Origin of the sequence: Acuticoccus yangtzensis (assembly GCF_001927245.1) — a bacterium.
GTDB classification, from domain to species: domain Bacteria; phylum Pseudomonadota; class Alphaproteobacteria; order Rhizobiales; family Amorphaceae; genus Acuticoccus; species Acuticoccus yangtzensis.
On the sequence record NZ_MJUX01000008.1, the window covers coordinates 112,896 to 228,238 of the forward strand.

A 115,343-nucleotide genomic window follows, 5' to 3' on the forward strand; every position below is an offset into this window, starting at 1 on the left:
TCAACGCGGCCCGCAGTGCGCGCCTCTCGGCCGAGGTGAAGTCCGCCGCGGTCCCCTCCTCGCCCTCCAACAGGTCCGAGGCAAGGCGGCCGCTCTTGATCCACGCATCGTCGATGTCGAACAGGCGGCGGGCGGCGCTGCTGGCACCCAGCACCACATCGTCCCCGTCCACCGCGAGAAGGCCGTGGCGCGGCCCGTTCCCCGGAACCATGATGATGCGCGCTTTGGCGAACGCGCTGCGGAACAGCGTCGTCTCGATCTGCGCGGCGGCCTCGCGCGCGGCATGCAGATAGATGTTGAGGACGGGCGTCGTCATGTCGTCGCGCGCCGACGAGATGTCGAGCGCACCGACGATGCGGCCGCGATGATCGCTGATCGGCGCCGTGGCGCAGGACAGCTTGGTGTTCATCGTCAAAAAGTGCAGGTCGCGGAAGATGCTGACGGGTCGCGTCTCGGCCAGCGCCGTGCCGATGCCGTTGGTGCCGGCGCTACGCTCGTCCCACAGCGCGCCGGGGGCGAGACCGCAGCTCTCGAAATCGTCGGCATCCCCCGCGCGGCCGCGGCGTTCCAGCGCGAGGCCGCTCTCGTCGGTCAACACGAGACAGCAGCCGGCGCGGCCGAACGTCTCGAACAGGCGGTCCAGCTCGCCGCGGGCGGCGTTCATGAGCGGGGCGGCACGCTCCAAAGCCCGGCGCAATTGGACGGCTTCCAGCCGCGGCGGCGTGCGTTCCCCGTCCGGGTCCAGCCCATGAAGGGTGATGCACCGGCGCCATGACGTCGCATAAGCTGCATGGTGATCGCTCGCAGTCACGGCGGCCCACACGCGCTCTGCGTGTTTCATGGTCGTCCTCCCTTCCGGAATGGCCGGTTCGGCGGCCCTGTCGGACAAGGGGCGCACCGCCCTGCCCTGTTCTAATGCATGGCAGCTCTGCGCCAACATGCCATCGCCAGTCAGAACGCAACACCGGCGCAAAGTCCAGAGTCATTATAAATGAAATTGTAGTCTGGGTTCGGCCCGCTCGCGGACGAAAGCCTGGCGGCCAGGGCCGGAAAGGCCGCTTGATGGCCTCGCCAGCGGCGGTGGGCCGCAGCGAGGCTGGCTCTCAGCTGCGGATCAGCACCGTCGCCAGCGGCAGGCTGGGGCCGACGAAGCGCAACGTCTGCACGGTGTCGACGAGGTCGCGGTGGCTGGTGAAGCCGGCGCGTGCGGCGATCGCCACAGCCTCGGCCTCGGCGGCGAGCGCCTGCGCATCCGGCCGTTCGACGATCGGCGGCAGGTTGATGATGACGACGTCGAACCGGCGGTAGAGCGCGTCGACCAGCGAACCCATCGCCTTGGAGCGGTAGAGCGACGGGTCCGTCTGCTTGCCGGCGGCGAGATAGTTGAGCGGTGTCGCCCGGTCGACCTGCAACGCGGCGTCCACCTCGCCGCCCAGCATCACGAGGTCGGACACGCCGAACTCGTTCGAGCCGCCGAGCCGCTCGTGAACCGTCGGGTCGTTGAAGTTGGCGTCGACGAGGACGGTGGCATCGCCCGCCACCGCGCACGCCTGGGCGAGCGCTGTGATGAGATCGGCGTGGCCGACATCGTTGTCCGGTGCGGTCATGGCGATGATGGTCGGATCGCGCCCGCCTTGCCGCAGCACCAATGCGGCGCGCAGATGCGTGATCGCCTCCGCGAAGGCGGCGTTGCGGCGGCGTCCGGCGAGCCCCGCCAGCACACCGCGCGAGGACGGCACCGGCGGCACCACGGCGAGAGGGGCGATGCCGACGGTGCGGGTGATGTCGCCGCGCGTCCTGATGCGCTGGTCGATGAGGGCGATGCCGAGGACGAGGGCGAAGGCCGCCGCCCCCGCCAGGATGCCGCCGCCCGCCACGACGAGCGCGCGGTTCGGCCCGGACGGCGAGCCCGGCGGCACCGCGGCGGCGACGATGCGCCCGTCCGGCCGCTCCAGTCCGGCGACGCCCTGCACCTCGCGGTAGCGGTTCAGCAATGTCTCGTAGACGCGCTGCGCGGCGTCCACCTCGCGCTCCAGGCGGCGCAGCTCGATCTCGGCGCCACGCTGGGCGCTCAGTTGTTCGCGCAGCGCGTCCGCCTCGCGCTCCAGCGAGGCCACCCGCTCGGCCTCGGCGCCGACCGAGGTGGAGAGGGAATTGACGATCTTGTCCGTCTCGGTGGCGATGTCGGCCTGGATCGCCTCCAGCGCCTCGCGCGCCTGGATCACCCGCGGGTGGCTCGGCCGGTAGAGCGCGTCGAGCTCGGACAGAGCCCGCTGCTGGATCGTCGCCTGGGCGCGCAGCTCCTGGATCAGCGGCGAGGTGACGACCTGGGGCAGCACCTCGCCCCCGGCGCGGGTCTGGTCGGCGGCGGCGCGGGCCTGGGCCAGCGCCCCTTGCGCGCGCACCAGCTCCTCGTTGAGGTCGGCAAGCTGCTCGGCGATGATCGTCGTCCCCGCCCCTTCGGTGATGCGGCTCTGGGCGCGGAAGTCCTCCACCGCCTGCTCGCGCATGTCGAGGTCGGCGCGCAGCTCGCCGAGGCGCTGGGAGATCTGCGAGATGGAATCGGTCGCCTGATCGCGCTGGGCGGCGATGTCGAGGCTGAGATATTGCCGCATCACCGCGTTGACGATGCTGGCGACGAATACGGGGTTCGCGCCCTCGTAGGCGACCTCGACCACGTAGGACCGGCCGGTCGGGCGCACGACCAGTTTGTCCTGCAGGTCGCTGATGATTTCCGCGCGCGCCGATTCGCGGCCCGCCACGGTGCCGCCCGGGGCCGTGGCGGCACGGAGCGCCGGGTTGGCGGCCGAAAATTCCAGCGCCAGCTCGTCCACCACGCGCTCCAGAACGGCGTAGGAGCGGATCACCTGAACCTCGGTCTCGGTGATCGTTTCCGGCGGGACGTAGCCGGAGCTCACCTGCTGGCGCGGCAGCAGGCTTTCCTGGCCGGGGTCGATCTCGACGAGGCCGCTGGCGGAATAGACGTTGGGAAGGCGCCCGGCGAGGACGGCCGCGGCAATCACCCCGGCGGCCATCACCGTCATGACGAGCCACTTATATTGCCAGAAGGCTTCGGCCAGCCAGATGATCGGCGCCAGCGGATTGGGGCCGGCCCCCGCGGGCTGGCCTTCGTTTGTGGTCTCCACGGTGCTCACGCGCGGGCCTCTATGTGGCCGAGGCGGACGAAGAGGCGCCGGCCTGCCGCCGCCGGGCGAACTCCTTGAGCACGCGCCGCCCCATCAACGTTGCCGTGAAGATGTAGCCGAGCCCCGCCCCGAACAGCGTCGCCTGCGGTCCCACGAACAGGGCGAGCAGCACCACCGCGCTGACCGTGACGAGGGCGCCGGTGATGACGGCGAGCGAATCGTCCCGGTAGCGGCCGAGTGTCGTCAACATGAGTGCCAGTACGACGACCGGCACTTGCAGGGCATTGATCAGCGTCCACACTCGCACCACGGGCAGCATGTTCTCATACTTGCCCGCGTAGATGTACGTTTCGATGAGCGGCCACGCCAGCGTGACAACCAGAAGGTTCACAACATAAAGCCCGACGAGGGCCACCGCGGAGACCGCACAGAACCGAACGAAGCCCTTCATGTCTCCGGATTCGCGCATGGCGGCGACGAAGGGGCGGGCGAACGCCTTCCATGCCAGAACCAGCATGACGAGGTGGCGCAGGATGAGATTGCCGGCGAAGATCCCCGCCAGAACCGCCGGTCCATAGAGGATGCTGATGGTGAAGACGAAGGCCCGGTTCTGAAGTTCCGACGCGGCCACCGCGACCACCGTCCACCGGCTGTCGCGCCAGATGGCGGCATAGCCCTTCAGCGTCCGGCGCAGGCGCACCGCGGGCGGGCGGTCCAGCAGGGCAAGGCCGCTGGCGGCGGCGATGGCGGCCGGCGCCGACAGGAACAGGAAGAGTGGCAGCAGGGTGAGTCGGCCGGTGACGACGAGCGCGGCGACGGTGGCGAGGGCGAGCACGGAATAGACCGTGTCCATCGCCAAGGCGGCGCCGAACTTGGCGCGGCTCTGGGCGAGGAAGCGCACCGCATAATAGGCGAGGAAGGTCGCCGCGAAGAGCGCCTGGGCCGGGGCGAGCCACGACACCGCCCCGTTGGCGAGACTGACCCCCAGAAGCATGACGACCGCGCCCACCGCCACGAACAGGGCGGCGAAGGCGGCCACCTGCCGTTCCAGCACGTAGCGGCGGCGGTTGGCCGGGTCGTAGGCGACACGCACCGACAGCGGCAGGCCGATCATCGCGTCCTGAAAGCCGACCATCACCATCAGGAGGGCCTGCCAGAGGACGAACGTGCCGTAGTCCTCGGCCGAGGCGAATCGCACCAGGGCGAGCTGAAGGGCGAGATTGAACGCGGCGACGACACCCTGGTCGATCAGCGGCAGCGCATAGCGCTTCATCGGCTGCCCCCACGCATCGGCTGCATCCCGGAGTGAACGAGGCGGCGCCTGTCGGGGCAGGCCGGCCTGGCGAAAGTCCGGTAGGGCACGAAAGGTCGGCTCACGTCTGGGGTGGGAAGCGGGAGGCGTGCTAACGTGTTGTGGTGCCTTGCGATGCGTGTGGCAAGCCCGCCCTCCCGCGCTCCCCCGGTCGATGACCCGCCGTTCGGGGCATCACGCGGCGCGGCATTGGCGTATAAGATTGCCGAAAGGGACCGGCGCGGCCGAACGCGGCGTGCGGGGCGCATGACGACGGCACAGGGGGCGGCGTGGCAACGGGAACATGGCTCGACGATCTGACGCCGGACCGCGAAACGCGGAACAGGCAGCGCGCCGCGCTCGGCAACGTGATCGTCCTGTGGGCCGGACGGCTGTTGATGGCCGCGGTCTTCTTCGTCGTCTTCGTGGGGTTCCACCCGCTGTCGCGCGATCTCACCGGCGGGGCGAGCGGCAACATTCAGCGCCAGCTCTCGTTCATCTCGCTCGCCCTCATCGCCATGCCGATCATTCTGATGCGCTGGGGCCAGGCGCTGCGCACGGTCGCCGGGGCGTGGCACCTGTGGCTCGTCCTCGCCGCCCTCGGCGCCACCGCCCTCTGGTCCAACTTTCCCGACGTGACGGTGCGCCGTCTCATCCTCATGATGATCATCGCCGTCGTCGGCCTCGGCCTCGCCGTCTCGCTCAACCGCCCGCGCGACTACATGATCGCCATCGGCTGCGGCTTCGGGTTCATCCTGGCGTTCGACATGGTGCTGGCCGTCGCCATGCCGAGCTTCGCCTACGATGCGCTCGGCCTCGCCGGCCTGCATCCCCAGAAGAATGTCGCAGGGATGGCCGGGCTGATGTTCGTGTCGATCTTTGTGTCGCTGCTGTTCGGTCTGCGCCACCCCGCCGCGTTCTGGACGGTGGCGTTCATGCTGGTCCTGTCGCTGGTCTTCCTGTTTCTCACCAATTCGAAGACCTCGCTCGGCATCGCCCTCATCAGCGCGGTGATTGCGGCACCGGCCTTCGCGCTGGCCCACCGCGGCCTCGTCTTCGCCAGCATGCTGGGTCTCGGCCTGGTGGTCGCGGTCGGCATCGTCGTCTTCGCCACGGGCACATTTCACCTTTCGGGTGCCGACTGGGCGGAGATGACCACGGGCGATCCGACCTTCACCGGGCGCGATCAGATCTGGGCCGCATCGGTTCAGGAGATCGCCAAGGCGCCCCTGCTGGGGCACGGCTTCGGTGCGGTGTGGTCGATGTTACCGCTGTTTCACCCGCTGGGTCAGTACGTTGGTTTCTGGACGGACTCTTACGATACGCTTCTGGCCATCAACCAATCCCACAATGGCTACCTCGACCTCTTGATGCACGGAGGCCTGTTCCTTTTTGTCATTGTGATGATTTTTATCCTGAAGATCATCAAAACGATGATCCAAACCTTCCGCTCGACCGACCGGTGGGCGATTGCCGGCAACGTCTTCGTCGGGACTTTCTTGCTGAATACGCTGCTTAACAATATGATGGAGTCGACAATCTTCTTCCCTGATGGTCTTCTCGGGACGTTCCTCATCCTCGTCGCGCTGGCGCAAGTCAGTTGGAGTAAGCACCGAATTTGATCTAAGCCATTGTGACTGAATGACATCACGGGTAATTTTCCCGGACCTGATGCATGGCTAAATCACACAGGCATTAAATATCACCGATTGAAAGACCCGCCCGCCGTGCATATCAAGCGACCTGAATTGGGCAGAACCTAGGCCAGAAGCCATGAGCGTGCGCGCTGATGACATCGACCCCGAAGCGACCGCGCTGGCAGGCCCCCTGCCACACGGTTCCGCCGCGCCTTCACGCCGGGATGGTGCGATAGGAATGAAAGGCGGTCGCAGAACCGGCGCCGATGTGGACCATGGGCCGCCGCCCCGGCTCGATGCACCGCCGCCGCGGCACGATCTCCTCGTCGTCAAGAACATCGACCGCGCGCTGCGGATCGCCGACCCGCTGCTGATGTTCATCAGCGGCCTCGTCGTCGCCAATATCATGCTGGGCGAGCGCAACGTGATCGAACACGTGATCGTCTCGCTCAGCGCCTCGCTCCTCCTGTCCCAGGTGCTGAAGCAGACGAAGGTGTACGACACGCCGTCCCACCTCTTCCGCATTTCGGTGCTGTTGCAGCTCAGCCGGGCGCTGCTCTTCACCTTCGTCGCGGTCATCGCCGTCGCCTTCCTGATGGAGGCGCGCGACTATACGCGCGATTGGGTGCTGGTCTGGATGGCGAGTGCCGCCGTCGGCATCGCCGGGTTCCGCCTGGCCGTCATCATCGCCGCCCGCTCGGCGCTGGAGAACGGGCGGCTGCAGCAGAAGATCGCCGTCTATGGCGGGGACGAGAAGGGCGCCACCGTCCTCAATCACCTCCTGTCCATGTCGGACGCGCGCTACCGCGTGGTCGGCTTCTACGACGACCGTTCCGCCCGTGTTCCGGACCAGATCAAGGGCATCCACTATCTCGGCGGGATGGAGGAGCTGACCGAGGCCGTCCAGCGCGGCAAGGTCGACGAGGTGATCCTCGCCCTGCCGCTGGCCCCGGTGGACCGGGTGGACGAGCTCATCAACCGCCTCGCCTCCTACGACGTCACCGTCTACTTCTCTCCCGACCCGGTGCTGTGGCAGTTCTTCGATCGCCCGTTCGAGACGATCGGCGGCGCGCCCATGCTGCTCGCACTCGATTCGCCGATCCACGGCTGGGGCGCCGTCGCCAAGTTCATCGAGGATCGGCTGATCGCAGCGGTGCTCCTCGTCCTCGCGTCGCCGCTGCTGGCGCTGGCGGCGTTGGCCGTGAGGCTCGATTCCGGCGGCCCCGTCTTCTTTCGCCAGCCGCGCCGGGGGTGGAACGGCGCCCTGTTCGACATCTACAAATTCCGCACCATGCGTACCGACATGGCCGACTTCGCCGGCGCCCGTCAGGCGACCCGCGACGACCCGCGCGTCACCCGCGTGGGACGGATCCTCAGGCGCACGTCGATCGATGAACTACCCCAGCTCTTCAACGTGTTGAATGGCGACATGAGCCTCGTCGGGCCCCGCCCCCATGCGCTCGGCACCCGCGCCGAGGGCAAGCCCTTCGAAGAGGCGGTGGCCCACTATATGCGCCGCTACCGTGTGAAACCCGGCATCACCGGCTGGGCCCAGGTAAACGGCTGGCGCGGCGAGACCGACACCAACCAGAAGCTCCACGCGCGCGTGCGCTACGATATCGAATATATCGAGAATTGGAGCTTCTGGCTGGACATCTACATTCTCGTCATCACGCCCTTCACGCTGATCTTCCGCTCCAAGAACGCCTACTGAGCGCGGCTACGGCGGCCAAACCGTGGGCAAGTCCCCGCGCGCGGCCCCGGTTAAGGAAACGCTAACCATAGCGGCACAACCCTCCGACGAGCTTCCGGGTGGGACCTTTCATGCGCCGCATCGCCGCCATCGCCATTCTCTTTGCCCTGTCGGCGTGCGCCACCGAGGGGACCGCGCCATGCCCGGCAGGCGGCGCCCCCTCCCCCTGCCCGGTATACAAATCGCCGGACGATGCCGCGCTCGCCCCGTCCTGCAGCCCCTGCGGCGGGCCGATCCCGCTCGCCGACCCGTTCCCGGTGCCGCGCGGCTTCCAGCCGTGGGCGGAGGGGTTCGAGGGGCCGATGCGCTTCGTCGTCGGCGATCAGCTCCAGATCAACCTGCCCTTCTATGCCGACGAGAACACCACCACCCTCGTCGCGCCGGACGGCAACGTCTATGTCGGCCTCATCGGCTCGGTGCGCGCCGTCGACCGCACCCCCGGCGAGCTCGCAGCGGAGCTGAAGCAGCGCTATTCCCGCTATCTGCGCTTCCCGGACGTTGGCGTGATCCCCACCGCGTTCGAGAGCCGGCAGGTGTTCATCGGCGGCGAAGTGGAGGAGCCGGGGGCGTTGCAGCTCGTCGGCCCGACCGGCGCGCTGGAGGCCGTCTTCCAGGCCGGCGGCTTCACCGATCTCGCCTACATGAAGAACGTCGTTCTGATCCGCCGTGGCCCGAACGATTTGCCGATGATGCGCTTCCTGGACCTGAAGTCGTTCGCCAACGACGGGACGCCGACCGAGAACACGCTGCTCAAGCCCTTCGACATCATCTATGTGCCGAAGAGTCCGATCGCGAAGATCAATCAATTCGTCGAGCAGTATATTGAGGGGGTCGTTCCCTTCAACCAGAGCTTCAGCTACGTTATCTTCAACCAGAACTGACGGCGGGCGCGCAGCGGTGCTGATCACCATTCTCATCCCGACGCGCAACAGGCCCCGCCCGCTGGCCCGCGCGCTGGCCAGCGTCGCCGCACTGACCGTCCCCGAAGGCGCCGCGGTGGAGGTGCTGGTCGCCGACAATTCGGCCGACTTCAACGCCCGGACGGTGGTGGAGGAGGCTGCTCCCCCCTTCTCTGTCACGACCATCCACGTGCCTCGGCCGGGGGTCGCGACGGTGCGCAATGCGGGCGTCGCGGCGGCAAAGGGCGACCTCGTCGCCTTCCTCGACGACGATTGCGAGGCCGATCCCGGCTGGCTGGCCGCGCAGGTGGCCACATTGGCCGCGACCGGGGCGGACGGCAGCTTCGGCCCGCGGATCGCGCGCATCGCAGAGGACGGCCCACGAGGTGGGGCGGCGGGCGCGCCTGACGCCGCGCTCATCGCCAGCACCTATTCGCGCGATCTTCATCTTGCGGACGGCGCTGACGTGACGGACCGCGATGCCCACCTGCCGCTGCCGGGTGCGGTCTTCTTGGCCGCCCGCTGCCTGGCGATGCGGCCCGGCCCGTTCGATCCGCGGCTCGATTCCATCGGCGCCGAGGATGTGCTTCTCTTTCGCCAGCTTCGCGAGGCGGGGCGGCGTTTCGTTTGGTCGCCGGGCGCGCGGGTGGTGGAGGAGATCCCGGCCGCGCGGGCCAATCCGTCCTTCGTGATGCGCCGGCGCTACGTGTCCGGTCAGCACAGGTGCATCGTGCCGATGATGCTGGAGCCGCCACGCCGGGGTGAAATGCTGGGCCACATGCTGAAGGGGGGCGCAGCGCTGGCGGTTGCGGCGCCGCTCGCGCTGGCCGGGCGCGGGCTCACCGGGCGCTGGCCCGAACGCGCGACCGGGTTGACGATGAGCGGCCTCGGCAAGTTGACCTGGTGGCGCAGAAACGGCCCGGCTCTATATGGCCAAGGGCATCGCTAGAACCGTCTGCCGCCGGCAGCTCGCGGCGCCGCCGGACGACGCACGCTCAGCGGGCCGGGGCGATCGACCGGCCGGGCGATTGGCGGCCCCGGGCGATTGGCGGTTCGGGGCGATCGGCAGCCCGGGGCGATCGGCGGTCCGGGCGATCGGTGGTTCGGGGCGATCGGCGGTTCGGGGCGATTGGCGGTCCCGCACGACCGGCAGTCCGGGCGCTCGGCGGTCCCGGAGATCGGCGGTCCCGGAGATCGGCGGTCCCGGAGATCGGCGGTCCCGGAGATCGGCGGTCTTGGAGATCGGCGGTCTTGGAGACCGGCCGCGCCGCCTGGCGTCGAGCCGGGACTGTCGTATTCGGCGGGGTCGTCGAGCCGGCGTTATCAGCGGGCTGGTCGACCCGATGGGTCAGCGCACCGGCCGTTGGCGGGCAGGAACAGTCGGCAGGCCGGGCGGGCGACGGGATCGACGGTTGTGTGCGATGAGACGGACATGCGGGATGGATCATTGACGAGGCGAACCGGGGACGCGGGATGAGCGGCGACGAGACCGATGAGAAGAGCGTCTCCTCCGGGAGCGCCGTTGCGCCCCGTCCGCCGATGGACGATCCGGACGACCCCACGCTCGGCAGCGGTCTGCACTTTGGCTTCAGCCGCTGGACCGTGAGCTATGGCCGGTTGACCTCCGACGACGCGGGCCCTGCGTCTGCCACGTCCGCCGCCGACTCACCCGCCCCCCTCGCACCGGAACGAACGCCGGCCCACCTTGCCAGCTCCGAGGCGGCGACCCTGGCGCCCCCGCCGCCCACGTCGAACGACCTTGCCGCGCCCGACACGCACCGCGCGCAGAACGGTCCCGCGCCAAACCCGTCCGCCCCTGCCGACACATCCGCTCTTCCGAGCCCAGGCTCTACACCGACCGCGAGAGCCACGCCGGATGCCGACGCCCTGTCGGACGCGGGCGCCGTGCCGGGCCCAGGCGCCACGCCGAGCGCGAACCTCTTGCCGAGCCCGGGCGCCACGCCCAGCCCGGGCGCCACGCCGGATGCGAACGCCATTCCGAGCGCGAGCGCTGAGCCGGGCGCAGGCGCCACAACGGGCGGGAGCGCCGTGCCGGGCGCAAGCACCATGCCGGGCGCGGGCGCCAAGCCGAGCGTGGGCACCATGCCAGACGCAGGCGCCGTGCCGGGCGCAGGTGCTGTGCCGGGCGCAGGTGCTGTGCCGGGCGCAGGTGCCGTGGCGGGTCCGGCGCACCTTGCGCAGGGGGCCGCCGCGACGCCGCCGCCGGAGCTGATGCCGATACCGCGTGGTTCGCCCGCCCGTTCCGCGATCGCTGCGGGGACCGCGGAGCAAGTCTCCGCCCCGCCACCTCCGCCCGGCGGCAAGCGGCCCAGCTTGCGCAGCCGCATCCTCGGGCTTCGCCACCGCGCTGAAGATCAGACGGCCGCGCAGGTATCGTCGCCCGCCCCATCCGCACCGTCCACCGACCCCACGCAGGGCGATGCGGCAGCGCAAATGGCCGCGCCGTCTCCCGCACCGGCCGGCATTGCGGCGCCTCCTGCCGAACTCGCCGATCAGCCGAACACGGCAGTTCAACCCTCCACGCTGGAGCGATCGGCGGAGGATGGTCGCGCCGCTCAGACGCCCGGCCGAACGGTGGAGAACGAGCACGCCGCTCAAGCGCCCGAAGAGGCGGCGGAGACCCTGAATGCCGCACCGGCACCCGCGCCAACGGCAGACGCGGGGCCAGAGGAGCGCACGCTGACGCCAGTGGAGCACGGACCCGAGGCGCAGCCGCTCCGACCCGGTGCGGGGGACAGACCCGGCGCACCGGCGCCTGAGGCTGAGGCTGAGGCTGAGGCTGAGGCTGAGGCTGAGGCTGAGGCTGAGGCTGAGACTGAGAGTAAAGCCGCAGCTCTGGCAACGGTGCCAGGGGCCGACCACGGGTCCGCAGCATCGTCGCCCATGCCAACGCAAGACCGCGCCCCGCGGACGCTTGTGTCAGCGTTAAAGGATGAACACGCGGCATTGATCCGCATGCCGTCCACGAGGATGGGCGCACCCGTTGCACAGGGGGACGAGTCGGCGGCAGCATCGGGGTCAGACGGCACGCCAGACGCGCAGCCAGACTCGGCGCCGCATAGTGGCCCGTCTCTCGCCCCGCCTGAGACACCCACAAGCAATGCGGGCGAACCCGCCGTTCAGCCGGACGCGCTCGCCCGATCGCCCGCCCCCGGCCGAGGCGCTCCCGCAAGTCCATCTTCAGCCAAGCCCGATCCTCATCATGCAACGTCGGAGGATGCGGCGACGGAGCACCTCGCGCAGGCGCAGCTCACCTCCACGGCACAGCCTGAGCCAGCGCCGGCAGCGGAGACCGTGATCGAGATCGAAGCCATGCCCACCACTGAGCGTCTCGCCGACCGGGCACCCGCGTCCGAACCAGCCGCCGCGCAATCTCCATCGCCCGTATCGGTCTCTCCGGAACGTCCGCACGCCGCGGAATCGCAGGAGGCGGCCCCCTCCCGGCCGGCCCATCAGATGGAGGCCCTTTCCGCCGAAGGAGCGGCATCTACTGCCCGTCCCCCCGTCGCGGGGGTGGCGGCATCCGCTCTGGCGGGCGATGCGACGTATACGCCTTCCGCCGCACAGCCCACGCCGGCGGATCCCGCTGCGTCGGCAGCTCGGTCGGCTTCACCCTCCTTTGAGCCGCCAGTAGGGCCAGCGTCCGCCCCGGCGGGGTCCCCCAGCGATGCCTCTTTCGCGGCGATGCCCACCCCGGCGGGGCCGTCTGCGGCCGCACCTCGGGCGGCTTCACCCTCACCTGAGCCGCCAGCAGTGCCAGAGTCCGCGCCGGCCGGGACTCAGATCGATGCCTCTTTCGCGGCGATGCCCGCCCCGGCGGAGCCCTCAGCGGCCGCACCTCAGGCGGCTTCACCGTCACCTGAGCCGCCAGCAGTGCCAGAGTCCGAGCCGGCAGGGCCTTCCATTGATGCCCCCTTCGCCGCGGTACCGGCTCCAGGAGTGCCTTCTGCGGTCGTGCCTCAGGCGGCTGCACCCTCACCTGAGCCGCCGACGGGGCCGGCGTCCGCCCCGGCGGGGCTTCACGTCGATGCCCCTTTGGCGGCGGTACCGGCTCCGGCGGCGCCTTCTGCGGGCGCACCTCAGGCGGCGTCGCCCGTCGCGGGGGCGCCCGCCGCGGGGGGACGCGTAGTGACGGAGGCTGCGTCACAGAACGCCGGGGCGGGGACCGCGCCCGGCGAGCCCGTCGCCTGGGCCGCTGCGGCTCAGCCCGATGACACGACCACCGCCGCCACCGGCGCCACGCGCGGACGCGACCGCCTTCGCCGCGACGCGCCGGATGGGCCGCCGAGTGCGCGCCGGGACGGGCCGTTGCCGCCGCGCCCAAGCCGTCGCACCCGCAGCACCGGCACCGGCACCATCGAAGGCCCCGGCCCCGGCATCCTCGGCAGCACCACGGCACCGCCCGAAAGCAACCGCCGTGCCCAGCGCATCGAAGGCGGCGGCACCGTCATCATCGACGAGAAGCTGTTCGACCTCGTCGACTGGTCGGCCCTCGGCATCTCCATCCGCTCCGACGAGCAGCTCTACAAACTCGGCGACGTCGAGACGCTGGAGCTGGAGATCGACCTCGGCGACTACGCGGTCAATCTCGACCTCGAGGCGGAGGTGGTGAACCGCAATTCGCAGCGCACCGGCTGGCGCTTCCGCGAGCCGACCGACACGCAGCGCCAGGTGCTGCGCTCGCTCATGCACGCCTCCCTCACGGGCCGGAACTTCCAAGCCCCGCGCGGACCCGTCGGCAGCATCAAGCCCGACGACGAGACCGCCGAGCTGACACCGATCTGGCCCACCCCGCGGCGCAGGCGGGTGATGTTCAGCCCCATCGGCGCACTGATGTCGCTGCCCTTCAACGCGGCCGTCATCGCGCTGATTTCGGGCGCGGCCATTCTCACCATGCGAAGCGGAGAGGAGAGCCCGCCGGCGCCCGCCTCGCTGGACCTCGTTCCCGCGCGCGTTTCCCCCGCCGCGAGCGAGGCCGCCGCAACCCGGCCGCCGCCCCCCGCCGGCGCGACCGAAGCGCTCGCAGCGGCCGTCGCGGTGGACCGGATCGCGCTCGACATCGCCGGGCCCGGCCTCCTCCTCTCGTGGGCCGGCGTCGAAGGCGAGAGGTTCGACGAGATGCAGGCCATCGCCACCGTGTCGAGCGACGCCGATACGGCCGCCCCGCGCATCATCCTCAGCCCGTGTGCCTGTATTCTGGGCCGCATCGAAACAGAAGCGGGCGCACGCCTCGTCCCCGGCGAACCGGCGGCCTCGCTCTTCCCGGCCGATGCGGTGGGCTTCGTGGAGGCCGTCTTCGACGCCGCCGCCGCGCCGCTTCCGGGCACCTCCGTTCTCGTCGATCTGCCCTATTCGGGCGAAACCATCGCCGGGACGGTGCAATCGTCCGCCCCGAGCCGGAGCGGGGACGGCGTCCTCGGACTGCCCGAGCGGCAGCGCGGCGAGCCGGGGACCGTCGTCTCCCGGATCACGACGACGCCCGGCATCGAGCCGCGCCTCGCCGGGACGCCCGTCATCGTCCGCGTCGCCGCCGCCGCGCCCTGAGCACCACCAAACCGACGGCAGGTTGACGCGGGGCGAATGTGGGCAGAAGGGATGAGCCGACCCCGCCGCGCCCCCGCGGCCGGCGGGGGCGGTCCCTGAGGCCGCTTCCCCCTTCTCCCCGCCCCGCGTGCCGGCCCGCCGCACACAGGGCTTCGCCCCGGACCACCCCCCGTGCATCTCGACCCTGTTTCGATCGGCGTCTTCGGCTTCGCTGTCGCGCTTCTCGGCCTCTCCAAAGGCGGCCTCGCGGGGATGGGCCTCATGGCCATGCCGCTCATGCTTCTGGTGATGCCGCCGGCCACCGCCGCGGGGCTGATGCTGCCCATCCTGATGACCCAGGACGCGCTCACGGTGTGGATCTATCGCGGCCAGTGGGACACGAAGAACCTCAAGATCCTGGTGCCCGGCGCGATGATCGGCATCGCCGTCGGCCTCGTCTCATTCGCCGTGATGCCGGCAAGGCTGCTGCTCTTCGTGCTCGGCGCGGTGACGCTCGCCTTCGCGGTGCGCGGCCTCCTCGCCAAGGCCGCCCCGGCGCGCGTGCCCCATGCGGGCGTCGGCGTGTTCCTGGGCGCTGTGTCGGGCTTCACCTCCACAATTTTGCACCAGGGCGGCCCACCGTTTCAGATCTACCTGATCCCGCAGCGCCTGCCGCGCGACGTCTTCATCGCCACCGGGGCGATCTTTTTCGCCATCGTGAACTTGTCCAAGCTGCCCGGCTTCATCGCGCTCGGCCAGCTCAACCAGCACAATCTCCTGATCGCGCTCGCCGCCGCGCCGTGGGCCTTGTTCATGACGTGGGTCGGTTCACGGGTCGCCAAGCGCATCTCGGTCGAGAAATTTTACGTGATCATTCATTGGCTTCTGGCGCTGGTCGGCGCAAAGCTACTATTCGATGCGCTTGTTTAAAAAACACGTGCGGCAAGAAACGAACGGAGGACATTCATGCGCGTATTGATCATCGGCGGCGGCGGCTTCATCGGCCAGAAGATCGCGAAAGCGCTGGCGAAAAGCGGCACCCTGCGCGGCCAGGCGATCACTCACCTGGAGCTCGCCGACATCGCGGCACCGCCGACGGTGGACGCGCCGTTCGGCGTCTCCCATCATGCGGTCGACATTTCCGACAAGGCGCAGTGCGACGCGCTGTTCCAGTGCAACCCGGACGTGGTCTTCCACCTGGCGGCCATCGTGTCGGGCCAGGCCGAGGCGGAATTTGACACCGGGATGAGGGTCAACCTCTTCGGCACCTACAACGTGTTCGAGGCGGCCAAAGCCCTCGGCACGAAGCCGGTGGTGGTGTTCTCCTCGTCCTGCGCGGTCTATGGCGGCGAGATCGAGGAGCCGATCCTGGATTGGACGCACCTCAACCCGCAGACGAGCTACGGCGCGCAGAAGGCGATCGGCGAGCTCTTGTGCACCGACTATTCGCGCAAGGGCTACATCGACGGGCGCGCACCGCGGCTGCCGACGATCACCATCCGCCCCGGCAAGGCAAATGCGGCGGCGTCGTCCTTCATGTCGTCGATCTTCCGCGAGCCGCTGCAGGGTCAGGAAGCGGTGTGCCCCGTCACGCCGGATTATGCGCTGTGGTATTTGTCGCCGCGCAAGGTGGTCGAGAACCTCATCAAGTGCGCGGAGATCCCGGCCGAGAAGCTGGGCGAGAACCGCGGCTTCGCGCTGCCGGGCCGCGTCGGCACCATCGGCGAGATGGTGGAGGCGATGCGCAAGGTTGCAGGCGACGAGCCGGTGAAGCGCATCAAGTGGGAGCCGGACCAGCGCATTCTGGACATCGTTATGGGTTGGCGCCCGCATATCGAGCCGACGAAGGCGCTCGCCCTCGGCCTCACCGCGGACGACAGCTTCGAGGACAACGTCCGCTACTTCCTGGAAGACGACATCCAGGTCCCCGCGGCCTGAGACATCGGCCCGGCCGCCGCAGCTCCGGTTGCGGCGGCCCGCTGTGGCTCTTCAAGCTGCCACGGCCCGCGACACGGTCCCGCCAGCGCACGGCCGGCGGGACCGCGATCCGTCAGTTGATCGGCGTCAGCACCGGGCGGCCTTCGAACCAGGCCTTGAGGTTGCGCACGACGAGATCGCCCATCATCCAGCGCGTCTTCTCGGTGGCCGAGCCCTGGTGCGGTGACAGAACCACGTTGTCGAGCGCCAGCAGCGCAGGCGGAACGTGGGGCTCCTTCTCGAACACGTCGAGCGCCGCGCCGGCGATGCGCTTCTCCTGAAGCGCCTTGATCAGCGCCGGCTCGTCCGCCGTCGTGCCGCGGCCGACGTTGACGAAGAAGCCGTCCGGCCCCAGCGCGTCGAACACTTCGGCGTTGAACATCTTCGCGGTCGCGGCGCCGCCCGGCATGACGTTCATCAGCCAGTCGACGTCCTTCGCCATCGCCGTCAGCGAGGAATAGTGCGGGTAGGGCACAAAGTCCTGCTTGGTGCGGCCGAAGTAGACGACCTGCATCTTGAACGCCTGGCAGCGTGCGGCGATTTCCTTGCCGACACGGCCGAGACCGGCGATGCCGACCGTCTTGCCGGTCAGCTCGGCGGTGAGGCCGTAGGGGCCTTTGGACTCCCACAGCCCCTCGCGGGTGTAGCGGTCGGCCTGGGGCAGCTTGCGCGCGAGGCCGATCATCAGGCCCAAGGTGATCTCGGCCATCGCGTCGTTCAGCACGTCGGGCGTGAAGGTCGCCTTCAGCCCGCGCGCGGTGCAATAGTCGACGTCAAGGCCGTCATAGCCGACGCCGAAGGAGGAGATCATCTCCAGCTTCGGCAGCGCGTCCAGCACCTCGTTCTTCACCCCTGCGCCGCCGTTGATGATGGCGCCGCGGATCTTCGGCCCGACCTCGGCGATGAAGCCGGCCTTGTCGTCCTTGTCGTGAAGGGTGTGCAGCGTGTAGCCGTCAGCGAGCGCCTGATGGATGGACGCCTGCATCGGCGTGACGATGAGGATGTCGGGCTTCGTCACGCCGCCACCACCGTCTGCTTCTGCTCGCCGAGACCGGCGATGCCGAGGGTCATCACGTCGCCCTCGTTGAGGTAGACCGGCGGCTTCATGCCCATGCCGACGCCGGGAGGGGTGCCGGTGGTGATGATGTCGCCCGGCTTCAGCGTCATGAAGCGCGACAAGTAGGAGATGACCTCGGGCACGTTGAAGATCAGCGTGTTGGTGTTGCCGGTCTGGCGGCGCTCGCCGTTCACGTCCAGCCACATGTCGAGGTTGTGCGGGTCGGGCACCTCGTCGGCGGTGACGAGCCAGGGGCCGATCGGGCCGAAGGTGTCGTGCGATTTGCCCTTGGTCCACTGCCCTTCCATCTTGGTCTGGAAGGTGCGCTCGGACACGTCGTTCATCACCGCGTAGCCGGCGACGTAATTCAGCGCGTCCGCCTCGGAGACGTACTTCGCGGTGTCGCCGATGATCACGGCGAGCTCGACTTCCCAGTCCAGCGCGTCGGAGCCGCGGGGCTTCTCCACGTCGTCATAGGGGCCGCAGATGGCGGTGGTCGCCTTGGCGAAGAGGATGGGCTGCTTCGGCGGCTCGGCGCCGGTCTCGGCGGCGTGGTCGGAATAGTTGAGGCCGATGCAGATGCACTTGCCCGGATGGCCGATGCAGGCGCCGATGCGGCCCGGCTTCTCCACCATCGGCAGACCCTCGACGTCGAGCGAGCGGATCTGGTCGAGCATCTCGGGCGACAGGGTGGCGGCGGAGATGTCGGCGATGTGGTCCGACAGGTCGCGGACGAGGCCGTCGGCGTGCATCAGGCCGGGTTTTTCGAACCCAGGCAGGCCATAGCGCAGTAGTTTCACAGGATGCATCCTCCTCCGAGCGGCGTGGCGCGCTCGTTGCGGCGCACCTTTGCGCCCCTCATAGCGTGCCATGGCGCTGAATAACAGAGTCGGCGCAACCAATGGCTTGCGCCGGAAACCGCGGGCGCGCGCCTCGGTGCGGCCTCGATTGCGGCGCTGGTAAATCTCCTATTTCCCGCCGCGACGATGGCCGTGCAAGTCCCGCAATCTATGATCGCGTTGAAAGTCCTGCGACAGGGAGCGGCGCGGAATGACTGAACCTGCACCGAGCGCGAATGCGGCACCGGCCATCATGCCGGCGGCCTTGCTCGGCGGCGCGAATGCGGTGCGCGATCTCCTCGCCCTCGTGCGTCGCCACCTGGACCTCGACGTCGCCTACGTCTCACGGCTGAACTCTGAAACCTGTACGCTGTGCGAGGTCGACGCGGACGCCTCCTCCCCGCTCAGCCGCGGCGGGCCGATGTCGCGGCAGCGCCACGAGACCTATTGCGGGCTCGTCGCCTCGGGCGTGCTGCCGCAGTTGATGACGGACACGTTGGATCACCCCGTCGCGCGGGGCCTCGCCGTGACGGGCGAATTGGCGATCCGCGCCAACATCTCGGTGCCGGTCGTGCTGTCCGACGGGACGGTCTACGGCATGTTCTGCGCCTTCTCGCATCAGCCCAACCCGGCGCTGAACGAGCGCGATCTCAACGTGGTCAAGCTGTTCGCCCACCTCGCCTCGCTCAGCATCGAGGCCGAGTTGACGGCGGACCGCGCCGCCCGCGAGAAGCGCGACAGGCTGGAACCCTATCTCTCCGGCCGCACGCCGCTGACGATGATGCTGCAACCGGTCTGGGACGTGACGGCGGAGGTGCCGTTCGGCGCGGAAGCTCTATGCCGCTTCTCCGGCGAGCCCAAACGCGGGCCGGACAAGTGGTTCGCCGAGGCGGGCGAGGTCGGCCTCGGCGCCCAGCTGGAGCTGGCGGCCGTCCGCAGGGCGCTCGAAACGTTGCCGTACCTGCCGCAGGACTCGCTTCTGATGATCAACGCCTCGCCCGAGACGGTGATCGACCCCGGCTTCGGCAGGATGCTGGAGGGCGCACCGTTCGAGCGGCTGGTCGTCGAGATCACCGAGCACGCGATCGTCGAGGAATACGAGCCGCTGGTGAAGGCGTTGACGCCGTTTCGCCACTCCGGCCTCAGGATCGCCGTCGACGACATGGGCGGCGGCTATGCCAGTCTGTGCCACGTGTTGAAGCTGCAGCCCGACGTGATCAAGGCGGACATGTCGATCGTGCGCAACATCGACAGCGACGCCTCTCGCCGAGCGATGATCTCGGCCATGGCGGGCTTCGCCGCGGAGACGGACACCATCCTCCTGGCGGAGGGCGTCGAGACGGCCCCGGAGCTGTCGACGTTGCTCAATCTCGGCGTGGATCTGGCGCAGGGCTATTTCCTCAGCCGCCCGGTCGCGGCGGAGACGATCGGCGACACGATCGACTCCGGACTTCCGCACGGCGGCCGCGCGGCCATCGACGCGATCGCCGAGACCACGCGGCAGGACAACGCATTGGGCGCGCTGCACTTCCCCGCCGCCCCCGCGAGCGCCGCCGGCGGCTGAGCGCGGCCCCGTGCCGCGGAACGGGCGGTCAGGAGGCCGTCCACCCCCCGTCGATCACCATCGCCTGGCCGGTGACGAAGGCGGATTCGTCGGAGGCGAGGTAAACCGCCATCGCGGCGATTTCCTCGGCTTGGGCGATCCGGCCCATCGGCTGACGCGCGATGAAGGACTTCATCGCCCCCTCGTAGTCGCCGGTCGCCCGCAGACGCTCGTGCAGCGAGGGCGAGTCCACCGTACCGGGGCAGATGGCATTCACCCTGATGCCCTTCGTCACATAATCCACCGCCACCGACTTGGTGAGGCCGATGATCCCCGCCTTGGACGCGCCGTAAACGCAGCGGTTCGGTACGCCGATGATCGACGACGCGGCCGAGGCGATGTTGACGATCGTCCCGCCGCCGCGCTCCACCATGCCCGGCACCGCAGCGCGAATGGTGCGGAAGATCGACTTCACGTTCAGCTCGAAGGCGAAGTCGAAGTCTTCGTCGGTCGCCTGTTCGATGGTTCCGCCGTGAACCACGCCCGCACAGTTGAAGAGGATGTCGGGCTTGGTGCGGGCGACCGCCTCGTCCACCGCGGCCTGGTCCGTCACGTCGAGTACGAAGGTCTCAATGCCCTCGGGAAGGCCCTTCAGCCCCTCGGCGTTGCGGTCGGTGGCGAGAACCGTGGCGCCTTCGCGCGCGAAGGCGATGGCCGTGGCGCGGCCGATACCCTGTGCCGAAGCCGTGCAGAGGGCGCGTTTTCCCGAAAGGCGCATGGACAGTCCCGATCGTTTCTCGTGTGAAGTCATTCGTGTGTGCTTATGGGGCGGTATCCCGCCAAAGGCTCCCATAAACGCGATCGCAACAAAACACGAGAGAGACGGCGACGGCGCGGCCGCCCGGGCCGCCGCGCCGTCATGTCGTCACCCCGCGTGCGGGCTGGGCTCCGCCGGCAGGTAATCCGGGTTCGTCCAGAACACGAGCCGGTTGCCGGCGGGGTCGGTCAGGGGCATTTCGAGATAGCCCCACGGCTGCATTGCCGGCGGACCCGGCCGAGCGAAACCCACGGGCCGCCCCTCGAGCTCGCCATGCAGCGCCCTCACGTCGGAGACGCGCAGGCGCACCGCCGAACCCGGCGTCGCATCACCATGGTGCTGCGACAGGTGCAGGCTCCGTCCACTTCGCGCGATCCCCATGTAGAGCGGGAGATCGTCCGCGAAGCGGTGCTCGAAGATCACCGAGAAGCCGAGCCAGTCGACGAAGAAGGCCCGCGTCGCCGCCTCGTCGTAGAAGCGCAGGATGGGCGTGACCTCTTCGATGGCGAGCATCAGTCCTTCGGCCGGGCGAAGGAGAAGTCGACCATGACGTGCTCGGCATACGCCGGCCGCTCGCTCAGCCGCTTATAGTAGGCGGCAAGGTTCGGCAGGTCCGGACGCTCGATCTCCATCTCGTAATAGCGGTAGAGAAGGAGGCCGAAGTTGATATCGGCGATCGACAGGCTGTCCGAGGCGAGGAAGGGGCGCTCCGCCAGGATCGGCTCGGCCTTGGCGAGACCCTTGTGGATGGCCGTGCCGATCTCGCCGATCTTGGCCCAATTGCGCTCGGCCGGGCGGACCCGCACCAGCGAGACGAACATCGTCGCAATCGGGATCTCCACCGCGCGCACCGCCCATTCGGCCCACATGTCGGCGGAGAGCTCGTCCTGGCCGGACGCCGGCCACAGCCGCCGCTCCGGGTCCTTCAGCGCCAGCCACCGCACCACGGCGGACGATTCCCACATCACCCGGCCATCGTCGGTCTCGATCGTCGGCACCAGGCCGTGCGGGTTCTTGGCGAGATAGTCCGGTGTATCGTTGCCGCCGAACGCACCGCCGATGTCCTCGCGCTCGTAAGACAGTCCGAGCTCGGCGAGTGTCCACGTGACACGCTGCACATTGGCCGAGGTCGCGCGGCCGAGAACCTTGAGCATTCGTTGCCCTCCCCTTTGGTCCAGCGCTTTATGCCCGACGCGCGTTAGGTGTACCAGCACTCATCTTCACCGCACCGTTCACATCGGCGCGTGTTGCACGGCCGTCGCCGGGGTCGGCGCGCCATGACGGCAACCAAAGCGGGCGACGCGCGGTTTCCTTTTGAACAACCGGACCGGAGCGATGCACACCCTCATCTTTCGCAACCTTGCCGAGCTGCGCCAGAATTATTGGTTCTGGCCCTCCCTCCTGACCGCGGTCGCCTTCTTTCTGGGGCTCGGCCTCCCCTTCGTCGACACGCTCGTCGGCGCGGCGTGGATGGCGGCCCTCCCCTTCGTCGAGCCGACGGGGGTGGACGGTGCGCGCGCGATCCTCACGACGCTGGCCGGGGCCACCTTGGGCGTCGCGGGTGTCGCCTTCTCCATCACCATCGTCGCCGTGAACTTCGCCAGTTCCAACTATGGGCCGCGGCTGATCGGCAACTTCATGGGCGACAGGATAAACCAGGTGGTGCTGGGCGTGCTCGTCTCCACCTTCGTCTATTGCATCACGGTGCTCTCCACCGTCCACGCGCAAAACGAGATCCAGGACACGCAGGTGGCGACCTTCGTGCCGCAGCTTTCGGTGATGTTCGCGATGGTGCTGACGCTCGTCTCCGTCGGCGCGCTGATCGGCTACATCCACCACATTCCGGAGAGCATCAACATCATGAACCTCGTCGCGCGCATCGGCGAGAAGCTGCGCGCGGCGATCGTGAAGACCCTGGACGAGGAGGCGCAGCGGCAGCGGGAGCGGGTCGCGGTGGACGTGTCCGCATGGCGCACGACGCCGCGGCCGAGCGGCACCACCGTGCGCGCCGAGGTGTGCGGCTACCTTCAGCAGATCGACATCGCCGCACTCGAGGGGATCGCGAGCCGGGCGGAGGGCCACATCGAAATCCACCGCAGTCCGGGCGATTTCCTCACGCTCGGCGAGCCGATCCTCACCCTATGGCCGGAGCAGGACGAGGCGGTGATCGGTGAGGTTCGCGCCGCGCTCACCCAGGGCTCCAACCGTACCGAGTTCCAGGACGTTCTCTTCCTGTCGGATCAGCTCGTCGAAGTGCTGGCGCGGGCCCTGTCGCCGGGGGTGAACGATCCCAACACGGCCAAGCTTTGCCTCGACTGGTTGCGCTCCGGCCTCTCCGCCTTCGCCGAGCGCGAGCCCTGGCAGCCTGTGGGGCCGGACAGCCGCGTGCGCTACACGCGGGTGACGTTCGTCGAGATGCTGGAGCGCTCGTTCGGAGACATGCGCCAATATGTGGCCACCGACCGCTCGGTGTCGCTGCACGCGCTCGGCGTGCTCACGGATCTCGCGATCATCGCGGCGACCCGGCCGATGGTGGACGCCGTGGAAGGGGAGATCGACCGCCTCGCCCGCGCGGCCGAGGCGATGCTTCCCGATCCCGTCGCGAAAGCGGAACTGGCCGCGGCGCTGAAGGCGGCGCGTGAAAAGATCGCGACACGGCACACGCAGCCCATCGGCGCGGGAACGGCCCGCGCGCCCGCGTGAACGAGAGGATGGCCGGCGACGCGCTGAGGCGTCAGCCCTTGTATCCCTGCCGGGACGCGTTGGCTTCGGCCGCGTCGCGTCCGGGGAATCCGGAGGGCGAGGCGCCGACGATCTGGCCGTTGGACGCGAGGCGCCGCCAGCGCCATGCACCGGCCTTGTCCTCGTAGAATTCCCACTTGTCCTTGGCGTTGGCGCCGCGCTTGGCGTTTTTCTCGCAGTCCGCCTTGGCCGTGTAGCCCTCGCAGGCGGCGCCGACGATGGCGCCGTTCTCATCCGTCATGCGCCAGCGCCATTCGCCGGCTTTGTCTTGATAATATTCGACCTTGTCGGTTTTGGTCGCCATGTCCGCCTCCCCGCGAGCCTGCCGAGAGGTGACGCTGCACCTCGATCGTGGCAGTTCCTTGTCTCTTATCGGGCTAAATTAAGGCGGCCAATTATTTTGGCAAATAGGCTGGGGCGTTTGCGGGGCCGAAGCTGCTTCGCCGCGGCGGCCTTGCGGGCACGTTTGCGCTTGGGCTTGGGGTCCGCCGCCTGCTTCAATTGGCTGACGATCCGGCGCCCGGCCTCCTCGCGCTCGGCCTCCGGCATCAGCTCTTCGGCGATGGTCTCGCGGGCGGTGACCTTGGGCGGGGTCAGGTCGATGCCGTAGGCTTCGGCGAACCAGTCGGCTTCGGCCTGGCAGACTGGCCGCGCATCGTCCAGTGCCGCGGCCGAGAAGGCGAAGCGCGGCCCGTCGATCTGGCTGAACAGGCGCTTCTTGGCGCGGCGCACGTTCGCGTTGATCTCGACACCTTCGGCCTTCAGGTTGCGATTCACCCTGTCGGCGATCAGCGCGGCATTCATCGAGACCGACTCGTTCGAGCGGGTGACGACGAGGTCCTTCGCGGCCTCTGGGTGGCCGATCGCCTCCAGCATGTCCTGTTGAACGCTGCGGCCGGCGGCCACCACGGCGTCGTAGGAGCGCACGATCATGGCATCGCGTCCGAAGATCGACGCATAGCGTTCGACGCCGATGCGCAGCTCGCCATCGTAGCCGTGGTCCTCCACGTCGTCCGTGGTGTCGTAGCGCAGCTTCACCATGTTCTGCCCGCGCGAGATCGTGTAGGCGAGCGGATGGCGGATATAGACGAGGATCTTGACGTCGAACCCCGGAAACAGGGTGTCGACGATGTCCTTCAGCAGCCGGACGTTGCGCCGCGAATGCGTCAGCAGCGCTTCGCTCGACAGGAAATAAGTGCCGGACTCGATTGCGGCCGCCTCCTCGGCAGCGCGCAGGATGGTTGCGAAGTCGTTGGCCTCGCGCCCGCGCTGCGGCGGCGTCGCGGTCTGGCCGGGCATCCCGTACCGCCGCGTCGCGCGGATGATGCGGCTCATCGCACCATGGTTTCGGCTGAACGATCCGTAGTGGACGCCGTGAGCCGCCAGCATGTCGCGCTGTGTCGCGAAGCTTGTCTGCGCCGATGTCGACCCGGTCTTGATGGAACCGACGTGGAGGACGAGTTGGCGCATAGGCTCCATGATCTCTAGGCGGGCCGCCTGGAGGCGCGCCCCGCCCGTTCTGTGCCCCGCGGGGCGGGCTTACATCGTGGCGCCGATCTGCCAGGGGACGAACTCGTAGTCACCCAGGCCCTGGGACTCCGACTTCGACTTTTCTCCGGACGCGACTGCCAGGATGCGCTCATATATGTGTCGGCCGAGCGCTTCAACAGTGGCCTCGCCGGATAAGACGACGCCCGCGTCTACATCCATGTCTTCATCCATCTTTTTCGCCAGCTCGGAGGTCGTGGCGACTTTGATGGTGGGGGCCGGCTTGGACCCGAAGGCCGATCCGCGCCCCGTCGTGAAGACCACGAGATTGCATCCCGACGCGATCTGCCCGGTCACCGAGGCGGGATCATAGCCCGGCGAATCCATGAAGGCGAAGCCCGGAACCGTGACCGGCTCGGCATAGTCGTAGACACCCGTCAGCGGCGTGGTGCCGCCTTTCGCCGCCGCGCCGAGCGACTTTTCCAGGATCGTGGTCAGCCCGCCGCGCTTGTTGCCGGGGGACGGGTTGTTGTCCATCGACCCCTTGTTGCGGGTGACATAGTCTTCCCACCAACGAATGCGCTCTATCAGTTTATCGCCCACCTTCTGGGTGGCGGCGCGCTCGGCGAGGAGATGCTCGGCACCGTAGATCTCGGGCGTTTCGGCCAGCACGCCGGTGCCGCCCTGGCCGACCAGGAGATCGCAGGCATAGCCGAGCGCCGGGTTGGCGGTGATGCCGGACCAGGCGTCCGACCCGCCGCACTGCAGCGCCACCATCAGCTCGGACGCCGGGCACGGCTCGCGCGTCGCCGCGTTGACGATGGGCAGCATCGCCTCGACCTTGGCGATGCCGGCATCGATCGTCCGGCGCAGGCCCGCGACGTCCTGAATGTTCATAGTGGCGAAGGTCGGCCCCTGCTTCAGGCCGTAGGCTTCGAGCAGCCAGTCGATCTGGTTCATCTCGCAGCCGAGGCCGACCATGACGACGCCGCCCAGATTGGGGTGGCGCGCATAGCCCCACATCACCCGCTGCAGCGCGGCGAACCCCTCTCCGGACCCGGCCATGCCGCAGCCGGTGCCGTGCGCGAAGGCGACGACGCCGTCGACGTTCGGGTAGGCGGCCAGCTTCTCGGGCGTGAAATAGTCGGCGATCTTATGGGCGGCGGTGGCCGAGCAGTTCACGCTGGTGAGGAGGCCGATATAATTGCGGGTGCCGACGCGCCCGGTGGCACGGCGGAACCCCATGAAGGTGTCCTTCACGGCCGGCACAGGCGCCGGGCGCAAATTGGTGCCGAACCGATAATCCACATCCGTGGCCCGGAACTCGACGTTGTGGTCGTGGACATGGTCGCCGGCGGCGATGTCGCCTTTGGCGTAGCCGATCACCTGGGCATATTTGCGCACGGCCTCGCCCTTGGCGATGGCGCGGGTGGCGATCTTATGGCCGCGCGGAATCATCACCGCAGTGACGGTATCCTCGATCGCCTGGCCGACCTCCAGCGGGCGGGTCGCGGTCACGACGTTGTCGGACTCGTCGAGACGGACGGCAATCTCTTGGAACATAAGGCGCACCATTTAAGTTGGGTGCTATTGACCTAAACCCAGCCTAGAACGACGTCAAACTGCATCGTAAAGGCGCAGGCCTTCGCGGATCGCTCGCGCGGATTGTTGCACAATCGGTGCGTCTGCGTGTATCAGCGCCCCCACTAGGCCGTAATCGCACGCCGCTGGCTGGCATCGATTCGCAAGTTCGGGCAGAGGAAAGCTCTACGGCCCCCATGCTTCTGAATTCGCATCTCTCAGGATAGCCGAGTTGATGAACGATCGCCCGATAGTCTTGACCGGAAGCGCCGGCTTTGTCGGTAAAATTATCGCTCCGATGCTCTTAGAGGCATTTCCCGACATGCCGCTGGTGGAGGTGATGCGCGGCCCCGAGGTGCCGGACGGGAAGGTGGCGTGCGACCTCAGCATCAAAGACCAGATTTTCAACCTGATCGAGAAGACACGCCCCGCCATCGTCGTTCATCTTGCCGCCTATTCCTCCGTCGGCCTGTCGCGGCAGAATGCCGAAGCGGTGTGGCGGGACAATGTCACCGCCTCCGTCTGGCTGGCCCAGGCGATCGACGCGTTCGCGCCCGACGCCTTCGTTCTGGCGGCGAGCTCGGCCGAGGTCTACGGCCGCGCCCTCAACGACGGTCTCGTGACCGAGGCGACACGCCCGCGTCCGGCCGGCCCCTATGCCTGCTCCAAGGTCGCCGCCGAACATGCCTTCGAGGTGATGCTGCCGGACACGGCCAAGCTCGTCATCGCCCGCCCCTTCAACCACATCGGCGCCGGGCAGACCGAAACCTTCGCCATCGCCTCCTTCGCGGCGCAGCTGGCACGCATGGAGGCCGGCCTCGTGCCGCCGGTGCTGAAGGTCGGCAATCTCAGCGCCGCCCGCGACATCATGGACGTGCGCGACGTCGCGGCGACCTACGTGGAGCTTCTGAAGCGCCGCGATCAGCTTCCGGCGCGCTCCATCATCAACGTCGCCCGCGGCGAGGCGACGACCATCGAGAGCCTTCTGGAAAAGCTGCGCGCAATGGCCACGGTGGACGTGAAGGTCGAGATCGACCCCACGCGGCTGCGGCCGAACGAAATCGCCGTGGCGACCGCCGGCACCGACCGCATCGCCGCGCTGATGCCCTGGCCGCCGCAACGCTCGATCGACGAGACGCTGCGCGAGGTGCTCGAAGACAAGCGCCGCATGGTCCGCAAGGCGGCTGCTCACGCCGGGTGAGACTCAGGCGGGGCCGCACGGGGGGCATCCGGCAGGGGGACATCCGCCCGGGAGACATGCGCCGCCCGCTTGTGACGGATCTGCGCCATCCGCGCCTTTATTGCCACGATGTGCGGATAGATTAGACGCTGCTGAAGCTTTTACCAACGACGAGCCGCGTGCTATCGGCAGGACGCCGCGAGCGGCGCGGCTGACGGCTTGCCGCCAAGGAGAATGACCCCATGCGTATCGACGCCATCCCCATCGGAAAGAACCCGCCTGAAGAGATCAACGTGATCATCGAGGTCCCGGTGGGCGGCGAGCCGATCAAGTACGAGCTGGACAAGGCGTCCGGCACGCTGTGGGTCGACCGCTTTCTTTATACGCCGATGCGCTATCCGGTGAACTACGGCTTCGTCCCGCACACGCTGTCCGAAGACGGCGACCCGATCGACGTGATGGTGGCCTCCACCCGCCCGATCGTTCCCGGCGCCGTCATCAAGGTGCGTCCGATCGGCGTGCTCAAGATGGAAGACGATGGCGGCATGGACGAAAAGATCATCGCCGTGCCGATCACCAAGCTGACCCGCCGCTACGAAAAGCTGATGTCCTACACGGACCTGCCGTCGATCTCGCTGGAGCAGATCCAGCATTTCTTCGAGCACTACAAGGACCTCGAACCTGGCAAGTGGGTGAAGATCCACGGCTGGGGCGATGTGGACGAGGCCAAGACGCTGATCGTCGAAGCGATCGAGCGCGCCAAGTCCGAGGGCGACACCGCCGCCGCGGAATAAGGCGGGTCCGGGCGGCACACCGGCTACCGTGTCTGCCGCCCTCCCTTTTGGATTACGCCGCTGCAACGCTGCCCTTCGGTCCGCAGCCGGACGGCGCGCTTTCATTGCGGCGGCGGTCCATCTTAGATTGGCGCCGAGGCAACCGCCGGCGCCCTCGCCGGCCGGCAGGGAGCGAAGGCGTGGTCGGACACATCGCGATCCAACAGGCAGGAGAGGCCACGCCGCCCTTCATCCGCATGGTGGAAACCGGCGGGACCGGCCCATTCGTCATCGGTGAAGGGCGCGTCAGCGTCTACCACATCGGCTATTCGTCGGTCAGCGACACGCTCGCCTTGGTGAAGGCCCACCGCGGCACGCCCATCGTCATCCTCGACCGTTCCACCGAGGCGATGGAGGTGACGCCGAAGACCACCACGATGCTGCTCGACGCGGTTCCCGACGGCTGCCGCGTCATCGTGCTGGCGCAGAACCACGATTATGTGCGCGCGGTGCGGGCGCTGGGGGACGAGCGCCTGAGCGCGGTCTTCATGCACGCCTTCCTGCGCACGCTGCAATGGACATTCCGGCGGGTGGATGTCGAGCAGATCATCGCCCGCCGCAAGCCGGATGGTCCGCCCGGAAAACTCTATACATGCCTACTCAACCGGCCGCGCCCACCGAAGATCGCGGTCTTCGGCTGGCTGAAGGCCAACGGCTATCTTCACCTCGGCCATGTGAGCTTCCGCGGCGATCCCGCGGCGCGCGATTCGGGCGAAATGGACGCCATGATCGCCAAGACGCGCCACCAGTTCCCCTCGTTCACGCGCGAGATCAACGCGGCGCTGAAGGCCGACTGGCCGCACGCCAGCTTCCAGGAGGTGGAGAAGGAAAGCTTCATCTACAGCGTCAACGTTCCGGCCTACGACGCGCCCGTCTCGCTGGTGGTCGAGACGGAGATGGCGCAGAATTTCGAGCGCTATACGGAGAAGTCACTCAAGGTCTTCATGGCGGGGCACCGGGCGGTGATCGCGGGTAACCGCGGCGTCGCCGGGCTTTTGAAGGACATCGGCTTCACCCTTCCCGGCTTCTCCACCGCTTATGACGGCATCGAGAACCAGGACGCCCGCCTGACCGCAGCGCTCGCCGAGTTCGAGCGCTACCTGAAATTCTCGCCGTCCGAGCGGCGCGACTTCATCGCCTCCACGTGGGAGGCCTGCGTCGACAATATGCGCCACTTCGCGGAACGGACCGAACGGGTGATGGACGCCTCGTTCGAGGAACTCGCGGGCCTTTGCGTGCGAAGCCGCTGGTCCGCCGTCACAGGTGACGCGCGCCGCCCGGTGAGCTGGATCCGCCCGCGCGACACGGCCGCCTGAAGCGTCCGCGCCGGGGTGCGGTGCGGGCGGCTCCTTCCTGTTTTCGTCCGCACAACTTCCGCCATCGCCGGTTTCCCCAAGCGACAGCGTCGATTAGCTTGACGGTTCAGTTTGCGGGGCGAGGACGAATGATGACGGGGCCAACGGGCTGGCGGGCGACGTCGCCGGTCGATTTTGCATGCCAGAAGAGCCCCGCGACGGGCAGCGCTGGGATGGTCGTCACGAACCACCCGCTGGGATCGGCGGCCGGGGCGGAGATGCTGGCCGCCGGCGGCAACGCGGTGGACGCGGCCGTCGCCGCGCTCCTCGCCCTCACCGTGGTCGAGCCGATGATGGTCGGCATCGCGGGCGGCGGCCTCGCCCACATCCGCCTGCCGGACGGCGAGCACGTCGTCATCGACGCTCTGGCCGCCGCTCCCGCCGCCTCCCATGCCGAGAGCTACACGCCGGTGTCCGACGAGCCGGCCCGGCGCATGGAGACCGTCGGCGACCGCAGCGCGCGCGGTCCGGGGGCGGTCGCCGTGCCCGCCAACCTCATCGGCTGGCATATGATGCAGACGCGGTACGGCAAGCTCGCCTTCGCGGATGTGGTCGAACCGGCGATCCGTTTGGCGGCCGGCGGCTTCCGCCTCACGCACTACCTCGCCGGTGCGATTGCCGAGCATGCGCGCGAACTTTCGGACGATGCCGAGATGGCACGGCTCTTCGTGCCCGGCGGCCGGCCGTTGGCGGCGGGGGATCGCCTCGTCAACGGCGCCTATGCCCACAGCCTGCGCCTGATCGCCCAGGAGGGCGCGGCGGCGCTCCACGGCGGTGCGCTGGGCGCTGCGCTGGCGGCGCGCATCCGGCGCGGCACCGCCGACGACGGCGACCTCACCCTGGCCGACCTCCAAGCCGCCCGCGCCGTGGTCCGCCGCCCCATCACCGGAACCTATCGCGGCTTCGAGATCCACGGACCGCCGCCGCCCGCCTCTTCGGGCGTCCACATCACGCAGATGCTGAACCTTCTCGAGGGGTTCGACGTCGCCGGCCTCGGTTACGGCACGCCGGAGGCGCTGCACCTCCTGGCCGGGGTACTCACCATCGCGTTCGCCGACCGTAATCTGACGAGCGGCGATCCCGACTTCGTCGACGTGCCCGTCGAGCGGCTGACGTCCAAAGCCTATGCCGACGCACGCCGCGCCGACATCGGCCGCGTGACGCCTGCAGCGCCCGCCGCGATGGGATCGGCGGACACCACCCATGTGACGGTGGCCGACAAGGACGGCACCATCGTTTCCGCCACTCACACCATCAACGGCCTGTTCGGAGCCAAGTTCGTGGTGCCGGACGCGGGTTTCATCCCGAACAACTACATGATGAATTTCGACCCACACCCGGGCCGCGCCCTCTCTGTCGCCCCCGGAAAGCGGGTGCCGACGTCGATGGCGCCGATGATCGTCACACGGGACGGGCGCCCCGCGTTCGCGCTCGGCCTGCCGGGGGCGCTGCGCATCTTCCCCTCGGCCTTGCAGGCGATCGTCAACCTGATCGACCACCAGATGACGCTGCAGGAGGCGGTCGAGGCGCCACGCCTTTTCACAGAGGGGCATGTCCTGGAACTCGAACGGGGCTACGGGAGCCAGCAGGGTGCCTTGGAGGGCATGGGGCATGATGTGGCGATCGTCCCGCAGGTCGCCGGAGGGATGAACGCGATCGCTTTCGCGCCGGACGGTGGGATGACGGGGGCCGCCTGCTGGCGCGCGGACGGGACCGCGATCGCGATGGGCGGGGGCCTCGCCAAGCCCGGCGTGCGCTTTTATACCGGCGCTGCCCCTGACACCCATGGCGACGAGGACAGCGCATCTTGACCGGAACGATCGTCTTCCTCGACCCGATGGTGCCGGCCCGGCTGGAGCGCATCGCCGCCCTGGTGCCGGAAGGATTTGTCTTGAGAAACGCGGCGAGCCGTGCGCCGGACGACCAACTCGGCGCCATCCGCGGTGCCCGCTTCGCCGTCGCGGGCGACGTTCCCGTGACGGCGCAGATGATGGCCGAGGGTGCCGCACACGGTTTGGAGGCGGTGCACAAATGGGGCGTCGGCTACGACAACCTCGACCTTGAGGCCGCGCGTGCGGCGGGGGTCCGCGTGTTGCGCACCACGGGCAGCAATGCCGTCGCCGTTGCGGAGAGTGCGCTCGCCCTGATGCTCGCGGTCAACCGCCAGACCGTGACGGGTCACGTGGCGCTTCAGAGCGGCTCCTGGTCCAAGGGCGACCTCGGATCAAAGATGTTCCGTCTCTCGGGCCAGACGGTAGGCCTCGTGGGCCTCGGCTATATCGGCAAGGCACTTGCCCGCCTCCTGAGCGGCTTCCGTTGCGCGGCGCTTTACACGAAGCCCACGCGCCTGGCGCCGGAGGAGGAAGATGCACTCGGCGTCACCTATGCGCCGCTGGATGAGCTCCTCGGACGCAGCGACATCGTGTCGTTGCACTGCCCGCTGAGCGAGGCCACGCGCGGCCTCATCGACGCTGCGGCCCTGCAGCGGATGAAGCCCAGCTCCGTCTTGATCAACGTCGCCCGCGGCGGTGTCGTCGATGAGGGCGCCCTGATCGATGCTGTGGCGTCGGGTCACTTGCGCGGCGTCGGCGTCGATGTCTACGAAACGGAGCCGCTTCCCGCAGGGCACGGGCTGATCGGCCTGCCGGGCGTCGTGACGACACCGCACATCGCGGCCTTGGCTGCGGACAATTTCGCGCCGACGCTTCGGCGTATTTTCGACAACTTCGTTTGTTTGTCACATCATATGAAACCTGCTACAAACGACATTCTCGTCTGATCACATCCTGTTTACACTCGCGAAATTACGCGCATAGCTGAAATACGTAATCGCATAACTACTCGACAAGCACTCAAATCAATTCAACCCCTGGATGCGCGATGATTTTTGAATCCACCCATTGTGGCTATTGTTTTGTTGCGCAACTCCGTCATGGCACTCGCCAGCGCCAACCGAATACGATCATAACTTCCAGTAAGATGGCTGTGGAACTGCGACGCGGAAGCCGCTCCCTCCGACGCGGATAAACACATCTCTGGATTGCAAAATTACCTGCACCTTAGGCACGCGAAGCACTCAAGCCGTTTGCGTTCCGGACGAGCGGCGCACCCAATCGCTCGTAGAATCAAAGCCCTAAGCCATTATTCATGGGCAGAGACGCCCGACCACACATATCGGGCGGATGGCCTCTGGGTCACTTGATCATGTATCCTATACTTTATAAGGTGATGGCGTTCCGAAAGCGGTGCGCCGCTGACTTTTGACCGACGCACACACGCCTTCCAATGGGCGGCTGGGCGTACCCTGACACCAGAGGTGGCAATGCGTAGAATATCTCTCCTTCTCAGCGCGATATTGCTCGCGTGCACCGTGCAGATGACCACGGCCTCCGCGCAGGAGCTGACGGGTGAAGAGCTGCGGCAAGAGGTTGCTGCCCTGAAGCGCAGCCTGCAGAATCTCCCCGATTCCAACACCCCGCGCACCATCCTCAACAACATTCGTGGCCAAGTCGCTTCGATCGTTAACCGGTCGATGGAGAGCTACGAGACGTTCCTGCGCCGTTCGTTCAATCCCACCCGCAACGTGTTCGAGGGGACGACGAATATTTTTGATTTCGCCCGGGTCACGCTCGGGTACACGCCTCGTGGTAACGCGCTTCTCGCAGCGCTGTACCGCCCTGACTTTTATAAGGAAGATATCCGTGGGCGGCTTCAGAGCCGCGGAGAGCGGATGGCTTACCGGCGCCTCGTCGAACTCGGCGCCAACCGGTACCGGATCAACCTCGTCCTGACCCGCATTCGGAACCAGCGCAATCCTGGCATTACGCCTAGCCCGAGCTAAGTTTTCCGAGCGCTCAGGCGGCGCATTGCGCCGCCTCCTCTGTCCTTCTTGAAATCATAACACGGTGCTTTGGCGCGACTAAACCGCGCTAGGTCTCAAATATTGTCTAGAGCGTGGTACAGACAGTGGACAATACATTCAGCCTGACCGCGACCCGGCAAATTGATGCCGAGCCCAGCACTAAGATTTTTATGCGACTGAAACGCGGCGTCGACGTTTTGGGAGCGCTGATCGCGCTTCCTGTTCTAATTGCCGCCGGTAGCCTCGTCTGGCTGATTAATAGGCGCTTCAATCCGGGCCCGCTTTTCTACACGCAGCAACGGATGGGGCGTGACTGCCGCCCATTCACGATCTACAAATTTCGCTCGATGCTTCCCGAGCAGACCGCTTCCGACAAGCGCAGCTACGCGGACCCGCTCGAAACCCACCGGATCACACCATTTGGGGCGGTCATGCGGCGTACACGCATTGACGAGCTGCCGCAGATTCTCAACATCCTGCTCGGTGACATGAGCTTCGTCGGCCCCCGCCCTGACACCTACGCTCATGCAGTAAAGTTTGCTGAGCTTGTTCCGGGCTACCGGGAGCGTCACACGGTTCGCCCCGGCATCACCGGCCTCGCCCAAATCAAGGTCGGGTACGCCGAAGGCATCGACGCGACAACCCAGAAGGTCGCCGCAGACCTCAGCTACATACGCTCCATGTCTGCCTTGTCCGAGCTGCGCATCGTCGCCGGTACTGCGTGGGTGGTGATCTCCGGTCACGGGGCGCGCTGAGCGCCGCGCCGCTCCTCTCGTCCGCGCGCCAATGCAATCATCAGCGTTGGCGAGCCACAGTTGATGCGGCGCGTCAGTCGAATATGGGGTATCGTGTGATGGCCCAGACCGTCCTTCGGTAACGGCCAAACCCGATTTGTGGACTTACACGCCTCATGAATTTACAGCGACAGTCGACACCCTACGAGAGCGGTGACACCTACGGCTACACGACCGCTCCCACGGAAGAGCAGGAAGGTGGAATAAACCTTCGGATCCTCCTGGCGACCGTCTGGCGTGGCCGGTGGATCATCATGCTGTGCGTCGCGGTTGGGCTGGTCATGGCGTATCTGATCATCTCGCAGATGAGGCCGGTCTATGTGGCCTCCGGAACGATGCTCTTCCGGTCGGGTGAGACCAACGTCACCGACATACGCACGGTCGTGCTCGCCGAGGAAAATCTCTCAAACGAGATACAGATCCTTCTTTCGACAAGCCTGCTCGGTGCTGTCGTCGACCGGCTGGGGATGGTTTCCAGCGCACCCGAAGTTCCCAGCCCCCCCCCTTCTTTCCAAATCCGCGACCTCATCAACTGGCGCACATATGTATCTCCGGAATTTCTGGCAAGCATCGGCATCGTGGATCCTCCGGCCCCTCAAGCACCACCCGATGCGTCGACCCTGCAAGATCGCCGGCGCCTCGGTGCGATCTATCGCATCAGGGGGTCTCTGAGCCTCAATCCGATCCCAAACTCGCGCGTTATCACGATTTCCTACCGCAGCGGGAATCCTGCGGAGGCTGCACGTATCGTAAATGCCGTTGCAGACGAATTCATCCGTAACCAACTCCAGGCGAAAGTGGATGCGACACGTGCGGCCTCCGAATGGCTGGGCGACCGCATCAATTCTCTGCGTGTCCGCGTCGAGAACGCCGAACTCGCGGTTGAGGCTGCGCGGTCGCGGCAGAACGCGGCTGCCGGCCAGTCGTCGCAGGTGACACAACAGCAACTTCAGGCCATCAGCGGCCAGCTGGCGGCGGCACGGGCCGAACGTGCATCGGCGGAGGTGAGTTATCGCGCCGCCGAAGCCGCTCTCGCCGCGGGGCCGAGCGAGATCAGCACCATCAGTCTGTTCCGCGACGCGCCCGTGATCCAAAGACTCCGGTCTCGCGAGGATGAGTTATTGGACCAAGACGCGAACTTGGCCACTTTCGCCAGCAGCAGCCCAAACCGTGTCTTCATCCGCGCGGAGATCGACCGTATTCAACAAAGCATTCGCAACGAGGCCGCAAGCATTGTCCGGACCCTGGAAAATGACTTGGAGGTCGCAAGGGCACGTGAAAATGTGCTCCAAGATCAGGTCTCCGCGATCGAAGAGCTGAACCAGGAGCAGCGCCGCGGAGAGGTGCAGCTCCGTCAGCTCGAGCGTGAGGCCGAAGCGAGCCGCGTCCTCTACGAAAACTTCCTGGGCCGGCTTGAGGAAACACAGCAGCAAGAAACGCTCGTCGCCGCCGATGCGCGCCTACTCACACGCGCCGAAGTCCCGACCACGCCTGTCGGCGCAGGTAAGAAACGTGTGCTCCTGATGTTCATCGTCCTCGGCGTCGGCGCGGGTATCGGCATCATCTTCCTGCTCGACAAGTTGAACAACACCTTCCGCGGCGTGAAGCAGTTGGAGGATTATACGGGCCTTCCGGTGCTCGCCGTCTTGCCGACGGTCGGGGCGGAAATGGACCGCTCGGAAGTCATCGAGCAACTTTACGAGAAGCCCAATGGGCACCTCGCGGAGGCGGTGCGCAACCTGCGAACCTCTCTCCTCTTTGGGTCTGCGAAGACGGCGCCCAAGGTGGTGGTGTTTACCTCGTCCGTGCCCGGCGAAGGCAAGTCGACAAGCTCCCTCCTCCTCGCCCTCACCAGTCAGCAGATGGGCCGCTCGGCCATCATCGTCGACTGCGACATGCGCCTGCGCGGCATCTCCTCGCTGGTGCAGCACGAGGATGACCGCCCGGGCCTCCTCTCGGTGCTGAAGGGAACGGCAACGGTGGACGAGGCGGTCGACGTCGACCCGAACACCGGCCTCATGATCCTCGCCTGCCGCCCAGGCGAGACCGACCGCACGCTGAGCGCTGCCGACATCGTCGCCTCGCGCTACTTCTCGGACCTCGTCACGCACCTCAGCAAGGTGTTCGACCTCGTCGTCCTCGACACGCCGCCGGTGCTGGCGGTGGCGGACGCGCGCATCGCCGCCAGCCTCGCCGACGCGATCGTCTATGCCGTGCGCTGGGACGACACTCCCCGCGGCGCGGTGGTCGAAGGCCTCAGAGAATTGCGCGGCGTCGACGCGCCGATCGCAGGGCTCGCCCTCACGATGGTCGACAACGATCGCGTGGCCACCTACGCCTACGAGGGCTACGGCCACTACCGCGCCCGCTACAGCGAATACTACCAGTAACCCCGCGATAAATGCCCAGGCGGGCGGCCGTCGCGCCGCCCGCCTCACGGCCACCCACAAAAGTGTGATGTGCGGCACGGCACGCCGCGCGCGAAGGGTCCAGATCTCTCCCAGCCCGCAATGTTCGCTGCGAGAGAGACATGACCGCCCACCGCTTCACCGCATGCATCCTGCTGTTCGCCGCGGCCGCCGCCACACCGGCCCGTGCCGACGCGGCGACTCCACCCGGAGCCGCACCCAACCTCGACCCTCCCACGATCGCCGCCGCCACCGAGACGGTGCCGCCCGTGGCGGAGAGTGCCGGGCCGACAGAGGCGCAGTGCTCCAACGAGTTGATCCGCATCTGGAGCGACTACCCGAACGCCTACGATCATCGCCTCGTCGAAATCTGCTGGCCGCCACTGACGCAGCTTCATTGACGCCGCGCACCCGGGTCCCTCTGCGCGGTGGCGGCGGTCTCCGCCCCCTTGAAATGGTGCGTGAAGGCCGCCGGCCGCATGCAAAGATGGGGAGCGATGCTATGCGAACGGCATCGGCCTCCCTAAATCCTGCCCATGCAGGCCTTCGCCCACCTCCTCGACCGCCTCGGATACGAGCCGCGCCGCAACGCCAAACTCGCCCTCATGGAGGCCTATTTCCGCGCGACACCCGACCCCGAGCGCGGCTATGCCCTCGCCGCGCTCACCGACAGTCTGTCCTTCTCCCACGCGAAGCCGGGCCTCATCCGCACGCTGATCGCCGAGCGGACCGACCCCGTCCTCTTCGCCCTGTCGCGCGATTATGTGGGCGACCTGTCCGAGACGGTCGCGCTGATGTGGCCGCGGCGCCCACCCGCGGCGACTCCGACGATCGGCCACAACAACCCTCCCGGCAGTCCCCTCTTGTCCGAGGTCGTGAACACGCTGCAGACCGGCGGCAAGGCGGGACTGCCGGGGCAGATCGCTGGATGGCTCGACCACTTGGACGAAACGGGGCGATGGGCGCTGCTCAAGCTCATCACCGGCTCGCTCAGGGTCGGCGTCAGCGCGCGCTTGGCCAAGACGGCGGTGGCGCGGCTCGGCGGTGTGGAGGTGAACGCGGTCGAAGAGGTGTGGCATGGCCTCTCACTCCCCTACCGGCCGCTGTTCGACTGGCTGGAAGGCCGCGCGGAGGCCCCCTCCAACGTCGACCCCGCCCCGTTCCGCCCGCCGATGCTGGCCAACCCGACCGACCTCGACGAGCTGATCCGCACGCAGGACCCCGCCGCCTTCGCCGCCGAGTGGAAGTGGGACGGGATCCGCATCCAGGTCGCGGCCGGGCACGATCGCTCGGGGCGGCACGTCGCACGTCTTTATTCGCGTTCGGGCGAGGACATCTCGGCCGCCTTCCCGGAGGTGTTGAACGCGGTGGATTTCGACGGAGCGCTCGACGGCGAACTCCTCATCGCCCGCGACGGCGCCATCCAGTCCTTCAACGTTTTGCAGCAGCGGCTGAATCGCAAGACCGTCAGCGCGAAGATGCTGCGCGAGTTTCCGCCCCTGGTGCGGTGCTACGACCTTCTCGCCGAAGCCGGCGAGGACCTGCGCCCTCTCCCCTTCGCCGAGCGCCGCGCCCGATTGGAAGCGTTCATCGGGCGGCTCGGCCCGATGTTCGACCTTTCACCCCAGGTGCCCTTCACCACGTGGCAGGACGTGGCGGATGCGCGCGAGGACCCGGCCGCGGCGGGTGCCGGTGAGGCGGCCGCGGCCGTCGAGGGGATCATGCTGAAACGCAATGACAGCGCCTACGTCCCCGGCAGGCCGAAAGGGCCGTGGTTCAAGTGGAAGCGCGACCCGCACGTGGTGGACGCGGTGCTGATGTATGCCCAGCGCGGCTCGGGCAAACGCTCGTCCTTCTATTCGGACTACACCTTCGGCGTCTGGATGGAGGGACCGGAAGGCGACACTCTGGTTCCTGTGGGCAAGGCCTATTTCGGCTTCACCGACGAAGAGCTGAAGGAAATCGACAAGTTCGTGCGCAACAACACCGTGAACCGCTTCGGCCCGGTGCGCGAGGTCGTGCACGAGGCCAACAAGGGTCTCGTCCTGGAAGTCGCGTTCGAGGGGCTGAATGCCTCGGCCCGCCACAAGTCCGGCGTCGCCATGCGCTTTCCGAGGGTGTCCCGCCTCAGATGGGACAAGCCCCCGGCCGAAGCAGACCGCATCGACGCGCTGCGACGCCTGTTGCCACAGCGCGAGGGTGAGGCCGAAGCGACGCTGCTTTGAACTGCCGCCCAGCGCAGGCAGCCGGGGCAGCGGGCCTCACCGCGGCGCGGCGGGCGCGTACGCGGCGAGCTGTTCGAGTTCGTCGTCCAGCACCTTCAGAATGGATTGCAGCACCTTGCGCTGATACTCGAGTTCGGTCCGGCGCGCGGCGATCTCCTCGGCGGTGCTGCCGCTCTCCAGCGGCAGCTCCTTCAGGTCGAAGGGGATCGGGTTGTGCAAGAAGTCCTGGATGAGCTGGAATTGCTCCAGCTTACCATTCATCGCCTCCTTCAGGGCGGACGGCTCTTCTTCGCTCGGCAGCGGGTCGACAGGGCGGGCGGTGCGCGCCGTGCGGCTGGCGCGCAGCCGCGAGGAGGCGCCGCGCGGCGATCGCGGGAGCGGCGCATCTGCGTGCGGGGTCTCGTCACTCGTCATCTGCGCATCCTCGCCGTCATGTCCCATCAACGCCCCGACGATCCTATCCTTGCGGTGAATCATGGCTCGGCTCTGACCAAGCACATATGACCGCGGGCGTCGATCAGCCAGCCCCCGCGCGGTGGCGCCCCCCGCCACTGTTCAACGGGCGTGCCCGGCCCGCGTTGCACAGCGGGCGCAACGGCGTATGACAAAAGGGTCGCGGCGGATTGACGGCAGAGCGCCTTCAATCGCGCCCGGCGCCGGGTTAGGACCGGACGGGGCCGCCGCCCCGCAACGCCACGCGCGCGAAGAGCGAGACGATGACTGCACACGAGGACGACAAGCGAAGCCCCGTTTTCGCCCCCGCAGAGATGGGCGGCGCGGCCGCCCCCGGCGGTCTGCCGCAAGATCTCCCCTGGCCGGTGCCGCAGCGGGGCCTCGCGGGTGGGGACTTCACCAGCGTCGGCGTCGGCGGGCTGGGTGACGGGCACAACAACTATGCCCACTCCATGGCCTACTTCAAAGGCAAGCTCTTCCTCGGCACCACCCGGTCCAACCTGTGCATGCTGAAGCTCCAGTCGTCCTATGCGGATCTGCCGCTGGAGGTCTGGCCCGTCGACTGCCCGCAGAACATGGACGAGCTCTACAAGCTCGACCGGCGCGCCCAGATCTGGGCCTACGACGTCGCGTCCGGCACCTGGGACATGGCCTACCGCGCACCTCTGGTGGAAGGCGCCGAGGGGCAGATGGTCCCGCGCGAGATCGGCTACCGCTCGATGGCGATCTACCAGTCCGCCACAGACCCGGAGCCTGCGCTCTATATCGCCGCCTGGGCACCGGGGCGTGCGCCGGGCGCCCACCTCTTGCGCACCTATGACGGCGTCACTTTCGACCGCGTGACCAAGTACGGCATCCTCGACACGCCGACCTCCGTCACCCGCTGCCTGACCGTGATCGGCGACAAGCTCTTCTTCGCCCCCACGGCGCGACGCGGGTCGGACGGCGGCCAGCAGAACACCGCCGGCCTTCCGATCGTGTTCGAGACGACGGACCCGTCCACCGACGTGTGGACCGAGGTCAGCGAGCCCGGCTTCGGCGACCTCGGCAACATGGGCATCTTCACCCTCGTGGCGGAGGGCAACCAGCTTTATGCCGGCACTTTCAACCTGGAGGGTGCGCAGGTGTGGGCGGCCGAGGTGATGGGGACGCCGCCTTATCGCTGGCGCAAGATCTTCGACAAGGGCGCCAGGCGCGGACCGCTGAACCAGGCGGTGGCGTCCATGGTGGCGTTCAACGGCTGCGTTTATGTCGGCACCGGCATCCAGGGCGGCGGAACGGACAGGGTGAACAATGTCGGCCCCGCCGCGGCCGAGGTGATCCGCATCAACCCCGACGACAGTTGGGACATCGTCACCGGCGACGTGCGGGTGATGGACGGTCACCGCATGGAGCCTGTGTCCGGCATGCGCGCCGGGTTCGGCAACTTCTTCAACGGCTATGTCTGGAACATGGGGGTCCACGACGGGTGGATCTATGCCGGCACCTACGACTGGAGCGTGACGATGCGCTGGGCGCGGCTGGACGAGAGCCCGCCGCGGGCGCGCCATCTGTTTGAGGAGCTGGGCACGGAGACGGTGATCGCCCAGGAGGGCGGCGCCGACCTGTGGCGCAGCCGCGACGGCGACAACTGGCTTCCGGTGACGCGCCAGGGCTTCGGCAACGCCTACAATTTCGGGATTCGCAACATCGTGTCGACGCCGCACGGCCTCTTCGTGGGGACGGCGAACGTGTTCGGGCCGCGCGTCGCGGTGCGGGACGAGGACGGCGCGTGGACCTACGAGGACAATCCGCGGGGCGGGTTGGAGGTGTGGTTCGGGCGGCACGAGGAGGAGGCCACCGGCTGAACCGGCTGGCCGGGTGCGGCAGCGGTGCGGCTTGCGTGGCACGGCGGCAGGGAATAACCGTTTGAGCACACGCTTCGATGCCGAAAAATTAAAGTGCTGCTCCGTGAGAGTCCGCTAGCATAGGCATGCGGCGTCGCGGGTCGGCTGCGGACGCGCGGCGCCTCCGGGTCAGCCGGGTGGTGGCGTCGGCCGTCTGTGGATCGTGCCGCGAGATCGAAGCGCGGTGCCAGTGTGTGAGTCGATAAGGTGACGGCCAGATCGTGATGGATCGCAGGACTTTCCGGTTGCCCCGCCGCATCCTGGCCTCCTCCGGCATGACCGGCCCGCGTCCGTTGCGCGCGGGCGCAAAGGGCGCGTGTGCGAGCCGCGTGTCAGGTGGAGCCGCGCGAGGCGGATCGTGCAAGGCCGAACGCTTTCCGGTCCCCGCGCTTTACCCTGTAGCTCGACCTATACTTCATGGTGCCACTCGACACTTTGCCCGGAGCCGGATGATCGCTGAATTGCCGCCATCGCGCCACGTGTCCGCCGCCTCTCCGCGCGTGGGGGCGGGGCGATGAGGCGGCCGCGCCGTCCTCTGCCCGGTGCGCGCCGCACGCCGCCCCCGGCCGGCCAGGGCGGGAGCGGACGCTATAGGCTGCGCGGCGGTCTCCAGTGGGGTGAGCCGCGGGCGGACGGATCGGTCGACGTCACGGATGCGGCCGGCGAGGTGCGCCTTACCCTCTCGGCGCGTGAAGCGGGGCTGGCGCGGCTGGCGGACGGCACGGCGACGCTGGCGGCGATCGGCAAGGCCTACCGTGAGGCGACGGGCGAAAGCGCGTCCTTCGGCGAGGTGCTGGCGACGTTCCGCGACCTGAAGGCGCGCGGGCTGATGGCCGAAGAGGGCGACGCCTCACCGCGCGAGCCTGAAGCGGAGGAGCCTCGCGAGGCCGGCTCGCAGGGGGAACCGGGCCGGACCGAGGCGTCGGGTATCTCAGGACCGGACCCGGCAGAGACTGCCGCGATCGAAGAACCGGAACCGTCCGAACCTACCGCCCCACCCGAACATGGCTCGTCCGGCGCTGACGCTCCGATCCGTGAACCGGCGGAGGCCGATCTCCCGGTCGCGGCTGCAGCGCCCGTCCCGGCCGAGGCGGCAGAGGGCCCACCCGCACCGTCGCAGGTCGCCGACGACACCCCGCGCGAGCGTCTGGGCCGAGGCCGGTTCGGCGGGCGCAGAGGCGGGGCGAGCGCCGCGCCGCGACGCACCGCGTCCACGGGTCGCTACCGCCTGCGCGACGATCTCACGGCGGAGCCGCGGCCGGACGGCGTCGTTGTGCTAACCGACCAGACCGGCGCGATCGTCGGCGAACTGCCCGAGGCCGCCTATGCGCTGTGCCGGTTGGCGGACGGGTCCCGGTCGCTGGCGGCGATCGGAAGCGCCTACCGCGCCGAGACCGGCGAACAGGTCCCGTTCAGCGAGCTTCGCATCCTGTTCCAGGGCCTTCAGGACAACGGCATCATGGCCGCGAACGACGGGGTGCCGCCCGCCACGCCGCGCCGCGCCGGGGTTGATGCGGCGACCGGAGGCTTGGCGGCCACCGCGGCCGCGCCCGCCGCCGAAGACGAGCCCGAGGACGATACGCGCGATCTTGAAGCGCTGCTCGACATCGAGGATGCGGACGACGATACCGGCTCCGACGACGATGACACTACCGACGCCGACGACGACACCGCCTACGGCCTGATGTGGGGCGACGATCCGGTGTTCGGCCACGGGTCCGAGCTTTCGGACCCGGACGACGACCTGATCACGTCGCCCCTTCTTCTCGACGATGCCTCACCGGCCGACGAGCCGGGCGCCGCCGGCTACGGGCCGACCTCGCCCGCCGATGATACGCCCGCCGAAGCGCATGAGACCGGCACCGACGACGCGCCCTTGCGAGCGGGCGATCCGCCCGCCGACGCCGCGCCGCCGCTGGACGCAGACGACAACCGAGGCCACGACCAAGACGAGGGCGGCGACCGAGTCGACGACGACCGCGACGAGGACGGCGAAACGGTCCCATACGAGGAGGCCGGCGGGTGGCCCGAACGCACTGATCTTCCGCACGCCCGCTCGGACCGCGATCCCATCGACGCGGAGTGGACGGCGGCCGACACACCGTCCGATCCGCCCTCCTCCGCCCCCTCCGCGCCGCCCGACGTCACGTCGGCGCCCGGAGCGGCATCCCCCGCAGCGCCCCCCCATCTCGCTCCGTCCGACGCCGCGCCGTCTGGGGTAGCGCCGTCCGGCGCCGCCCCGTCCGAGGCTGAGCCGTCCGGGGCCGCGCCATCCGCGGCCACGCCGTCCGAGGTCGCGGCGTCCGACGCCGCGTCGCTCGGGGCCGCGCCGTCCGCGGCTGAGCCGTCAGGGGGCGCACTGTCAGAGGTCGCGCGATCTGCGGCCAAACCGTCCGGGGCTGCTGCGTCCGGGGTCGCGGCGTTCGAGGCTGCTCCGTCTGGGGCCGCGCCGTCCGAAGCCGCGCCGTCCGGGGTTGCACCGCTCGGGGTTGCACCGTCCGTGGGCGCGCCGTCCGGGGCCACGCCGTCCGGGGTTGCACCCTCAGCGGCCAAACCGTCCGGGGCTGCGGCGTCCATGGTCACGGCGTCCGATTCTGCGGCGTCCGGTGCGGCGTCGTCCGGGGTCGCGCCGCACGAGCCGGCGCCGGCCTCGGCTGCACATGCCGCCGCTGCGGCACCCCGCGCGACCGGTGTGGCCGACGTCTCGGCGCAAGAGCCCCCGTTCTCCGCGGACGGCATGCGAGAAACCGTGACGCGGCCCGGTGACGCGCGGGTCGTGACCGGACCGCAAGCCGGCCCGTCCGAGGTGGCCGCATTCAGCGAGAGCCTTGCCGGACGGCTGTTCAATGCGCTGCGACCGCGCCGATCGGCGGGAGCCCACACCGCGGGACCGGCGGACCCCGCTCCGGTGCGCACCGCAGCGCCGGCCGCGGCGCCCCCTCCCGACCGATCCGCCTCGGCGGCGGCGGACGCGCCCACGGATCCGGCGGCGCCCGCAGCGCCCGCACCCACACGCGAGGAGATCGCAGCGCGCGCACTCTCGCGCGTCCGCGAGCGTGCCGCGCGCCCGGCCGCCGAACCCGCGGCGAGCACCACCGCGAACCCCAAAGCCGAGACAGCACCCCCACACGGTTTCGTGGACGATATCGACGACGATCTTTCCGGGATGGTGCGCCCCGGCGCTCCCGGCACGGGGCGCTCAGGCGCGGGCGCTGGCGGGGCATGGCCCGACGACAACAGCGCCGTTGCGCGCGTGCGGCGGCGCGCCAGCGCGAATGCGGGCCAGCGTATGCGCCGCCCCGCAGAGGCCGACGCGGCCTACGCCTATGCCGACGACGACCTCGCTGCCGCCGGTATGGGCGGCGGAGCGATGGGCGGCGGTTTCGGCGGCGGAATGGGCGGCTTCGGCGGAGGAATGGGCGGCTTCGGCGGAGGAATGGGCGGCTTCGGCGGTGGAATGGGCGGCGGTGCCTTCGGCGGCGGGATGGGCGGAGGGTTCGGCGGCGGCCTCGGCGCAGGGATGGCAGGCGGCCTCGCCGGCGCCATGGGTGGCGCAGGCATGGGCGCCGGATTGGGCGGGGGAATGGGCGCCGGAATGGGCGGAGGCGCACAGGCGCTGATTGCCCAGCTCGCCGCGGCCCGTCAGCGCCAGGCCGAAGGCGGCGGCGGCGGCAACGAGCCTCCCGGCCCCAGCGGCCCGGCGCAGGTGTCGCTGTTCGACCCCAATCGCTTCCTCAGCCTCCTGTGCATCCTGTTCTGGCCCATGAAGTTCCTGTGGCTGCCGCTGCTCCTTGCGGTGCCGCTCGCCCTCATGGTCGGCTTCGAGCGCTGGCATGTGCTCTGGCGCGACCTCCTCGGCCTCAACTTCTCCCTCTCCCTCGTCAGCCGGGGCATTGCCGCGCTCCTCATCGTCAACCTCGCCTCGCGCCTCGCCCAGGCGAGCGTCGTGCGCGCCTTCGGGGGAGACGTGCGCCAGTTCGGCCTCACGCTGCTGTTCGGCTTCATCCCCCGCTTCTACGTCGACCAGAGCGCGATTGCCCGGCTGAGCCGGCGCGGCCAGCTCTGGTCGCACGCCGCACCCTCACTGGCGCGGCTCTATCTCTTCGCGCTGGGGACGATCTTCTGGGCCATCTACCGGGCCAGCGGCTCGTTCTTTCCCGACCTGATGCTCCTTGTCGGACAGATCGGCCTCGCCGCCTTCGTGGTCTCGGCCTATCCGCTGGTTCCGGGGGATGGCTACCGCTTCCTCGCCACCTTCTTCCGCCAGCCCAAGCTCCTGCAGAAGTCCTACGTGGCGACGCGGGCCTGGCTCGCCAGCAAGCCCCTTCCGCCGATGATCGACCGGACCGAGGTGCCGGGCCTCATCCTCTACGGCGTGGCGGTGCTCCTCTCCACCATCACCATCGCCGTCGCCGCATGGAGCGTGGCGGCGGTGGCGCTCATCGGCTCGCTCGACGGGCCGGGGGCGGTCATCTTCCTCACCCTCTTCGCCTGCTTCGTCATGTGGGCTTTCGCGCTCAGGGCGTCCGTCGCCGCCCGCAGCCGCGGCGGGCTCGACCCGGCGATGATGCGCGAGCTTCTGGAGAGCCGTTTCGGCGCCGGCGACCAGCCGAACGAGAAGCCGGCGAGCCTCGCCTCGCGCGGGCGGGTGCTGTGGGTGGTGGTGGCGGCGGCGCTGCTGATCGTCGCCTTCCTGCCATACCAGTACGAGGCGTCCGGCTCCTTCGAGATCCTGCCCACCGGCCGCAGCAACGCCACCGCCCGCACCGAGGGCGAAGTGCTGGAGGTCTATGTCCGCGAGGGCGAGTGGGTGGAAAAGTCGACCGTGCTCGCGCGCCTGTCCGATTGGGACCAGACGCGCGACGTGCAGGTGACGGCCGCCCAGCTCGCCGAGGCGAAGGCGCGGCTGCAGCGGCTGGAGGAAGGCGCCAAGCAGGAGCAGATCGAGCTCGCCGAAAGCCAGGTCAGAAGCGCCCGTTCGCGCACGATCTTCAGCAAGTCCGAGGCGGACCGCGCCAAGGAGCTGGTCGACCGCGGCGTGGTGTCGAAGAGCGAGTGGGAGCGCAAATCGACCGCCCACGACAGCGACATCGCCCAGCTCGCCGTGGCCGAGGCGAACCTGAAGCTGGTCAAGAGCCCCGCCACCCAGGCCGAGCTCGACGCCGCGCGGGCCGACGTGGAGCGCTATACCCACCAGAACCAATATGCGCGCGACCAGTTGGAGCGCACGCGCATCACCGCGCCGATCGACGGGCGGGTCATCACCCCCAACGTCCACCTTCTCATCGGCGACTGGATGGAGATGGGCCAGGAATTCCTGACGCTGGAGGATACCCGCGTCGTGGAAGCGCAGATCGACATGCCGGAAACCGACATCACCCTGATCGCGCCGGGCGACAAGGTGCGGCTGAAGGCGTGGAGCGACATGGACCGCGAGGTCGACGGCGAGGTGACCGAAGTGGCTCCGGCGGCGGAGTCGCGCGACTACGGGACGGTGGTGCGCGTGCGCGCGACGATCCCCAACGAGGAGGGGCACCTGCGTCCGGCGATGACCGGCTACGCCAAGGTGCAGGGCGCCGAAATGCCGGTGTGGGAAGCCTATCTGCGCTTCCTCATGCGCTTCTTCATGGTCGAAGTCTGGTCCTGGATCCCGTAAGGCGGCGGCGCTAGGCGGAGCGCTGAGCCGCCGCCGCGCCTCCGCCGCACCTCGGCCGCGGGCGCGGTCCTCGGGCGGCGCGGTCGCCGGGCAGACGTTCGGCGCGTGACGCAGACGCCGCACGGCCGACTGAGATCACAGTCTTGCTGTTCTGTGTGCAGATCGCGGCTTGCGCAGGGACGCGGGCAGGCGCAAGAGGGCCATATGGCCAATATCACCGCCGCCCAGGCGTCCACCGGCAAGACGGATACGTTGCGCGGGGTGGCATTCATGATCGCTGCAACGCTCATATTTTCGGCACAGGACGGTCTGTCGAAGGCCCTGGCCGAGGATCATCCTGCGATTTTCGTCACCTTGTGGCGCTATTGGGCGTTCGGCGCGGTGTGTCTGCTGCTCCTGTGGCGCACGGGGTTCAAGAAGGGCCTCGCCTCCGGACAGCCGCGGCTGCAGATCGCCCGCGGCGTGCTGTTGGCGCTGCAGATCTGCGTCGCCATCACCGCCTTCGCGATCAACGGGCTCGCCCCGTCGCACGCGGTCTTCGCCTTCGTGCCGCTGCTGGTCGTCGGCCTGTCCGGCCCGGTGCTGGGAGAGAAGGTCGGCTGGCGGCGCTGGTCGGCGGTCGGCGTCGGGATGATCGGCATGCTCCTCATCATCCGCCCCGGCTCCCAGCCGCTGACGCCCGGCATTCTTCTGACGATGCTGGCCGCCTGCATGTTCGCCGCCTACCAGCTGATGACGCGGCGCGTCGCGCGAACGGACGCGGCGATGACGAGCTTTTATTATACCGGCCTCGCCGGCGCGGCGGCGATGACCTTCATCGGCCCGTGGTTCTGGTCGTCCTTCACCCCGTTCGAGGTGCTGCTTCTGGTGATTTTGTGCATCAGCGGGATGACCGGTCACCTGATGCTCATCAAGGCCTTCGAGGCGGCGGAGGCGTCGGCGATACAGCCGTTCAGCTATCTGCAGACGGTTGCGGCGTCGACGATCGGCGTGGTCGTCTTCGGCGAGGTGATGAGCCGGTGGACGGTTCTCGGCGGCGCCATCGTCATCAGTGCGGGTCTGTTCGCCTTCTGGCGGGAGCGGGTGCGCGCCAAAGCCGCCGCGGAGGCCGCTACGCGGTAGGCGGCCGCAGAGGCCGCTGTGCGGTAGACTGCCGCCGCGCCCGGCTTGGTAGACCTCTCGGGTACCACGGGCGCCTCAGCGCGGCCTCAGCGCGCCAGGAAGGCCGCAGCGCACGTTTCAGTGCAGGCGGCTGCTTGAGCCTCCCCGCACCTCGACGGACCGCCGTTGTGCGCCCTGTGCGGCCTCGTAGCGCGCTCGACGTGGCACGTGCCCCACCGACGTCTCATGCCAGCGTCGCCATGGACCCTTTCGCAGCCGCGGTCGCCGCAGCGCGTGCGCGTGGGGACGATACGCCGCCCGTCCGGCTCAGCCCCGCAGCGAACGCACCAGCCGAATCATCTGACGAATGTGAATGGACGCCCCGTCCAGGCCATGCCCGCCAGTGAGGGTGGACGGTGCGGTACCGACGAGGCCGGACCGTCAGACCCACCGCGGACATCGTAGAAGCTCACCCGTGCCGATCGCGATGCCGCACGCGTACGCATGGCGAGGCGCTGCATCATGATGCGCGGGGCAGGTCAGCGATGGATGGTGTGGGGACAGGTTGGTGGAGGGGGTTGGATTCGAACCAACGTAGGCATAGCCAGCGGATTTACAGTCCGCCCCCTTTAGCCACTCGGGCACCCCTCCGGGCCGTTGAGGCGGCGTGGTAGGCTGTTCAGACCGGCTTGTCAACGATGAGTGTTGAACGAAACTATGGATGACTCAGAGCCCTACTGGCTTTACGGGCTTCACGCCGTGCGCGCGGCGCTCGCCAACCCGCGTCGACGGGTCCACGAAATGGTGGCGACGACCAACGCGATTCGGCGGCTCGACCCGTTGCCGCGGCGAATCGAGGCCGAAACCGTGGACGTTCGGCGCCTCAACAAGATGCTCGGCGATGCGGTGCATCAGGGCGTGGCCATCCGCGTGTCGCCGCTCGACGGTGTGGACATCAAGGAGCTCGGGCGCGGGCGGCTGGTGCTATGCCTCGATCAGATAACTGATCCCCACAATGTGGGAGCCATCCTCCGCTCCGCCGCGGCCTTCAAGGCGGACGGCATCGTCGTCACCAAGCGCCACAGCGCGTCCGAGACGGGGGTGCTTGCGAAGTCGGCGTCCGGCGCGCTCGACATGGTGCCGATCGCGGTGGAGGTGAACATGTCGCGCGCCGTGGAGGCGCTGAAGGGCTACGGCTATCAGACCGTGGCGCTGGACAGCGAGGCGGACACCACGCTCTCCGCGCTGCCTGCGGCGGACCGCTGGGCCTTCGTGCTGGGCGCCGAGGGCAAGGGCGTTCGCGCCGGCGTGCGCGAAACGTGTGGTGTGACGGCGGCGATCGAGGTGCCGGGCGCGCTCGCCTCGCTCAACGTGTCGAATGCCGCGGCGATCACGCTCTATGCGGCTCAGTCCCATCTGCAGCGGCGGGATTAGTCCGTCGCGAGCGCGGTCGCCCCGCGTCGATGAGTCTACCGCAGGCGCCGCGCCAACGTCTTGAGGCGTAAGGCGGCGCACCACGCCGCGGCCTGCTCGCGAGCGTGGCGGTCAATGGAGATCCATCCGCACGGCTGCGGCCGGCGGCGGCGCGAGGCCGCCCCCGGCCCTCCACGGGGTCAGTCCGCGGGGATCAGTCCGGGTGATTAGTCCGTGGGGTCAGGACGGGCGCGGCCCGCGGGGCTGCGGCCGCGGACCGGGCGTGGTGGGGCGGCGCGGCGGCTGTCCGCCGGCGGCCTCGCTACCCGGAAGGCGGCGCGGCCCCTGCGCGCCCGGCTGCGCGGGCACCTGTGCCGGCGGCGGGCTCATGGTCGGCTGAGCGCCCAGCGCGGGGTCACGCGGGGCGGTCGGGCGCTGCGGCCGCGCAGGCTCCAACAGGCGGGGCTGCTGACGCGCGGTCGGCGCCACCGGCTCGTCCCTCAGGTCGTCGTCATCCTCGGCGAAGTCGAGGTCCTCGTCGCCCTCGTCCTCGTCCACCGGAGCCACGGCCTTGCGCTCTTTCGCCTTGGCGTCCCGGCCCCGCTTGGCTGGCTTGGTGCGCGGCTTGCGCCCGCGCACCAGCAGCAGCCCGCCGACAACGATGAGCAGGAAGAGCCCGGCGACCGCAGCGGCGACGTAGGGAAAGAGCTCGTCCTCCAGAAGCTGATCCAACGCGGTGCGATCGTCGCCGCTGGTGAAGCGGGTGTCGAGATTGGCGACGCCGTTGACGGCGCTCGTACTGGTGGCGACGGGCGCGCGTGGCGGGGCGGCATCGGCCAGCGTCTCGGTCGGCGGGTTCTGGAGCGCCGCGAAGCCTTCGGCAAAACCGTCGAGGGAAATCGGGATGCCGATCCCCTCTTCGGGGGTGCGGAATATGGAGAAGGTGGCGGTGGTTCCGGCCTCGAACCGCTCGATGAGGCCATCGTCGAGCCGCACCTCGGCGACGCAGCCGGAGGGCAGGCAGCGCACGAAGCCCGCGGCGCCGACCTCCACATCGTCGATGGACAGGCCGAGGCCGGGCGGCAGCAGGATGGCGAGCGGCGCCAGCACCCGCAGGATTTCGACCTGCTGGTCGGCGGTGCGGATGAAGACGACGCTGAGGGCGATGTTGGCGCGGTCCTGGGCCTGGACGTTCTGCACCAGGGCGCACTGCTCGGACGGGGCGCCCGTCTCCTGCTGGCAGCGGATCTGCCAATCGCCGTAGCGGCCGACGATGCGGCCCTGCGCCTCGGCGGGCGCGGCGTTCACGAGCGCCGACGCCAGCGCCAGGACGAGCCCGGCCATGATCCAAAGGCGTGATGCCATCCTCACTCTCCTACTCGTCCTCGCCGCGTTGGGCCGGCATGGTGACGGCCTCCGGGCGGCGTTGTTCGGGCCGCCTCGTGGCGGTGTTGTCCAGGCGCGTCGTCAGCGCGGCATCGGCGGCGTGGTCCGTTCGTGGGCCCGCACCGCCGCCGGTGCCGCAGGCGGCCGGCGCGCGCCGCCTGTGTCCGGCTCAATCTCTATCTGCTTCGCGCGTTCAGCGCACGCGCCGCGCATCACGCTTCGGCACGTTGTGAGGCGGCATCCCCCGCCGCGCGCGGATGGCCGCGTCAATCGTCCGTCGCGGCGGCGCCCGGCTGCGGACCGGCGGTGGCGGTGGTCAGCGCGTCGAGCGCGTCGCCGAGGCCAGCCAGCGTGATCGGCACCTCGGCCTGGCGCTGCGGCGTCAGCGAGACGGCGAAGGTGGCGCGGCGGCCCGAGGTCAGCGCATCGCGCAAGGCCTCTCCCAGCGCGACTTCGGAGATGCACCCCGGCGGCAGGCAGCGCACGAAGCCGGCGACGCCCACTTCCTCGCCGTCCACCGAGAGGCTGAGGCCCGACGTCAGCAGCACGCCGAGCGGTGCGAGGACGCGCAGCACGTCGGCGCGCCCTCCGGGTCCACGTACGAAGAGCACGGTGAGGACGACGCCGGCATCGGACGCGGCCGCGGCAGTCTGCCTCACGGCACAATCGTCGGTGGTCACGCCGACCGTGCGCTCGCAGGCGACGGTCCAATCCCCGAACGGGGCCGTCGCGGCGGCGCCATCCTGCGCGGCCACAGCGGTGATGCCGGCGGCGAGGAGACCGGCGACGAGGCTCGTGACGAGACCGGCGAGCGCCGAGCCGCGGCGTGCGGCTCTGAGGCGCAGGGGCGGCGCGGCGCGGCCGCCCTGTGCACGCGTGCAAAGCATGACGTCTCCCAACATGTTGACGGTCCGGCTTTCTCTCGGCGGATGTGACATCATGGTTCACTCCCTTCTCCGCACTGCCGCCGGGGCGAGCGTGGTGCAAGGCGAAAGTGTCACCTCGGCCGCTGTTGGAAGTGCGTTGGACCGTCAGTAGACGGTAGAAACGCGGCTGGAACGGGTCTAAAGGGATGGTGAGTGCGGCTGGTGGTGGAGGCTGCGGGCGCCTCCGCCTGGTGGATGGTGTCCGATGACTCTGTCTGGTGGACGCCGGGACGAGGCGTTGGTAAGTTTCAGGACGTTCCGAAATTTGTGTTACGGGACGTCCCCGTTAATCAAAGATGTGAGCGAGATGGGATCGGAACACATGCGGGCAATGGCAAAGTTCGGACGAACTGCTTTCGGCCGGCTCGGCGCTGCGGCGGCGACGATGATGCTGGCGGCCTCGGTGCTGTCTACCGGAGCGTCGGCAGCTCAGCCCGAACCCTGGAAGGTCACCCTTCAGGATGCAGCGACGCCCATCATGGAGCAGATCCGCTGGTTCGAAGGCTACACGCTGATCATCATCGCGCTCATCACGCTGTTCGTGCTGGGCCTTCTGATCTGGGTCGTCGTGCGCTACAATGCGAAGGCGAACCCGGTCCCGTCGAAGACCTCGCACAACACGATGATCGAGGTGGTGTGGACCATCGTCCCGGTGCTGATCCTGGTGGCGATCGCCTTCCCCTCGTTCCGTCTCCTTTATAACGAGACGACGATTCCCGAGCCGGATCTCACCGTGAAGGCCACCGGCAAGTCCTGGTTCTGGGAATATGAATACATGGACGAGGCCTATGCCGACGTTCCGCCGATCATCTCGAACATGCTGCAGGAAGACGACCGCGCCGAGCGCAAGTCCACCTACAACATGACCGATGCCGAGGCGCCGCGTCTGCTCGCCGTCGACTATCCGCTGGTGGTTCCGGTGGGCAAGATCGTTCACGTTCTCACGACCTCGTCGGACGTGAACCACGCCCTGGCGATGCCCGCCTTCGGCATCAAGGCGGATGCCATCAACGGCCGCCTGAACGAGACGTGGTTCCGCGCCGAGGCGACGGGTGTCTATTATGGCCAGTGCTCGGAGCTGTGCGGCCAGAGCCACGCCTTCATGCCGCTGGAGATCCACGTTCTCGACGAGGCGCAGTTCGAGGAGTGGGTGGCCATGTCCATCGACGACCCGGACGCTGCCCAGGACCAGCTTCTGAAGTGGCAGGCCGAAGCAGCCGGGATCGGCCAGAACGTCGCCGCTCTTTCGGCGAATTGATCACGTCGGGTGCCGTCCTCGGGGCGGCGCCTTTGCCTGGATGACGGAGGCCGTTCTCGAAGACGGGGCGGACCTCGAATAAAGTATCAGGGCCGGCGCGCCCTGAAGAAGCACGCGAACGGAGAGGATCGATGGCCTACGCGGCAGCGGACCATGCGCACGACCATCCTACGGGATATCGGCGCTGGCTTTTCTCAACGAACCACAAAGACATCGGCATTCTGTACCTGTTGTTCGCGCTGTTCGCGGGCTTCGTGGGCTTTGCCTTGTCCGTCGGCATGCGCATGGAGCTCCAGGAGCCCGGCATGCAGATCTTCGCCAATGGTGACATGTACAACGTGTTCACCACGGGCCACGGCCTCATCATGATCTTCTTCATGGTGATGCCGGCGATGATCGGCGGGTTCGGCAACTACTTCGTGCCGATCATGATCGGCGCGCCGGACATGGCCTTCCCGCGGATGAACAACATGAGCTTCTGGCTCCTGTTCTTCTCCTTCCTGCTGCTCATCACCTCGCTGTTCCTGCCCGGCCAGCCCGGCGGTCACGGCTTCGGCGGCGGTTGGACGCTCTATCCGCCGCTCTCCACCCAAGGCTCGCCCGGCCCCGCGCTCGACTTCGGCATCTTCGCCATCCACGTCTCCGGCGCGGCGTCGATCCTGGGTGCGATCAACTTCATCACCACCATCCTCAACATGCGCGCCCCCGGCATGACGCTGCACAAGATGCCGCTGTTCGTCTGGGCGCAGCTCGTCACGGCCTTCCTGCTGCTCCTGTCGCTCCCGGTTCTCGCCGGCGCGATCACGATGCTCTTGACGGACCGCAACTTCGGCACGGCCTTCTTCGACCCGATGCAGGGCGGCGATCCGATCCTCTTCGCCCACCTCTTCTGGTTCTTCGGCCACCCGGAAGTGTACATCCTGATCATCCCGGGCTTCGGCATCATCAGCCACATCGTGTCGACCTTCTCGCGCAAGCCCGTCTTCGGCTATCTCGGCATGGCCTACGCCATGGTGGCGATCGGCGTGGTCGGCTTCGTCGTGTGGGCGCATCACATGTACACGATCGGCATTTCGCCGGACACGCAGGCCTACTTCACCTTCGCAACATTGGTGATCGCGGTGCCGACAGGCATCAAGATCTTCTCGTGGATCGCGACGATGTGGGGCGGCTCGCTGCGCTTCACGACGCCGATGCTGTGGGCGATCGGCTTCATCTTCCTGTTCACCGTCGGCGGTGTGACGGGTGTGCAGCTCGCCAATGCCGGCCTCGACCGGGCCTTCCACGACACCTACTACGTGGTCGCTCACTTCCACTACGTCTTGTCGCTGGGTGCCGTGTTCGCGATCTTCGCCGGCTGGTACTACTGGTTCCCGAAGATGTTCGGCATCATGTACAATGAGACGCTGGGCAAGCTGCACTTCTGGCTGATGTTCATCGGCGTGAACGTCATCTTCTTCCCGCAGCACTTCCTCGGCCTGCAGGGCATGCCGCGCCGCTATGTGGACTATCCGGACGCCTTCGCCGGCTGGAACATGGTCTCCTCGATCGGCATCTACATCACCGTCGTCGCGATGATCGCCTTCATCTGGACCATGGTCGATGCCATCGTCCGGGCCCGCAAGACGGTCGACAATCCGTGGGGCGAAGGCGCGACCACGCTGGAGTGGAGCCTCTCCTCCCCGCCGCCCTACCACCAGTTCGAGACGCTGCCCCAGATCCGCTAAGGCAGCCGGCTGAACGCCATCCTTTCGCGAACCGCGGCGCCGCCTCCGGGCGGCGTCGCCATTCAGGCCCAGCCCGGCCCCGGCACCGAAGCCGGCCAGCCCCGCAGCGCCTCCGTTTTGGACGATCCCGGCCGCATTCCGTTCGACCTGCCCGCGGGCCGAACCGATTGCCGCCTCGGACCCCATCCGAGCCACCCCCGCCCGCGAGGCGAGGGATCACCACGCCCCGTGCCGCGCGCGCACGGCCTTTATCCGCCGCCGATCCGTCCGGCGGCCAGACGCGGAGGAACAGACATGTCGGTTCAGGACACGGGCACCTTCGGCGGTCTCGACCTCGGCGCCACGCCGGCCGATTTCGTCGATCTTCTGAAGCCCCGCGTGATGTCGCTGGTGATCTTCACCGCCTTCGCCGGCATCCTCCTCGCGCCGGGGCATCTGCACCCGGTATTGGCGGCCGTCTCGCTGCTGGCGATCGCGCTCGGCGCCGGCGCATCGGGCGCGCTCAACATGGGCCTCGATGCCGACATCGACCGGCTCATGACCCGCACCGCCAAGCGGCCCATCCCGTCCGGCCGCATCACGCGCGACACCGCACTCGTCTTCGGCACCATGCTCGCGTCCGGCTCGGTGATCCTCCTCGCCTTCGCGTCCAACTGGACCGCGGCGTCGCTCCTGTCGCTCACCATCGTCTTCTACGTCGTCATCTACACGGTGTGGCTGAAGCGGCGGACCCCGCAGAACATCGTCATCGGCGGTGCGGCGGGCGCCCTCCCCCCGGTGGTCGGCTGGGCCGCTGTGACGGGATCGGTGTCGCTGGAGCCGATCGTTCTCTTCACCATCATCTTCCTGTGGACTCCGGCCCACTTCTGGGCCCTCGCCATCCTGAAGCGCGACGAATATGCCGCCGCGGGCGTGCCGATGCTTCCCTGTGTCGCCTCGCCGGAGACGACGCGGCTCAATATTCTCGTCTATGCCGTCCTGACGGCCGTCTCCGGGCTCGCCCCCGCCGTCCTCGGCTTCGCCGGTCTCGGCTACGCGGCCGTGGCGGCCGGCCTCGGCGCCTGGCTGGTGCTGGGGGCGGTCCGCCTTCGCTCGGCCACGGCCGAGACGGAGCGGCGCCTCGCCGGACGCCTCTTCGGCGTCTCGATCCTCTACCTCTTCGCCTTGTTCGGCGCGCTGATGGCCGACGGCGTACTTTCGAATGTCATGGCATGACGATGTCCGATTCCCGCCCCACCGCTGAGCCGTCCGGCAACGCGATCAGCGACGCCGAGGCCGAGCGCCGCCGCCGCCAGCGCAAACGCTCCGTCGCGATCGCCCTGGTCCTGGTCGCCCTCGTGGCCCTCTTCTACGCCATCACCATCCTGCAGATGACCGCCAACTCGCCGGGGGCCGCGTCGTGAACGCGCCCGGCGATCCGGAAACGCGCGATCAGGCGTCCGGCACCGGGCGGACCGGCGGATCCCGGCGCCACGCGAAGGTCGCTCTCGCCTGCACCGCCTTCGTGTCGATCATGGTCGGCGCCGCGTTCGCCTCGGTGCCGCTCTACGACCTCTTCTGCCGCGTCACCGGGTTCGACGGCACGCCCTCCGTCGCCTCCATCGAAGCCGTTCCCGGCCTCAAGGTCGGCGAGCGCGAGGTGACGATCCGCTTCGATTCCAACATCCAAAGCGACCTGCCGTGGACCTTCACGCCGTCCCAGAGGACGATGAAGGTGCATGTGGGCGAAGTCGTCACCGCCGAGTACGAGATCACCAACCTCACCGACGAATATACCGTCGGGCGCGCGGCCTATAACGTCACCCCGTTCCAAGGCGGCGGCTATTTCACGAAGGTCGACTGCTTCTGCTTCACCGCCCAGCCGCTGGAGCCGAACGAGACGCGCAAGATCCCCGTGGTCTTCTATGTCGACCCCGCGTTCGACGAGGATCCCGATGCCAAGGGCGTCCACGTGATCACGCTGTCTTATACCTTTTACAAGGCAGGGTCGGAGAGCTGACAGGGTGTCGACGCCGCGCGAGCGGCGTGGCAAAGACGAGAAGAGACTTGATCGGGCGGAAGGCATCGCGGCAACGTGACCCACCCGCCCGGCGGGGACGATGAGCGGCGCTCCGGCACCGCATGACGGGCGGAGCACCAGCTCCGCAGCACGACACGGGGCTCAGCCTCGTTGGAACAAGGGGCCCGAGCCCCGGTGGTGGCCGGGCCCGAGGGTCCGGCGAGGCGATCCGGGTTTCGCCCCGGAAGGTTTGCGCGCAGCAGCGCGAAGAGGGAATGACAATGGCAGGCGCGGCGAAGAACCACGACTATCACATCCTACCACCCAGCCCCTGGCCGATCATGGGATCGCTCGGCGCGTTCGTGATGATGTTCGGCGCCGTCGCGTTCATGCGCTGGAACAGGGGGGACGAGCTGTCCCTCGCCGGCATCAACTTCGCCGGCTGGGGCATCTTCGCCATCGGCACCGCCCTCATCATCGCCACCATGGTGATGTGGTGGTCGGACACCACGCGCGAAAGCGTCCGCGGCGAGCACACGCCGGTGGTCAAGCTGCATCTGCGCTACGGCATGATCCTGTTCATCGCCTCGGAAGTGATGTTCTTCGTCGCCTGGTTCTGGGCCTATTTCGATGCCGCCCTCTTCCCCGGCGACCCGTCCACCTACGGCCGGCTCGAGACCACGGGCGGTGTCTGGCCGCCGGAGTCGATCCACACCTTCGACCCCTGGCACCTGCCGCTCTTCAACACGATGATCCTGCTCCTCTCCGGCACCACCGTGACCTGGGCGCACCACGCCCTGATCGAAGGTGACCGTCAGGCCGCCAAGTGGGGCCTGTGGCTCACCGTGATCCTCGGTGCGCTCTTCTCCAGCGTGCAGATCTACGAGTACAGCCACGCCACATTCGCCTTCGGCTCCTTCTACGGCGGCCCCTTCTACATGGCGACGGGCTTCCACGGCTTCCACGTCTTCGTCGGCACCGTCTTCCTCGCCGTCTGCCTGGCGCGCGTCTATGCCGGCCACTTCACGCCGAAATCCCACTTCGGCTTCGAGGCGGCGGCCTGGTACTGGCACTTCGTCGACGTGGTGTGGCTCTTCCTCTTCCTGTGCGTCTACGTCTGGGGTGCCAGCCCGGAAGTCCACTAAGAGGGACGCGCCTTGAAGCGCATCCTTCTCGCGCTCGCCATCGCCGGGGCCTTCGTCATCCTGATGAGCCTCGGCACCTGGCAGCTTCAGCGCCTCGCCTGGAAAGAGGCGCTGATCGCCGCGGCCGAAGAGCGGCCCTCCGCCGCTCCAGTCCCCGCCCCCGGCCCGGCCACCTGGGGCATGTCCATAGAAGAGACGCGGGCAGTCGGGGCGCATGAAGCCGGGGCGCAGAAAGCCGGCGCGGCAACCGACGCAGCGGCCACGCCCGTCGGCCCCGCCTTCCCGATCGACGACTGGCGCTATCGACGCGTCACCCTCACCGGCACATTCGGCCGGGACGAAGCCTATTTCTGGATCACCCTCGGCGAACCGCACGGCCCCCTCGGCGGCCAGGGCGCCATGGTGCTCGCCCCCTTCACCACGGCGGACGGCTGGACCGTACTCGTCAATCGCGGCTTTGTGCCGGACGCGGTGAGGGATCCCGCCACGCGGCCCCGCTCGGCGCCGCCACCCGGGCAGGTGACGATCGAAGGGCTCGTTCGACGCGACGATCCGCCCAGTTTCATCACCCCGGCGCCCGACCTGGAGGGCCGCGTATTCTACGCGCGGGACATCCACGCCATCGCCGACGCACTCGGTGTCACCGGCGCGCTCGCGCCTTATCAGGTCGATCTCGTCGCAGAGGAGACGCCCCCCGGCGGCCTCCCCCAGGCTGGTGAAAGCCGCATGACCTTCACCAACAACCACCTCGGCTATGCCTTCACCTGGTACGGTCTGGGGGCGGCGCTTCTGGGTGTCACGGGCGCCGCCCTGTGGCGCCGCCGCAAAGCCGGCTGAACCACGGCCGAGCCGGCACGTCTTCCATCCCCCGCCTCGGAACCCGGCCGTCGCCTGCCAATGGGCTACGGCCGCCGCTCCTCGACCGCGGGCGATGCACGGGGTCGGCCACGACAGCGCCACTCCGCCCGTCCGGCCTGATCGGCAACACAAGCAAAACTTCTCGTGATCGACGCGCGCGCGATGAGCGCTCGCCTTGCGGGCCCCCAGCCCACGGCGATATCAATCGCCTATAATTTAGACTGACCTTGATTTTGTAGGCGCCGACATCCGCCGGGCCTGAAAAAAGCAAAAACACAGCCTCTGGGGAGCTTCCGATGAGCGACGATTTTCCTGCCAGCAGCGACACCACCGGCGTGGTCCTTGTCGACGGAAGCCCCACCACCGGAACGCTGGAGGTCGAGGGCGACCGCGACTGGTTCCGCTTCACCGTGCTTGCGGGCGCCGACTATGCGGTCACGCTCGACGGCGACGACGCCGGCCCGAACGACGCCCTCTCCGACCCCTATCTGCGGATCGTCCGAGCGGACGGGGAAATCCTCGCCCAGAATGACGACAGCGGGCCGGGGCTGAATTCCGCACTCACCTTCTCGCCGCCCCAGTCCGGCGATCTCTACGTGTCCGTCGCCGCGTTCGACGATAGCTACTCAGGGGACTACGTGATCACGATCGATGAAACGGTGCCGGTTCCGCCGACGGGAATTTCGGGGACGATGTTCCTCGACGGGAACCAGAACCTTGTCCTCGACGCCGGGGAGGCACCGATCGGCGGCCTGATCGCCTTCGTCGACGCCAACCAGAACGGCCTGTTCGATGCGGACGAGACCGCCAGCGCCACCAACGCCGACGGCACCTACGAATTTCTGGGGCTGGCACCGGGCACCTACCAGATCGGCTACATGGCCCCTTCCGGTTTCACGGCCACGGGGAACGGCCCGTCGATCGCGCAGGCCGCCGGGGCCTTCATGGCCGCGAAATCGGCAGATCCGGCGGCCAGTAGCGCCGAGATCGCCGAGCTGATCGCCAAGATGACCCTGAGCGGCAGCGACGAGGTCGTCCGCGCCCTCGGCATCCCCGACGAGAAGGTGGACGGCGAGGCGCCGATCCAGACCCAGGACGTCGAATCCAACTCGCTGATCAACCTCAACGAGTTTCATGCGGACCCGCGCTTCGCCGGGCTCGACGGCAGCGGCTTCTCGGTTGTCGTGCTGGACACCGGCATCGACGCCGATCACCCCTTCTTCGGCCCCGACAGCGACAATGACGGCACCGCCGACAGGATCGTCTACGCCGCCGACTTCACCGATTCGCCCAGCGGCACCGACGACATGAACGGCCACGGCACGCACGTCAGCTCCGTTGCCGCGGGGCTGGGGACCGGCGGCATCGAAGGGCCGGCCTCCGGCGCCGGCATCATCCACCTCAAGGTGCTGGGCGACGACGGCTTCGGCTCCACCGCGGGGATCGAGGAGGCGCTGCAGTGGGTTGCGGACAACGTCGCGACCTACAACATCGCCGCCGTGAACCTGTCGCTCGGCGACTCCAGCAACGAGACCGACCCCTACGTGACGCCCTATGGCGACGAGTTCGCGGCGATCACCGCGCAGGGGGTGATCGTCGCCTCGGCCGCGGGTAACGACTATTTCAGCTACCAGACCGAGGGCGTGTCATCGCCGGCGGTGGACATCAACAGCCTCGCGGTCGGCGCGGTCTACGACGCCAACATCGGCAGCGCGTCCTATGGCGACGGCTCGACCGCCTTCACCACCGGCGCGGACCGCATCACCGTCTTCTCCCAGCGCGACACCGACCAGACCGAGATCTTCGCCCCCGGCGCGGCGATCACGGGCGCGCGGGCGGGCGGCGGCACCGCCTCCTATCACGGGACCAGCCAGGCGACTCCGGTCGTCGCAGGCGTGGCGACGGTGATCCAGGAGCTCGCCCAGCGCGAGATGGGCCGCAACCTCAGCCTCGACGAGTTCCGCTGGCTGGTCCACACCTCCGGCGCCATCATCGTCGACGGGGACGACGAGGACGACAACGCCACCAACACCGGCGAGACGTACCGACGGCTCGACATCATGGCGCTCGCCGAAGCGGTGATGACCTATGCCAACGGCAGCGTGGTGGCGCTGCGCACGGTGACGGTCGAGAACGAGGAGATCACCAGTGAGGACGTCGGCCTCACCGCCGCCAATGACGGGCCCAGCGTGTCGCTCATCAACACGGTCGACGAGGTGGACGAGAACGGTTCGACCGACCTGCCCGTTCGCGTGGCGACCATCGTCATCGAGGATGACGGTGTGGGCGAGAACGATCTGACGCTCAGCGGCGCAGACGCGGACGTGTTCGAGATCACCGGCGGCAACCTTTATCTGAAGGCCGGCGTCGTGCTCGATTTCGAGACGCAGTCATCTTACGCGGTCACCGTTGAGGTGGACGACCCGGCGCTGGCCCCCGATCCCGACGACACGGCCGACTTCACGCTGTCCGTCGGCGACATCGACGAGCGGCGCCCGAACCTGGTCGCCGGTGGCCCCCGCGCGGACGATCTGTTCGGCACCAACGGCGACGACGTCTTCTTCGGCTTGGGCGGACGGGACACGTTCCAGGGATTTGCCGGCGACGATACGGTCCACGGCGGCTTCGGCAACGACACGGCCGTTTATGACGGCGAGATCGGCGACTTCGTCTTCGGCTCGCCCTCGCTGCGGGCGCTGACGGTGAGCGACACCGTGGGCGACGAAGGCACGGACCGGTTGATCGGCGTGGAGCGGATCGAGTTTGCCGACGTGACGGTGCGGGTGCGCGAGTTGGAGCGGTCGACGACGCTGCAGGTGTTCGACGACACCGGCGCGCGGGTCGGCCGGGTGGACGTTGCGGCGGACGGTGACCTGAGGGCGATTTCCCGCGGCGAGGACGGCACGTGGACGCGCACTCTGATCGACGGTGCGGGCGACGAGGCCTACGCCGCCGTTGCGGCCACCTTCGACGGGTCCGGCGCCCTACTCAGCCGCGAGGCCAGGCTCGACGACGGCAGCGTGCGCAGCCACAGCGTCTTCGACTGGCATGATGATGCTCTGCCGCCCTCGCTGTTGTCGCTGGACGCCTATCTGTGAGCCCGACCCGCGCCTGAACCAAGGCGCGGGCGTCAGACCACATCTGCGTGGGCGCACGGGCGTCAGCCCTCTTCGTCTGGGTCGCGCTGGCGTCAGCTCGCGGGGATCGCCCGCGCCACCCAGACGATGAGGACGGCGCTCGGCCACAGCAGCGCCTGGGCTAGCACCGTCCCGGCGAGGCGGCTGGCGATCATCCACACCACCACGCGGCGGAAATGGGCCTCGCTCGCCTTCCCGCGCACCACGTCGTCGGTCATCCCGGCCAGATAGGGGTCGACGATGACGAAGAGGGCGATCGTCGCCACCCCGTTGATGATCGACGACAAGGTGGCGGCGGTGACGCGGAACTCCGGCGCGATGGCCCCGGCATAGAGCGCGGCGAGCACACCCACCGTCCACAGCGCGTTGGCGCCGACGTTGAGCAGGATGATGCCGATCGGCAAGTCGCGGCCGAGCTTCAGCCCGGTGACGCTCGCCCGCCGGGGAAGCGCCGCGGCCCCCGCCATGGAGCGCAGGCCCGGCGCCGTCATCGCACGGGCGACGAGGCGCGGGACCGAGCGGTCACGGCTGAACCGCTCCACCGCCGCCGCCGCGATGCGCTGCATGCTGGGGATCATCAACCCGCCGACGATGGTGGCGAGCGAGGCCGCGCCCAGGATCATCGCGAAATCGAGGGCGAGCGTCGTGGTGTGGGCGGCCACCTGCGCGCCGAGCCCCGCCTCCACACGCTTGGCGATGAACGGGCCCTGGAATGAGTTCGACGTCCGCGACACCAGGACGAGGATGTTGAACAGCGACAGGGCGGTGGCGATCTTGCCCGTCCTCACCCCCGCGATGCGGAACGCATAGGCCAGCGTGCCGATGAGGTGGATGAGGAAGGTGAGCGCGAGGATGAAGGCGAGTTGCAGATCCATGGGGCGGCCGGTTGCGGCCCGGCGGTCCTGATCGGTGGGCCGCATCGGCGCCGGGTTGGAATTTCGGGCGGGACGTCATATCCTAGTGGACTACTAGGATATATGATGCGCGATGACCCTTCAATGATCTCCCAGAAGGCCAAATATGCCCTGCGCGCCCTGCTCGCGCTGGCCGATCTCGATGCCGTGTCCATCTCCGCCGCGGAGCTGGCCGAGCGCGAGAGGATCCCCCGCAAGTTCCTGGAGCAGATCCTGGCCGACCTGAAGCGGGACGGTCTGGTGCAGAGCCGGCGCGGTGCGGCGGGCGGCTACGCGCTCCTGAAGCCTGCCGATACGATCACCTTCGGCCACGTTCTGCGGCTGATCGACGGGCCGATCGCCCCGCTGCCGTGCCTCAGCCGCATCGCCTACCGCCCGTGCGAGGATTGTGAGGACGAGGCGACGTGCCGGGTACGCAAGGTGTTCGCGCTGGTCGCCAACTCCGCCCGCGCGGTGCTGGACCAAACGACGTTAGCCGACGCGATCGCCCACCCCGGCCGCCCGCTGGGACTGCCGCAGGATATCTTCGGCACCGCCTGAAGCCCGGCGCCTCGTGCCCGCCGCCCGGCAGACGGCAGGTAACGAGCCGGCCCGAAGCCCGGCACGAAGCGAGGGCGCGTCATACGCGGAACCCGCACCGCGCCGGCAGAAACGCGGAGCCTGTTCGGCGACCATTAATGCGCGGCCGGTGCTGCTCGGCCTGACGGGCGTAGCATGCTGCGCGCCGCCTCGAGCGCGATGCCTGGCGCGGTCTGGTGCGCACCGCCCCGTGCGCGGTCTGAGGCGCGCCGCCTCGCGCGATCTTGGGGCGCGCCGCCTGGGCCGCGCCCGTCTGCCATCTGGTCGCGGCACGCCTACCGCTGGGCCTCCCCTGGTGCGTGCCCATTCTGTCGACCGCGGATCATTTACGCCCCCAATCCCGGCCCCGCCGGCGAGCCGCCCGCGCCCGTTCGGCGCGTCTCGGAGCATGTCGGTCCGGTGGCCCGCGCCCACGGGCACCGCGTGCCGCGTGCTGCGCCGGGTATACCCCTGACCAAAACCCCGCGCACCGGCGGCCTCCTGGCCACGCGCGATCACGGGGCCATGCCAGGCACCTTCATCGCACCGTCACGCCAGTTGACAATTCCTACCGAGGAAGTAGGCTTTAATCTCTACTAATCCGATGGGATATGGAGATTGACGTGACCCGATCTCGTTTCCAGCTCTTCACGGGGCTCGGCGCCGCCCTCCTCGTCGCGGCGCCCGCCCTCATCCCGGCAGCCCACGCCGACACCACGATCCTCAACGTCTCCTATGACCCGACCCGCGAACTCTACAAAGAGTTCAACGAAGCCTTCGCCGCCCACTGGGCCGCCGAAACCGGCGAGCGCGTCACCATCCGCATGTCGCACGGCGGCTCCGGCAAGCAGGCCCGCTCTGTCATCGACGGGCTGGAGGCCGACGTCGTCTCCCTGGCGCTGCAGGCCGACATCGACGCCATCGCCGAGCACGCGGGCACCATCCCGGCCGACTGGCGCACCCGGCTTCCCAATGCGAGCGCGCCCTACACGTCGACCATCGTCTTCCTGGTGCGCAAAGGTAATCCGAAGGGCCTCGAAGACTGGGACGATCTCGTCGGCGACGGCGTCGAGGTGATCACACCCAACCCGAAGACCTCGGGAGGCGCGCGCTGGAACTTCCTTGCCGCATGGGGCTGGGCCGAACGCGCCTTCGACGGCGACGAGGAGGCCGTGACCAAATACGTCACCCAGCTCTTCAAGCACGTCCCCGTGCTCGACACCGGGGCGCGCGGCTCCACCACCACCTTCGTCCAGCGCGGCATCGGCGACGTGCTCCTCGCCTGGGAGAACGAGGCCTTCCTGGCGCTGGAAGAGCTCGGCCCGGACGAGTTCGAGATCGTCGTCCCCTCGGTGTCGGTGAAGGCCGAGCCGCCGGTCGCCCTGGTCGCCACCAATGCCGAGAAGCACGGCACCACCGAGGTGGCGCAGGCCTATCTCGACTACCTCTATAGCGCCGAAGGCCAGACGCTCGCCGCCCGCCACTATTACCGCCCCGCCCAGCCCGAGCTGGCGGACGAAGCCGACCTGGAGCGTTTCCCAGACCTCACGCTGGTTACGATCGCGGACTTCGGCGGCTGGGCCGAAGCGCAGCCCCGCTTCTTCAGCGACGGCGGCGTGTTCGACCAGATCTTCCAGCCCGCACGCTGACGGCTCGACCATGGCTCCCGGCCAGATCCCCACGGGTCCGATCCCCACAGGCCCGATCAACCCCGGCCCCCTCGCCACCGCGCTCGGCCCCATGCTCGCCCCGCGCGCCCCTTTCCGGCTGCGCGCCACCAGCATCATCCCCGGTTTCGGCCTGGCGATGGGCTTCACCCTCCTCTACCTGTCGGTCATCGTCCTCATCCCGCTGCTGGCGCTGGCGGTGAAAAGCGCCGGCCTCGGCCCCGCCGAGTTCTGGCGCCTGGTGACCGACCCGCGCACCCTCGCCGCGGTGCGCCTCTCCTTCGGCGCGGCCTTCCTCGCGGCCACGATCAACGCCGTCTTCGGCCTGCTGCTCGCCTGGGTGCTGGTGCGTTACCAGTTCCCGGGCCGGCGCCTGGTCGACGCCTTCATCGACCTGCCCTTCGCGCTGCCGACCGCCGTCGCCGGCATCGCCCTCGCCGCGCTTTATGCGCCGAACGGGTGGATCGGCCAGCTTCTCGCCCCGCTCGGCCTCAAGGTCGCCTATACGCCCATCGGCATCATCATCGCGCTCACCTTCGTTAGCCTGCCCTTCGTGGTGCGCACGGTGGAGCCGGTGCTGGCCGAGGTCGACCGCGAGCGCGAGGAGGCCGCCGCGACACTCGGCGCCGGCCGCTTCCAGACCGTCACGCGGGTGGTGCTGCCGACCCTGATGCCGGCCCTTCTCACCGGCTACGCGCTCGCCCTCGCCCGCGCGGTCGGCGAATATGGCTCGGTCATCTTCATCGCCGGCAACATCCCCTATGTGTCGGAAATCGCGCCGCTTCTCATCGTCATCCGGCTCGAGGAGTTCAACTACGAGGCCGCGACCGCCGTCGCCGCGCTTATGCTGGTCATCTCCTTCGGCATGCTTCTTCTCATCAACATCATCCAGGCGGTCAGCCGGCGGAGGTTCGGTCATGGCGCTTGAGGTTTCCGTGCGCGCCGAGGCCGCCCACCCCGTCAAGGCTGCACCCTGGCGCTCCCCCGTCACCGAGAGCGCGGCGACGCGGCGTATCCTCATCGGCATCGCGCTCGTCTTCCTGGTGCTCGTCCTCTTCATGCCGCTCGCCGCCGTGTTCGTGGAGGCGCTGCGCGGCGGCGTCGGCGTGTTCGTCGCGGCGATCGCCGAGCCGGACGCGCTCGCCGCCATCGGCCTCACGCTCCTCGTCGCGGCGATCGCGGTACCGGCCAACCTCGTCTTCGGCGTCGCGGCGGCATGGGCCATCGCGAAATTCGAGTTCCGCGGCAAGACGCTGCTCATCACCTTGATCGACCTGCCCTTCTCGGTGTCGCCGGTGATCGCGGGGCTGGTCTATATCCTGCTGTTCGGCTCACACGGCCTGCTCGGCCCGTTGATCGAGGGGAGCGGGCTCAAGATCGTCTTCGCGCTGCCGGGGATCGTGCTCGCCACCATCTTCGTCACCTTCCCCTTCGTGGCGCGCGAACTGATCCCGCTGATGCAGGAACAGGGCACTGGCGACGAGGAGGCGGCCCTGTCACTCGGCGCCAGCGGATTCCAAACCTTCCGCCGCGTGACGCTGCCCAACGTGAAGTGGGCGCTGCTCTACGGCGTACTCCTGTGCAACGCGCGGGCGATGGGCGAATTCGGCGCGGTCTCGGTCGTGTCGGGTCACATCCGCGGCGTCACCAACACGATGCCGCTGCAGGTCGAGATCCTCTACAACGAGTACGCCTTCCAGGCGGCTTTCGCCGTGGCCTCGCTGCTCGCCCTTCTGGCGCTCGTCACCCTGGCGTTGAAATCCTTCCTCGAATGGCGCTTCGCCGACGGCCTGAAGGCCGCGCGGGGCCACTGAAGGCTGCTGACATGGACATCCGCATCGAAAATGTGCGCAAGGCGTTCGAGCGTTTCCCGGCGCTGCACGACGTGTCGCTGAACATCCGCTCCGGCGAGCTGATCGCGCTGCTAGGTCCGTCCGGCTCGGGCAAGACGACGCTGCTCCGGCTGATCGCGGGGCTGGAGACGCCGACCGCCGGGCGCATCCTGTTCGGCGGGGTGGATGCCTCCGCCGCCAGCGTGCAGGAGCGCAATGTCGGCTTCGTGTTCCAGCACTATGCGCTGTTCAAGCACATGACCGTGGCCGAGAATATCGGCTTCGGCCTCAGCGTGCGTCCGCGCGGGGGGCGTCCGTCGAAGCGTGAGATCGCGGCCAAGGCGGAGGAGCTTCTGGACCTCGTGCAGCTATCAGGCCTCGGCCACCGCTTCCCGGCGCAGCTTTCGGGCGGGCAGCGGCAGCGCGTGGCGCTGGCCCGTGCGCTCGCCATCGAGCCGCGGGTGCTGCTGCTGGACGAGCCGTTCGGCGCGCTGGACGCCAAGGTGCGCCGCGAGCTGCGCCGCTGGCTGCGCGAGCTGCACGATGCGACCGGCCACACCACCGTGTTCGTCACCCACGACCAGGAGGAGGCGATGGAGCTCGCCGACCGCGTGGTGGTGATGAGCAACGGGCGGATCGAGCAGGTCGGCTCGGCGGACGACATCTACGACGCGCCCGCCTCGCCCTTCGTGTTCTCGTTCATCGGCGCGTCGAGCGCGCTGCCGGTGGAGGTTTCGGGCGGCCGCGTGTGCCTGGAGGGCGCCCCGCTGGCGATGCCGGTGACCACCATGCCGGACGGTCCGGCGCGGCTCTTCCTGCGCCCACACGACCTGGAGCTGAGCCCGCATGCGGAGGGTGCCATCGCGGGCACCGTGTCGGCGGTGCGTCGCACCAGCGGCGCACGGCTGGTGGAACTGGAGGTCGGCGGACGGCGGGACCGGCTCGAGATCGAGCTGCCGCTGACCGGCGCGGCGGCGCAGAACGCGCCGATGGTTGAGGGCGGCGCGCTGACTGTGCGCCCGCGCCGCTGGCAGCTCTACCCGGCGGCGGAGATGCAGGCGGGCTGAGCACCAATCGGCGCCGCCGCGGCGTGGTCGGGCCGTCGCCCGCCCACCTGGCGCGCCGCGACGATTGCCCCTTTCCAAGCGCCGCGCCAAGGGGCCTTATCGGCAGCACGCCGGGCCCGTCCGGCGCGGCGCAGGACTTCGGATGACGTTCGACCAGATCGCCATCGTCACCCTCATGGGGGCGATGCTGGCCGCCTTCGCGGTGGACCGCTTCCGCATCGAGCTGGTCGCCCTCAGCGGCCTCGGCGCGGGGGTGGCGCTCGGCCTGGTGCCCCCGGCGGGCGCCTTCGCGGGCTTCGCCAGCCCCGCCGTCGTCACCGTCGCCGAGATCCTCATCATCGTGCAGGTGCTGCTGAATGCGCATCTGCTCGACCAGGCGGCCGACCGCATCGCCCGCCACGTCACAAACGAGCGCGGTGTCGCCACGGTGCTGTGCGTCCTCGGCGCGGCGGCGTCCATCGTCATGAACAATATCGGCGCGCTGGCGCTGATGCTGCCGGTGGCGATGTCCCTTTGCCGGCGCACGGGGGTGCGGCCGGGGGCGGTGCTGCTTCCGCTATCCTTTGCGACGCTCCTCGGCGGCACCTGCTCGCTCATCGGCACGCCCGCGAACATGGTCGTCTCGGGCCTGCGCGAGGAGGCGCTCGGCGCGCCCTTCTCCTTCTTCGCCCTCGCCGCCATCGGCCTGCCGGTGACGCTCGTCGGGATGCCGCTCCTCGTCCTCATCGGGCCGCGGCTTCTGGCCGGGCGCGGTCTCGACGCGGCGGCCCCGCCCATCACCGGGCCGCGCCGCTTCGTGACCGAGCTGCGCATCGGCGCCGGCTCACCGCTGGGCGGGGCGACGCCCGCCGCCGTGGAGGCGCGCATCGGCGGCACCGTCCACGCCCACTTGCGCGACGGCCGGCACGTCTTCGGCCGACGCGAGGCGCAGGTGGTGAAGGCGGGCGACCTCCTGCTGGTCGAGACCGACGTCGCCACCGCGATGGAGATGCACCGGCGGCGCGATGCGGAGCTGGAGGGCGCCACCGGCAGCGGCGGGGCGGAATGGGTGGAGGCGGTGGTGCTGCCACAAAGCACCATCCTCGGGTCCACCGCGCGCGTGGTCGCCGCGTTCGAGGAGGCGGGGGCCGAGCTCGTCGCCCTGTCGCCGCAGACGACGCGCATCGAGGGGCGGCTGGCGGACGTGCGCATCAGCATCGGCGACGTTCTCCTGCTGCACGGCCGCGCCGACCGCGTCCGCCGCGCGCTCGACGAGACGGACTGCCTCGCCATCTCGCCCCGCGGGCTGGAGCCGCCGCGGCGCCAGGGGCTTCCGGCGGTGGCCGCTTTCGCCGCCGCGGTGGGGCTGGCTGCATTGGGCCTCGCCCCGCCCGAGATCGCCTTCGGCGGGGCGGTGCTGGCGCTGGCCTTGGCGGGGCTGGTCGATCTGCGGCAGGCGCTGGCGCGGCTCAATTGGCCGGTCCTCGTCATGCTGGCGGCGATGATCCCGCTCGGCGCCGCGGTCGACCGTACCGGCGCCGCCGACGTGATCGCCGCCGCCCTCCTCGACCTCATCGGCCACGACTGGCCGTTCGCGGTCCACGGCGTGGTGCTGGCGGCGGCGCTGATCATCACGCCGTTCGTCAACAACGTGTCGGCGGCGGTGGCGCTGGCGCCGCTCGCCGTGGCGCTGGCGGGCGCGGCCGGGGTGCCTGCCGATCCTCTGCTGATGCTGGTTGCGGTGGGTGTGTCGCTCGACTTCCTCACCCCCTTCGGCCACCACAACAACACCATCGTCATGGGCATCGGCGACTACCGCTTCCGCGACGTCCCCCGTCTCGGCCTTCCGCTCCTCGTCGTGGTGGGTGCCGTCGCGTGGGCGGCGAGCCTTCTCGCGGCGTAACCGGCTGATCAGCGAAGGCTGTCAGCCTCAGCGCCGCCCGACGGGTACAATACCGCCACGGCTTTCCCTTGCTCGTTTCCCGTTCGAGAAGCGGGTCAGGGTCGAGCACTCGACCGCACCCACGCACAGCCCCCTCTTGGGCGCGAGCATTGGGAGGACGGGTGCTTGATGCTGCCCCGGTCCGACCCAGCTTTGGCGCTGCCGCTTCAGTCCTTCTTCAGGACTGAAGCGCTGCCGGCCGGCGGGACCCGGACTGCGCTGTCGGGCATCATGGATGCCGAACTCGGCAACAGCCGACTTCGGAGAGGAGCGCGAGGAGGGGAACCCCTCCCTCGCCGCGGCGGTGCTCCTCGCGACAGCTCACCGATAAGGCGCGGCGGGATGACACCTCCCGCGGGCGCGCCTCGCCGCTCAGATCGCGCGTGTGCCCGCCACGCGATCGGTACAGGCGACCAGGCTCACTCACGCGTCACATGCGCCTCGCTGTCCGCCGCGTGATCGTCGCACAAGCCAGACCGCTGTCGGAGGGACAGCAGTAGAACCGCCGCCCATGCACCGGCTCAGCCGAACATGAGTTGCGTCTCGGTGAGGTCGGCGAGGGCGACACCCTCCAAGGTGAATCCGTCCCCGTTGCCGAGGTCGATCACCGTGTCGCCGTCCGCCTCGGTGATCGCGCCGGCGGTGAGAAGATCGTCCAGCGAGGCGAGGTCCGGGCCGAAGTCCATCAGACGGAGCCGGTCGGCGCCATCGCCGAAGTCCAGCACCGTGTCGAACCCGTGCCCGGTGGCGAGGACGAAGAGGTCGTTGCCCGCGCCGCCGAAGAGAACGTCGTCGCCGCGGCCGCCCGCGATCCGGTCGTCACCGTCGCCGCCGTCCAGCGTGTCGGTACCGTCGCGGCCGGTGAGGAGGTCGTTCCCGGCACCGCCGAACAGACTGTCGTCACCCTCGCCGCCGGCCAAGGTGTCGGCGCCCTCGCCCCCGTCCAGCGTGTCCGCGCCGGCGCCGCCGATCACCATGTCGTCGCCGTCGCCTCCGGAGACATGATCGTCGCCGTCACCGCCGTTCACGGTATCGCCATCCGCGCCGCCGTTCAGCGTGTCGTTGCCCGCCTCACCGTAGACGTGGTCGACGCCCGCGCCGCCGCCCGCCACATCGTCGTCGTCGCCGCCGCGCAGGGTGTCGGCGCCATCGCCGCCGTCCAGCGTGTCGGCGCCCCAGTTGCCGAAGATGAGGTCGTCGCCTTCTCCGCCGGACACGCTGTCGTCGCCGTAGCCGCCGTAGAGGCTGTCGTCGCCCTCATCGCCGGTGACGGTGTCGTTGCCGGTCCCGGCGGCGATCCAGTCGTCGCCTTCGCCGCCCCTGATCAGGTCCTCACCGCCGATGGCGCGGATGGTGTCATTGCCCGGCCCGCCTTCGACGACGTCGTCGCCGATGCCGGAATCGACCCAATCGTCGCCCTCGCCGGCGTAGATCGTGTCGTGCCGGTCGAGGCCATAAAGGGTGTCGTTGCCCACCCCGCCCTCGATCGTCTCGTTGCGGCGGCGGATGCCTCTGATCAGGTCGTCATTGTCGATGCCGAGGACCTCGATCCGCATGTGTTCGGTCTCCACCGGACCGCCGTCGATCGAGATGCCGTATTCGACGCCATCGCCGCCGAAGCCGGTATAGACGCCAGGCTGCGGCGCGCCGTATGTGCTGAACGCCTCGCTCGGCACATAGTCGAACGTGCCGTCTGCGTTGACGACGAGGGTCGAGCCCGTCGCCAGCGTCATCGTGGTGCCGACCAGATCGGTCCGGCCGTTGATGGTGACGACCTCCACCCGGCGGCGGGGAAAGTCCTCGCCATAGCTGTTGGCGTCCAGCACGTTGCCGGACAGGGTCTCGTCTTCGTTGATCGTGAAGAGGTCCGGCCGCGGATAGGTGGCGCCGGGCGTTACGTCGACGGTGTAGGACCCCGCCGCGCCGTTCGCCAGCGCCTCGACGCGCAGGTAGACCGTCGCGTCCGTCAGCGTGGAATAACGCACGATCTCATCGTCGCCGATTTCGGACGTGTCGAGCCAATTGCCGTCCGCACCGACGAGGTCGAGGTGATATTCGTCCTGGTACTGGTTCTCGCCGAAGATCAGCTCGAAGGCGACCGAGTCGCCGGCTTCGAGGTCGAAGCGCGTCCACTCGACGTCGCCGCGCTCGTCCAGCGTGCCGGTATAGGTCGCGCCGACGCTGCCGATATTCGCCGTGCCGCTGAAGTCGGCCGGGTCGAAGTCGCCGGGGTCGACGGTGACGTGATATCCGCCCGTGGTGCTGCCTTGGCTGTTGGCGTTGAGGTAGAGCGTGCGATCTTCGTCCGGCAGGATGAAGTAGCGGCCGACGTCGAAATCGTCGGACCAGCGGTAGTCGAAATAATTCCCGTCAGCCTCGAAAATCTCGACGTAAGGGCTGATCTTGTTCGGCCAACCGTCGGTCGGCTCGATGGTGATCGCAACGCCCTGATTGGCGGTAAGATCGACGCGAATCCAATCCTCGTCGCCCTCGAAGTCGATCGTACCGAAATAATCCTGACCGACGCGGACGGCTGCTGTGGTGGTGGCGTCGTTGGGGAGATCGTCGTCCATAGGTCACTTCCAATCGCTTCTCGGCGCCGGTGCGCGGCGCCACAATCGCGTGGCAGCATAACAGCTTTAGGTAAGACTTACGCCCCCGCGCCGCGGCTCCACGCCCTGCGCTCCGTCGTCGGAACCCGGACCTTTCGATAGCACCGGGCGCCAGAAAACCCCTGGTCCGCAGCTTTTTCCTGCGTGCTGATTTGGAATTTCCTTCTTTATTTCCCGACGATGATGCCCGCATTTTGAGCGCGCCTAAAGACGCGCCAGATCGCCTCACCGGGGCTTGGATTCCGACCCGATCCCAACCCCGAATCGAGCACCCGGCGCGCCGATCTCCATCCGGGAAGTGAGTATGACCGCCGAAAAAACCGACACGCTCATCGTGGGGGCAGGTCAGTCCGGCATTGCGATGAGCGAGCACCTGACGGAGATGGGGATCCCGCACATCGTCCTGGAGCGCAAACGGGTGGCGGAACGCTGGCGCTCCGAGCGGTGGGATTCGCTCGTCGCCAACGGCCCGGCCTGGCACGACCGCTTCCCCCACCTCGAGTTCGACGATGTCGGCCCCGACGTGTTCCCGCCGAAGGAACGCATGGCGCGCTACTTCGAAGACTACGCGAAGATGGTCAAGGCGCCGATCCGCACCAATGTCGAGGTGACGCGCGTCACCCGCTGCGAGGGCCGGCCGGGCTTCATCGTCGAAACGTCGGACGGCGAGATCGAGGCGCAGCGCGTCGTCGCCGCCACCGGCCCGTTCCAGGTCCCCTCGGTGCCGGACTTCGTGCCCGAGGACAGCGGCCTCATGCAGCTCCACTCGTCCACCTACCGCAATCCGGACCAGCTTCCGGAGGGCGCGGTGCTCGTCGTCGGCGGCGGCGCGTCGGGCTGCCAGATCGCCGAGGAGCTGCGCCGCGCCGGCCGCGACGTGTATCTGTCCATCGGCGGCCACTACCGGCCCCCGCGGTCCTACCGCAACCGCGATTACGTCTGGTGGCTCGGCGTGCTCGGCAAGTGGGACGAGATCAAGACCACGCCCAAGCGCCACATCGCCTTCGCCGTCAGCGGCTATGACGGCGGGCGCACGGTGGACTTCCGCCGCCTCGGCCACATGGGCATCACCGTGCTCGGCATGACGACGGGTTACGAGAACGGCGTCATCTCCATCGCCGACGACCTCGCCGCCAACATCAAGCAGGGTGACGAGGCCTATCTCGACGTGCTGCGCGAGGCGGACGCCTATGTCGAGCGCAACGGCATCGACCTGCCGCCCGAGCCGGACGCGTGGACCATCGACACCGACCCCGACTGTATCGCCAATCCGGTGCGCGCGCTCGACCTCGCGGCGGCGAACGTGAAGACGATCCTCTGGGCCACCGGGTTCAAATACGACTTCAGCTGGCTGCAGGTGGACGCCTTCCACCCTGACGGCACGCCGTTCCACAAGCGCGGCATCTCCACCGAGCGGGGCGTCTATTTCCTCGGCCTGCCGGAGCTCACCAACCGCGCCTCCTCCTTCATCTACGGCTGTTGGTACGACGCGAAATATCTCGCCACCCACATCGGCGTGCAGCGCATGTACGTCGCCTACGACAAGGCGTGACGCCGCCGCCCCGCCCACCGCGGCGGGGCGCCTTTGGGACGACGACACAAGGACCGCCGCATGAAAAACGTCATGTTCCTCAACGGCCCCAACGCCAACCTCTACGGCCTCGACCGCAGCGGCACCTATGGCAGCGACAGCTTTCCGCAGATCGAGGCGGCCTGCATGGCGCGCGCGGCCGATCTCGGCTTCACGCTCCACTTCCGCCAGTCCAACCACGAGGGCGTCCTGGTCGACTGGATCCAGGAGGCACGCCAGTCCTGTGATGGCATCCTGATCAACGCGGCCGGGCTCACCTACACCTCGGTCGCGATCCTCGACGCGCTGCTCGCCTTCGACGGGCCGATCATCGAGTGCCACATGAGCAACATCTGGAAGCGCGAGCCCTTCCGCCACCATTCCTTCGTCTCCAAGGCCGCGACCGGCGTCGTCGCGGGCCTCGGCCTCAGGGGCTACCTCCTCGGCCTGACCGCCATGGCGGAGCTGATGAACGAGGCCGCGGCGTGACCGACATCCTCGCCTTCTACAGCGGCCCCGACCCGTTCGACGTGTGGCGGGACGCGCTCGCCCCGCATCTGGCCGGCCACGTCGAGATCCAGGAGGCGGACAAGGTGACGGACCCCGCCGCCGTTCGCTTCGCCCTCGTGTGGATGCCGCCGGAGGGATTCTTCGCCCGCTTCCCGAACCTGGAACTCGTCATCAATCTCGGCGCGGGCGTCGACCGGCTCGTGGCGCGCGGCGATCTGCCGGACGTTCCCATCACCCGCCTGTCCGACCCCGAGATGGGCCGCATGATGGCCGGCTACGTGCTCTTTGCCGTGCTGCGCCACGCCCGCGACATCCCGCATTTCGAGGCCGCCCAGCCGAAGCGCGAGTGGGCCTACAAGCACCCCCACGCGGCGAGCGACACCACCGTGGCCGTGCTCGGCCTCGGCGAGCTCGGCGCGCTGGCCGCCACCGAGATCGCGCGACAGGGCTACGACACCCACGGCTGGGCGACGCGGCCGAAGGACCTTCCCGGCGTCACCGTCCATTGCGGCGACGACGCGCTGCCGGGGCTGCTCGCCGCGGCCGACATCGTCGTGTGCATGCTGCCGCTGACGCCGGGGACGGCGAAGCGCCTCGACGCGGGAGCCTTCGCGGCGATGAAAAAGGGCGCCGCCTTCATCAACGTCTCGCGCGGGGCGGTGGTGGACGAGCCGGCGATGATCGAGGCGCTGCGCTCCGGCCACCTCTCCGGCGCCACGCTCGACGTGTTCGCGACCGAGCCGCTGCCGGCGGACAGCCCCCTCTGGACGCTGCCGGGGGTGCTCATCACCCCGCACCTCGCCTCGGTGGCGCTGCCCAAGAGCGCCGCGCCGCAGATCGCCGCCAACGTGCGCGCGATCCAGACCGGCGGCGCGCTCATCAACACCGTGTCGCGCGAGCGCGGCTATTGAGCCGCCTCCCCGGCACGCACCTTGCCGCGGCCCCCGCGGCGATCCCGGCCCCGATGGCGCGGTGCCACCCGCGGCCAATCCGCTCTCGTTCTCCTCAACCAACAGGACAGTTCAGATGAAACGTCTCCTCTTGACCGCCGCGGCGCTGGGACTCCTAGCCCAGTCCGCCTCTGCCGAGACGCTCGTCGTCTCCAGCTGGGGCGGCAGCTTCCGCGACCTCATCGCCGACACCATCGGCAAGAAGTTCACCGAAGAAACCGGCGTCGACGTCGAGTTCATCACCGGCGGCACGATCGACCGGCTGAACCAGGCCAAGCTGAGCCGCGACAACCCGGAAAGCGACGTGACCTTCACCACGTCTCACATCGGCTGGCTCTACCGTAACGACGGGCTGTTCGAGGAGCTGGACCTCTCGAAGATCCCGAACGCGGTCAACCTCGTCGAGCAGGCGAAGATCAGCCCGTCCCACATCGGCGCCTGGGCCTATGTCTACACCATCGGCTACCTGCCCGACATGGTGCCGGAGGGCGTGACCTTCGAAAGCTGGAACGACCTGTGGTCGCCTGAGCTGGAAGGCATGCTCGCCGCGCCGGACTTCGACCCGTCCCACATCATCGCCGTCTCGGCGAAGCTGGAAGGCGTCGACATCGAGAACTGGCAGGAGGCGACGGACAAGCTGCTGGCGCTGAAGCCGAACTTCAAGGCCTTCTACACCAACGACGCCAACTCGCAGCAGCTCCTCTCCACCGGCGAAACCCCGGTGCAGATCCTCCTGTCGATGAACGCCTATTACATGAAGTCCCAGGGCCTCGACGTGGAGCTGGCGATCCCGAAGGAAGGCGCCGTCCTCGGTGTCGACACGATGGGTATCACCACCGGCACCACGAAACAGGACCTCGCCTACAAGTTCCTGAACGCCGCGCTGGACCCCGAAGTCCAGGCGCAGATCGCCGAGATCAAGAAGGGCAGCCCCGTCGTCTCCAACGTCGAGCTTCCCGAGGAGCTGGCGTCCCTCCCCGGCATCTTCACGACGCCCGAGCAGTGGGAGAGCCAGACGCTCATCATCCCGCACGAGCTGCGCGCCGAGAAGACCGCCGAATGGCGCCAGTGGTTCACGGAAAACATGATCGCCGGCAACTGAGCCGGGCCGTCGCCCTCGTCCCGGCGGCCCGACGCCGGGACACCCTCACCTCCCCGCAAGGAGCAGCCGACGCCCATGTCGAAGCGCCCTTTCCTCGGCTGGTTCGCCTCGCCGTCGATCCTGATCGCCTTCGCGGTCGCGGCGTCGTTCCTGGCCATCGTCCAATATAGCCTGCGCGCCCATGTGCCGGGCTCGCTCGACCCCGGCGGCTTCACGCTCGAGAATTTCACGACGCTCTGGAAAGCCGTCTACGGCCAGGCGTTCCTGACCACCGTCAGCCTCTGCTTCTACACCGCGCTGTTCACGCTCCTCATCGGATACCCGTTGGCCTATGCGATGGTGCGCGCCAAGTCCGCCGCGCTGCGCAGCGCCATCCTCATCATCTCCCTCACGCCGCTCTTCCTGGGCGAGATCGTGCGCACCTATTCGTGGATGATCGTCCTCGGCAACCGCGGCTTCGTGAACGCCTTCCTCATGCAGCTCGGCCTCATCGACCGGCCGATCAGCTTCATGTTCACGGTCACCGGCGTGGTGATCGCTCTCGTCCATTTCACGCTGCCGATCGTCGTCGTCATGCTGGCCGCCGCTCTGTCGCACATCGACCGCAACATCGAGCGCGCCGCGACCTCGCTCGGCGCCGGGCGCATCCGCAACTTCCTCACCGTCACGCTGCCGCTGTCGGTTCCCGGCATCGTCGCGGCGACGTCCACCGCCTTCGCGTGGACCTTCTCCGCCTTCGCGACCCCGCAGATGATCGGCGGCGGCCGGGTGCAGACCATCTCCACGCTGGTCTACCAGGTCGGATTCGCCTCGTTCAATTTTCCGCTGGCCGCGTCCCTGTCGCTGGTCGGCCTCCTCTTCACCGTCGCCGTCCTCGCCCTCTTCAACACCGGCATCCGCCGCCTCGAGCAGATCGGAGCCCACTGACGTGAAGAAGTCCCTCACCGATCACATCCTCGACTGTACCGGGCGGATCGTCATTGCGCTGATCCTCGCCTTCGTGCTCTTGCCCTTCGTGGTCGTCGCCACCGCCTCGCTGAACGACAGCGCCATCCTCTCCTTCCCGCCCAAGTCCATCTCGCTGCGCTGGTACGCCAACGTGTTCGAGTATCGCGATTTCGGCGAAGGCCTCGTCAACTCGCTGAAGGTGGCGGCCATCGGCGCGGCGATCGCGGTCGTCGCCGGCGCAGGCTTCGCCTACGTGCTCGACCGTTACGACTTCGCCTTCAAGGCGACGCTCAACGGCATCCTGATGTCGTCGCTCGTCATCCCGAACTTCACCATCGGGCTGGGCCTCCTCATCCTGTCGGCCGCCGCCGCGCTGCCGCGGTCGATCTGGCTCGTCGTCACGGTCCACGTCATCATCGTGCTGCCGTTCGTGGTGCGCTCGGTCTACGTGTCGCTGCGCAACTTCGAGAAGCGTTACGAGCAGGCGGCCGAGAGCCTCGGCGGCACACCCGGCCACGTGCTCCTGACGATCACCCTGCCGCTGTTGATGCCGGGTCTCGTCTCCGGCGCCCTCTTCGCGGCGATCCTGTCTTTCAACGAGTTCACCGCCTCGCTCTTCGTGGTGAACCAGTCGACCCAGACGCTGCCCGTCGCGATGTACAATTACGTCCGCGAATATGCCGACCCGACGCTCGCCGCGATGTCGGTGATCTACGTCGCCGTGGTCGCCGCCGCCCTCCTTGTCGTTCACAAAATCTTCCGCCTCGAAAAGGTCCTCAATGTCGAGTGAGATCGCGCCTCCGGTGTCCGTGGACGCCGGGGATCCCCCCGCCGTGAAGATCGACGGAGTCGCCAAGTCCTTCTCCGGCACGGTCGCGCTCGAGCCGGTCTGGCTGAAGATCCGCCGCGGCGAGTTTTTGACGCTGCTCGGCCCCTCCGGTTGCGGCAAGACCACGCTGCTCAACCTCATCGCCGGCTTCCTTGAGGCCGACGCGGGCGAGCTCTTCATCGGCGACGAACTGGTCACCCAGGTGCCGCCGCACAAGCGCGAGATCGGCATCGTCTTCCAGAATTACGCGCTGTTCCCGCACATGAACGTGGCGCAGAACGTGGCCTACGGGCTGCGCACCCGCCGCGTCTCCCGCGCCGAAACGCGCCAGCGGGTGCGCGAGGCGCTGGACCTCGTGAAGCTCGGCGACTTTGCGGACCGGCGGCCGCGCCAGCTCTCCGGCGGCCAGCAGCAACGTGTGGCGCTCGCCCGTGCGCTGGTGATCCGCCCGCGCGTACTGCTGCTCGACGAGCCGTTTTCCGCGCTGGATCGTAACCTGCGCACCGCCATGCAGGTGGAGCTGAAGGAGATCCAATCGCGCCTCGGCCTCACCACCGTGTTCGTGACGCACGACCAGAGCGAGGCGCTGTCGATGTCGGACCGCATCGCGGTGATGTCGCGCGGGCGCATCCGCCAGATCGGCAGCCCGAGCGAGATCTACGACCGGCCGCAGAGTCGCTTCGTGTCCACCTTCGTGGGCGACGCCAACCTGTTCGCCGCCGACCTCCTGGGCCGCGATGCCGGGGCGGCCTCACTCGACGTCGGCGGCACGCGCACGAGCCTTGCGACCTACCAGGACGAGTGCCCGGCGCCCGGCCCGGTGACGCTGGTCGTGCGGCCCGAGCAGTGCGCGCTGACCGCGGCGGGAGAGCCGGGCACCGTGCCCGCCACCGTCGCCCTCTCGGTCTACCAGGGGAGCTACGCCGAGCTTTATCTGGACTGCCCCGCCGCTGAGGGTGGGCGCGCCATGCTGCGCGTCCCGGCCAGTGAGGCGCTGGCGGCAGGAACCACGGTCGGCATTCGCCTGCCGGACACCGGCCCCGCCGTCTTTGCCCGCGAAGACGAAGGAGCGGCGGCATGAGCGCCACGATGAAGGCCGTCGTTGCCACCGCGCCCGGCGGGCCGGACGTTCTCGCCGTGGTGGACCGCCCCGTTCCCGCACCCGGCCCCGGCGAGGTGCTGATCCGAGTCGCCACCGCCGGGGTGAACCGGCCCGACATCATGCAGCGGTCCGGCGCCCTCCCCGCCCCGGCCGACGTGTCCGACATTCTCGGCCTCGAGGTCGCGGGCCACGTGGAGGCCGTCGGCGAGGGCGTCGACACGCTCGCCGAGGGCGAGGCGGTGATGGCGCTGGTGAAGGCCGGCGGCTATGCCGAGTGGGTGGTGACGAAGGCGGCCCAATGCCTGCCGATTCCGGACGGGCTCAGCCTGCACGAGGCGGCTCTGCTGCCGGAGGGCCTCTTCACCATCTGGCACAACCTGTTCGACCGCGGGTGCCTGCGCGCCGGCGAGCGGGCGCTGATCGAAGGCGGCGCCAGCGGCATCGGCACATTGGCACTGCAGCTCGCCCTCGCCTGGGGCGCCGAAGTGGTCGTGACGGCGGGCGGCCCCGACAAGTGCGCCGCGCTGGAGGCGATGGGCGCGCGCGCCATCGACTACCGCACCGCCGACCTCACCGCCGAGGTGCTGCGCCTCACCGGCGGCCACGGCGCCGACGTGGTGCTCGACATCCTCGGCGGCGACGCGGTCAACCGCCACCTCGCGGCGATGGCGCCGGGCGGACGGCACATCGGCCTCTCCTTCATGGCGGGGATGATGGCGCCGGTGGACCTCGGCCTCGTCATGCGCAAGGGGTTGTGGCTCTCGTCCTCCACGCTGCGGCCCAAGAGCGACGCCGAGAAGGCCGCCATCGCCCGCGACGTCGCCGCCCACCTCATCCCGCTGATCGGCCCCGGCAAGGTGCGCCCGGTGCTGTCGGAGGCGTTCGCGCTTCAGGACGCCGCCGCCGCGCATGCCCTGCTGGAGTCGGGCCGCAACATCGGCAAGATCGCCCTTCTCGTCTCGGAGTCCCGCGCATGACGATCGCCCTCTATTGGGGTTCCGCCTCGCCCTTCGTGCGCAAAGTGATGGCCGCTGCGCACGAGCTGGGGCTTCAGGACAGCATCGAAATCCGTGATAGCGCCGCCCATCCGGTGGAGCGGGACGCGCGCATCCAAGCGTTCAACCCGCTCGCCAAAGTGCCCGCCGCCGCGACCGACGACGGCACCATGCTCTACGACAGCCGCGTGATCTGCGAATATCTCGACAGCGTCGCCGGCGGCGGCCTGTTCCCGCCCGCCGGTCCCGCAAGGTGGACCGCGCTGCGGCGCCAGGCGCTTGGCGACGGCCTTCTCGATGCCGCGCTCCTCATCCGTTACGAGATGCTGGCCCGCCCGGCCGAGCACCAGTGGCCGGTATGGATCGCCAAGCAGCGCGAGAAGGTCGAGGACGCGCTGAACGCCATGGCGGCCGACATTCCGGCCGAGGACTGCCACGACATCGGCGCCCTCACCTACGCCTGCGCGCTCGGCTGGCTCGCCTTCCGCTTCCCCGAGTTCGCCTGGCAGGAGGGCCGCCCTGCCCTCGCCGCCTGGCACGAAGCCTACGAGGCGCGCCCGGCGATGCGCGCCACCCGCCCCTCCGCCTGACACCCGGCCACCGTCTTCCGCAACGCCCACACTTCGCCAACGCCCACACTTCGCCAACGAAAGTCCACGCCCATGGCGCACATCCGTCACCGCAAGTTCAACACCAAGGACACCTATCCCGAGCAGAAGCTGGACAACGATCTGGCCCAGGCCGTCATCGCCAAGGGCGGCACGACGATCTTCCTGCGCGGCCAGTGCCCGCAGGACCTAGACACCGCCGAGAACATCAAGAGCAACGACCCCGTCGAGCAGACGCACAAGGTGATGAGCAACATCCGCCAGCTCGTCGAAGAGTGCGGCGGCGAGATGCAGCACGTCACCAAGCTCGTCGTCTATCTCACCGACGTGCGCCACCGCGAGGCGGTCTACCGGACGATGGGCGAGTACATCAAAGGCGTTCACCCGGTGTGCACCGGCCTCGTCGTCGTCGCCCTGGCGCGGCCCGAATGGCTGGTCGAGATCGACGCAACCGCCGTCATCCCCGACTGATCCCGCGCCCGCGCCCTCCGCGCGGCGGGGCGCGACGCACCCGAGCGACAACAGAACGGGGCCGCAGCGCCCCGCCTCCGGGAGATCCCATGACCTTTTCCATCGTCGGCCACTGCACGCAAACGGGCATGTTCGGGCTGGCCATCTCGTCCTCCTCGCCGGCCGTCGCCGCGCGCTGCGCCTTCGCGCGCGCCGGTGTCGGCGCCGTCGCCACGCAGAACGTCACCGACCCGCGCCTCGGCCCGCACGCGCTGGACCTGATGGAGCGCGGCGCCTGCCCGTCCGAGGCGCTGGCGATCATCGAACGCAGCGGCGCCCACATGGCCTACCGCCAGGTGCTCGCCGTCGGCCGCACCGGCGAAAGCGCGATCTATTCCGGCGCCAACGTTCTCGGCCACTGGTCCGAGGCCGAGGGGACGAACTGCGCCGCCGCGGGCAACCTCCTCGCCGACCTCGGCGTGCCCGAAGCGATGGCGCGCCACTTCGCGTCGAGCACCGGCCACCTCGGCGCCCGGCTCGTCGGCGCGCTGCGTGCGGGGCTGGACGCGGGGGGCGAAGCCGGGCCGGTCCACTCCGCCGGGCTTCTGGTGGTCGACAAGCAGAGCTGGCCGCTCGCCGAACTGCGCATCGACTGGACCGAAGACTGCCCCATCACCGCGCTCGAAGCCGCGTGGGCGGTCTACGAGCCGCAGATGGAAGCCTATGTCACCCGCGCGCTCGACCCGCGCGAGGCACCCTCTTATGGTGTCCCCGGCGACGAATGACCATGCGCGGGCCGGGCGGCCTTTCGGCAGGGTCCAACAAAGGTCCGGCCCGCCCATGCCCCTTCGCTTCACCCTGCGACAGCTCGAATATTTCATCGCAGTGGGGGAGGCCGGCAGCATCGCTCTGGCGGCGGACAAGGTGAACGTCACCGCGCCGTCCATGTCCTCCGCCATCGCCCAGCTCGAAGCCGGCTTCGGCGTCCAGCTCTTCACGCGCCGCCACTCCCAAGGCTCGGTGCTGACGCCGACCGGCGAGCGCTTTCTGGAGCAGGCCCGCATCGTGCTGGAAGCGGCGGACAAGCTGAACGACATGGCCACCATCTACACCGGCAGCGTGCGCGGATCGCTGCGGGTCGGCTGCATGCGCACCTTCGTTCAGCTCATGGTCCCGCAGCTCCGCCGCAGCTTCGAGGACAAGTACGAGAACGTCGACTTCACGCAGATCGAGCTGGACCAGGCGCAGATCTTCGAGGCGCTCGGCGCCGCGCGGATCGACGTTGCCCTGACCTACGACCTGTCGCTCACCTCCGACATCCTCTTCCAGCCGCTCTTGACGCTGCCGCCGTTCGTGATGACCGATGTCGCCCACCCGCTCGCCGGGCGGGACGAGGTGACCGTCGCCGACCTCGCCGCGCACGACATGGTGCTTCTCGACCTGCCGCACAGCGCGGACTATTTCCTGTCCCTCTTCAAGCCGTTGGGCCGCCGCCCGCGCATCGCCGAGCGCACGTCCGACATCTCGGTGCAGCGCAGCCTCGTGGCGAACGGCTTCGGCTTCGCCATCTCCAACATGCGCACCGCCTCGGCCTCGTCGATGGACGGGAAGCCGCTGACCTTCATCCCGCTGAAGACGGACGTGCCGCCGCTGCGCCTCGGCATCGCCATGTCCCGCGCGGCGCATGTATCGCGCACCATCCAGGCGTTCATCGACCATTGCCACGAAGCCGCCGACGCTGGGAAACTCCCCGGCCTCGCCCCCTAGTCCCCGATAACGAAGACCATGACCTTGGACACCACTTCCCCCGTTCCCGCTCCCGACGAGATTCTGGCCCGCCTCATCGCCTTCCCCACGGTGTCGCGCCAGTCGAACCTTGCGCTGCTCGACTATGTGGAGGGGCTTCTCGCCCCGGCCGGTGTGCGTCTGGAGCGCTTCTTCAGCGAGGACGGCAGCCGCGCCAACCTGATGGCGAGCCTCGGCCCCGAGGGTTCGGGCGGCGTCGTCCTGTCCGGCCACTGCGACGTGGTGCCGGTGGAGGGGCAGGCGTGGTCCAGCGATCCCTTCACCATGCGCACCGAGGACGGACGGCACTACGGCCGCGGCACCGCCGACATGAAGGGTTTCATCGCCGTCGCCGTCTCCACGATGCTGACGGCCGCGCAGCGCCCGCTCGCTCTGCCGCTGCACCTCGCGATTTCGTATGACGAGGAGGTCGGCTGCCTCGGCGTACGCGGCATGCTGGACGTGTTGGGGGCGCGGCCGGAGCGTCCGGCGCTGATCATCATCGGCGAGCCGACCGGCATGCGCATCGCCAACGGCCACAAAGGCAAGCGCGGCTTCCGGGCCTGCTGCCACGGCGAGGAAGGCCACTCCGCGCTGGCGCCGAACGCGCTCAACGCGCTGCATCTGGGCGCGGCCTTCGTCACCCGGCTGATCGCCCGGCAGGACGAACTGAGGGCGACCGGCGCCAGAGACGACGCCTACGACATCCCCTACACCACCGTTCACGCGGGCGTGATGCACGCGGGCACGGCGCTCAACATCGTGCCTAACCGCTGCGACGTGGACTTCGAGATCCGCAACGTCGCCGCCGACGACCCGGACGCGATCCTCGCCGCCATCGCCGAGGACGCGGAGGCGATCGCAGCGCCCTACCGCAACCGCTTCCCCGATGCGCGGATCGAGATCGAGGAGACGTCCGGCTATCCGGGGCTGGAGACGCCGGAGGGAACGCCCTCCGTGGCGCTGATGCGCGCGCTTCTGGGGCGGGACGATCCGCTCATCAAGGTGGCGTTCGGCACCGAGGGCGGGCTGTTCCAGGCCGCTCTCGACGTTCCGGCGCTGGTCTGCGGCCCCGGCCACATGGCGCAGGGCCACAAGCCGGACGAGTTCGTGAGCGAGGAGCAGCTCGCCGAATGCACCCGGCTGCTGGCGGCGATCGTCGACGTTCTGGCCGAGGGCGAGGCGCCGGCGCTCACCCGCTGAGGCGACGCCTCACCCCGCCGTGGAGAGGGTCGCGGCGGGGGCGGGCGCGACCGTGTGGGCCTGGTGCGCCGCCAGCCCGGTGATGCCGTGCCAGCCCACGTAAAGCCCCACCGCGACGATGAGCACGCCCGACACGTAAGGCGCCTTGCGCGCGACCGTGGAGAACCACGACACGCGGCGGCCGACGTGGCGCACGCTGATCGCCGCCGCCGCGCCGACCGTCACCAGCGTGATCGCGAGGCCGATCGAGAAGCACAGCACCAGGACGAAGCCGAGCGAGACCTCCTCGAGCTGCAGGCAGAGGAGCAGCACCGTGATCGCCGCCGGGCACGGGATCAGCCCGCCGGTGAGGCCGAACAGGATGATCTGCCACGTCGTCACCTCGCGTCCGGCGAACTGGCGGCGGATGTCGTTGGCGTGGGCCAGCTCGTGCGCGTCCTGGTAGCCGTCGGTGGCGAGGTCCAGGCCGCGCATTTCAGCGTGCAGCGGGTCGTCGCCCTCGCCTTGCAGGAACGAGACGTCGTAGTCGTGGCTGTGGTTGCCGTGGCCGAGGCTGAGACGGGCCATGAAGCCGTGCGGCGCTGCCAGTGCACCGACCGATTGCAGCATGTCCCCGCGCGCGGTGAAGGCGAAGCGCTGCGTCGTCCCGTCCGGCTCTTCGGTGGTGACGGTGACGTCCTCGGCGCGCCAGCCGTGACCGCTGAGGGTGCGGATCGTCAGCCGCGCCGCGCCGTCCTCCTCCACCACCGCCAGGGCGACGACGCCGTGGCCGGTGTCGATCCGCCGTTCCTCGGCGCTCCGTTCGGCTGCACTGTGGTGATGGGCGTGGCCATGATCGTGCGCGTGACCGTGTGCGGGATGATCGTGCGCGTGATGATCATGGCCGTGATCGTGATGGTGCGCGTGATCATGATCGTGGCCGTTGTGCGCGCCGTGGGCGGCAGCCTTGGCGAGCTGCTGGTCCTGAAAGGTGCGCCACAGCATCCACCCGGCGATCGCGATGATGACCACCGCCGATGCGATCTGGAAATACGGCTCCAATTCCTCCGCGTCGACACCCTGCCACAGCGTCATCCCGCCGATCGCGATGCCCCAGACGACGAGCGTGTGCGACACCGTCGCCGCAAGGCCGAGAAGCACCGCCTGCAGCACCGTGCCGCGCACGGCGACGATGAAGGCGGCCATCATCGTCTTGGAGTGGCCGGGTTCGAGCCCGTGCAGCGCGCCGAGCAGGACGGCGCTGGGCATGAAGAGCCACGCATGCGCGGCGCCCTGCGCCAAAAGGTCGGAGAATGAGCCCATGTCTGTCGATACGCCGCGTCAGAGATACTTTGTGATGGCTTTGAATTCTTCGATCGTTTCGCGCTGATTGCGGCCGATGGAGCCGGCCGCCTCGTCCAGGCAATGGTCGATGTGGTCCTGGATGAGGGTGCGCTTGGCCTGGCAGATCGCCCGCTCCACGGCGTGCATCTGCTGGGCGATGTCGAGGCAGGATCGTTCCGCTTCGATCATGGCGATGACGCTGCGCAGGTGCCCTTCGGCCCGCTTCAGGCGCTTCACCAGATCGGGATGGGTGCTGTGAAGGTGCGCCGCCGCGGCCGGTGGCGCAGGGGGCGGCGTGTCGTCGATGGTGTCTGTCATGTCGCTATCCTATCCCCCTGGAGGGGATACACGCAAGCGGCTGCAGTGCCTCGATTGGCGCCAGACCTCCACCCTCACCTCCCCGCGGTGTGACGACCGCGTTGCACTCTGCGCACGATAATGCACCGATATGCGCCGGACTTTGCGACGGAGACGACCCCCATGAAAATCGCCGACGTGTCGGTCAGCGTGCACCGCTTCGAGACCACGCTGCCGGTGGTGGACCGCCCCGGCCCCGCCGAGGTGCGCGTCATCGCCACCATCACCACCGACGACGGCCTGACCGGCAGCGGCATGACCGCGCGCTTCCTGCCCGCTGCGGTGGAGGCGGCGATCCGCAGCCACCTCGGCCCGGCGATCATCGGGATGGACCCGCGCCGCCCGGCCCAGGTGCTCGATCGGCTCATACCGCTCGTCTCCGAGCGCGGCATCGCCACCGGCGTCAACCGGGCGGCGCTCTCCTGCATCGACCTCGCGCTGTGGGATATCGCCGGCAAAGCACGCGGGGCGCGCGTGTCCGACCTCTTCGGCGGCCTCGCCGACGATGCGCCCGCCTACGTCACCTGCGGCTTCCCCAACCTCGACCGCGACGAGCAGGCCGCGCTCGCCAAGGCGATGGCGGACGAGGGCTTCGGCACCATCAAGATGGTGGTCGGCCACAAAGGCGGGCTCGCCGAGGACGTGGCGCGCATCAAGGCCATCCGCGCCGCGGTGGGTGACGGCGTCGGCATCGCCATCGACGCCAACGAGAGGTTCGACTATGCCACCGCGCTCCGGCTGGCGCAGATGCTGGCCGGCGAGCCGATCGCCTGGTTCGAGGACCCTGTCTTCAACAACGACGCGCGCGACCTCGCCACGCTGCGGGCGGCCACCGGCATCCCGCTCGGCGCCGGGCAGATGGACGGCCACGCCCGCCGCTTCCGCGAGTTCGCCGAGCACGACGCGCTGGACCTCTACATGCCCAACAGCATGTACAATGGCGGGATGAGCGAGACGGCGCGGGTGGCGGCGCTCGCCAGCGTGAACGAGCGGCCTCTGTCGGACGCGGGCGGCGGCGGCATCTACTGCCTGCACCACATGACCGCGTTTCCTGGCGCCACTCTGGCGGAGGTCCACCTCGGCACGCTGCATCTGGAGCGCCAGCTCTTCACCGAGCCGCCGCGCGTCGCCTCCGGCCGCTCCGCGCTGCCGGACGGCCCCGGCTTCGGCGTCACCCTCGATGCCGATGTGCTGCGCGACACGCGGATCTGAGGTGCGGCGTGGCCGGCTCCGGCCGGTCACGCCAACCGGTCAGTCCAGCACCTCGGGCAGCCAGAGGGCGAGGCCGGGAACGGCGGCGAGCACCACCAGCAGCGCGATCATCGCCAGAAGGAACGGCATGTTCGCCCGCAGCGCGGCCATCACGTCCACATCCGCGATCTTCGCCGCGACGACGATGCACAGCGCCACCGGCGGCGTCACCTGGCCGATCACCACGGTGACGACGATGAGGATGCCGAAGTGGAGAAGGTCCACGTCGAGCGCGATCAAGGTCGGCAGCAGGATGGGCACGATGACGGGGATCAACGGGTCGAGGAACATGCCCGCGATCAGCGCCACCAGCAGCAAGGCGCACAGGGTGAAGAAGGGACTGTCCGCAAGGTTCGCCGCGTCGATGAGGCCGGTGAGTTCGGCCGGAACCTTGGCGAGCGACAAGGCCCAGCCGAGCGCCGCCGAAATGCCGACGATGAGCATGATCTCGCCGGTCAGAATCACGGTGTCGACGCACGCTTTGTAGAGCCGCGCGAAGCTGAGCTGGCGGTAGAGCGGGCCGGCCAGGACAAGGCCGTAGGCGACCGCGAAGGCCCCCGCCTCCGACGGGGTGAAGACGCCCAGCACCAGCCCCGCCAGGATGATGCCTGGCATGCCGAGGGGCAGCAGCGCTGAGCGGAGGGCGAGGAGAGCGGTGCGCCCGTCGAACGGGGCGCCGCGCTCGAACCGGCCGCCGCGCGCCATCACCGCGATGACGCCCATGAAGACCGCGCCGAGCAGCAGCCCCGGCACGACGCCGGCGAGGAAAAGCGAGGACAGCGACACGCCGGTGACCGCCGAGTAGAGGATCATCGGCGAGCTGGGCGGCACCAGCGGCCCGATGCCGGACGAGGACGCCGACAGCGCCGCGGCGAACGGCGCCGGATAGCCGCGCTCCTTCATCGACGGGATGATGACCGAGCCGGTGCCCGCGAGGTCGGCCACCGACGTGCCGATCATGCCGCCGAAGAGGACGCTGGTGGCGACGTTGACGTGGGCGAGTCCGCCGCGGAAGTGCCCCACCAGCGAGGCGGCGAAGGTGAAGAGCCGCGCGGTGATGCCGCCGACATTCATGATCGCCCCCGCCAGCACGAAGAGCGGCAGCGAGAGGAGCACAAAATCGTCGATCGCCTGGATCGTCTGCTGGGCGAGCGCCAGTTGCCACGCCCCCGTCAGCAGGAAATAGCCGATGGTGACGGAGGCGAGTGCCACCACCAGCGGCACGCCGACGATGACGAGGAGGCACAGAAGTGCCATGGCGATGCCGGCGAGGATCATCGCAGCCTGCGCAGCTTGTAGACGGTGACGCCGATGGCGACGAGCGCCATGGCCGCCGCGGCGAGCGGGAGGGCGGCGATATAGACCCCCTTGGGATAGCCGAAATAGGGCGTCTTATCGCGGCCGAAGAGGCCGAGATATTGCCACCCCACGTGGGCGATGAAGGCGAACGTAAAAGCTGCCAGCGCGTTCGACGCGGCGGCGATCCCGCGGCGCACCGGCGGGGCGAACTTCTCCAGAATCGCGGTGGAGGCGATCATCTGGCCGCGTTCCAGCGCCAGATAGGCGCCGATCATGACGACCCAGATGAGCAGCGTCGCGACGATCTCCTCCGTCCACACCAGCGGGCGGGAGAAGAGATAGCGCCCGCACGCGTTGACGAGCACGAGGACGACGATGGTGACGAGGGCGAGCACCCCCGCCACCTCGACCACCTTGTCGATGACCGCGAGCGGCCCCGGCAAAGCCGGCCGCTCGACATGGTCGTCCTCTCCGACATGGGCGACCTCGCGGGCGATGTCGTCGTAGGAGGTTTCAGGCTTCAAGGCGCGGGTTCCAGCGCCGGGGCCGCCGCGTCCGTCTCGACGTCCGCCATGAGGCGGCCGTAGCCGGGCCGCGCGCCGGCCACCCCCATCACCTTCAGCGCGCCCCACATGGAGGCCTGGATCGCCGAGATGACCGGCTTCCCAAGCTCCTCCTCCAGCGCCTTGATGAGCGCGATGGAGCGGAAGTTGGTGCACGAGATGAAGATCGCGTCAGCATCCGGCGTGTCGACGGAGCGGCAGAGGTCCCAGATGTCCTCGAGCGGCACCTCGGCCAGCGCCTGATCCTCGGTGATGGACAGGTAGCGCCCGTCCGTCACCGGGTGGCCGTTGGCGGCGAGCCACGAGGCGCACCGCTCGTGCACCTCCTCCACATAGGGCGTCGCCAGCGCCACCTTGCCGATGCCGAGCGACTCCAGCGCCCGCACGCAGGCGGTGGCGGTGGTCAGCGCCGGGGTTCCGCCGGACCAGCTCTGCATGCGCGCCGTGGTGTCCTCGTCCCACGCGTTGCCGTGCAGGAAGGACGCGCTGGTGCCGCCGAACAGGACGACGTCCACCGGCGCCTCGGCCACAAGGCGCACGCTGGTCTCGAACTCCGGCGATTCCATCATGGCGCCGATGTCGCGTACGTTGATCTTGCCGATGCGGATGCGGGAGGTGTGGACGGACACACCCGGTGCCGCCATCGCCCACATCTCGTTTTCCATCACCACCGAGGAGTGGAGGTAGACGAGGCCGATGCGGCCTTTGTCGCCCCACCCGTCGGGCATGAGACGCGCGTCGAGGGCGCCTCGCTCGGTCGCCATCAGATCAATTCCCGCCGACGATCGCGGTCGCCTTGTCCATGAAGTCAGGGCCGACGATGGTGCCGATCTCTTCGTAGATCGGCGGGGTCGCCTCCTTGAAGGCGGCGAGGTCGATCTCGTTGACCTCCATGCCGGCGGCCTCGAACTCGCCGAGGAGATTGGCGGTGTTCTCGTCGGACTGAGCACGCGAGGCCTCGCGGGCCATGGCGGCGGCGGCCATCACGGCCTCCTGCTCCTCGGCGGACAGGCCGTCGAAGGTGCGCGCGTTCATGACGAGGGTGATCGGCGTGTACACGTGGCGCGACAGGGAGAGGTACTTCTGCACCTCGTGGAAGGACATCTCGCGGATGGTGCCGAAGGGATTTTCCTGACCGTCGAGCACGCCCTGCTGCATGGCGAGATAGGCTTCGCCAAGGTTCATCGGCGTCGGCGCGGCGCCCAGCGTCTCGAACGCCATGATGCGGGTGGAGGAGCCGGGGGTGCGCAGCTTCAACCCGTCGAGGTCGGCGGGGACGACGACCGGCCGCACGTTGTTGGTGATCATGCGGAAGCCGAGTTCACCGAAGGCGAGCAGCTTGAGCCCGGTGCGCTCTTCCAGACTTTCGGCGAACATGTCGCCCAGTTCGCCGTCGAGCGCGGTGCGCGCGGTCGCGGCATCGGCGAAGAAGAAGGGCGCGTCGAACAGGGCGAAGTGGTTGTCGATCTCGACCACGTCGGAGCCCATCGGCACGACGTCGACCTGACCGGCGCGCACGAGTTCCATCTGGGCGATCTCGTCGCCGAGGACGCCGCCGTCGAAGATCTCGACCTCGAAGGCGCCGGGGCTGGTCTCCTCCAGCGCCGCCGCGAACGCGCGCAGCATGTAGTTCAGCGGCTCGCCCTCCGGCGTTTCCACCGAGAGGCGCAGCGCGGTCTGCGCTGACGCACCTGTGATGCCGAGGGCGCCGGCCATGAGGGCCGCCGCGGTGAGAGTGGCCAATTTGCGCATGAACGGTCCATCCATCGTTGAGGGGCCGGCGTGGTGCCCCGCGGGGCCGGGGGATCACGGTGCTTTGCCGGATGCCCAGCAATCTAGCGACACTTGAACCGCGACGACAAGAAGATTCCGCAAATTCTTCCGCCAAAACCGATCAGATACAGCAGCTATATTTGCAATGCAGCCCAGTATTGTTTTTCCTGATCAAGACAATCAATCCGTAGCGCCCAGAAACTATTCATGAGATGCCGCCAGATTGAGCACGCAATGCTACACCACCGATGAGGGGTGGCGACTGCGGCGCAGACGGCCCACAGCAACGCGCATGGCATGCAATGTGCTTGGAAGGTCGAAATGAGCCGACGCCACGGGCGCGTGAGAGAGGCCGCCGCGATGCACACCTCCCTGCGCAGCCTGTCCTACATCGTGGCAGCCGCGGACGCCGCCAGCGTCTCGGAAGCCGCGCGACGGCTGAACGTGTCGCAACCGTCGATCTCCGCCGCCATCGCCCATTTCGAGGAGGCGTGCGGTGTGCAGCTCTTCATCCGCCGGCCCGCACGCGGGGTCTCGCTCACGCCGACCGGCGAGCGCGTCGTCAGAGAGGCGCGCATGCTCCTCACCCACGCCGAGGACTTTTCGCAGATGGTGCGCGAACTGGGCGAAGGGCTCAGCGGCGAGGTCGTGATCGGCGCGTTCCCCACGCTCGCCATCCGCTACCTGCCGCACCTGCTCGACACTTTGGCCCAGATCCACCCGCGCATCAGCATCATCATGCACGAGGGCGATCAGGACGAAATCCTGTCGGGACTCGCCGAAGGGCGGATTGAGGTGGCGCTCTCCTACACCTTCGCCATCCCCGCCGATGTGGCGGTTGAGAGGCTGCAACGCCTTCATCCGCACGCCGTGTTGACGGCGGATCATCCCCTCGCGGCCGCGGCGGAGATCGACCTCGCGGACCTCGGCGACGCACCGTTCATGCTCCTCGACCTTCCGCACTCGCGCGATTACTTCCTGCGCCTCTTCGCGGCGGAGGGCGTGCAGCCTCAGATCGTCCACCGCTCGCGCTCGCCGGAGCTGCTGCGCGGGCTGGTCGCGCGCGGTCGCGGCTACACGCTGCACAACGCGCTGCCCGACACGCCCTTCACCTACGACGGCGGGCGCGTCGCCATGGTGCCCCTCAAGGGCGAGCGCGAGCCGACCGAGGTCGCACTCCTCACCTCGCGCCGCACCCGTCCGCGCCCGGCTGTCGCCGCCTTCCTCGACCATGTGCGCCACTATTTCGAGGCCGGCGCCGCGCCGCCGATGGCGCTCGGCCGGTCGCCACGCTGACGCCCCTCAGCCGCGACCGGCCCCGGCACCGAAGCCGGGCACCGTGGAGGGTGGCGCGGCAAGATCGCCGGCCGCCAGAAGACGCGCCCAAGCGGCCTCGGTCGCGGCCTGGGCACGCCGCACCACCGCGCCCTGGTCCATCGTCAACACCCGCCGCCCGCGCATGACGAACCGCCCGCCCACCAGCACGCTGTCGACCATCTCGGGCGTGCCATAGTGGACGATGTTGGAGACGAGGTTGATCGCAGGGCACAGCGCCGGGTGCGACAGGTCGATGATCGCAAGGTCGGCGCACTTGCCGACCTCCACCGTGCCGAGGTCGGCAAGCTCGCCCAGTGCGGCGGCGCCGTTGCGCGTCGCCCCGTCCAGCAGCGCCTGGGACGCGGGGTCGACGCTGCGCCCCCGCGTGCCGCGCTGCACGATCGCGCCGATCGCCATCGCGGCAAACATGTCTTCGCTCATGTTGTCCGTACCGAGGACGATGTTGACGCCCGCGTCGATCGCGAGGTCCGCCCGCGCCGGGTGCGGCCCGCGACGCGAGGAGCTGGCCGCACAATGGGCGAAGTGGACCCCGCGCCGCGCCAGAAGCGCGATGTCGTCCGGCGTGCAGAAGGTCCAGTGAGCCGCCACCACATCGTCCGCCAGCCAGCCGTGGCGGTCGAGATATTCGGCCGAGGTGGCGTCGTGGGCCGCGCGCACCTGGTCGCGCTCGATCGGGCTTTGCGACAGGTGCACCGTGCGCCTCAGCCCGTGGCGCGCGGCGAGCGCGGAGAGTTCGCCCAGCATCCACGGCGAGCAGTTGTCCGGCGCATGCGCGGCCACCTGCACCTTGACCCGGCCGTCCGCCGCGCCGTGATAGCGCGCGATGAGGTCCTCCGCCCGCGCCAGGAAGGTTTCGCCCCACGCCCTGTCATAGACGTAGCGGCCATGGCGGATCTCCAGCGTCAGCGCGTCGGCCGCGCTTTCGGAGAGGTAGAGCCGCAGCCCGGATCCGATCATCGCGTCCGCATAGTCGGTGACGTGACGGAAGGGGTCGACCAGCGTCGTCGTGCCGGAGCGGATGGCCTCCAGGCAACCGAGCTCGGCCATCGCGGCGCGCTCCTGCGCCGTCATCGCGAAGCTGATCGGCGACATGTAGCCGTAGATCGCATCGCCCGACATGTCTTCGACCGTGCCGCGCAGGACCATCAGCAGCGTGTGGGTGTGCGAATTGATGAGCCCCGGCAGGATGGCCTTGCCGGAAAGATCCACCCGCTCGGCCTCGGGGTGGGCCGCCCGCAGCGTCTCCGCCTCGCCGATCGCCGCGATGCGCCCGCCGGCGATGGCAACCGTGGCGCCGGGTCGGACGGAGCGCGCCGCGTCACAGGTGAGGACGAGCGCGTTCTCCAGTAGCAATTCCATGGCATTGGCCTTCGCTGCGATTCTACGCGCAACGCTGCCTCAATTTAAAGCAACATTATTGCGGCAAATCATTTGGGAAATCGGTTTTCTATGATCAACTCTTGGAATGATTGACGCAAGGGCGTGGCAGACCTCACCGCCCGACCTGGATTTTCGTGACCCGCCATGACCGATGATGACCGCCTCGCCGGACGCAAGACCCTGCTCGACTGGATCGAGGCCGATCGCGACAACCTGATCGATTTCCTCAGCCGGTTCGTGAAGGCCGCTTCGCCCAACCCTCCGGGCGACACGCGCGCGGCCGCCGCCGTCCTCACCGACGCGCTCAGCGCCGAGGGCCTGCCCTTCAGGATCATCGCGCCGCAGGAGACGATGCCCAACATCATCGGTGCCTTCGAGGGCGCGCGGCCCGGTCGCCATCTTGTCCTCAACGGCCACATCGACGTCTTCCCCGCGGCCGACGCCGCCCCCGGCGAACGCGATCCGTGGAGCGGCGCCATCGAGGACGGCAAGCTCTACGGGCGCGGCGTGGCGGACATGAAATGCGGCACGGCCGCGTCGGTCATCGCCTACCGCTACCTCTACCGCATGCGCGACAGGCTGGCCGGCAGGCTGACTCTGACGGCGGTGTCGGACGAGGAGACCGGCGGGCGCTGGGGCGCGCGCTACCTGATGGAGAACATGCGGGACGAGGTGCTGGGCGACTGCTGCCTGAACGGCGAGCCGAGCGGCATTCACACCCTGCGTTTCGGCGACAAGGGCACGCTGCGTTACACCATCACCGCCCGCACCCGCGGCGCCCACGGCGCCTATCCGCATCTGTCCAAAAGCGCGACGAAAATCATGGTCCGCATCGCCAGCGAGCTCGAGCTGCTGGAGGCGATCGAGCCCGCCCTGCCGGAGGACATCCGCATCGCCCTGGAAAAGCCGGAGGCCATCGCGGCGGTGGAGGCGAGCCTCGGCGAAGGCGCGACGCGAGTGGTGCCGCGCGTGACGGTCAACATCGGCATGCTGAACGGCGGCATCAAGGTGAACGTTCTGCCGGACGAGTGCCAGATGCAGATCGACGTGCGCATCCCGCCGGGCGTCGACCGCGAGCAGGTGCGCCGCGGTATCGGCGAGATCGTCGCGCGGTATCCCGAAGCGACGATGGAAGAGCACATCTACCACTCCTACCCGTCCAGCGTATGCGATCCGAATTCGGAGATGGTGCGGATCATCCAGGACAATGTCGAGGCGCTGATGGGGCATCGGCCGCCGCCCATCATCTCGCTCGGCGGCGCCGACACGCGCTTCTGGCGCTGGGAGGGCGTCGACGCCTACCTCTACGGGCCGAACCCGCAATCCATGGGCCGGCGGGACGAGCATGTGACGCTCGACGAGTTCCTGCACATCGTGCGCACACACACATTGTCGGCCTTCGACTATCTGTCGGTCTGACTGGTGCGGGACCGGAGCCGAACGCGCCGCTGCCCGCCCCGCCCGGCGAGGCAGCGGGCGGCGGCACCAAGGTCGGCGCTGGCGCCGCGGCGGCCGACCCACCGTTGCACAAAACATCACCACGCCCACCAAGTTGACAAACGGCGACGCAAAATTCAGTTTTACATCAAGAAAATCGTTTTACTTCGCGGATCAGCGGTTCGCCCACCTGACCGGAGCGGACCGCAGAAGGGAAATTCGGTGCCGGACGCTGTCGCAGTCGCGAACTATATTCCGGGTGTGCTCCTGCGCAGCGACCCTGCCGGGCCAGCCGCGCCGGTCGTGTTCGACATCCCCCGCAGCGGGGCCGACTATCCGCGCCGCTTCCGCTCCTCCGCCTCGCTGGATGCGGTCCAGCGGCAGATCTCGATGTACCTCGAAGAGCTCTACCTCGACGCTCCTGCGGCAGGCGCCACCTACCTCTACGCCCTCTTCCCGAACGCCTTCATCGACGCCAACCGCCATGAAACCGACATCGACCCCGCGATGATCGACGGCGAATGGCCGGGCCCGCTGAACCCCACCGTCAAGTCTGAGCTCGGCATCGGCCTGATCCATTCGGCCTGCGGCATCGGCGAGATCGCGCTGCAGGACGGCAAACTCAGCGTCGACGACGTACGCGACAGGATCGAGAACTTTTTCCTGCCCTACCACGACGAGCTGGCCGCGCAGCTTGCCGCCCACCGCGCCGCGCACGGCGTCGCCTACCACGTGAGCTGCCACAGCATGGCCTCCGTCGGCGGCAAGTCCACCTTGGACGCCGGCCAGCCCCGCGTTCAGTTCGACATCGGCGACCGCCACGGCACCACCTGCGAGCCCGGCTTCGTCGCTTTGGTGAAGGAGACGCTGGAGGGCCTTGGCTACGACGTCCACGTCAACAAGCACTATGCGGGCGCCGAATCGATCCGCCGCCATGCCGATCCCGCGAACGGCATCCACAGCCTGCAGATCGAGATGAACCGCGCCCTCTACATGAACGAGGACGACTTCACCCGCGGCCCCGGCTTCGACACCGTGCGCGGCCACCTCGCCACGCTGGAACGCGCCATCTGCGGCTATGCCCGCGACCGCGCCGCCGCCACCCGCACGGTGACGGCATGAGCGGCGCCGGCATGAGCGGTGACGGCATGAGCGGCGCCACAGCGAGCGCCCGCGCCGCCCTCATCGACGCGATCGAACGGGACCGGGACGACATCATCGCCCTCCTGTCCCGCTTCATCGCCGCGCCCTCGCCCAATCCGCCGGGCGACACCGCCGCGGCGACGGCGGTGCTGACCGACTACCTCACCCAAAACAGCGCACCCTTCCGCATCGTCACCGCCAACGGCCTCCCCAACATCGTCGGTGCGTTCGACGCGCCCGCCGCGGGGCCGCACCTCGTCCTCAACGGCCACATCGACGTCTTCCCCGTGCCGGAGGACGAGGCGTGGACGCACCCGCCCTTCAGCGGCGCGGTGGTGGACGGCGCCGTGTGGGGACGCGGCGCGACGGACATGAAGGCCGGCACCCTCGCCTCGGTCATCACCTACGTCTACCTCAACCGCGTCAAGGCCGAGCTGGGCGGACGGCTCACGCTGACGGCCGTGTCCGACGAGGAGACCGGCGGCAAATGGGGCGCGCTCTATCTCCTGAAGGAGCTGGGCAACGAGGTTCGCGGCGACGCGGTGCTGAACGGCGAGCCCAGCAACACCATGACGCTGCGGTTCTGCGAGAAGGGCACGCTGCGGCTGACCTTCACCATCCGCGCCCCCGGTGCCCACGGCGCCTATCCCAACAAGAGCGAGAACCCCAACCGCATCGCCGGCCGCCTGATGCAGCGGCTCGACGCACTGGAAGACCTCGTTCCGGACACGCCCGCCCCTCTGGCGGCCGCCCTCGCCGACCCGGCCGTGCGCGCCGCCGTCGATGCGGCGATGGGCGACGGCACCGCCGCCATCGCCGACAAGGTGACGGTGAACGTCGGCGTCCTGCGCGGCGGCGGCAAGGTCAACATCATCCCGAGCCTCTGCCACATGGAGGTGGACATCCGCCTTCCCATCGGCATCGACCGCGCGGCGATCCTGGCCGAGATCGACACCATCCTGTCCGACTTCCCGCAGGTGACGCTCACCGTTCAGGAGGCGGCCAGCAATGCGTCGAGCTACAGCGACCCAGGCCACCCGCTGGCCAAGCTGATCGCGCGAAGCTCGGCCGAATTGGGGCGCCCCGGCGTCGTCGCCGTCCCCAGCCTCGGGGCGACGGACTGCAAGCATTTCCGCCACTTCGGCGTGCCGTCCTTCATCTACGGCGTTCCGGCCGGCAACATGGGCCGGGCCGACGAACGGGTGTCCGTCGAGGACGTGATGCACGTGGTGAAGACCCACGCCCTCACCGCGTTCGACTATCTGACCGGCGGGGCGGAGCCATGACCTACTCCATCGCCGCCCGCTGCCCGCACACCGGCCAGTTCGGTGTCGCGGTCACCACGTCGTCCATCGCGGTGGGGCCGCGCTGCGCCTTCGCCCGGACCGGCGTCGGCGCGGTGCTGACGCAGCATCAGACCGACCCGCGCCTCGGCCCGATCGGCCTCGACCTCCTCGAACAAGGGTTGGGCGCCGCGGAGGTCATCACCCGCCTCACCACCTCCGGCGACCCTCACATCGAACGCCGCCAGCTCGCCGTGGTCGACTCGGCCGGCGCCACCGCCGCCTTCCACGGCGCCAAGATCTGGTCCGTCCACGGTGAGGCGCACTGCGACGGCGCCGTCGCCATCGGCAACATCATCCGCACGCCTGACGTCCCCGCCGCGATGATCGCCTGTTTCGAGGCGCGCGCCGACGAGCCGCTGGCCGAGCGCCTGGTCGCCGCGCTGGAAGCCGGCAAGGCCGCGGGCGGCGAGTGGAAGCAGGAAAAGTCCGCCGCGCTTCTGGTGATGGGCGAAGAGTCCTTCCCTCTCGTCGACCTGCGCGTCGACCTCGACCGCCACGCCATCGACCAGCTCAGGTTCCTCTGGGACACCTACCGGCCGATGGTCGACATGTATGTCGCCCGCGCTTTGGCGCCCGATACGCCGCTGGCCGGCTTCGCCCCGCCCCCGGCCTCCCCGTCCGCCTCCTCCGAAAGCCGCTGACCGCTCCGACACGACAGGACCGGCCCCTCAACCGCAAGGACTGAACCCATGAAACGTTTGATCGGTGTCCTGCTCCTGGCCACCAGCCTCACCACCGGCGGGGCGGCCTTCGCCCAGAGCGAGCTCGTCGCGACGCTGAACGCGAACCCGAATCACCTGTGGCCCGCGAAGGCGACCATCGGCGAGGAGTACAACCTCGCCGTTCTCATGTTCAACGGCCTCACCCGCATCCTGCCCGACCTCACCATCGAGCCGGACCTCGCCGAGAGCTGGGAGACCAACGAGGACGCCACCGTCTGGACCTTCAAACTGCGCGAAGGGGTGAAGTTCCACCACGGCAAGGAGCTGAAGGCCGAGGACGTGATCCACACCTTCGAGCTGATCGCCGACCCGGACACCGCGTCCCGCGCCGCCAGCCACACCGACCTCATCGAGTCCATGGAAGCGGTCGACGACTACACGGTGAAGTTCACCCTGAAGCAGTCCTATGCGGGGTGGGCGGACCTGATGATCGAGCGTCAGCTCAAGATCGTCCCGTCCGACCGCACGCTCGAGGAACTGGCGACCGCCCCCGTCGGCACCGGCCCGTTCAAGTTCGAGAGCTACCAGCCGGGCGACAAGATCGTCCTGTCGAAGTTCGAGGACTATTACGAAGAGGGCCTGCCGAAGGTCGACACGGTCGAGCTGCGCATCATGCCCGAAGACGCGGCCAAGATCGCGGCGCTGCAGTCCGGTGACGTCGACATCATCACCAACCTGCCGCTGGAATCGATCGCGGAGCTCGAGGCGGCGCCCGGCATCACCGTCGACGCCAAGTCGACGGCGACGTGGGACGGCATCGTTTTCAACAACTCGACCCGCCCGTTCAGCGACCAGCGCGTTCGCAAAGCGATGCTGATGGCGATCGACAAGCCGGCGCTGGTCGACTTCGCGGCGTTTGGCAACGGGGCGCCGACCCACTCGCCGATCCCACCGACGCACAAGTTCTTCGCGCACGACATCGGCTTCGAGACCGACATCGAGGGTGCGAAGGCCCTGCTCGCCGAGGCCGGCTATCCGAACGGCTTCGACATCACCATTCACGCCCCGGTCGGCCGGCCGACGCGCGAGCGTGCCGCCGTGGCGCTGCAACAGATGCTGCGCCCGATCGGCGTGAACGCCAGCGTGGAGCGCGTGCCCTACAACCGCTACGGGGCCACAGTCAGCGGCCAGGCGCCGTTCTACATGGACGGCTACTTCGCCCGCCCGACGCTCGACACCTCCACCTATCCCTGGTTCCACAGCACCGGCTCATGGAACGCGCGGATGTGGCATTATTCGAGCGAGGCGATGGACGCCATCCTCGACGAAGCGCGCCGCACCACGGACGAAGAGCGCCTCGCCGAGCTCTACGCCGACTTCCAGGCGCTGATGGTCGAGGAGGTGCCGGGCATCGTCATGTACTCGATGAATTTCGCCACCGCCTATTCGGACAAGGTGAGCGGCTACGAGACCCACCCTTACCTCTGGACGGACTTCCGCACCGTTTCGGTCTCCGAGTAACCGCCGCCTCCGCCGCGTGATCGCTCGCGCGGCGGCGGCTCGCCCGCAGGAGTGCGCCCGGTGTTGCTCTATTTCTGCCAGCGCGTGGCCTACGTCGTCGGCATCGTCCTCGTCGTGTCTTTGCTGATCTTCTCCATCACGCAGATCATGCCCGGCAACGTCGCCTACGTGATCCTGGGCGACTTCGCGCCGCTGGAGCAGATCCACGCGCTGGAGGAGAAGCTCGGCTTCAACGATCCGTGGTACGTGCAATATTGGCGCTGGCTGAGCCAGATCGCCCGGCTCGACTTCGGCGACTCGCTGATCATGGAGCGCCCCATCGGGCCGATCCTGTGGCAGGCCGTCGCCAACTCGGCGGTGCTCGCGGTGATCTCCATCGTTCTCGTCGCCGTCATCGGCATCTGGCTCGGCGTCGTCAGCGCCGTGCGCCATGGCAAGGCGAGCGACCATGTCGTGTCGATCGGCACCTACATCGTCCTCGCGGTGCCGGAATTCTTCTGGTGCATCGTCCTCATCGTCGTCTTCGCGGGCTCGCTCCAATGGCTCCCGGCGACGGGCTACACGTCCATGGACGAAGGCTTCTTCGTCTGGGCCTCGCACCTGGTGCTGCCGGTAGTGGCGCTCGTCATGGGCCTCGTCGCCCACGTATCGCGCCTCACCCGCTCCAGCATGCTGGAGGTGATGCAGAGCCCCTACGTGGTCGCCGCGAGAGCGCGCGGCATCCCCGAAGCGCGGGTCATCCGCGGCCATGCACTGCCCAACGCACTGCTGCCGACCATCACCGTCCTCGCCATCGACATCGGCGTTCTCATGGGCGGCATGGTCGTCGTGGAGACGATCTTCTCTTATCCGGGCCTTGGGCGGCTCCTCATCTTCGGCATCCAACAGCTCGACCTGCCGCTGATCCAGGCGGCGATGATGGTGGTGGCGGTGATCTACGCGCTCGCCAACCTCCTCGCCGACGTCCTCTACGCCTTCCTCAACCCGCGCATCCGCTTCGGAAAGGCCGCCCATGGTTGATGCGACGACAGCCACGCCAGCGGCCACGGCCGCACCGCCGGCACGCCGCCGCCGCCCATGGCCGGCCACGCTGGTCTGGGGCACCGCGGGCATCGCGGCGGTCCTCGCCTTCGCCCTCGTCGGCGCTGTCTGGACGCCGCATCCCTATGACGGGATGAACATCTCCGCCCGCTTCGCCGCGCCGTCCGCCACCTACTGGCTCGGCACCGACGAGTTCGGTCGTGACGTTCTCAGCCGCGTCATGGCGGGCGCGCACCTGTCGCTCTTCATGGGCGCCTTCGCCACCTTCATCAGCCTCGCCGTCGGTGTACCGCTGGGCCTCATCGCGGGCTACTTCCGCGGTCTGCGTGAAGAGGTCATCATGCGCGCCGTCGACGTGATGATCTCCATCCCGCCGATCATGCTCGGCCTTCTCATCCTCGCCGTCACGACGCCGGACATCTGGAAGTCCGCCGGAGCGGTCGGGCTCATCTACGTGCCGATCATCGTGCGTCTCACCCGCGGGGTGACGCTGGAACTCGGCGCCCAGGAGTTCATCGAGGCCGCCCGCGCCCGGGGCGAGCGCGACTGGTACATCCTCTTCGTCGAAATCCTGCCCAACGCCTGGCCGCCGATCATCGTCGAGGCGGCGCTGCGCGTGACCTTCGCCATCCTGCTCGGTGCGGCGCTGTCCTTCCTCGGCCTCGGCGTGCAGCCGCCGGCGTCCGACTGGGGGCTGATGATCGCGGAAGGCCGGCCCTTCCTGTCGCAGGCGCCGTGGATCGCTATCGCCCCCGGTGTCGCCCTCGTCGTCACCGTCATTCTGATCAACCTCTTCGGCGATGGCCTGCGCGAGCGGCTGGACCCGCGCCTGCGCCAGAAAGGCGCGTGAGCCCGATGCTGATGAGACACACCTGTTCCGCGCCCGGCGACCGCGACGCCCCGATTTCCGCCCAGCCGCCCGGCCGCGAAGGCGAAATCCTGACGCTCGACGGACTCTCGGTGCGCTACGGCTCCGGTCCGTCCTCGCTGCGCGCACTGGACAAGGTGAGCCTCTCCTTGCCGCGCGGCGGGGCGCTCGGCGTCGTCGGCGAAAGCGGCTCTGGCAAGAGCACGCTCGCCATGACCTTGATGGGCCTCCTCGCCGGGTCCGCCCGCGTCGACGGCGGGCGCGCTGTGTTCGAGGGTGAGGACCTCTACGCCCTCTCCCCCGCCGGCTGGGCGGGCATGCGCGGGCGGCGCATCGGCCTCGTCTTCCAAGACCCGTTCACCGCGCTGAACCCGGCCAAGACGATCGCCCATCAGCTCACTGAGCCCTTGGTGCTGCACCGCGGCCTCAGCGAGACGGCGGCGCGGGCCGAGGCGCGGCGACTGCTGGACGAGGTCGGCATCTCCGATCCGGACGCGATGCTGTCGGCCTATCCGCACGCCCTCTCCGGCGGCATGAAGCAGCGCGCCCTGATCGCCGCCGCGCTCGCCGGCGACCCGGACCTTCTCATCCTCGACGAGCCGACCACCGCGCTCGATGTCACCATCGAGGCGCAGATCCTCGACCTTCTGGAAGCGCTGCGGGCCGAGCGGCAGTTGTCGATGATCTTCATCAGTCACAATCTCGGCGTCATCGCCCGCGTGGTGGACGAGGTGTGCGTGCTCTACGCGGGCCAGGTGGTGGAGACGGCGCCGAAGGCCGAGATCTTCGCCGCCCCGCGCCATCCCTACACCAAGGGCCTCCTCGCCTCGATGCCGCGGCTGGGCGCCCCGCGCGCCCGGCTGGAGACGATCCCCGGCCGCCTGCCGGATCTGACGAACCCGCCGGAGGGCTGCCGCTTCGCCGCCCGCTGCCCCTTCGCCGAGGACCGCTGCGCCGCGCCGCAGCCTATGGTGAGCGTCGGCCCCGGCCGTGAGAGCCGCTGCTGGAAGGCGGTCGCCCTCGGCGCCACGCCCTGGACCAGCGCCGAGACCGCCGCCCCCGCCCGTGCGCGCACTGTCGCCGCCGACGCGCCGCCGGCGCTGCGGGCGGACGGCGTGTCGAAGCGCTTCCGCCGCGCCGGCGGCGTGCGCGTGAGGATCGACCGCTCGGGCGCCATTCCCGTGCCGCGCATCGGCCACAGCACCTTCAATGCGGTCGACGCCGTGTCGCTGACGGTGAAGGCGGGGGAGACGGTCGGCCTCGTCGGCGAATCGGGCTGCGGCAAATCCACGCTGGCGCGCTGCCTCATCCGGTTGATCGAACCGGACGGCGGCGCCATCGCGCTGAACGGCCGCGACATCCTGAAGGGCCGCGCGGCCGACCGGCGGACGATCGCCCGCACGGCGCAGTTCGTGTTCCAGAACCCGGACTCCTCGCTCAACCCGCGCAAGACCGTGCGGCAGATCCTCGCCCGCCCGCTGGCCCTCCTCGGCGAGGAGCGGCCCGGCACCATGGACCAGCGCGTCGAGCGGCTGCTCGACATGGTGCGCCTGTCGCGCGCCTACATGGACCGCTACCCGCACGAGATGAGCGGCGGCGAGAAGCAGCGCATCGGTATCGCCCGCGTTCTGGCCGCCGAGCCGAAATTCGTCATCTGCGACGAGGCGGTGTCTGCGCTCGACGTGTCGGTGCAAGCCTCGATCCTCAACCTTTTGGCGGATCTGCGCGACGAACTCGGCCTCGCCTACCTCTTCATCTCGCACGATCTCTCCGTGGTGCGGCACATCGCCGACCGCGTGGCGGTGATGTATCGCGGCGGCATAGTGGAGGTGGGGCCGGCGTCCGCGTTGGGCACGCCCGGTCACCACCCCTACACCGAAGCGCTGCTGTCGGCCGTGCCGTCGCTCGACAGTCGGGGGGCGGAGCGCATGCGCCTCGCCGGGACCGTCAGCGCGCCGGGGGACGGCATCACCGGATGCCGCTTCGCCGACCGCTGCCCGCGCAAGATCGGCCCGGTGTGCGACACGCAGGCACCGCCCTGGCGCACCGGCCCCGAAGGCGTCCGGTTCGAGTGCCACCACACCGCAGATGCGCTGGCGGGCTGAGCGGCCCCTCCCCTCACAACCGCTCGATCGGCGGCATGCCCCGCTTGCGCCCGGATGCGCGTCGCCGCCATAGAGGTGGCCCCGTGGCAGATGAGCGGAACAAAGGGTTGCAGGACGAGAAGCTTCGCTGGGGCGGCGCCACCTTAGCGGACGTTGCCGAGCGCGCCGAGGTGTCGAAATCCACCGTGTCGCGCGCGCTGAGCGACGATCCGACGCTCAACATCCGCGAGGAGACGCGCCTGCGCATCAAGGCCGCGGCCGACGCGCTCGGCTATCGGCCCAACTCCAACGCGCGGGGGCTGCGCCTGTCGCGCTCCTGGTGCCTCGCCTTCGTGGTGCCGGAGCTGCAGAACCCGGTGTTCGGCCAGACCATCGACGGGGCGCACCGCGCCGCCTCCGAGCGTGGCTATACGATGCTGATCGCCCCGGTGGACTACAGCCCCGCCCAGTCCGAATTCGCGCGCAACATCGTCCAGGGCAGCCGGGTGGACGGGGTGCTCAACACGCTGGAGCGGCCGGACCTCATCGCCAGCCTGTCCGCCTTGAAGGCGCGCATGGTGCTGGTCAACCGACAGACGGGGGCCGAGGGCGAGCATTGCGTTCTGCTCGACAACATCGCCGGGGCGCGGCTTGCGGTGCGGGAGCTGGCCGCGCTCGGCCACAGGCGCATCGCCTACATGCCGTCGACGTCGACGAGCTGGGTGAGCCGCCGCCGCCGCGAGGGCTACTATCTCGGCATGGAGGCGGTGGGTCTTTCGGGCGAGGCGATGGAGATGCCGCCATGCGAGGCCGACCTCGCCGCGGCCGAGGCCACTGCCGCCGCCGTCCTGTCGCAGCCGGAACGCCCGACGGCGATCGTCGCCTGGAACATCCTCCTCGCGGTCGGCGTGACGCGGGCGGCGCGGCGGCTCGGCGTGTCGATCCCCGGCGACCTGTCGGTGATCTCGCTGAACGATTCGTCCGCGGCCGAGATGATGACGCCGCAGGTGAGCGCGGTGCGTCTGCCGCTCTTCCGACTCGGTCACGCGGCGGCGAGCCTGCTCATCGACCTCATCGAAGGTAAGCCCGCCTCCGGTGAGCCGCCGATCCTGCCCCCCGAGGGCGTCATCCTGCGCGAGACGACAGGCCCCATTCCACCGGCGCGCTGAGCCGGGGCGGGGTGACGGCGGCACCTTTCGCCCGACCACACGGGGCGGATGGGAGGTGGTGCGGGCGCCCGCAAGACGGTCGCGCTGGAGGAGCCGGGTCGCGGCGCGCCGGGGGCCGCCGCCGACGTGTTCGGCGGGCCGGGCTATTTCCACTCGGTCGCGATGAGGCCGCGCATGGCGGCCACGTGCTCGGCCGAGGCGCCCTGGTCGGCGGCCATCAGGTGAACGCCGGTCTCCATCCAGCGGCGGGCATATTGCACGAAGGCGCGCGGCGTATGCTCCTCCACCGCGCCGTTGGGCCAGCGGTCGAACGCATCGGCGACGACTCCGCGCAAGAGATCCGCCCGCGGCACGGATGCGCGCATCAGCGCCTCGACGGCCGGCCCGGCGCTGTCGGCGGTGCGCGCGTTGACGAGGATCGCGTCCGGCCCGGCGGCGGCGATGGCGGCCACCGCCTCGGCGACAGGCTCGCCCCCCTCCAGCGCGGTCGGCTCGTCCAGGCTGACGGCAAGTCCCACCCAGACGGGACGCCCGGTGGAGGCCGCCGCGTGGATCGTCGCCACCGCCTCCCGCACCGACGACAGCCGCTCGGCGATGAAGAGGTCGACGAGCGGTTCCATCAAGAGAGCCTGCTCGGCCACCTCCATCTCGATCACCGCGCCGTCGGGTGTGGAGAGCGGCTCATAGACCTCGCGCACGGGCCACAGGGTGCCAGCGACGAGCGCCTCGGGGTTGACGCTGTCGCGCGCGTCCATCGCCGCGCGGCAGCAGGCGGTGTTGGCGGCGGCGAAGCGGTCCCACTGCCCCTCGCGGTTCATGCGCCAGCGCGACAGGGCGCCGGTGGCGGTCCGCACCAGAGCGGCCCCTGCGGCGAGATCGTCGGAATGGGCGGCTTCCAGCGCGGCGATGGAGGCGAAGACGTCGAGTTCGCCGCGCGGCCCCAACCGGAGGCGGCCGAGAACGTTGGTATCGAGCACGCGGGGGGGAAGCACCATCGCCCTACCTCAGCTTTGCATTGAGCGCCTTGCGCAGCCGGTCACATGAACGATTCGCGGCGGGGACCATGATGGCGCATATCGCGCGGCGCGCCAGGGATCCAGGACCACAGTTCCAGGACCAGGGATCCATCCGCAGCAGGCCCGCGATGCCCGGCCTGATCCACGCCGGAACCGAAGGACGGTCGCGCCGAAGCCGCGGCACGCGCCGAGCGGTGCTTTCGCCCCCGATGCGACGCCCGGCACGCCCGGGGTCCTCCATCTCCGCCACCGGGGCGAAGCGCGACCCTGACGAGATGCTGTGCGCCAGCCGGGCGCAGCCGCGCAGCCACCCTCAGTGGCGAATCGGGCCGGGCGCGAGGATCGTAAGGTCGGCCCGCGCGACGTCGCGCAGCAGCTCGATGAACGCATCGGCTTGGAAGGCGGCGAGCTCGGCGCCCAGAGCAGCGCTGCCCTCCGAGGCATCGCCGACGACACCCTGCGGGTTGAGGTCCTGCGCCATCCACGCGAAGGGCTGGCGCCCATGGGCGACGAGATGGCTGAAGTTGTTGGTCAAGACCGTCTGGGCGCTCGGAAAATGCCGCGCCTCGTCCTCGCGCACGAGGTCCGGCCGGAAATGGCGGATGAGCGCCGTCTCCAAGGTGCCGCCGTGGATGCCGATCGCCCGTTCCGCCTCGCCGATCAGGTCGCCGTCGCCGAAGCGCATCCAGTTGGCGTGAACGGCGAGCATGCCGAACCGGACCCGCAGCTCACGGCAGATGATGTCGAGCGGGGCGATGTTGCCGCCGTGCGAATTGGCGAAGACGATCCGCTTCACCCCTGCGCGCGCGACCGACTCGCCGATCTCCACCCACGCCTTGATGGTGGTTTCCCAGGAGAGAGTGAGCGTGCCGCGAAAGTTGAGATGCTCGTTCGACTTGCCGACGCTCTGGATCGGCAAGAAGGTGGCCGGAAGGTCGGCCGGCATGCGCGCCATCACGGTGTTCACCATACCTTCGGCGATCAGCGTGTCGGTGCCGACGGGAAGATGAGGGCCGTGCTGTTCGATCGCCGCGGTGGGGACGACGGCGACCCAGTCCTCGATATCGTCGGGAAAGTCGAAGGCGGTCATCTCCGCCCAGACGCGGCGCGGCGCTGGCATGCATGGATCTCCGAGGAACGGCCACCGCTTAGCCCCGTCACAGGGTGCCCTGCAAGCGCATGCGCGCGGGCACGCCGATTCCGGCCGGTCGAACTCGGCGGCGGTTCTCAGGCGGGAAGAACGGCAAGCGCCTCCACCTCGACGACGAATTCCGGGCGCGAGAAGCCGCTCACGATCATCAAGGTGGACGCCGGCGCCGGGCCCGCCACGAATTCGTCGCGCGCGGCCATGTAGCCCGGCAGATGCTCGCGCCCCGTCACATAGGCGTTGAGCTTCACGACATCGCCGGGCCCGCCGCCCGCCTCCGCCAAGATCGCCGCGATGTTGGCAAAACACACCCGCGCCTGCGCCTCGCTCCCCTCCGGCACATGCTCGTCCACACCGATGCCGAGCTGCCCCGAGAGGAGCAGGAGACGCATCCCCGCGGGCACCTCCACGGCATGCGGATAGTTCGCGAAGGGGCGGCGAATTGTCGTCGGGGTGTGGCGTTTCATCAGGCGTCTCGGACAGTGGCCGCCACCCATCGGCGGCACGAAGGTTGCAAGGTTAAACGGCCATTGCAGGATCGGCACGGGGTGATATGGCTCGAAGCCGCCTGCCGCCCGCAAGGGTCACGCCTGAAAGTGTCATGCCCGAAGGGGCAAGGGGAGAGACGATGACACGCACCAATTTGACGGCGCTCGCACTGCCCGCCGCCATGTCCGCCGCACTCGCCACTGCGGTGTGCGGGCCGGCGACGGCCCAGGACACCATGGCCGTCACCTTCGGCACCAACTGGTTACCCCAAGCCGAACACGGCGGCTACTATCAGGCGCTGGCAGACGGCACCTACGCCGCGTGCGGGCTGGACGTGACGATCGCCCCCGGCGGACCGCAGGTGAACAACCGTGCGCTCCTTCTGGCGGGGCGCATCCAGTTCCACATGGGCGGCAACCTGCTCCAGGCGTTCAACGCCGCGCAGGAGGGGATCCCGCTGAAGGTGGTCGCGGCGCACTTCCAAAAAGAGCCGCAGATCATCATGACCCACCCCGGCGAGGGGTTCGACACCTGGGAAAGCCTGACCGGCCTGCCCACCCTCTTCCTCGGCGAGAACGGCTATCAGTCCTTCTACCAGTGGATGATCGACGCCTACGGCTTCAAGGCCGAGCAGCGTAAGCCCTACACGTTCAATCCCGCCCCCTTCGTCGCCGACAAGAAGAGCGGCCAGCAGGGCTATGTCACGTCCGAGCCCTTCGCGGTGGAGACCGTCGGCGGCTTCAAGCCCAACGTCTTCCTCCTCGCCGACTACGGGTTCGACACCTACGCCACCACGGTGGAGGTGATGGACGACTTCATCACCGACAACGCGGACGCCGTGCAGTGCTTCGTCGACGCGTCGGCGATCGGCTGGACCAAGTATCTCTACGGCGACGCGTCGGCGGGCGACAAGGCGATCCTGGACGCCAACGCCGACATGAGCCAGGAGCAGCTCGACTATTCGCGCAACGCCATGAAGGAATACGGCATCGTCGATTCCGGCGAGAGCCTGACCGACGGCATCGGCGCGATGACCGCCGCCCGCATCGAAGGCTTCTACGAGAAGATGGTGGCCGCAGGTGTCGCCCCGGACAACATCGAGCTGAGCGACATGTACACGCTCGATTTCGTCAACAAGGGCGTCGGCCTCGACATCAAGACGGAGCTGACGAAGTAAGCCCGCACCTTGCACCCTCCCCTGCCTCGCCCCGTGCCGGCGAGGCGGGCCAGCCGATCGTCTCGCTGTCCGCCGTCACCAAGCGGTTCGACAGCGGCACCGTGGCCCTGTCCGGCGTCGATCTTTCCGTCGGCCGGGGCGAATTCCTCAGCCTGCTCGGCCCGTCCGGCTGCGGCAAGTCCACAATCCTGCGCCTCGTCGCGGGGCTGGACACGCCGACGTCGGGCCGCATCGATTGGGCGGAGAGCGAGCGGGGCCGGAAAGGCCGCCCGCGCGATGTCGGCTTCGTCTTCCAGGAGCCGACGCTGATGCCGTGGGCGCGCGTCTGGGACAATGTGTGGCTGCCGCTGCGCCTCAAGGGCCTCTCCAAACGCGAGGCGGCGCCGCGCATCGAGGAGGCGCTGGAGAGCGTCGGCCTCGCCGAATTTCACCGCGCCTTCCCGCGCGAACTGTCCGGCGGCATGAAGATGCGCGTCTCCATCGCCCGCGCGCTCGCCACCGACCCGTCCGTGCTCCTGATGGACGAGCCCTTCGCGGCGCTCGACGAGATCACCCGTTTCAAGCTCAACGACGACCTGCTGCGGCTCTGGAAGGACCGCGGGTGGACGATCCTCTTCGTCACCCACTCGGTGTTCGAGTCGGTCTATCTCTCCACCCGCATCGCGGTGATGAGCGGGCGGCCGGGGCACGTGGCCGAGACGATTCCCATCGACGAGCCGTCGCCGCGCACGCCCGCCTTCCGCACCTCGCCCGCCTATGCGGACTATGCCCGCACCACGTCCGACGCGCTGGCGACGGCGATGGCCGCCCCCGCCGGCGAGGAGACCGCAGCATGAGTGAGACGGCCTCCATCGACGCGCCGAACAGGCAGCGTACGCGCAAGCGGCTGGACCGGGCGCTGAGGATCGTCCTGCCGCTCATCGTCCTCGCGGGCGTGATCTACGGCTGGCACTATGTGGTGAAGGCCAACGCCATTCCGCCCTACATTTTGCCGAGCCCCGAGCTGGTGCTGACGACCCTGATCGACGAGCGCGCCCTCCTCCTCCCGTCGCTCGCCACCACGTTGACGGTGACGGTCATGGCGCTGGTCCTGGCGGTCATCGGCGGCGTTCTCCTCGCCATCGTCCTCACCCAGTCGCGGATCATCGAATATTCGATCTTCCCGATCGCCGTGGTGGTGCAGGTGACGCCGATCGTCGCCGTATTCCCGCTGATCAACATCTACATCGACGATCATCTGACGAAGATCCTCTTGTGCGCGTGGATCATCGCCTTCTTCCCGATCCTGTCGAACACCACGCTGGGGCTGATGTCGGCGGACCGGAACCTGAAGGACCTCTACCGGCTCTACCACGCTTCCCGGTGGCAGACGCTGCGCCACCTGCTGCTCCCCGCCGCGCTCCCCTATTTCATGGGCGGGCTTCGCATTTCCGGCGGCCTCGCCCTCGTCGGCGCGGTGGTGGCGGAGTTCGTGGCGGGCACGTCCGGCTTCGGCTCCGGCCTTGCCACGCGCATCATCGAGGCCGGCTATCAGCTCAAGATCCCGCGCCTGTTCGCGGCTCTGGCGTTGATCTCGGCCTCGGGCGTCGCGATCTACGTGGTGCTCAGCATCGTCTCCAACCTCGTCCTGGGGCGGTGGCACGAAAGCGCGATGGAGGGGCGGCGATGAGGTTTGCGCAATGGTCCGCCCTTTGACGGCGAACGGCGCGGGGACGGCCGCGTGAGGCTGGCGAACGCGGCGATCCCGGCCGTCTTCAACGAGGCGCTTCCGGGCGGCGACCTGATGCTCGCCGACATCGTCATCGACGGTGACCGCATCGCCTCGGTCACGCCCGCATCGGGCAGCGTCATCGGCGCGCGGGACTGCGGCGGCGGCATCGTGGTCCCCGCCTTCGTCGACATGCACACCCATCTCGACAAGGGCCACATCGCCCCGCGCACGGCGAACCCCGACGGCACCTTCGCCGCCGCGCTTGCGGCCACCGGCGAGGATCGCCGCGCCTTCTGGACCGCCGAGGACGTGGCGGCGCGGATGGAGTTCGCGCTCTCCACCGCCTACGCCCACGGTACGGCCGCCATCCGCACCCACATCGACAGCGCGGCGCCGCAGGACCGCATTTCATGGCCGGTCTTCGCCGCCATGAAGGAGCGGTGGGCGGGGCGCATCACGCTGCAGGGGTCCGCCCTCACCGCGATCGAGCAACTGCCGGACGATCTCGGCCCCCACTTCGACCTCGTGACCGAGCACGGCGGCATCGTCGGCGCGGTGATGCACACCGTCGCGGGCCGCGAGGCGAAGCTGCGGGCCCTTCTGGAGGAGGCGGAGGCGCGCGGCCTCGACGTCGACCTTCACGTCGACGAGAGCCTGGACCCCGGACGCAACGACCTCGCCCTCGTCGCCGCGGAGGCGCTGCGGATCGGCTTCTCCGGCACCATCACCTGCGGCCATTGCTGCACCTTGATGGCGATGGACCACGCCACCGCGAATCGCACGCTGGATGCCGTGGCCGAGGCGGGGCTCACCATCGTCTCGCTGCCGATGTGCAACATGTATCTTCAGGACCGGCACGCGGGGCGCACACCGCGCATCCGCGGCGGCACATTGGTGCATGAAATGCGTGCGCGCGGCATCCCCGTCGCCATCGCGTCCGACAACACGCGCGACCCGTTCTACGCCTATGGCGACCTCGACATGGCCGAGGTCTGGCGAGAGGCGACGCGCATCCTGCACCTCGACCACCCGGTGGGCGACTGGCCGGCCGCATTCTCCGCCGCGCCCGCGGCGATCATGGGCCTTGCCGATCGTGACAAGATTGCGCCGGGTGCGGTGGCCGACCTCGTGATTTTTCCGGCGCGACGGTGGGACGAGCTCATGTCACGGCCCCATATGGACAGGACCATCATCCGCGGCGGGGCAGTGATCGAGGCCACCCTGCCGGACTATCGCGAGCTTGCCGTGCCATGAACATCGCCGCGCTGAAGACCGACATTGCGGGCGTTCCCATCGAGGAGCATCCGCAGATCGTCCAGCAGAAGAGCCGCGATTTTTACTGGTATTCCCCGGTGCTGAAGCGCCAGCTCGAGACGGTGAAGGCCGACATCGTGGCGAGCCCGCGCACGCCGGACGAGGCGCATCTCGTCATCGGCGCCTGCTTCAAGAACGACGTTCCGCTCACCGTGCGCGGCTCGGGCACCGGCAATTACGGCCAGGCGATGCCTCTGTCGGGCGGCCTCGTCCTCGACCTGTCGGCGATGAACCGGGTGATCGAGGTGAAGGCGGGCACGGTGGTGGCAGAGGCCGGCGCGATCCTCGCCGACATCGACAAGGCCGCGCGCCCCACCGGTCAGGAGTTGCGGCTCTTCCCGTCGACCTACCATACCGCCTCGGTGGGCGGGTTCATCGCCGGCGGGTCAGGCGGTGTCGGCTCGGTGCGCTGGGGCGGGCTGCGGGATGTCGGCAACATCGTCTCGGCCAAGATGGTGGCGATGGACGGCTCCCACCCCACGGTGCTGACCTTGAAGGGGCGCGACCTCAACCGCGTTAGCCACGCCTACGGCACCACCGGAATCATCACCGAGGTGGAGATGCCGCTGGCCCCGGCCATCGCCTGGATCGACATGATCACCGCCTTCCCGACGCTGGAGGCCGCGGTGCGCCACGGCGAGACGCTGACGGCGGCGGACGGCCTCCTTCTGAAGAACGTCGCGGTGATGGACGCGGCCGTCGCCCCCTACCTGCGCCGCCACCGCCCCTACTTGCCGGACGGGTCCGCCTTCGTCGTCACCATCGCGGCGGCCTTCGCGGCGGACGACGTTGCGGCGCTGGGAGAGGCTTCGGGCGGCGAGGTCACCTTCCGCAGCGACCGCGTGGACATGGCGGCGGAGCGCCTGCCGCCCGCGTTCGAGCTTTCGTGGAACCACACCACCTTGCGCGCGCTCAGGGTGGACCCGGCGATCACCTATCTCCAGGTCCTCTATCCGCAGCCGGACATCGCCGGAAAAGTCATGAAGATGGCGCAGCTTCTGGGCGACGAGGCGCCGACGCACCTGGAATTCGTGCGCTTCGACGGGGCGGTCGGCTGCTTCGGCCTCCCCCTGGTGCGCTACACCGACGAGGCGCGGCTCGACGCCATCGTGAAGCTCCACGAAGACAATGGCTGTCCGATCTTCAACCCGCACCGCTACACGCTGGAAGAGGGCGGGATGAAGCAGACCGACCCCGTGCAGCTCAATTTCAAGCGGCGGGCGGACCCCAAGGGCCTGCTCAATCCTGGCAAGATGATCGCCTGGGACGATCCGGACTTCGACTATGGCCGCCCCTATCTCTTTCCGAGCCTGAGGGCATGAGCCGCGTCCTCATCGTCCTGTGCCACCCGAATCCCGAGAGCCTGACCCACCACCTCGCAGCCAAAAGCCGCGCGGCGCTGGAGGCGGCGGGCCACGAGGTGCGTGTGGTCGACCTCTATGCGGACGGGTTCGACCCGGTGATGAGCCGCGAGGAGCGGGCCGGCTACCACGCTCCGGGGGACAACGAGATCCCGGTGGCTGAGCATCTGGCACATCTGCGGTGGTGCGAGGGCGTGCTGTTCCACTACCCCACCTGGTGGTTCGGCCTGCCGGCGATGCTGAAGGGCTGGCTCGACCGCGTTCTCGTCCCGCACGCGACGTTCGAGATGCCGACCGAGTCGAAACCGATGCAGGGCGGGCGCGGTCTCGGCCACATCCGCCGGGTCGCGGTGGTGACGACGGCGGGCGCGCCGCTCGTCTATTCCAAGCTCATCGGCGAGCCGGGGCGGCGCACCTTGCTGCGCGGCTTCCGGGCGCTGTGCCACCCGCGCTGCCGCACGAGCTACGACGCGCTGCACCGGATCGACACGGCGACGCCGGAACGCCGCGCCGCCTTCGCCGCCCGCATCGCCCGCCGCGCGGCGCAGTTCTGACACCCCTATCCCTCTCAAGGCGTGCGGTGGCGAACCGGGGGAACGCCATTGCGGGCGCCGGCGACGGGAACACGCGCGCGGCGTCTCTCGCGGCCGCCGCCGCTTGCAGTCCCGGCGGATGCGACGTAAGGCACCAGGGATGCACAACCTGCCCGCTCCGGCAGCACGCAGCGTATCCGGGGGGCACCATGCCGTTCGACCTTGCCAAATCCGCCACGCATCGTCTGGCCCGTGCGGCCAAGGCGCAGAGGGCGCGCTCCGGCGCGCATCTGACGGCGATCGGGCTATATCCCGGCCAGGAACACGTCCTGAAGGCGCTCTCCACCGGCGAGGCGAAGACGATGTCCGCGCTCGCGGCGGAGCTCGGCGTTCAGCCGCCGACCGTCACGAAGATGGTCACGCGCCTCGCCGCTGGAGGTTTCGTCCTGCGCCAGACGTCGGAGGTGGACGGCCGCCTTGCCCGTGTCTCGTTGACGGAAACCGGCCGCGCCCTCCTCGGTGATATCGACAAACTTTATAAACGGGTCGAAAAAGAAGCGTTGGCGGGATTCGACGACAAGGACCGCAAGCGCATCCGCAAGCTCTTGAAGAAAATGGAAAAGAATTTGCTTGCTGCTCAAGGAATTGACCTCCCCGAGGAGCCGGACGATCTTCTCGACATCGAGGAAGCGGCGGAGTAGGTGCCGCTCCCCCCTGCTTCGACGGAGGCCGGCGCCAACCTGCGCGGCATCGCCCTCATGGTGCTGGCGGTGTCGCTGTTCGCCTGCCTCGACACCTCCGCCAAATGGCTCGGCGCGACGATGCCGTCGATCGAGATCGCGTGGCTGCGCTATTTCTTCCACGTCCTGCTGTTGTGCCTCTTCCTCAGGGTCTGGCGCGACCTCAGCCCGTTCAAGACCAGGCACCCGTGGATGCAGATCATCCGCGGCGTCACCTTGCTCCTCTCGACCTGCTTCAACTTCTGGGCGCTGAAATATCTGCAGCTCGCGGAGACCAGTGCGATCATGTTCGCCGCGCCCCTGATGGTCACCGCACTCGCCGGGCCGCTGTTGGGCGAGCAGGTGGGGATGCGGCGGTGGATCGCCGTCGGTGTCGGGTTCGTCGGCGTGCTCGTCGTGCTGCGTCCGGGCACGGGGGCGATGCACTGGGCGGCGATCCTGTCGCTGTGCGGCATGGTCAACTATTCGTTCTACATCGTCCTCACCCGGCGCATGCACAGGACCGAGAACTCGCTCAGCCTGCTGATGCTGTCGGCTCTGGTGGGCGTCGTGGTCCTCTCCCCCGCCGCACCCGGCGCGCTGATGAGGCTCGAGGGCTGGCAATGGCTGATCGCCATCCTGCTCGGCTTCTTCGGCGCGGTGGGTCACTATGCGCTGACCGTCGCCCACCGGATCGCCAACGCATCGACGCTGGCGCCCTTCGTCTACGCTCAGATGGTGTGGATGATCCTGCTCGGCTACTTCATCTTCCATCAGGTGCC

The 115,343-nt window shown here is 68.7% G+C and carries 95 protein-coding genes and 1 tRNA gene (2 of these 96 cut by a window edge); 69 read left to right on the forward strand and 27 right to left on the reverse strand.

Annotated features, from left to right (window positions below; translation table 11 throughout):
• The 3 genes from BIX52_RS17820 to BIX52_RS17830 form a co-directional block, all read right to left on the reverse strand.
• Window positions 1-841, reverse strand: the 5' portion of a protein-coding gene (locus BIX52_RS17820) for a GAF domain-containing protein (RefSeq protein WP_075222454.1). The gene continues 143 nt to the left of window position 1, outside the view; only the first 841 of its 984 coding nucleotides appear in the window; its start codon is at window positions 839-841; its stop codon lies off the left edge, out of view.
• A 262-nt stretch (window positions 842-1,103) separates the two neighbouring features.
• Window positions 1,104-3,155: a GumC family protein gene (locus BIX52_RS17825; RefSeq protein WP_075222455.1), complete on the reverse strand. Its 2,052-nt coding sequence runs from the start codon at window positions 3,153-3,155 to the stop codon at window positions 1,104-1,106.
• Between the two features lie 10 nt (window positions 3,156-3,165).
• Window positions 3,166-4,419: a lipopolysaccharide biosynthesis protein gene (locus BIX52_RS17830; protein WP_075222456.1), complete on the reverse strand. Its 1,254-nt coding sequence runs from the start codon at window positions 4,417-4,419 to the stop codon at window positions 3,166-3,168.
• A 308-nt stretch (window positions 4,420-4,727) separates the two neighbouring features.
• On the opposite strand from BIX52_RS17830, the gene BIX52_RS17835 reads away from it, so the two are divergent.
• The 7 genes from BIX52_RS17835 (at window position 4,728) to denD (ending at window position 16,208) form a co-directional block, all read left to right on the forward strand.
• Entirely contained in the window at window positions 4,728-6,059 is a 1,332-nt protein-coding gene (locus BIX52_RS17835; protein ID WP_075222457.1) for an O-antigen ligase family protein, read from the forward strand.
• Between the two features lie 253 nt (window positions 6,060-6,312).
• Window positions 6,313-7,788 (forward strand): undecaprenyl-phosphate glucose phosphotransferase, encoded by a 1,476-nt coding sequence (locus tag BIX52_RS17840; RefSeq protein WP_157956274.1) that lies wholly within the window; start codon window positions 6,313-6,315, stop codon window positions 7,786-7,788.
• 110 nt (window positions 7,789-7,898) lie between these two features.
• Window positions 7,899-8,708: a polysaccharide biosynthesis/export family protein gene (locus BIX52_RS17845; protein ID WP_075222459.1), complete on the forward strand. Its 810-nt coding sequence runs from the start codon at window positions 7,899-7,901 to the stop codon at window positions 8,706-8,708.
• A 16-nt stretch (window positions 8,709-8,724) separates the two neighbouring features.
• The gene (locus BIX52_RS17850; RefSeq protein ID WP_075222460.1) at window positions 8,725-9,675 is read left to right on the forward strand and encodes a glycosyltransferase family 2 protein; all 951 of its coding nucleotides are present in this window, start codon (window positions 8,725-8,727) and stop codon (window positions 9,673-9,675) included.
• Window positions 9,676-12,875: 3,200 nt separating this feature from the next.
• A complete protein-coding gene (locus BIX52_RS17860) occupies window positions 12,876-14,291 on the forward strand; it encodes a PilZ domain-containing protein (RefSeq protein ID WP_075222462.1) in 1,416 nt (471 codons plus the stop codon).
• A 171-nt stretch (window positions 14,292-14,462) separates the two neighbouring features.
• Window positions 14,463-15,200, forward strand: a complete 738-nt coding sequence (locus BIX52_RS17865) for a sulfite exporter TauE/SafE family protein (protein ID WP_075222463.1) — start codon at window positions 14,463-14,465, stop codon at window positions 15,198-15,200.
• 36 nt (window positions 15,201-15,236) lie between these two features.
• A complete protein-coding gene (gene denD, locus BIX52_RS17870; protein ID WP_075222464.1) occupies window positions 15,237-16,208 on the forward strand; it encodes a D-erythronate dehydrogenase in 972 nt (323 codons plus the stop codon).
• A gap of 112 nt (window positions 16,209-16,320) precedes the next feature.
• On the opposite strand, the gene BIX52_RS17875 is transcribed toward denD, so the two are convergent.
• Both BIX52_RS17875 and BIX52_RS17880 read right to left on the reverse strand, forming a co-directional pair.
• On the reverse strand, window positions 16,321-17,265 hold the full coding sequence (locus BIX52_RS17875; protein WP_075222465.1) for a 2-hydroxyacid dehydrogenase: 945 nt from the start codon (window positions 17,263-17,265) through the stop codon (window positions 16,321-16,323).
• Window positions 17,262-18,104 carry a fumarylacetoacetate hydrolase family protein gene (locus BIX52_RS17880; RefSeq protein ID WP_075222588.1) on the reverse strand — a complete coding sequence of 281 codons (843 nt, stop codon included), beginning with the start codon at window positions 18,102-18,104 and terminating at the stop codon, window positions 17,262-17,264. Before BIX52_RS17880 ends, BIX52_RS17875 begins: the two co-directional genes overlap by 4 nt.
• Window positions 18,105-18,354: 250 nt before the next feature.
• Between BIX52_RS17880 and BIX52_RS17885 the strand changes: the two genes are divergently transcribed.
• Window positions 18,355-19,707 carry a sensor domain-containing phosphodiesterase gene (locus BIX52_RS17885; protein WP_083660457.1) on the forward strand — a complete coding sequence of 451 codons (1,353 nt, stop codon included), beginning with the start codon at window positions 18,355-18,357 and terminating at the stop codon, window positions 19,705-19,707.
• 28 nt (window positions 19,708-19,735) lie between these two features.
• On the opposite strand, the gene BIX52_RS17890 is transcribed toward BIX52_RS17885, so the two are convergent.
• The 3 genes from BIX52_RS17890 to BIX52_RS17900 all read right to left on the reverse strand — a co-directional run bounded on the left by BIX52_RS17890 (window position 19,736) and on the right by BIX52_RS17900 (window position 21,657).
• Window positions 19,736-20,470 (reverse strand): SDR family oxidoreductase, encoded by a 735-nt coding sequence (locus tag BIX52_RS17890; RefSeq protein ID WP_211098196.1) that lies wholly within the window; start codon window positions 20,468-20,470, stop codon window positions 19,736-19,738.
• 141 nt (window positions 20,471-20,611) lie between these two features.
• A complete protein-coding gene (locus tag BIX52_RS17895) occupies window positions 20,612-21,016 on the reverse strand; it encodes a glyoxalase superfamily protein (RefSeq protein WP_075222468.1) in 405 nt (134 codons plus the stop codon).
• On the reverse strand, window positions 21,016-21,657 hold the full coding sequence (locus BIX52_RS17900) for a glutathione S-transferase family protein (RefSeq protein WP_075222469.1): 642 nt from the start codon (window positions 21,655-21,657) through the stop codon (window positions 21,016-21,018). Before BIX52_RS17900 ends, BIX52_RS17895 begins: the two co-directional genes overlap by 1 nt.
• A 181-nt stretch (window positions 21,658-21,838) precedes the next feature.
• On the opposite strand from BIX52_RS17900, the gene BIX52_RS17905 reads away from it, so the two are divergent.
• Entirely contained in the window at window positions 21,839-23,206 is a 1,368-nt protein-coding gene (locus BIX52_RS17905; protein ID WP_075222470.1) for a DUF2254 domain-containing protein, read from the forward strand.
• Window positions 23,207-23,237: 31 nt separating this feature from the next.
• On the opposite strand, the gene BIX52_RS23730 is transcribed toward BIX52_RS17905, so the two are convergent.
• The 3 genes from BIX52_RS23730 to BIX52_RS17920 form a co-directional block, all read right to left on the reverse strand.
• Entirely contained in the window at window positions 23,238-23,549 is a 312-nt protein-coding gene (locus BIX52_RS23730) for a YegP family protein (protein WP_075222471.1), read from the reverse strand.
• Between the two features lie 65 nt (window positions 23,550-23,614).
• The gene (locus tag BIX52_RS17915) at window positions 23,615-24,715 is read right to left on the reverse strand and encodes a hypothetical protein (protein WP_075222472.1); all 1,101 of its coding nucleotides are present in this window, start codon (window positions 24,713-24,715) and stop codon (window positions 23,615-23,617) included.
• Window positions 24,716-24,784: 69 nt separating this feature from the next.
• A complete protein-coding gene (locus BIX52_RS17920) occupies window positions 24,785-26,296 on the reverse strand; it encodes a UxaA family hydrolase (RefSeq protein WP_075222473.1) in 1,512 nt (503 codons plus the stop codon).
• 253 nt (window positions 26,297-26,549) lie between these two features.
• Between BIX52_RS17920 and BIX52_RS17925 the strand changes: the two genes are divergently transcribed.
• The 10 genes from BIX52_RS17925 to BIX52_RS17970 all read left to right on the forward strand — a co-directional run bounded on the left by BIX52_RS17925 (window position 26,550) and on the right by BIX52_RS17970 (window position 38,971).
• Window positions 26,550-27,515, forward strand: coding sequence for an NAD-dependent epimerase/dehydratase family protein (locus BIX52_RS17925; RefSeq protein WP_075222589.1), 966 nt, complete (start codon window positions 26,550-26,552; stop codon window positions 27,513-27,515).
• 221 nt (window positions 27,516-27,736) lie between these two features.
• Window positions 27,737-28,288 carry an inorganic diphosphatase gene (ppa, locus tag BIX52_RS17930; RefSeq protein ID WP_075222474.1) on the forward strand — a complete coding sequence of 184 codons (552 nt, stop codon included), beginning with the start codon at window positions 27,737-27,739 and terminating at the stop codon, window positions 28,286-28,288.
• A gap of 179 nt (window positions 28,289-28,467) precedes the next feature.
• Complete coding sequence (locus tag BIX52_RS17935) at window positions 28,468-29,643, forward strand: hypothetical protein (protein ID WP_075222475.1); 1,176 nt, start codon at window positions 28,468-28,470, stop codon at window positions 29,641-29,643.
• A 131-nt stretch (window positions 29,644-29,774) separates the two neighbouring features.
• Complete coding sequence (gene ggt / locus BIX52_RS17940) at window positions 29,775-31,493, forward strand: gamma-glutamyltransferase (protein ID WP_075222590.1); 1,719 nt, start codon at window positions 29,775-29,777, stop codon at window positions 31,491-31,493.
• Window positions 31,490-32,461: a 2-hydroxyacid dehydrogenase gene (locus BIX52_RS17945; protein WP_108676618.1), complete on the forward strand. Its 972-nt coding sequence runs from the start codon at window positions 31,490-31,492 to the stop codon at window positions 32,459-32,461. Before ggt ends, BIX52_RS17945 begins: the two co-directional genes overlap by 4 nt.
• Before the next feature lie 591 nt (window positions 32,462-33,052).
• Window positions 33,053-33,523 carry a hypothetical protein gene (locus tag BIX52_RS17950; protein WP_139312805.1) on the forward strand — a complete coding sequence of 157 codons (471 nt, stop codon included), beginning with the start codon at window positions 33,053-33,055 and terminating at the stop codon, window positions 33,521-33,523.
• A 125-nt stretch (window positions 33,524-33,648) separates the two neighbouring features.
• On the forward strand, window positions 33,649-34,299 hold the full coding sequence (locus tag BIX52_RS17955) for a sugar transferase (RefSeq protein ID WP_211098195.1): 651 nt from the start codon (window positions 33,649-33,651) through the stop codon (window positions 34,297-34,299).
• A gap of 155 nt (window positions 34,300-34,454) precedes the next feature.
• A complete protein-coding gene (locus BIX52_RS17960) occupies window positions 34,455-36,728 on the forward strand; it encodes a GumC family protein (protein ID WP_075222478.1) in 2,274 nt (757 codons plus the stop codon).
• Window positions 36,729-36,868: 140 nt separating this feature from the next.
• Window positions 36,869-37,147 carry a hypothetical protein gene (locus BIX52_RS17965; RefSeq protein ID WP_075222479.1) on the forward strand — a complete coding sequence of 93 codons (279 nt, stop codon included), beginning with the start codon at window positions 36,869-36,871 and terminating at the stop codon, window positions 37,145-37,147.
• Between the two features lie 135 nt (window positions 37,148-37,282).
• The gene (locus BIX52_RS17970) at window positions 37,283-38,971 is read left to right on the forward strand and encodes a cisplatin damage response ATP-dependent DNA ligase (protein WP_075222480.1); all 1,689 of its coding nucleotides are present in this window, start codon (window positions 37,283-37,285) and stop codon (window positions 38,969-38,971) included.
• 36 nt (window positions 38,972-39,007) lie between these two features.
• On the opposite strand, the gene BIX52_RS17975 is transcribed toward BIX52_RS17970, so the two are convergent.
• Window positions 39,008-39,448, reverse strand: coding sequence for a hypothetical protein (locus BIX52_RS17975; RefSeq protein ID WP_139312806.1), 441 nt, complete (start codon window positions 39,446-39,448; stop codon window positions 39,008-39,010).
• A 239-nt stretch (window positions 39,449-39,687) separates the two neighbouring features.
• On the opposite strand from BIX52_RS17975, the gene BIX52_RS17980 reads away from it, so the two are divergent.
• From BIX52_RS17980 to BIX52_RS17990, 3 genes are all read left to right on the forward strand, one after another.
• Entirely contained in the window at window positions 39,688-41,271 is a 1,584-nt protein-coding gene (locus BIX52_RS17980; protein ID WP_139312807.1) for a hypothetical protein, read from the forward strand.
• Between the two features lie 553 nt (window positions 41,272-41,824).
• Window positions 41,825-46,966, forward strand: a complete 5,142-nt coding sequence (locus BIX52_RS17985; protein WP_139312808.1) for an HlyD family efflux transporter periplasmic adaptor subunit — start codon at window positions 41,825-41,827, stop codon at window positions 46,964-46,966.
• Between the two features lie 204 nt (window positions 46,967-47,170).
• On the forward strand, window positions 47,171-48,088 hold the full coding sequence (locus BIX52_RS17990; RefSeq protein ID WP_075222484.1) for a DMT family transporter: 918 nt from the start codon (window positions 47,171-47,173) through the stop codon (window positions 48,086-48,088).
• 545 nt (window positions 48,089-48,633) lie between these two features.
• Here BIX52_RS17990 and BIX52_RS17995 read toward each other — a convergent pair.
• Window positions 48,634-48,718: transfer RNA gene (locus BIX52_RS17995), tRNA-Tyr, on the reverse strand.
• A 66-nt stretch (window positions 48,719-48,784) separates the two neighbouring features.
• Between BIX52_RS17995 and rlmB the strand changes: the two genes are divergently transcribed.
• Complete coding sequence (gene rlmB / locus BIX52_RS18000) at window positions 48,785-49,501, forward strand: 23S rRNA (guanosine(2251)-2'-O)-methyltransferase RlmB (RefSeq protein WP_075222485.1); 717 nt, start codon at window positions 48,785-48,787, stop codon at window positions 49,499-49,501.
• Window positions 49,502-49,720: 219 nt separating this feature from the next.
• Here the strand turns inward: rlmB and BIX52_RS24035 are convergent, their stop codons facing one another.
• A complete protein-coding gene (locus BIX52_RS24035; RefSeq protein WP_108676619.1) occupies window positions 49,721-50,845 on the reverse strand; it encodes an invasion associated locus B family protein in 1,125 nt (374 codons plus the stop codon).
• Window positions 50,846-51,132: 287 nt separating this feature from the next.
• On the reverse strand, window positions 51,133-51,753 hold the full coding sequence (locus tag BIX52_RS18010) for an invasion associated locus B family protein (RefSeq protein ID WP_075222592.1): 621 nt from the start codon (window positions 51,751-51,753) through the stop codon (window positions 51,133-51,135).
• Window positions 51,754-52,114: 361 nt separating this feature from the next.
• Here BIX52_RS18010 and coxB point away from each other — a divergent pair, with 361 nt between their 5' ends.
• The 8 genes from coxB (at window position 52,115) to BIX52_RS18050 (ending at window position 61,877) form a co-directional block, all read left to right on the forward strand.
• The gene (gene coxB / locus BIX52_RS18015) at window positions 52,115-53,050 is read left to right on the forward strand and encodes a cytochrome c oxidase subunit II (RefSeq protein ID WP_245803227.1); all 936 of its coding nucleotides are present in this window, start codon (window positions 52,115-52,117) and stop codon (window positions 53,048-53,050) included.
• 131 nt (window positions 53,051-53,181) lie between these two features.
• Window positions 53,182-54,777: a cytochrome c oxidase subunit I gene (gene ctaD, locus BIX52_RS18020; RefSeq protein ID WP_075222488.1), complete on the forward strand. Its 1,596-nt coding sequence runs from the start codon at window positions 53,182-53,184 to the stop codon at window positions 54,775-54,777.
• 294 nt (window positions 54,778-55,071) lie between these two features.
• Complete coding sequence (locus BIX52_RS18025; protein ID WP_075222489.1) at window positions 55,072-55,992, forward strand: heme o synthase; 921 nt, start codon at window positions 55,072-55,074, stop codon at window positions 55,990-55,992.
• A complete protein-coding gene (locus tag BIX52_RS18030; RefSeq protein WP_075222490.1) occupies window positions 55,989-56,180 on the forward strand; it encodes a hypothetical protein in 192 nt (63 codons plus the stop codon). The genes BIX52_RS18025 and BIX52_RS18030 overlap by 4 nt, the downstream gene beginning before the upstream one ends.
• Window positions 56,177-56,776, forward strand: a complete 600-nt coding sequence (locus BIX52_RS18035; RefSeq protein WP_083550815.1) for a cytochrome c oxidase assembly protein — start codon at window positions 56,177-56,179, stop codon at window positions 56,774-56,776. Before BIX52_RS18030 ends, BIX52_RS18035 begins: the two co-directional genes overlap by 4 nt.
• A 281-nt stretch (window positions 56,777-57,057) precedes the next feature.
• Window positions 57,058-57,921, forward strand: coding sequence for a cytochrome c oxidase subunit 3 (locus tag BIX52_RS18040; protein ID WP_075222491.1), 864 nt, complete (start codon window positions 57,058-57,060; stop codon window positions 57,919-57,921).
• A gap of 12 nt (window positions 57,922-57,933) precedes the next feature.
• The gene (locus BIX52_RS18045) at window positions 57,934-58,758 is read left to right on the forward strand and encodes an SURF1 family protein (RefSeq protein WP_075222492.1); all 825 of its coding nucleotides are present in this window, start codon (window positions 57,934-57,936) and stop codon (window positions 58,756-58,758) included.
• A gap of 317 nt (window positions 58,759-59,075) precedes the next feature.
• Window positions 59,076-61,877, forward strand: a complete 2,802-nt coding sequence (locus tag BIX52_RS18050) for a S8 family serine peptidase (RefSeq protein ID WP_075222493.1) — start codon at window positions 59,076-59,078, stop codon at window positions 61,875-61,877.
• 92 nt (window positions 61,878-61,969) lie between these two features.
• On the opposite strand, the gene BIX52_RS18055 is transcribed toward BIX52_RS18050, so the two are convergent.
• Window positions 61,970-62,791, reverse strand: coding sequence for a lipid II flippase Amj family protein (locus BIX52_RS18055; RefSeq protein ID WP_075222494.1), 822 nt, complete (start codon window positions 62,789-62,791; stop codon window positions 61,970-61,972).
• Window positions 62,792-62,914: 123 nt separating this feature from the next.
• Between BIX52_RS18055 and BIX52_RS18060 the strand changes: the two genes are divergently transcribed.
• The 6 genes from BIX52_RS18060 (at window position 62,915) to BIX52_RS18090 (ending at window position 69,836) form a co-directional block, all read left to right on the forward strand.
• Window positions 62,915-63,370, forward strand: coding sequence for an RrF2 family transcriptional regulator (locus BIX52_RS18060; RefSeq protein WP_075222495.1), 456 nt, complete (start codon window positions 62,915-62,917; stop codon window positions 63,368-63,370).
• A 629-nt stretch (window positions 63,371-63,999) separates the two neighbouring features.
• Window positions 64,000-65,037 carry a sulfate ABC transporter substrate-binding protein gene (locus BIX52_RS18070; RefSeq protein ID WP_075222497.1) on the forward strand — a complete coding sequence of 346 codons (1,038 nt, stop codon included), beginning with the start codon at window positions 64,000-64,002 and terminating at the stop codon, window positions 65,035-65,037.
• Window positions 65,038-65,128: 91 nt separating this feature from the next.
• Window positions 65,129-65,983: a sulfate ABC transporter permease subunit CysT gene (gene cysT / locus BIX52_RS18075; RefSeq protein WP_075222593.1), complete on the forward strand. Its 855-nt coding sequence runs from the start codon at window positions 65,129-65,131 to the stop codon at window positions 65,981-65,983.
• Window positions 65,973-66,869, forward strand: a complete 897-nt coding sequence (gene cysW / locus BIX52_RS18080; RefSeq protein WP_075222498.1) for a sulfate ABC transporter permease subunit CysW — start codon at window positions 65,973-65,975, stop codon at window positions 66,867-66,869. The genes cysT and cysW overlap by 11 nt, the downstream gene beginning before the upstream one ends.
• An 11-nt stretch (window positions 66,870-66,880) precedes the next feature.
• Window positions 66,881-67,954: a sulfate/molybdate ABC transporter ATP-binding protein gene (locus BIX52_RS18085; RefSeq protein ID WP_075222499.1), complete on the forward strand. Its 1,074-nt coding sequence runs from the start codon at window positions 66,881-66,883 to the stop codon at window positions 67,952-67,954.
• A gap of 142 nt (window positions 67,955-68,096) precedes the next feature.
• Window positions 68,097-69,836, forward strand: coding sequence for an SLC13 family permease (locus tag BIX52_RS18090; protein WP_075222500.1), 1,740 nt, complete (start codon window positions 68,097-68,099; stop codon window positions 69,834-69,836).
• Window positions 69,837-70,396: 560 nt separating this feature from the next.
• Here the strand turns inward: BIX52_RS18090 and BIX52_RS18095 are convergent.
• Window positions 70,397-72,448, reverse strand: a complete 2,052-nt coding sequence (locus tag BIX52_RS18095; protein WP_075222501.1) for a calcium-binding protein — start codon at window positions 72,446-72,448, stop codon at window positions 70,397-70,399.
• 343 nt (window positions 72,449-72,791) lie between these two features.
• On the opposite strand from BIX52_RS18095, the gene BIX52_RS18100 reads away from it, so the two are divergent.
• From BIX52_RS18100 to argE, 13 genes are all read left to right on the forward strand, one after another.
• On the forward strand, window positions 72,792-74,039 hold the full coding sequence (locus tag BIX52_RS18100; protein ID WP_075222502.1) for a flavin-containing monooxygenase: 1,248 nt from the start codon (window positions 72,792-72,794) through the stop codon (window positions 74,037-74,039).
• A 60-nt stretch (window positions 74,040-74,099) separates the two neighbouring features.
• Window positions 74,100-74,546 carry a type II 3-dehydroquinate dehydratase gene (locus BIX52_RS18105; protein WP_075222503.1) on the forward strand — a complete coding sequence of 149 codons (447 nt, stop codon included), beginning with the start codon at window positions 74,100-74,102 and terminating at the stop codon, window positions 74,544-74,546.
• Window positions 74,543-75,478: a 2-hydroxyacid dehydrogenase gene (locus BIX52_RS18110; protein ID WP_075222504.1), complete on the forward strand. Its 936-nt coding sequence runs from the start codon at window positions 74,543-74,545 to the stop codon at window positions 75,476-75,478. Before BIX52_RS18105 ends, BIX52_RS18110 begins: the two co-directional genes overlap by 4 nt.
• Before the next feature lie 115 nt (window positions 75,479-75,593).
• The gene (locus tag BIX52_RS18115; RefSeq protein ID WP_075222505.1) at window positions 75,594-76,619 is read left to right on the forward strand and encodes an ABC transporter substrate-binding protein; all 1,026 of its coding nucleotides are present in this window, start codon (window positions 75,594-75,596) and stop codon (window positions 76,617-76,619) included.
• Between the two features lie 75 nt (window positions 76,620-76,694).
• Window positions 76,695-77,546, forward strand: a complete 852-nt coding sequence (locus BIX52_RS18120; RefSeq protein WP_075222506.1) for an ABC transporter permease — start codon at window positions 76,695-76,697, stop codon at window positions 77,544-77,546.
• Between the two features lies 1 nt (window position 77,547).
• Window positions 77,548-78,357, forward strand: coding sequence for an ABC transporter permease (locus BIX52_RS18125; protein WP_075222507.1), 810 nt, complete (start codon window positions 77,548-77,550; stop codon window positions 78,355-78,357).
• A gap of 43 nt (window positions 78,358-78,400) precedes the next feature.
• Complete coding sequence (locus BIX52_RS18130) at window positions 78,401-79,477, forward strand: ABC transporter ATP-binding protein (RefSeq protein WP_075222594.1); 1,077 nt, start codon at window positions 78,401-78,403, stop codon at window positions 79,475-79,477.
• A complete protein-coding gene (locus BIX52_RS18135; protein WP_083660465.1) occupies window positions 79,474-80,475 on the forward strand; it encodes an NAD(P)H-quinone oxidoreductase in 1,002 nt (333 codons plus the stop codon). The genes BIX52_RS18130 and BIX52_RS18135 overlap by 4 nt, the downstream gene beginning before the upstream one ends.
• Window positions 80,476-80,477: 2 nt before the next feature.
• On the forward strand, window positions 80,478-81,083 hold the full coding sequence (locus BIX52_RS18140; RefSeq protein ID WP_425426692.1) for a glutathione S-transferase family protein: 606 nt from the start codon (window positions 80,478-80,480) through the stop codon (window positions 81,081-81,083).
• A 72-nt stretch (window positions 81,084-81,155) separates the two neighbouring features.
• Entirely contained in the window at window positions 81,156-81,572 is a 417-nt protein-coding gene (locus BIX52_RS18145) for a RidA family protein (RefSeq protein WP_075222509.1), read from the forward strand.
• Window positions 81,573-81,661: 89 nt separating this feature from the next.
• Window positions 81,662-82,336 carry a DUF1028 domain-containing protein gene (locus BIX52_RS18150; protein ID WP_075222510.1) on the forward strand — a complete coding sequence of 225 codons (675 nt, stop codon included), beginning with the start codon at window positions 81,662-81,664 and terminating at the stop codon, window positions 82,334-82,336.
• A gap of 55 nt (window positions 82,337-82,391) precedes the next feature.
• A complete protein-coding gene (locus tag BIX52_RS18155; RefSeq protein WP_075222511.1) occupies window positions 82,392-83,318 on the forward strand; it encodes a LysR family transcriptional regulator in 927 nt (308 codons plus the stop codon).
• Between the two features lie 18 nt (window positions 83,319-83,336).
• Window positions 83,337-84,539 carry an acetylornithine deacetylase gene (argE, locus tag BIX52_RS18160; RefSeq protein ID WP_075222512.1) on the forward strand — a complete coding sequence of 401 codons (1,203 nt, stop codon included), beginning with the start codon at window positions 83,337-83,339 and terminating at the stop codon, window positions 84,537-84,539.
• A 9-nt stretch (window positions 84,540-84,548) separates the two neighbouring features.
• On the opposite strand, the gene BIX52_RS18165 is transcribed toward argE, so the two are convergent.
• Entirely contained in the window at window positions 84,549-85,841 is a 1,293-nt protein-coding gene (locus BIX52_RS18165; protein ID WP_075222513.1) for a nickel/cobalt efflux transporter, read from the reverse strand.
• Window positions 85,842-85,859: 18 nt separating this feature from the next.
• Complete coding sequence (locus BIX52_RS18170) at window positions 85,860-86,180, reverse strand: metal-sensing transcriptional repressor (protein ID WP_075222514.1); 321 nt, start codon at window positions 86,178-86,180, stop codon at window positions 85,860-85,862.
• Window positions 86,181-86,342: 162 nt separating this feature from the next.
• On the opposite strand from BIX52_RS18170, the gene BIX52_RS18175 reads away from it, so the two are divergent.
• Window positions 86,343-87,431: a mandelate racemase/muconate lactonizing enzyme family protein gene (locus tag BIX52_RS18175; protein WP_075222515.1), complete on the forward strand. Its 1,089-nt coding sequence runs from the start codon at window positions 86,343-86,345 to the stop codon at window positions 87,429-87,431.
• Window positions 87,432-87,470: 39 nt separating this feature from the next.
• On the opposite strand, the gene BIX52_RS18180 is transcribed toward BIX52_RS18175, so the two are convergent.
• The 4 genes from BIX52_RS18180 to BIX52_RS18195 are packed head-to-tail and all read right to left on the reverse strand — an operon-like array spanning window position 87,471 to window position 91,084.
• Window positions 87,471-88,748 carry a TRAP transporter large permease gene (locus tag BIX52_RS18180; RefSeq protein WP_075222516.1) on the reverse strand — a complete coding sequence of 426 codons (1,278 nt, stop codon included), beginning with the start codon at window positions 88,746-88,748 and terminating at the stop codon, window positions 87,471-87,473.
• Window positions 88,745-89,293, reverse strand: coding sequence for a TRAP transporter small permease (locus BIX52_RS18185; protein ID WP_075222517.1), 549 nt, complete (start codon window positions 89,291-89,293; stop codon window positions 88,745-88,747). Before BIX52_RS18185 ends, BIX52_RS18180 begins: the two co-directional genes overlap by 4 nt.
• Window positions 89,290-90,096 (reverse strand): maleate cis-trans isomerase family protein, encoded by an 807-nt coding sequence (locus tag BIX52_RS18190; RefSeq protein ID WP_075222518.1) that lies wholly within the window; start codon window positions 90,094-90,096, stop codon window positions 89,290-89,292. The genes BIX52_RS18185 and BIX52_RS18190 overlap by 4 nt, the downstream gene beginning before the upstream one ends.
• 4 nt (window positions 90,097-90,100) lie before the next feature.
• Complete coding sequence (locus BIX52_RS18195; RefSeq protein ID WP_075222519.1) at window positions 90,101-91,084, reverse strand: TRAP transporter substrate-binding protein; 984 nt, start codon at window positions 91,082-91,084, stop codon at window positions 90,101-90,103.
• A gap of 342 nt (window positions 91,085-91,426) precedes the next feature.
• Here BIX52_RS18195 and BIX52_RS18200 point away from each other — a divergent pair, with 342 nt between their 5' ends.
• Window positions 91,427-92,401, forward strand: coding sequence for a LysR family transcriptional regulator (locus tag BIX52_RS18200; protein WP_205647852.1), 975 nt, complete (start codon window positions 91,427-91,429; stop codon window positions 92,399-92,401).
• Window positions 92,402-92,407: 6 nt separating this feature from the next.
• On the opposite strand, the gene BIX52_RS18205 is transcribed toward BIX52_RS18200, so the two are convergent.
• Window positions 92,408-93,802 carry an amidohydrolase family protein gene (locus BIX52_RS18205; RefSeq protein ID WP_075222521.1) on the reverse strand — a complete coding sequence of 465 codons (1,395 nt, stop codon included), beginning with the start codon at window positions 93,800-93,802 and terminating at the stop codon, window positions 92,408-92,410.
• A gap of 165 nt (window positions 93,803-93,967) precedes the next feature.
• Here BIX52_RS18205 and BIX52_RS18210 point away from each other — a divergent pair, with 165 nt between their 5' ends.
• The 9 genes from BIX52_RS18210 (at window position 93,968) to BIX52_RS23300 (ending at window position 105,094) form a co-directional block, all read left to right on the forward strand.
• A complete protein-coding gene (locus BIX52_RS18210; RefSeq protein WP_075222522.1) occupies window positions 93,968-95,242 on the forward strand; it encodes a M20/M25/M40 family metallo-hydrolase in 1,275 nt (424 codons plus the stop codon).
• Window positions 95,243-95,482: 240 nt separating this feature from the next.
• On the forward strand, window positions 95,483-96,382 hold the full coding sequence (locus BIX52_RS18215) for an N-formylglutamate amidohydrolase (protein WP_157956276.1): 900 nt from the start codon (window positions 95,483-95,485) through the stop codon (window positions 96,380-96,382).
• Window positions 96,379-97,689: a M20/M25/M40 family metallo-hydrolase gene (locus BIX52_RS18220; RefSeq protein WP_205647853.1), complete on the forward strand. Its 1,311-nt coding sequence runs from the start codon at window positions 96,379-96,381 to the stop codon at window positions 97,687-97,689. The genes BIX52_RS18215 and BIX52_RS18220 overlap by 4 nt, the downstream gene beginning before the upstream one ends.
• A complete protein-coding gene (locus BIX52_RS18225) occupies window positions 97,686-98,390 on the forward strand; it encodes a DUF1028 domain-containing protein (RefSeq protein ID WP_075222523.1) in 705 nt (234 codons plus the stop codon). The genes BIX52_RS18220 and BIX52_RS18225 overlap by 4 nt, the downstream gene beginning before the upstream one ends.
• Before the next feature lie 48 nt (window positions 98,391-98,438).
• Window positions 98,439-99,932 carry an ABC transporter substrate-binding protein gene (locus BIX52_RS18230; RefSeq protein ID WP_075222524.1) on the forward strand — a complete coding sequence of 498 codons (1,494 nt, stop codon included), beginning with the start codon at window positions 98,439-98,441 and terminating at the stop codon, window positions 99,930-99,932.
• A 60-nt stretch (window positions 99,933-99,992) separates the two neighbouring features.
• Window positions 99,993-100,952, forward strand: a complete 960-nt coding sequence (locus BIX52_RS18235) for an ABC transporter permease (RefSeq protein ID WP_075222525.1) — start codon at window positions 99,993-99,995, stop codon at window positions 100,950-100,952.
• Window positions 100,945-101,823 (forward strand): ABC transporter permease, encoded by an 879-nt coding sequence (locus tag BIX52_RS18240; protein WP_075222526.1) that lies wholly within the window; start codon window positions 100,945-100,947, stop codon window positions 101,821-101,823. The genes BIX52_RS18235 and BIX52_RS18240 overlap by 8 nt, the downstream gene beginning before the upstream one ends.
• Before the next feature lie 5 nt (window positions 101,824-101,828).
• Window positions 101,829-103,946, forward strand: a complete 2,118-nt coding sequence (locus BIX52_RS18245) for a dipeptide ABC transporter ATP-binding protein (RefSeq protein WP_075222527.1) — start codon at window positions 101,829-101,831, stop codon at window positions 103,944-103,946.
• A gap of 83 nt (window positions 103,947-104,029) precedes the next feature.
• The gene (locus tag BIX52_RS23300) at window positions 104,030-105,094 is read left to right on the forward strand and encodes a LacI family DNA-binding transcriptional regulator (protein ID WP_170126438.1); all 1,065 of its coding nucleotides are present in this window, start codon (window positions 104,030-104,032) and stop codon (window positions 105,092-105,094) included.
• A gap of 143 nt (window positions 105,095-105,237) precedes the next feature.
• Here the strand turns inward: BIX52_RS23300 and BIX52_RS18255 are convergent, their stop codons facing one another.
• The 3 genes from BIX52_RS18255 to BIX52_RS18265 form a co-directional block, all read right to left on the reverse strand.
• Window positions 105,238-106,089, reverse strand: a complete 852-nt coding sequence (locus tag BIX52_RS18255; RefSeq protein ID WP_075222529.1) for a homocysteine S-methyltransferase family protein — start codon at window positions 106,087-106,089, stop codon at window positions 105,238-105,240.
• Window positions 106,090-106,423: 334 nt separating this feature from the next.
• Window positions 106,424-107,230 (reverse strand): creatininase family protein, encoded by an 807-nt coding sequence (locus tag BIX52_RS18260; RefSeq protein ID WP_075222530.1) that lies wholly within the window; start codon window positions 107,228-107,230, stop codon window positions 106,424-106,426.
• Between the two features lie 107 nt (window positions 107,231-107,337).
• Entirely contained in the window at window positions 107,338-107,724 is a 387-nt protein-coding gene (locus BIX52_RS18265) for a RidA family protein (protein ID WP_083660471.1), read from the reverse strand.
• Between the two features lie 161 nt (window positions 107,725-107,885).
• Here BIX52_RS18265 and BIX52_RS18270 point away from each other — a divergent pair, with 161 nt between their 5' ends.
• The 8 genes from BIX52_RS18270 to BIX52_RS18305 all read left to right on the forward strand — a co-directional run.
• On the forward strand, window positions 107,886-108,923 hold the full coding sequence (locus tag BIX52_RS18270) for an ABC transporter substrate-binding protein (RefSeq protein ID WP_075222531.1): 1,038 nt from the start codon (window positions 107,886-107,888) through the stop codon (window positions 108,921-108,923).
• Window positions 108,924-108,979: 56 nt separating this feature from the next.
• A complete protein-coding gene (locus BIX52_RS18275) occupies window positions 108,980-109,759 on the forward strand; it encodes an ABC transporter ATP-binding protein (RefSeq protein WP_075222599.1) in 780 nt (259 codons plus the stop codon).
• A complete protein-coding gene (locus BIX52_RS18280; RefSeq protein ID WP_075222532.1) occupies window positions 109,756-110,592 on the forward strand; it encodes an ABC transporter permease in 837 nt (278 codons plus the stop codon). The genes BIX52_RS18275 and BIX52_RS18280 overlap by 4 nt, the downstream gene beginning before the upstream one ends.
• 51 nt (window positions 110,593-110,643) lie before the next feature.
• Window positions 110,644-111,888 (forward strand): cytosine deaminase, encoded by a 1,245-nt coding sequence (locus BIX52_RS18285; RefSeq protein ID WP_245803228.1) that lies wholly within the window; start codon window positions 110,644-110,646, stop codon window positions 111,886-111,888.
• Window positions 111,885-113,270, forward strand: a complete 1,386-nt coding sequence (locus BIX52_RS18290; protein WP_075222534.1) for an FAD-binding oxidoreductase — start codon at window positions 111,885-111,887, stop codon at window positions 113,268-113,270. The genes BIX52_RS18285 and BIX52_RS18290 overlap by 4 nt, the downstream gene beginning before the upstream one ends.
• Complete coding sequence (locus BIX52_RS18295) at window positions 113,267-113,863, forward strand: NAD(P)H-dependent oxidoreductase (protein WP_075222535.1); 597 nt, start codon at window positions 113,267-113,269, stop codon at window positions 113,861-113,863. The genes BIX52_RS18290 and BIX52_RS18295 overlap by 4 nt, the downstream gene beginning before the upstream one ends.
• Window positions 113,864-114,051: 188 nt before the next feature.
• The gene (locus BIX52_RS18300) at window positions 114,052-114,543 is read left to right on the forward strand and encodes a MarR family winged helix-turn-helix transcriptional regulator (protein ID WP_075222536.1); all 492 of its coding nucleotides are present in this window, start codon (window positions 114,052-114,054) and stop codon (window positions 114,541-114,543) included.
• Window positions 114,544-115,343, forward strand: partial view of a DMT family transporter gene (locus BIX52_RS18305; RefSeq protein ID WP_075222537.1) — the 5' portion only. The gene runs 115 nt beyond the window's last position; the window shows 800 of its 915 coding nt (coding positions 1-800); it begins with the start codon at window positions 114,544-114,546; its stop codon lies beyond the right edge, outside the window. It begins immediately after the preceding gene.

Coding starts and splice junctions, on each gene's coding strand:
- BIX52_RS17830 (WP_075222456.1), bottom strand. CDS start 4,419: ATGAAGCGCTATGCGCTGCCGCTGATCGACCAGGGTGTCGTCGCCGCG.
- BIX52_RS17840 (WP_157956274.1), top strand. CDS start 6,313: ATGAAAGGCGGTCGCAGAACCGGCGCCGATGTGGACCATGGGCCGCCG.
- BIX52_RS17845 (WP_075222459.1), top strand. CDS start 7,899: ATGCGCCGCATCGCCGCCATCGCCATTCTCTTTGCCCTGTCGGCGTGC.
- denD (WP_075222464.1), top strand. CDS start 15,237: ATGCGCGTATTGATCATCGGCGGCGGCGGCTTCATCGGCCAGAAGATC.
- BIX52_RS17885 (WP_083660457.1), top strand. CDS start 18,355: ATGACTGAACCTGCACCGAGCGCGAATGCGGCACCGGCCATCATGCCG.
- BIX52_RS17895 (WP_075222468.1), bottom strand. CDS start 21,016: ATGCTCGCCATCGAAGAGGTCACGCCCATCCTGCGCTTCTACGACGAG.
- BIX52_RS17900 (WP_075222469.1), bottom strand. CDS start 21,657: ATGCTCAAGGTTCTCGGCCGCGCGACCTCGGCCAATGTGCAGCGTGTC.
- BIX52_RS17905 (WP_075222470.1), top strand. CDS start 21,839: ATGCACACCCTCATCTTTCGCAACCTTGCCGAGCTGCGCCAGAATTAT.
- BIX52_RS23730 (WP_075222471.1), bottom strand. CDS start 23,549: ATGGCGACCAAAACCGACAAGGTCGAATATTATCAAGACAAAGCCGGC.
- BIX52_RS17915 (WP_075222472.1), bottom strand. CDS start 24,715: ATGCGCCAACTCGTCCTCCACGTCGGTTCCATCAAGACCGGGTCGACA.
- BIX52_RS17920 (WP_075222473.1), bottom strand. CDS start 26,296: ATGTTCCAAGAGATTGCCGTCCGTCTCGACGAGTCCGACAACGTCGTG.
- BIX52_RS17925 (WP_075222589.1), top strand. CDS start 26,550: ATGAACGATCGCCCGATAGTCTTGACCGGAAGCGCCGGCTTTGTCGGT.
- ppa (WP_075222474.1), top strand. CDS start 27,737: ATGCGTATCGACGCCATCCCCATCGGAAAGAACCCGCCTGAAGAGATC.
- ggt (WP_075222590.1), top strand. CDS start 29,775: ATGACGGGGCCAACGGGCTGGCGGGCGACGTCGCCGGTCGATTTTGCA.
- BIX52_RS17960 (WP_075222478.1), top strand. CDS start 34,455: ATGAATTTACAGCGACAGTCGACACCCTACGAGAGCGGTGACACCTAC.
- BIX52_RS17965 (WP_075222479.1), top strand. CDS start 36,869: ATGACCGCCCACCGCTTCACCGCATGCATCCTGCTGTTCGCCGCGGCC.
- BIX52_RS17970 (WP_075222480.1), top strand. CDS start 37,283: ATGCAGGCCTTCGCCCACCTCCTCGACCGCCTCGGATACGAGCCGCGC.
- BIX52_RS17975 (WP_139312806.1), bottom strand. CDS start 39,448: ATGATTCACCGCAAGGATAGGATCGTCGGGGCGTTGATGGGACATGAC.
- BIX52_RS17980 (WP_139312807.1), top strand. CDS start 39,688: ATGACTGCACACGAGGACGACAAGCGAAGCCCCGTTTTCGCCCCCGCA.
- BIX52_RS17985 (WP_139312808.1), top strand. CDS start 41,825: ATGAGGCGGCCGCGCCGTCCTCTGCCCGGTGCGCGCCGCACGCCGCCC.
- BIX52_RS17990 (WP_075222484.1), top strand. CDS start 47,171: ATGGCCAATATCACCGCCGCCCAGGCGTCCACCGGCAAGACGGATACG.
- rlmB (WP_075222485.1), top strand. CDS start 48,785: ATGGATGACTCAGAGCCCTACTGGCTTTACGGGCTTCACGCCGTGCGC.
- BIX52_RS24035 (WP_108676619.1), bottom strand. CDS start 50,845: ATGGCATCACGCCTTTGGATCATGGCCGGGCTCGTCCTGGCGCTGGCG.
- BIX52_RS18010 (WP_075222592.1), bottom strand. CDS start 51,753: ATGCTTTGCACGCGTGCACAGGGCGGCCGCGCCGCGCCGCCCCTGCGC.
- coxB (WP_245803227.1), top strand. CDS start 52,115: ATGCGGGCAATGGCAAAGTTCGGACGAACTGCTTTCGGCCGGCTCGGC.
- ctaD (WP_075222488.1), top strand. CDS start 53,182: ATGGCCTACGCGGCAGCGGACCATGCGCACGACCATCCTACGGGATAT.
- BIX52_RS18025 (WP_075222489.1), top strand. CDS start 55,072: ATGTCGGTTCAGGACACGGGCACCTTCGGCGGTCTCGACCTCGGCGCC.
- BIX52_RS18030 (WP_075222490.1), top strand. CDS start 55,989: ATGACGATGTCCGATTCCCGCCCCACCGCTGAGCCGTCCGGCAACGCG.
- BIX52_RS18040 (WP_075222491.1), top strand. CDS start 57,058: ATGGCAGGCGCGGCGAAGAACCACGACTATCACATCCTACCACCCAGC.
- BIX52_RS18050 (WP_075222493.1), top strand. CDS start 59,076: ATGAGCGACGATTTTCCTGCCAGCAGCGACACCACCGGCGTGGTCCTT.
- BIX52_RS18055 (WP_075222494.1), bottom strand. CDS start 62,791: ATGGATCTGCAACTCGCCTTCATCCTCGCGCTCACCTTCCTCATCCAC.
- BIX52_RS18060 (WP_075222495.1), top strand. CDS start 62,915: ATGATCTCCCAGAAGGCCAAATATGCCCTGCGCGCCCTGCTCGCGCTG.
- BIX52_RS18070 (WP_075222497.1), top strand. CDS start 64,000: ATGGAGATTGACGTGACCCGATCTCGTTTCCAGCTCTTCACGGGGCTC.
- cysT (WP_075222593.1), top strand. CDS start 65,129: ATGCTCGCCCCGCGCGCCCCTTTCCGGCTGCGCGCCACCAGCATCATC.
- cysW (WP_075222498.1), top strand. CDS start 65,973: ATGGCGCTTGAGGTTTCCGTGCGCGCCGAGGCCGCCCACCCCGTCAAG.
- BIX52_RS18085 (WP_075222499.1), top strand. CDS start 66,881: ATGGACATCCGCATCGAAAATGTGCGCAAGGCGTTCGAGCGTTTCCCG.
- BIX52_RS18090 (WP_075222500.1), top strand. CDS start 68,097: ATGACGTTCGACCAGATCGCCATCGTCACCCTCATGGGGGCGATGCTG.
- BIX52_RS18095 (WP_075222501.1), bottom strand. CDS start 72,448: ATGGACGACGATCTCCCCAACGACGCCACCACCACAGCAGCCGTCCGC.
- BIX52_RS18100 (WP_075222502.1), top strand. CDS start 72,792: ATGACCGCCGAAAAAACCGACACGCTCATCGTGGGGGCAGGTCAGTCC.
- BIX52_RS18105 (WP_075222503.1), top strand. CDS start 74,100: ATGAAAAACGTCATGTTCCTCAACGGCCCCAACGCCAACCTCTACGGC.
- BIX52_RS18115 (WP_075222505.1), top strand. CDS start 75,594: ATGAAACGTCTCCTCTTGACCGCCGCGGCGCTGGGACTCCTAGCCCAG.
- BIX52_RS18120 (WP_075222506.1), top strand. CDS start 76,695: ATGTCGAAGCGCCCTTTCCTCGGCTGGTTCGCCTCGCCGTCGATCCTG.
- BIX52_RS18135 (WP_083660465.1), top strand. CDS start 79,474: ATGAGCGCCACGATGAAGGCCGTCGTTGCCACCGCGCCCGGCGGGCCG.
- BIX52_RS18145 (WP_075222509.1), top strand. CDS start 81,156: ATGGCGCACATCCGTCACCGCAAGTTCAACACCAAGGACACCTATCCC.
- BIX52_RS18150 (WP_075222510.1), top strand. CDS start 81,662: ATGACCTTTTCCATCGTCGGCCACTGCACGCAAACGGGCATGTTCGGG.
- BIX52_RS18155 (WP_075222511.1), top strand. CDS start 82,392: ATGCCCCTTCGCTTCACCCTGCGACAGCTCGAATATTTCATCGCAGTG.
- argE (WP_075222512.1), top strand. CDS start 83,337: ATGACCTTGGACACCACTTCCCCCGTTCCCGCTCCCGACGAGATTCTG.
- BIX52_RS18165 (WP_075222513.1), bottom strand. CDS start 85,841: ATGGGCTCATTCTCCGACCTTTTGGCGCAGGGCGCCGCGCATGCGTGG.
- BIX52_RS18170 (WP_075222514.1), bottom strand. CDS start 86,180: ATGACAGACACCATCGACGACACGCCGCCCCCTGCGCCACCGGCCGCG.
- BIX52_RS18175 (WP_075222515.1), top strand. CDS start 86,343: ATGAAAATCGCCGACGTGTCGGTCAGCGTGCACCGCTTCGAGACCACG.
- BIX52_RS18180 (WP_075222516.1), bottom strand. CDS start 88,748: ATGATCCTCGCCGGCATCGCCATGGCACTTCTGTGCCTCCTCGTCATC.
- BIX52_RS18190 (WP_075222518.1), bottom strand. CDS start 90,096: ATGGCGACCGAGCGAGGCGCCCTCGACGCGCGTCTCATGCCCGACGGG.
- BIX52_RS18195 (WP_075222519.1), bottom strand. CDS start 91,084: ATGCGCAAATTGGCCACTCTCACCGCGGCGGCCCTCATGGCCGGCGCC.
- BIX52_RS18200 (WP_205647852.1), top strand. CDS start 91,427: ATGAGCCGACGCCACGGGCGCGTGAGAGAGGCCGCCGCGATGCACACC.
- BIX52_RS18205 (WP_075222521.1), bottom strand. CDS start 93,802: ATGGAATTGCTACTGGAGAACGCGCTCGTCCTCACCTGTGACGCGGCG.
- BIX52_RS18210 (WP_075222522.1), top strand. CDS start 93,968: ATGACCGATGATGACCGCCTCGCCGGACGCAAGACCCTGCTCGACTGG.
- BIX52_RS18220 (WP_205647853.1), top strand. CDS start 96,379: ATGAGCGGCGCCGGCATGAGCGGTGACGGCATGAGCGGCGCCACAGCG.
- BIX52_RS18225 (WP_075222523.1), top strand. CDS start 97,686: ATGACCTACTCCATCGCCGCCCGCTGCCCGCACACCGGCCAGTTCGGT.
- BIX52_RS18230 (WP_075222524.1), top strand. CDS start 98,439: ATGAAACGTTTGATCGGTGTCCTGCTCCTGGCCACCAGCCTCACCACC.
- BIX52_RS18240 (WP_075222526.1), top strand. CDS start 100,945: ATGGTTGATGCGACGACAGCCACGCCAGCGGCCACGGCCGCACCGCCG.
- BIX52_RS18245 (WP_075222527.1), top strand. CDS start 101,829: ATGCTGATGAGACACACCTGTTCCGCGCCCGGCGACCGCGACGCCCCG.
- BIX52_RS18255 (WP_075222529.1), bottom strand. CDS start 106,089: ATGGTGCTTCCCCCCCGCGTGCTCGATACCAACGTTCTCGGCCGCCTC.
- BIX52_RS18260 (WP_075222530.1), bottom strand. CDS start 107,230: ATGCCAGCGCCGCGCCGCGTCTGGGCGGAGATGACCGCCTTCGACTTT.
- BIX52_RS18265 (WP_083660471.1), bottom strand. CDS start 107,724: ATGAAACGCCACACCCCGACGACAATTCGCCGCCCCTTCGCGAACTAT.
- BIX52_RS18270 (WP_075222531.1), top strand. CDS start 107,886: ATGACACGCACCAATTTGACGGCGCTCGCACTGCCCGCCGCCATGTCC.
- BIX52_RS18280 (WP_075222532.1), top strand. CDS start 109,756: ATGAGTGAGACGGCCTCCATCGACGCGCCGAACAGGCAGCGTACGCGC.
- BIX52_RS18290 (WP_075222534.1), top strand. CDS start 111,885: ATGAACATCGCCGCGCTGAAGACCGACATTGCGGGCGTTCCCATCGAG.
- BIX52_RS18295 (WP_075222535.1), top strand. CDS start 113,267: ATGAGCCGCGTCCTCATCGTCCTGTGCCACCCGAATCCCGAGAGCCTG.
- BIX52_RS18300 (WP_075222536.1), top strand. CDS start 114,052: ATGCCGTTCGACCTTGCCAAATCCGCCACGCATCGTCTGGCCCGTGCG.